The sequence below is a fragment of the Priestia sp. 40 genome (assembly GCF_049368575.1).
Lineage (GTDB): Bacteria > Bacillota > Bacilli > Bacillales > Bacillaceae_H > Priestia > Priestia zanthoxyli.
On sequence record NZ_JBMPZA010000005.1, the window covers coordinates 1,323,463 to 1,438,805 of the forward strand.

111 protein-coding genes, 1 tRNA gene, 1 pseudogene, 1 riboswitch and 5 other annotated features (2 of these 119 only partly in view) are annotated in these 115,343 nt (G+C 38.7%); of the genes and pseudogenes, 9 read left to right on the plus strand and 104 right to left on the minus strand.

Annotated features, from left to right (window positions below):
• The 16 genes and pseudogenes from ACO1DI_RS07965 to ACO1DI_RS08040 all read right to left on the minus strand — a co-directional run.
• On the minus strand, nucleotides 1-660 hold the 5' portion of the coding sequence (locus ACO1DI_RS07965) for a M50 family metallopeptidase (RefSeq protein ID WP_014458119.1). The gene continues 207 nt to the left of window position 1, outside the view; the window shows 660 of its 867 coding nt (coding positions 1-660); it begins with the start codon at nucleotides 658-660; its stop codon lies beyond the left edge, outside the window.
• Complete coding sequence (locus tag ACO1DI_RS07970) at nucleotides 653-1,435, minus strand: M23 family metallopeptidase (protein ID WP_014458118.1); 783 nt, start codon at nucleotides 1,433-1,435, stop codon at nucleotides 653-655. Before ACO1DI_RS07970 ends, ACO1DI_RS07965 begins: the two co-directional genes overlap by 8 nt.
• A gap of 120 nt (nucleotides 1,436-1,555) precedes the next feature.
• On the minus strand, nucleotides 1,556-2,356 hold the full coding sequence (gene minD, locus ACO1DI_RS07975; RefSeq protein ID WP_013059341.1) for a septum site-determining protein MinD: 801 nt from the start codon (nucleotides 2,354-2,356) through the stop codon (nucleotides 1,556-1,558).
• Between the two features lie 2 nt (nucleotides 2,357-2,358).
• Nucleotides 2,359-3,042, minus strand: a complete 684-nt coding sequence (gene minC / locus ACO1DI_RS07980; RefSeq protein WP_013059342.1) for a septum site-determining protein MinC — start codon at nucleotides 3,040-3,042, stop codon at nucleotides 2,359-2,361.
• 116 nt (nucleotides 3,043-3,158) lie between these two features.
• Nucleotides 3,159-3,677, minus strand: a complete 519-nt coding sequence (gene mreD / locus ACO1DI_RS07985; protein WP_014458115.1) for a rod shape-determining protein MreD — start codon at nucleotides 3,675-3,677, stop codon at nucleotides 3,159-3,161.
• Entirely contained in the window at nucleotides 3,677-4,558 is an 882-nt protein-coding gene (gene mreC / locus ACO1DI_RS07990; protein ID WP_013059344.1) for a rod shape-determining protein MreC, read from the minus strand. The genes mreD and mreC overlap by 1 nt, the downstream gene beginning before the upstream one ends.
• 19 nt (nucleotides 4,559-4,577) lie before the next feature.
• Entirely contained in the window at nucleotides 4,578-5,603 is a 1,026-nt protein-coding gene (locus ACO1DI_RS07995) for a rod shape-determining protein (RefSeq protein ID WP_013059345.1), read from the minus strand.
• 229 nt (nucleotides 5,604-5,832) lie between these two features.
• Nucleotides 5,833-6,519 carry a RadC family protein gene (gene radC, locus ACO1DI_RS08000; protein ID WP_013059346.1) on the minus strand — a complete coding sequence of 229 codons (687 nt, stop codon included), beginning with the start codon at nucleotides 6,517-6,519 and terminating at the stop codon, nucleotides 5,833-5,835.
• Nucleotides 6,520-6,534: 15 nt separating this feature from the next.
• The gene (locus tag ACO1DI_RS08005) at nucleotides 6,535-7,104 is read right to left on the minus strand and encodes a Maf family protein (RefSeq protein WP_115654957.1); all 570 of its coding nucleotides are present in this window, start codon (nucleotides 7,102-7,104) and stop codon (nucleotides 6,535-6,537) included.
• A gap of 111 nt (nucleotides 7,105-7,215) precedes the next feature.
• Nucleotides 7,216-8,298, minus strand: a complete 1,083-nt coding sequence (locus tag ACO1DI_RS08010) for an SPOR domain-containing protein (RefSeq protein WP_226554875.1) — start codon at nucleotides 8,296-8,298, stop codon at nucleotides 7,216-7,218.
• Nucleotides 8,299-8,415: 117 nt separating this feature from the next.
• Nucleotides 8,416-8,895, minus strand: coding sequence for a prepilin peptidase (locus tag ACO1DI_RS08015; protein WP_423145249.1), 480 nt, complete (start codon nucleotides 8,893-8,895; stop codon nucleotides 8,416-8,418).
• 60 nt (nucleotides 8,896-8,955) lie between these two features.
• Nucleotides 8,956-9,171 (minus strand): annotated as a pseudogene (locus ACO1DI_RS08020) (prepilin peptidase); the annotation flags it as partial.
• Nucleotides 9,168-9,362 (minus strand): hypothetical protein, encoded by a 195-nt coding sequence (locus ACO1DI_RS08025; RefSeq protein ID WP_014458112.1) that lies wholly within the window; start codon nucleotides 9,360-9,362, stop codon nucleotides 9,168-9,170. The pseudogene ACO1DI_RS08020 and the gene ACO1DI_RS08025, both read right to left, overlap by 4 nt.
• A 185-nt stretch (nucleotides 9,363-9,547) precedes the next feature.
• Complete coding sequence (locus ACO1DI_RS08030; RefSeq protein ID WP_013059351.1) at nucleotides 9,548-10,105, minus strand: DUF420 domain-containing protein; 558 nt, start codon at nucleotides 10,103-10,105, stop codon at nucleotides 9,548-9,550.
• Nucleotides 10,106-10,261: 156 nt separating this feature from the next.
• Entirely contained in the window at nucleotides 10,262-11,560 is a 1,299-nt protein-coding gene (locus tag ACO1DI_RS08035; RefSeq protein ID WP_221779417.1) for a bifunctional folylpolyglutamate synthase/dihydrofolate synthase, read from the minus strand.
• Between the two features lie 95 nt (nucleotides 11,561-11,655).
• On the minus strand, nucleotides 11,656-14,298 hold the full coding sequence (locus ACO1DI_RS08040; protein WP_013059353.1) for a valine--tRNA ligase: 2,643 nt from the start codon (nucleotides 14,296-14,298) through the stop codon (nucleotides 11,656-11,658).
• Nucleotides 14,299-14,380: 82 nt separating this feature from the next.
• Nucleotides 14,381-14,625: a binding site (T-box leader), on the minus strand.
• Between the two features lie 230 nt (nucleotides 14,626-14,855).
• On the opposite strand from ACO1DI_RS08040, the gene ACO1DI_RS08045 reads away from it, so the two are divergent.
• Nucleotides 14,856-15,053, plus strand: coding sequence for a hypothetical protein (locus tag ACO1DI_RS08045; protein ID WP_013059354.1), 198 nt, complete (start codon nucleotides 14,856-14,858; stop codon nucleotides 15,051-15,053).
• 11 nt (nucleotides 15,054-15,064) lie between these two features.
• Here ACO1DI_RS08045 and ysxE read toward each other — a convergent pair whose 3' ends face one another.
• The 8 genes from ysxE to hemA all read right to left on the minus strand — a co-directional run bounded on the left by ysxE (nucleotide 15,065) and on the right by hemA (nucleotide 23,699).
• The gene (gene ysxE, locus ACO1DI_RS08050) at nucleotides 15,065-16,114 is read right to left on the minus strand and encodes a spore coat protein YsxE (RefSeq protein ID WP_013085128.1); all 1,050 of its coding nucleotides are present in this window, start codon (nucleotides 16,112-16,114) and stop codon (nucleotides 15,065-15,067) included.
• Nucleotides 16,115-16,191: 77 nt separating this feature from the next.
• On the minus strand, nucleotides 16,192-17,340 hold the full coding sequence (gene spoVID, locus ACO1DI_RS08055; RefSeq protein WP_042991865.1) for a stage VI sporulation protein D: 1,149 nt from the start codon (nucleotides 17,338-17,340) through the stop codon (nucleotides 16,192-16,194).
• A gap of 147 nt (nucleotides 17,341-17,487) precedes the next feature.
• Nucleotides 17,488-18,777, minus strand: coding sequence for a glutamate-1-semialdehyde 2,1-aminomutase (gene hemL / locus ACO1DI_RS08060; RefSeq protein WP_013059357.1), 1,290 nt, complete (start codon nucleotides 18,775-18,777; stop codon nucleotides 17,488-17,490).
• Nucleotides 18,778-18,793: 16 nt separating this feature from the next.
• Entirely contained in the window at nucleotides 18,794-19,774 is a 981-nt protein-coding gene (gene hemB, locus ACO1DI_RS08065; RefSeq protein WP_014458109.1) for a porphobilinogen synthase, read from the minus strand.
• Between the two features lie 17 nt (nucleotides 19,775-19,791).
• A complete protein-coding gene (locus ACO1DI_RS08070) occupies nucleotides 19,792-20,565 on the minus strand; it encodes a uroporphyrinogen-III synthase (protein WP_014458108.1) in 774 nt (257 codons plus the stop codon).
• A complete protein-coding gene (gene hemC, locus ACO1DI_RS08075; protein ID WP_226701637.1) occupies nucleotides 20,565-21,497 on the minus strand; it encodes a hydroxymethylbilane synthase in 933 nt (310 codons plus the stop codon). The genes ACO1DI_RS08070 and hemC overlap by 1 nt, the downstream gene beginning before the upstream one ends.
• A 13-nt stretch (nucleotides 21,498-21,510) precedes the next feature.
• On the minus strand, nucleotides 21,511-22,344 hold the full coding sequence (locus ACO1DI_RS08080) for a cytochrome C assembly family protein (protein ID WP_013059361.1): 834 nt from the start codon (nucleotides 22,342-22,344) through the stop codon (nucleotides 21,511-21,513).
• A gap of 14 nt (nucleotides 22,345-22,358) precedes the next feature.
• Nucleotides 22,359-23,699: a glutamyl-tRNA reductase gene (hemA, locus tag ACO1DI_RS08085; protein WP_014458106.1), complete on the minus strand. Its 1,341-nt coding sequence runs from the start codon at nucleotides 23,697-23,699 to the stop codon at nucleotides 22,359-22,361.
• Between the two features lie 329 nt (nucleotides 23,700-24,028).
• On the opposite strand from hemA, the gene ACO1DI_RS08090 reads away from it, so the two are divergent.
• Complete coding sequence (locus ACO1DI_RS08090) at nucleotides 24,029-24,514, plus strand: LiaF transmembrane domain-containing protein (protein WP_013059363.1); 486 nt, start codon at nucleotides 24,029-24,031, stop codon at nucleotides 24,512-24,514.
• A gap of 92 nt (nucleotides 24,515-24,606) precedes the next feature.
• On the opposite strand, the gene yihA is transcribed toward ACO1DI_RS08090, so the two are convergent.
• The 24 genes from yihA to ACO1DI_RS08210 form a co-directional block, all read right to left on the minus strand.
• Nucleotides 24,607-25,194 carry a ribosome biogenesis GTP-binding protein YihA/YsxC gene (yihA, locus tag ACO1DI_RS08095; protein WP_013059364.1) on the minus strand — a complete coding sequence of 196 codons (588 nt, stop codon included), beginning with the start codon at nucleotides 25,192-25,194 and terminating at the stop codon, nucleotides 24,607-24,609.
• The gene (gene lon, locus ACO1DI_RS08100; RefSeq protein WP_014458105.1) at nucleotides 25,191-27,515 is read right to left on the minus strand and encodes an endopeptidase La; all 2,325 of its coding nucleotides are present in this window, start codon (nucleotides 27,513-27,515) and stop codon (nucleotides 25,191-25,193) included. Before lon ends, yihA begins: the two co-directional genes overlap by 4 nt.
• Nucleotides 27,516-27,775: 260 nt before the next feature.
• Nucleotides 27,776-29,443: an ATP-dependent protease LonB gene (lonB, locus tag ACO1DI_RS08105; RefSeq protein ID WP_014458104.1), complete on the minus strand. Its 1,668-nt coding sequence runs from the start codon at nucleotides 29,441-29,443 to the stop codon at nucleotides 27,776-27,778.
• A gap of 152 nt (nucleotides 29,444-29,595) precedes the next feature.
• Complete coding sequence (gene clpX, locus ACO1DI_RS08110; protein ID WP_013059367.1) at nucleotides 29,596-30,861, minus strand: ATP-dependent protease ATP-binding subunit ClpX; 1,266 nt, start codon at nucleotides 30,859-30,861, stop codon at nucleotides 29,596-29,598.
• Nucleotides 30,862-31,245: 384 nt separating this feature from the next.
• Nucleotides 31,246-32,532 carry a trigger factor gene (gene tig / locus ACO1DI_RS08115; RefSeq protein ID WP_016765666.1) on the minus strand — a complete coding sequence of 429 codons (1,287 nt, stop codon included), beginning with the start codon at nucleotides 32,530-32,532 and terminating at the stop codon, nucleotides 31,246-31,248.
• A 221-nt stretch (nucleotides 32,533-32,753) separates the two neighbouring features.
• Nucleotides 32,754-33,755, minus strand: a complete 1,002-nt coding sequence (locus ACO1DI_RS08120) for a tetratricopeptide repeat protein (RefSeq protein WP_014458102.1) — start codon at nucleotides 33,753-33,755, stop codon at nucleotides 32,754-32,756.
• Nucleotides 33,756-33,856: 101 nt separating this feature from the next.
• Nucleotides 33,857-34,447, minus strand: coding sequence for a 3-isopropylmalate dehydratase small subunit (leuD, locus tag ACO1DI_RS08125; RefSeq protein WP_014458101.1), 591 nt, complete (start codon nucleotides 34,445-34,447; stop codon nucleotides 33,857-33,859).
• A 14-nt stretch (nucleotides 34,448-34,461) separates the two neighbouring features.
• Nucleotides 34,462-35,877, minus strand: coding sequence for a 3-isopropylmalate dehydratase large subunit (gene leuC, locus ACO1DI_RS08130; protein WP_014458100.1), 1,416 nt, complete (start codon nucleotides 35,875-35,877; stop codon nucleotides 34,462-34,464).
• Nucleotides 35,878-35,935: 58 nt separating this feature from the next.
• The gene (gene leuB, locus ACO1DI_RS08135; RefSeq protein ID WP_014458099.1) at nucleotides 35,936-37,045 is read right to left on the minus strand and encodes a 3-isopropylmalate dehydrogenase; all 1,110 of its coding nucleotides are present in this window, start codon (nucleotides 37,043-37,045) and stop codon (nucleotides 35,936-35,938) included.
• Nucleotides 37,046-37,064: 19 nt separating this feature from the next.
• Nucleotides 37,065-38,600 (minus strand): 2-isopropylmalate synthase, encoded by a 1,536-nt coding sequence (locus ACO1DI_RS08140; RefSeq protein ID WP_014458098.1) that lies wholly within the window; start codon nucleotides 38,598-38,600, stop codon nucleotides 37,065-37,067.
• Nucleotides 38,587-39,612, minus strand: a complete 1,026-nt coding sequence (gene ilvC / locus ACO1DI_RS08145; RefSeq protein ID WP_013085141.1) for a ketol-acid reductoisomerase — start codon at nucleotides 39,610-39,612, stop codon at nucleotides 38,587-38,589. The genes ACO1DI_RS08140 and ilvC overlap by 14 nt, the downstream gene beginning before the upstream one ends.
• A gap of 64 nt (nucleotides 39,613-39,676) precedes the next feature.
• Complete coding sequence (gene ilvN / locus ACO1DI_RS08150; RefSeq protein WP_013059375.1) at nucleotides 39,677-40,189, minus strand: acetolactate synthase small subunit; 513 nt, start codon at nucleotides 40,187-40,189, stop codon at nucleotides 39,677-39,679.
• Nucleotides 40,186-41,913 (minus strand): acetolactate synthase large subunit, encoded by a 1,728-nt coding sequence (gene ilvB, locus ACO1DI_RS08155; RefSeq protein WP_153254654.1) that lies wholly within the window; start codon nucleotides 41,911-41,913, stop codon nucleotides 40,186-40,188. Before ilvB ends, ilvN begins: the two co-directional genes overlap by 4 nt.
• A gap of 68 nt (nucleotides 41,914-41,981) precedes the next feature.
• Nucleotides 41,982-42,235: a binding site (T-box leader), on the minus strand.
• Between the two features lie 324 nt (nucleotides 42,236-42,559).
• A tRNA-Arg gene (locus ACO1DI_RS08160) sits at nucleotides 42,560-42,633 on the minus strand.
• Between the two features lie 125 nt (nucleotides 42,634-42,758).
• Complete coding sequence (locus ACO1DI_RS08165; RefSeq protein ID WP_014458096.1) at nucleotides 42,759-43,271, minus strand: metallophosphoesterase; 513 nt, start codon at nucleotides 43,269-43,271, stop codon at nucleotides 42,759-42,761.
• Between the two features lie 15 nt (nucleotides 43,272-43,286).
• Nucleotides 43,287-43,880: an XTP/dITP diphosphatase gene (locus ACO1DI_RS08170; protein WP_328233928.1), complete on the minus strand. Its 594-nt coding sequence runs from the start codon at nucleotides 43,878-43,880 to the stop codon at nucleotides 43,287-43,289.
• A 9-nt stretch (nucleotides 43,881-43,889) separates the two neighbouring features.
• Nucleotides 43,890-44,636 (minus strand): ribonuclease PH, encoded by a 747-nt coding sequence (gene rph / locus ACO1DI_RS08175; protein ID WP_014458094.1) that lies wholly within the window; start codon nucleotides 44,634-44,636, stop codon nucleotides 43,890-43,892.
• A gap of 134 nt (nucleotides 44,637-44,770) precedes the next feature.
• Complete coding sequence (locus ACO1DI_RS08180; RefSeq protein ID WP_014458093.1) at nucleotides 44,771-45,856, minus strand: GerMN domain-containing protein; 1,086 nt, start codon at nucleotides 45,854-45,856, stop codon at nucleotides 44,771-44,773.
• A 113-nt stretch (nucleotides 45,857-45,969) separates the two neighbouring features.
• Nucleotides 45,970-46,764: a glutamate racemase gene (gene racE, locus ACO1DI_RS08185; RefSeq protein ID WP_042991862.1), complete on the minus strand. Its 795-nt coding sequence runs from the start codon at nucleotides 46,762-46,764 to the stop codon at nucleotides 45,970-45,972.
• 10 nt (nucleotides 46,765-46,774) lie between these two features.
• Entirely contained in the window at nucleotides 46,775-47,218 is a 444-nt protein-coding gene (locus ACO1DI_RS08190; protein ID WP_014458091.1) for a MarR family winged helix-turn-helix transcriptional regulator, read from the minus strand.
• 210 nt (nucleotides 47,219-47,428) lie between these two features.
• Nucleotides 47,429-48,043 carry a PH domain-containing protein gene (locus tag ACO1DI_RS08195; protein WP_014458090.1) on the minus strand — a complete coding sequence of 205 codons (615 nt, stop codon included), beginning with the start codon at nucleotides 48,041-48,043 and terminating at the stop codon, nucleotides 47,429-47,431.
• Between the two features lie 112 nt (nucleotides 48,044-48,155).
• The gene (locus ACO1DI_RS08200; RefSeq protein ID WP_014458089.1) at nucleotides 48,156-49,154 is read right to left on the minus strand and encodes an inorganic phosphate transporter; all 999 of its coding nucleotides are present in this window, start codon (nucleotides 49,152-49,154) and stop codon (nucleotides 48,156-48,158) included.
• Nucleotides 49,155-49,169: 15 nt separating this feature from the next.
• Nucleotides 49,170-49,802 carry a DUF47 domain-containing protein gene (locus tag ACO1DI_RS08205; protein WP_223260325.1) on the minus strand — a complete coding sequence of 211 codons (633 nt, stop codon included), beginning with the start codon at nucleotides 49,800-49,802 and terminating at the stop codon, nucleotides 49,170-49,172.
• A 442-nt stretch (nucleotides 49,803-50,244) separates the two neighbouring features.
• A complete protein-coding gene (locus ACO1DI_RS08210) occupies nucleotides 50,245-52,263 on the minus strand; it encodes a penicillin-binding transpeptidase domain-containing protein (protein ID WP_014458087.1) in 2,019 nt (672 codons plus the stop codon).
• A 240-nt stretch (nucleotides 52,264-52,503) separates the two neighbouring features.
• Between ACO1DI_RS08210 and ACO1DI_RS08215 the strand changes: the two genes are divergently transcribed.
• Nucleotides 52,504-52,710: a hypothetical protein gene (locus tag ACO1DI_RS08215; protein WP_013059387.1), complete on the plus strand. Its 207-nt coding sequence runs from the start codon at nucleotides 52,504-52,506 to the stop codon at nucleotides 52,708-52,710.
• 66 nt (nucleotides 52,711-52,776) lie between these two features.
• Here the strand turns inward: ACO1DI_RS08215 and ssuD are convergent, their stop codons facing one another.
• The 13 genes from ssuD to ACO1DI_RS08280 all read right to left on the minus strand — a co-directional run bounded on the left by ssuD (nucleotide 52,777) and on the right by ACO1DI_RS08280 (nucleotide 63,843).
• The gene (ssuD, locus tag ACO1DI_RS08220; RefSeq protein WP_115654968.1) at nucleotides 52,777-53,901 is read right to left on the minus strand and encodes an FMNH2-dependent alkanesulfonate monooxygenase; all 1,125 of its coding nucleotides are present in this window, start codon (nucleotides 53,899-53,901) and stop codon (nucleotides 52,777-52,779) included.
• On the minus strand, nucleotides 53,898-54,452 hold the full coding sequence (gene ssuE / locus ACO1DI_RS08225) for an NADPH-dependent FMN reductase (protein ID WP_115654969.1): 555 nt from the start codon (nucleotides 54,450-54,452) through the stop codon (nucleotides 53,898-53,900). Before ssuE ends, ssuD begins: the two co-directional genes overlap by 4 nt.
• Nucleotides 54,453-54,521: 69 nt before the next feature.
• On the minus strand, nucleotides 54,522-55,376 hold the full coding sequence (locus ACO1DI_RS08230) for an ABC transporter permease (RefSeq protein ID WP_014458084.1): 855 nt from the start codon (nucleotides 55,374-55,376) through the stop codon (nucleotides 54,522-54,524).
• A gap of 10 nt (nucleotides 55,377-55,386) precedes the next feature.
• Nucleotides 55,387-56,373: an aliphatic sulfonate ABC transporter substrate-binding protein gene (locus tag ACO1DI_RS08235; protein WP_423145197.1), complete on the minus strand. Its 987-nt coding sequence runs from the start codon at nucleotides 56,371-56,373 to the stop codon at nucleotides 55,387-55,389.
• Nucleotides 56,374-56,406: 33 nt separating this feature from the next.
• On the minus strand, nucleotides 56,407-57,201 hold the full coding sequence (locus ACO1DI_RS08240) for an ABC transporter ATP-binding protein (RefSeq protein ID WP_014458082.1): 795 nt from the start codon (nucleotides 57,199-57,201) through the stop codon (nucleotides 56,407-56,409).
• 133 nt (nucleotides 57,202-57,334) lie between these two features.
• On the minus strand, nucleotides 57,335-58,549 hold the full coding sequence (locus ACO1DI_RS08245; protein WP_014458081.1) for a cation:proton antiporter: 1,215 nt from the start codon (nucleotides 58,547-58,549) through the stop codon (nucleotides 57,335-57,337).
• Nucleotides 58,550-59,050 carry a cation:proton antiporter regulatory subunit gene (locus ACO1DI_RS08250; RefSeq protein ID WP_013085158.1) on the minus strand — a complete coding sequence of 167 codons (501 nt, stop codon included), beginning with the start codon at nucleotides 59,048-59,050 and terminating at the stop codon, nucleotides 58,550-58,552.
• A 147-nt stretch (nucleotides 59,051-59,197) separates the two neighbouring features.
• Nucleotides 59,198-59,524, minus strand: a complete 327-nt coding sequence (locus ACO1DI_RS08255) for a hypothetical protein (protein ID WP_014458080.1) — start codon at nucleotides 59,522-59,524, stop codon at nucleotides 59,198-59,200.
• 204 nt (nucleotides 59,525-59,728) lie between these two features.
• Nucleotides 59,729-59,953 carry a spore germination transcription factor GerE gene (gene gerE / locus ACO1DI_RS08260; RefSeq protein ID WP_013059396.1) on the minus strand — a complete coding sequence of 75 codons (225 nt, stop codon included), beginning with the start codon at nucleotides 59,951-59,953 and terminating at the stop codon, nucleotides 59,729-59,731.
• A 174-nt stretch (nucleotides 59,954-60,127) separates the two neighbouring features.
• Nucleotides 60,128-60,577: an acyl-CoA thioesterase gene (locus tag ACO1DI_RS08265; RefSeq protein WP_014458078.1), complete on the minus strand. Its 450-nt coding sequence runs from the start codon at nucleotides 60,575-60,577 to the stop codon at nucleotides 60,128-60,130.
• Between the two features lie 63 nt (nucleotides 60,578-60,640).
• Entirely contained in the window at nucleotides 60,641-61,414 is a 774-nt protein-coding gene (gene sdhB, locus ACO1DI_RS08270) for a succinate dehydrogenase iron-sulfur subunit (protein WP_013059398.1), read from the minus strand.
• Nucleotides 61,415-61,417: 3 nt separating this feature from the next.
• Nucleotides 61,418-63,205: a succinate dehydrogenase flavoprotein subunit gene (sdhA, locus tag ACO1DI_RS08275; RefSeq protein ID WP_013059399.1), complete on the minus strand. Its 1,788-nt coding sequence runs from the start codon at nucleotides 63,203-63,205 to the stop codon at nucleotides 61,418-61,420.
• Nucleotides 63,206-63,234: 29 nt separating this feature from the next.
• Nucleotides 63,235-63,843, minus strand: coding sequence for a succinate dehydrogenase cytochrome b558 subunit (locus ACO1DI_RS08280; protein ID WP_013059400.1), 609 nt, complete (start codon nucleotides 63,841-63,843; stop codon nucleotides 63,235-63,237).
• 489 nt (nucleotides 63,844-64,332) lie between these two features.
• On the opposite strand from ACO1DI_RS08280, the gene ACO1DI_RS08285 reads away from it, so the two are divergent.
• On the plus strand, nucleotides 64,333-64,860 hold the full coding sequence (locus ACO1DI_RS08285) for a YslB family protein (RefSeq protein WP_014458077.1): 528 nt from the start codon (nucleotides 64,333-64,335) through the stop codon (nucleotides 64,858-64,860).
• 51 nt (nucleotides 64,861-64,911) lie between these two features.
• Here the strand turns inward: ACO1DI_RS08285 and ACO1DI_RS08290 are convergent, their stop codons facing one another.
• The 8 genes from ACO1DI_RS08290 to ACO1DI_RS08325 all read right to left on the minus strand — a co-directional run bounded on the left by ACO1DI_RS08290 (nucleotide 64,912) and on the right by ACO1DI_RS08325 (nucleotide 74,198).
• Nucleotides 64,912-66,144 carry an aspartate kinase gene (locus ACO1DI_RS08290; protein ID WP_182420481.1) on the minus strand — a complete coding sequence of 411 codons (1,233 nt, stop codon included), beginning with the start codon at nucleotides 66,142-66,144 and terminating at the stop codon, nucleotides 64,912-64,914.
• A gap of 141 nt (nucleotides 66,145-66,285) precedes the next feature.
• Nucleotides 66,286-66,463, minus strand: a riboswitch (Lysine riboswitch).
• 65 nt (nucleotides 66,464-66,528) lie between these two features.
• Nucleotides 66,529-68,295 carry an excinuclease ABC subunit UvrC gene (gene uvrC / locus ACO1DI_RS08295; protein ID WP_374733690.1) on the minus strand — a complete coding sequence of 589 codons (1,767 nt, stop codon included), beginning with the start codon at nucleotides 68,293-68,295 and terminating at the stop codon, nucleotides 66,529-66,531.
• A 224-nt stretch (nucleotides 68,296-68,519) separates the two neighbouring features.
• On the minus strand, nucleotides 68,520-68,834 hold the full coding sequence (gene trxA, locus ACO1DI_RS08300; RefSeq protein ID WP_013059404.1) for a thioredoxin: 315 nt from the start codon (nucleotides 68,832-68,834) through the stop codon (nucleotides 68,520-68,522).
• A 316-nt stretch (nucleotides 68,835-69,150) separates the two neighbouring features.
• Nucleotides 69,151-70,131, minus strand: coding sequence for an electron transfer flavoprotein subunit alpha/FixB family protein (locus ACO1DI_RS08305; protein WP_014458074.1), 981 nt, complete (start codon nucleotides 70,129-70,131; stop codon nucleotides 69,151-69,153).
• Nucleotides 70,132-70,164: 33 nt separating this feature from the next.
• Nucleotides 70,165-70,938 carry an electron transfer flavoprotein subunit beta/FixA family protein gene (locus ACO1DI_RS08310; protein ID WP_014458073.1) on the minus strand — a complete coding sequence of 258 codons (774 nt, stop codon included), beginning with the start codon at nucleotides 70,936-70,938 and terminating at the stop codon, nucleotides 70,165-70,167.
• An 18-nt stretch (nucleotides 70,939-70,956) separates the two neighbouring features.
• Nucleotides 70,957-71,730, minus strand: coding sequence for an enoyl-CoA hydratase (locus ACO1DI_RS08315; RefSeq protein ID WP_014458072.1), 774 nt, complete (start codon nucleotides 71,728-71,730; stop codon nucleotides 70,957-70,959).
• A 79-nt stretch (nucleotides 71,731-71,809) separates the two neighbouring features.
• On the minus strand, nucleotides 71,810-72,394 hold the full coding sequence (locus ACO1DI_RS08320) for a TetR/AcrR family transcriptional regulator (RefSeq protein ID WP_013059408.1): 585 nt from the start codon (nucleotides 72,392-72,394) through the stop codon (nucleotides 71,810-71,812).
• A gap of 112 nt (nucleotides 72,395-72,506) precedes the next feature.
• Nucleotides 72,507-74,198 (minus strand): AMP-binding protein, encoded by a 1,692-nt coding sequence (locus ACO1DI_RS08325; RefSeq protein WP_014458071.1) that lies wholly within the window; start codon nucleotides 74,196-74,198, stop codon nucleotides 72,507-72,509.
• Nucleotides 74,199-74,416: 218 nt separating this feature from the next.
• Between ACO1DI_RS08325 and ACO1DI_RS08330 the strand changes: the two genes are divergently transcribed.
• Nucleotides 74,417-75,523, plus strand: coding sequence for a 5-methyltetrahydropteroyltriglutamate--homocysteine S-methyltransferase (locus tag ACO1DI_RS08330; protein WP_014458070.1), 1,107 nt, complete (start codon nucleotides 74,417-74,419; stop codon nucleotides 75,521-75,523).
• A gap of 151 nt (nucleotides 75,524-75,674) precedes the next feature.
• Here ACO1DI_RS08330 and ACO1DI_RS08335 read toward each other — a convergent pair whose 3' ends face one another.
• The 5 genes from ACO1DI_RS08335 to zapA form a co-directional block, all read right to left on the minus strand.
• Entirely contained in the window at nucleotides 75,675-76,082 is a 408-nt protein-coding gene (locus tag ACO1DI_RS08335) for a DUF350 domain-containing protein (RefSeq protein ID WP_013059411.1), read from the minus strand.
• Between the two features lie 181 nt (nucleotides 76,083-76,263).
• A complete protein-coding gene (locus tag ACO1DI_RS08340; RefSeq protein ID WP_042991860.1) occupies nucleotides 76,264-78,627 on the minus strand; it encodes an endonuclease MutS2 in 2,364 nt (787 codons plus the stop codon).
• A gap of 19 nt (nucleotides 78,628-78,646) precedes the next feature.
• Nucleotides 78,647-80,359 carry a DNA polymerase/3'-5' exonuclease PolX gene (gene polX, locus ACO1DI_RS08345; protein WP_115654975.1) on the minus strand — a complete coding sequence of 571 codons (1,713 nt, stop codon included), beginning with the start codon at nucleotides 80,357-80,359 and terminating at the stop codon, nucleotides 78,647-78,649.
• A 198-nt stretch (nucleotides 80,360-80,557) separates the two neighbouring features.
• Nucleotides 80,558-81,103 (minus strand): CvpA family protein, encoded by a 546-nt coding sequence (locus ACO1DI_RS08350; protein WP_013059414.1) that lies wholly within the window; start codon nucleotides 81,101-81,103, stop codon nucleotides 80,558-80,560.
• A gap of 8 nt (nucleotides 81,104-81,111) precedes the next feature.
• Nucleotides 81,112-81,372 (minus strand): cell division protein ZapA, encoded by a 261-nt coding sequence (zapA, locus tag ACO1DI_RS08355; protein WP_013059415.1) that lies wholly within the window; start codon nucleotides 81,370-81,372, stop codon nucleotides 81,112-81,114.
• Nucleotides 81,373-81,515: 143 nt separating this feature from the next.
• Between zapA and rnhC the strand changes: the two genes are divergently transcribed.
• Nucleotides 81,516-82,430 carry a ribonuclease HIII gene (gene rnhC / locus ACO1DI_RS08360; RefSeq protein ID WP_014458066.1) on the plus strand — a complete coding sequence of 305 codons (915 nt, stop codon included), beginning with the start codon at nucleotides 81,516-81,518 and terminating at the stop codon, nucleotides 82,428-82,430.
• Nucleotides 82,431-82,463: 33 nt separating this feature from the next.
• Here rnhC and pheT read toward each other — a convergent pair whose 3' ends face one another.
• The 3 genes from pheT to ACO1DI_RS08375 all read right to left on the minus strand — a co-directional run bounded on the left by pheT (nucleotide 82,464) and on the right by ACO1DI_RS08375 (nucleotide 87,029).
• Nucleotides 82,464-84,878 (minus strand): phenylalanine--tRNA ligase subunit beta, encoded by a 2,415-nt coding sequence (gene pheT, locus ACO1DI_RS08365; RefSeq protein ID WP_208732853.1) that lies wholly within the window; start codon nucleotides 84,876-84,878, stop codon nucleotides 82,464-82,466.
• Between the two features lie 13 nt (nucleotides 84,879-84,891).
• Complete coding sequence (gene pheS / locus ACO1DI_RS08370; protein WP_014458064.1) at nucleotides 84,892-85,926, minus strand: phenylalanine--tRNA ligase subunit alpha; 1,035 nt, start codon at nucleotides 85,924-85,926, stop codon at nucleotides 84,892-84,894.
• 54 nt (nucleotides 85,927-85,980) lie between these two features.
• Nucleotides 85,981-86,216 (minus strand) — a binding site (T-box leader).
• A 48-nt stretch (nucleotides 86,217-86,264) separates the two neighbouring features.
• Nucleotides 86,265-87,029 (minus strand): TrmH family RNA methyltransferase, encoded by a 765-nt coding sequence (locus ACO1DI_RS08375; RefSeq protein ID WP_014458063.1) that lies wholly within the window; start codon nucleotides 87,027-87,029, stop codon nucleotides 86,265-86,267.
• A gap of 140 nt (nucleotides 87,030-87,169) precedes the next feature.
• Here ACO1DI_RS08375 and sspI point away from each other — a divergent pair, with 140 nt between their 5' ends.
• The gene (gene sspI / locus ACO1DI_RS08380; protein WP_013059420.1) at nucleotides 87,170-87,376 is read left to right on the plus strand and encodes a small acid-soluble spore protein SspI; all 207 of its coding nucleotides are present in this window, start codon (nucleotides 87,170-87,172) and stop codon (nucleotides 87,374-87,376) included.
• 56 nt (nucleotides 87,377-87,432) lie between these two features.
• On the opposite strand, the gene ACO1DI_RS08385 is transcribed toward sspI, so the two are convergent.
• Together ACO1DI_RS08385 and ACO1DI_RS08390 are read right to left on the minus strand one after the other, a co-directional pair.
• On the minus strand, nucleotides 87,433-88,518 hold the full coding sequence (locus tag ACO1DI_RS08385) for a M42 family metallopeptidase (protein WP_014458061.1): 1,086 nt from the start codon (nucleotides 88,516-88,518) through the stop codon (nucleotides 87,433-87,435).
• 77 nt (nucleotides 88,519-88,595) lie between these two features.
• A complete protein-coding gene (locus ACO1DI_RS08390; RefSeq protein WP_042991858.1) occupies nucleotides 88,596-89,084 on the minus strand; it encodes a dUTP diphosphatase in 489 nt (162 codons plus the stop codon).
• Nucleotides 89,085-89,216: 132 nt separating this feature from the next.
• Here ACO1DI_RS08390 and ACO1DI_RS08395 point away from each other — a divergent pair, with 132 nt between their 5' ends.
• Nucleotides 89,217-89,594 (plus strand): hypothetical protein, encoded by a 378-nt coding sequence (locus ACO1DI_RS08395; protein WP_014458059.1) that lies wholly within the window; start codon nucleotides 89,217-89,219, stop codon nucleotides 89,592-89,594.
• 18 nt (nucleotides 89,595-89,612) lie between these two features.
• Here ACO1DI_RS08395 and ACO1DI_RS08400 read toward each other — a convergent pair whose 3' ends face one another.
• The 23 genes from ACO1DI_RS08400 to ACO1DI_RS08510 form a co-directional block, all read right to left on the minus strand.
• Complete coding sequence (locus ACO1DI_RS08400) at nucleotides 89,613-89,873, minus strand: DUF1294 domain-containing protein (protein WP_014458058.1); 261 nt, start codon at nucleotides 89,871-89,873, stop codon at nucleotides 89,613-89,615.
• Between the two features lie 61 nt (nucleotides 89,874-89,934).
• Nucleotides 89,935-90,294: a 50S ribosomal protein L20 gene (gene rplT / locus ACO1DI_RS08405; protein WP_013059425.1), complete on the minus strand. Its 360-nt coding sequence runs from the start codon at nucleotides 90,292-90,294 to the stop codon at nucleotides 89,935-89,937.
• Nucleotides 90,295-90,333: 39 nt separating this feature from the next.
• Nucleotides 90,334-90,534, minus strand: coding sequence for a 50S ribosomal protein L35 (rpmI, locus tag ACO1DI_RS08410; RefSeq protein ID WP_013059426.1), 201 nt, complete (start codon nucleotides 90,532-90,534; stop codon nucleotides 90,334-90,336).
• Between the two features lie 21 nt (nucleotides 90,535-90,555).
• Entirely contained in the window at nucleotides 90,556-91,059 is a 504-nt protein-coding gene (gene infC, locus ACO1DI_RS08415) for a translation initiation factor IF-3 (protein ID WP_013059427.1), read from the minus strand.
• A 69-nt stretch (nucleotides 91,060-91,128) separates the two neighbouring features.
• Nucleotides 91,129-91,251 (minus strand) — a sequence feature (ribosomal protein L20 leader region).
• Nucleotides 91,252-91,422: 171 nt separating this feature from the next.
• On the minus strand, nucleotides 91,423-93,381 hold the full coding sequence (gene thrS / locus ACO1DI_RS08420) for a threonine--tRNA ligase (protein ID WP_153253804.1): 1,959 nt from the start codon (nucleotides 93,379-93,381) through the stop codon (nucleotides 91,423-91,425).
• Nucleotides 93,382-93,424: 43 nt separating this feature from the next.
• Nucleotides 93,425-93,673, minus strand: a binding site (T-box leader).
• 60 nt (nucleotides 93,674-93,733) lie between these two features.
• Nucleotides 93,734-94,594 (minus strand): sporulation protein YtxC, encoded by an 861-nt coding sequence (ytxC, locus tag ACO1DI_RS08425; protein WP_014458056.1) that lies wholly within the window; start codon nucleotides 94,592-94,594, stop codon nucleotides 93,734-93,736.
• Between the two features lie 96 nt (nucleotides 94,595-94,690).
• Complete coding sequence (dnaI, locus tag ACO1DI_RS08430) at nucleotides 94,691-95,623, minus strand: primosomal protein DnaI (protein WP_014458055.1); 933 nt, start codon at nucleotides 95,621-95,623, stop codon at nucleotides 94,691-94,693.
• A gap of 32 nt (nucleotides 95,624-95,655) precedes the next feature.
• Nucleotides 95,656-97,083 carry a replication initiation and membrane attachment family protein gene (locus ACO1DI_RS08435; protein ID WP_014458054.1) on the minus strand — a complete coding sequence of 476 codons (1,428 nt, stop codon included), beginning with the start codon at nucleotides 97,081-97,083 and terminating at the stop codon, nucleotides 95,656-95,658.
• 72 nt (nucleotides 97,084-97,155) lie between these two features.
• Entirely contained in the window at nucleotides 97,156-97,617 is a 462-nt protein-coding gene (nrdR, locus tag ACO1DI_RS08440; protein ID WP_013059432.1) for a transcriptional regulator NrdR, read from the minus strand.
• Nucleotides 97,618-97,860: 243 nt separating this feature from the next.
• Nucleotides 97,861-98,247: a hypothetical protein gene (locus tag ACO1DI_RS08445; RefSeq protein WP_014458053.1), complete on the minus strand. Its 387-nt coding sequence runs from the start codon at nucleotides 98,245-98,247 to the stop codon at nucleotides 97,861-97,863.
• Between the two features lie 93 nt (nucleotides 98,248-98,340).
• Nucleotides 98,341-98,721, minus strand: coding sequence for an adenosylmethionine decarboxylase (gene speD / locus ACO1DI_RS08450; RefSeq protein WP_013059434.1), 381 nt, complete (start codon nucleotides 98,719-98,721; stop codon nucleotides 98,341-98,343).
• 421 nt (nucleotides 98,722-99,142) lie between these two features.
• The gene (locus ACO1DI_RS08455) at nucleotides 99,143-100,174 is read right to left on the minus strand and encodes a glyceraldehyde-3-phosphate dehydrogenase (protein ID WP_014458052.1); all 1,032 of its coding nucleotides are present in this window, start codon (nucleotides 100,172-100,174) and stop codon (nucleotides 99,143-99,145) included.
• 275 nt (nucleotides 100,175-100,449) lie between these two features.
• Nucleotides 100,450-101,046, minus strand: a complete 597-nt coding sequence (gene coaE / locus ACO1DI_RS08460; protein ID WP_014458051.1) for a dephospho-CoA kinase — start codon at nucleotides 101,044-101,046, stop codon at nucleotides 100,450-100,452.
• Between the two features lie 23 nt (nucleotides 101,047-101,069).
• The gene (ytaF, locus tag ACO1DI_RS08465; RefSeq protein ID WP_014458050.1) at nucleotides 101,070-101,699 is read right to left on the minus strand and encodes a sporulation membrane protein YtaF; all 630 of its coding nucleotides are present in this window, start codon (nucleotides 101,697-101,699) and stop codon (nucleotides 101,070-101,072) included.
• A gap of 60 nt (nucleotides 101,700-101,759) precedes the next feature.
• Nucleotides 101,760-102,593, minus strand: a complete 834-nt coding sequence (gene mutM, locus ACO1DI_RS08470) for a DNA-formamidopyrimidine glycosylase (RefSeq protein ID WP_013059438.1) — start codon at nucleotides 102,591-102,593, stop codon at nucleotides 101,760-101,762.
• A gap of 21 nt (nucleotides 102,594-102,614) precedes the next feature.
• The gene (polA, locus tag ACO1DI_RS08475) at nucleotides 102,615-105,242 is read right to left on the minus strand and encodes a DNA polymerase I (protein WP_014458048.1); all 2,628 of its coding nucleotides are present in this window, start codon (nucleotides 105,240-105,242) and stop codon (nucleotides 102,615-102,617) included.
• A gap of 328 nt (nucleotides 105,243-105,570) precedes the next feature.
• Nucleotides 105,571-107,343, minus strand: coding sequence for a two-component system histidine kinase PnpS (gene pnpS, locus ACO1DI_RS08480; RefSeq protein WP_014458047.1), 1,773 nt, complete (start codon nucleotides 107,341-107,343; stop codon nucleotides 105,571-105,573).
• Nucleotides 107,336-108,052: a response regulator transcription factor gene (locus ACO1DI_RS08485; RefSeq protein WP_013085192.1), complete on the minus strand. Its 717-nt coding sequence runs from the start codon at nucleotides 108,050-108,052 to the stop codon at nucleotides 107,336-107,338. The genes pnpS and ACO1DI_RS08485 overlap by 8 nt, the downstream gene beginning before the upstream one ends.
• Before the next feature lie 178 nt (nucleotides 108,053-108,230).
• The gene (locus ACO1DI_RS08490; RefSeq protein ID WP_042992413.1) at nucleotides 108,231-108,707 is read right to left on the minus strand and encodes a MaoC family dehydratase; all 477 of its coding nucleotides are present in this window, start codon (nucleotides 108,705-108,707) and stop codon (nucleotides 108,231-108,233) included.
• Nucleotides 108,708-108,844: 137 nt separating this feature from the next.
• The gene (gene mdh, locus ACO1DI_RS08495; protein ID WP_013085194.1) at nucleotides 108,845-109,783 is read right to left on the minus strand and encodes a malate dehydrogenase; all 939 of its coding nucleotides are present in this window, start codon (nucleotides 109,781-109,783) and stop codon (nucleotides 108,845-108,847) included.
• 28 nt (nucleotides 109,784-109,811) lie between these two features.
• Entirely contained in the window at nucleotides 109,812-111,104 is a 1,293-nt protein-coding gene (gene icd, locus ACO1DI_RS08500; RefSeq protein ID WP_255255780.1) for an NADP-dependent isocitrate dehydrogenase, read from the minus strand.
• A gap of 75 nt (nucleotides 111,105-111,179) precedes the next feature.
• Nucleotides 111,180-112,298, minus strand: a complete 1,119-nt coding sequence (citZ, locus tag ACO1DI_RS08505) for a citrate synthase (RefSeq protein ID WP_014458044.1) — start codon at nucleotides 112,296-112,298, stop codon at nucleotides 111,180-111,182.
• A gap of 360 nt (nucleotides 112,299-112,658) precedes the next feature.
• Nucleotides 112,659-113,120 carry a DUF441 domain-containing protein gene (locus tag ACO1DI_RS08510; RefSeq protein ID WP_013059446.1) on the minus strand — a complete coding sequence of 154 codons (462 nt, stop codon included), beginning with the start codon at nucleotides 113,118-113,120 and terminating at the stop codon, nucleotides 112,659-112,661.
• Nucleotides 113,121-113,233: 113 nt separating this feature from the next.
• Between ACO1DI_RS08510 and ytvI the strand changes: the two genes are divergently transcribed.
• On the plus strand, nucleotides 113,234-114,343 hold the full coding sequence (ytvI, locus tag ACO1DI_RS08515; RefSeq protein WP_042991856.1) for a sporulation integral membrane protein YtvI: 1,110 nt from the start codon (nucleotides 113,234-113,236) through the stop codon (nucleotides 114,341-114,343).
• 39 nt (nucleotides 114,344-114,382) lie between these two features.
• On the opposite strand, the gene ACO1DI_RS08520 is transcribed toward ytvI, so the two are convergent.
• Together ACO1DI_RS08520 and pyk are read right to left on the minus strand one after the other, a co-directional pair.
• Nucleotides 114,383-114,778, minus strand: a complete 396-nt coding sequence (locus ACO1DI_RS08520; protein WP_280560412.1) for an FxsA family protein — start codon at nucleotides 114,776-114,778, stop codon at nucleotides 114,383-114,385.
• Between the two features lie 76 nt (nucleotides 114,779-114,854).
• A protein-coding gene (gene pyk / locus ACO1DI_RS08525) for a pyruvate kinase (RefSeq protein WP_014458040.1) crosses the window boundary here: on the minus strand, nucleotides 114,855-115,343 show its final stretch. Its footprint extends 1,272 nt past the window's final position; 489 of the gene's 1,761 nt are visible here — the last part of the coding sequence; its start codon lies off the right edge, out of view; the stop codon is at nucleotides 114,855-114,857.

The window sequence follows — 115,343 nt, forward strand, 5'->3', positions numbered from 1 at the left end:
TGGATGCTCTTTGCCATGATATCTCTCCAACAAAAAGCGCATGTAGACAAATTGCCTGCTCTTCCATTCCAAATATCCGGATATAATTAAAAATGAAATAATAATCCATAAGTGCAGCTGAAAAGGATGCATAATGACGGCGTAGATAATACCGATAGCTAAAAAAAACGTTGATAACCGGAGCGCAAGCTTATGCGCTTCTAAAAATGGTAAAGACCGACTGCACATTAAAAAAAGCAGCTTCCCTCCGTCCAATGGCCAAATCGGCAAAAGGTTAAACAGTAAAATCACCGTGCATTGAAACATAAATTGCTCATACGTTTCCAAAGACAACACATTTATTTTCATTAATAAGAAAGCAGCTCCAAACATCCAGAGATGCTGAAGAGGTCCACTTATTGTCACAATAAACTCTTCTCGAAATGGACGATTACCATGTTCATCTACTTCTGCTACTCCTCCAAAAGGTAAGAGCATAATTCTGCGAATCCGCCAAGAAAAACACTGAGCCGCTACGGCGTGGCCCAGTTCATGAATAATTACAATAATAAATAACAAAAAAAGCTGCTTTACCGTAGCCGTTAAGATACCAATTACGAAAATCCCCCAAAACAATGGATGAATGTGAATTTTCATCAATAACGAAAAAGCACTATTCAAATTGAATCACCTGACTAGGATCCACAAACTTATCACCTTTTTTAATAGCAAAATAGAATGTTCCAGCATCGCCTTTTTTACTGTTTTCCACAATTCCTACTTCTTTGCCTTTATTCACAAAATCATACATACTAACATTGATTTTTTTGAGCTGTCCATACCAAGTTTCGGTTCCATCAGCATGTTGAATAATAACGGTATTCCCAGTATCATCACGTTTTCCTACATACCTTACAATACCTTCACTCATTGCTTCTACAACAGAATCCACTCCTGTTTGAACCGTCACGCCTTGCTTACTTTGAGCAAATGTTTCCGTTACTTTCCCTGAAGCCGGAGTAGCGTATTCTCCGCTTACACTTTGCTCCGTTTTGCTAGACTCTTTATTCGGCAGTAGCGTTAATGGCTTCCCAAACTTATCTTCATACCAGGAAGAAACAGCTGCAAACTGAAATTCTTTATCCATTGTTTGTTGAACCACCACTCTGGCCTGTTTGAAAGTAGGAGAAGCGTTCTTGAACATAATTCCTACAATTAGTACTAAACAGGCTGAAGCTAAAATTTTAAATAAAAAGCGTTCTTTTCGAAATAACGGGTGATATTCCTTTGCTGATGGTGTGTATTCAACCGTAGAATAATCCATGGATCCATATTTTTCTTCTTCACTCATTAAGGACGTATGAAGAGGTTCTTGAGGAAGACGCTTCGTTGTATTTAATTGTTTTCGCTTACGCTCAGCAATTCGTTTACGGATTTCATCAGCACGTCGATTCATGATTCATCATTCTCCTTGTTCTTATCGTATAATCAACTATATGACTTGTCCGTGGAGCTTATGACAGCTTGACTCTACAAAATCACACAAATAAAAAAAGCTTCCTCTATCGGAAGCTTTTTAAGAACGAACACCAAAGAATCGTTTAATACGTGCAAACATTCCCTTATCTTCTTCATCTAACGATTGAAGAGGAACCGTTTCACCTAGAATACGTCTTGCAATATTACGATATGCAATTGATGCTTTGCTTGATGGATCCATGACAATTGGTTCACCGTTGTTAGAAGCACGAATAACATTTTCATCGTCAGCAACGATTCCAATTAAATCAACAGCCAGAAGCTGAGAAATTTCTTCCACGTCCAGCATGTCTCCATTTTTCATCATATGACTACGGATTCGGTTAATAACTAGTTTTGGAGATTCGATATCCTCTTGCTCCAATAATCCAATAATACGGTCAGCATCACGAACAGCTGAAACTTCCGGTGTTGTCACAACGAGTGCCTTATCAGCGCCAGCTACGGCATTCTTATAGCCTTGTTCAATACCAGCTGGGCAATCAATAACCACATAGTCATAGTCTTGCTTTAACTGAAGAACTAACTCTCGCATTTGTTCTGGTTGAACAGCTGTTTTGTCACTCGTTTGAGCAGCAGGAAGTAAGTACAAACATTCAAAACGCTTGTCCTTAATCAAGGCTTTTTGCGGTTGGCATCGACCTTCTACCACGTCTACAAGATCATAAATAATACGATTTTCAAGCCCCATTACAACATCCAAGTTGCGTAAGCCGATATCAGTGTCTACTAGACACACGCGCTTTCCAGCTAATGCTAGAGCAGTACCTAAATTGGCTGATGTCGTTGTTTTTCCAACTCCACCTTTACCAGACGTAACAACAATAGCCTCTCCCACTGTCAAATTCTCCTTTCTACCCTGGTCAAATTCGGTCTTAGATGCGGTAAAGTTTGCACGCGATCTATCACCATTTGATCATTATCATCTAAGTATGCACATTCCATTATATTCTCTTCCTTCTCACTGCGCTCTTCTTCTGATCGGGTAATGATATCAGCAATGCGCAGCTGTGAAGGTTTCATTAACGATGCAGCAATAACGGCGTTTTTATTGCCGCGATATCCTGCATGAGCAATCCCTTTTAAAGCACCTAATACAAATAAATTTCCTCCAGCTACAACGGTTCCTCCGGGATTTACGTCTCCGACTAGAAGCAAATCGCCTTCTACATGGAGAACCTGTCCTGAACGAACTACCTTTGTAACAGATACTAATTCGCTTTCTTCTCTTACTCGGACTGCATCTTGCTTTAAAATAACGTTACTATCAATTTGTTTAACTACTAAATACTGATTTTCTTCTATGAGCGCCTTCAATTCGGTTTCCTGCTCTGTAGTTAAATAACGATTTCCGATTTTGACATACACTGTGACGATCTGATCGGCATCGCCATGCTTATTTGTCAAAAGCTTCGTCTTAAGTTCCGTCAAAAGCTCTGCAAATGAACATGTATCATTGAGATGCAACGTTAATCCATCTTTTGTTCCTTTAATTGTCACATTTTGTTGCTTTTGTTTATTCAAGACGCTCACCTCAACGAATATATAATTTCGACAGAGACTTACTCAATTCCTTTTTTTCGTTTCTTCAATCAGCATTTTTATCGCATCATGAACGAGAAGCGTAATATATTTTCGGATCAGCGTTCATCGATAAATTTAGCGAAATATTGAAAACATCTTTGAAGCGGAAATGCAAAAATGAGTGCAAATATGGCATTTAAAATGATGGTTGCGTAAAATCGCTCTTGCAAGAAGCGACCAATGGTCATATCGGATATATTAATAATGCTATTAATTCCATATACATAAAACTCAATAATGGCTACAGCTAATAGCGACATGCAGATTACGATAAGCGTATTTTGCTGAAAAATCTTCATTAGTTTTGATACGATATAACATACGGCCGGCAATCCAAGCGCGTATACTCCTAAGACATCCGTAAAGGCAATATCGTACATGAATCCAAGGATTACCCCATATAGCATCGCTTGCTTTGGGTGATAATACACTGCCATAAAAGCCAGTACCACTACAACAAAGTGAGGCGATAGAATCCAGTCTCGCCATGGTGATGCCATGGCGACAAAATTAACAAAGATACTTTCAAACATAAAAACGACAAGCACGAGAATAGGAAGGACAAACCGCTTCATCAGTTAGCCTCCTCCGCCCCTAAATCGTCTTCAGCAGCGGGCGCACTTCTTTTAGCTACAACTACGTTATCTAAGTCATACAAGTCAGCAGCAGGTTTGATATAAGCTTTTTTCGTTAATCCATATTCATCAGGCTCAATTTTTGTGATAACGCCAATTGGAAGATTGCTAGGGAAAATGCCGTCTTCTTGTCCTAGACCGGACGTTACTACTTTTTGCTTTTCTTTAATATCAGCATCAAAAGGAATACGACGCATAACAAGCGCCTGTTCTTTATCGTCATAGCCTTCAATTAAACCAAACACTTCTTTTTTAGCCTGAATTTTAGCAGATACACGGTTTGTACGATCTGATGAACTAATTAACTGCACAGTAGATGTGAACTTAGATGCATGCTTCACTTTACCAATCAGCCCTTCAGGAGTCATAACAGCCATATTTTCCTGCACATTATGAACCGTCCCTTTATCAATGGCAATTACCTCATGCCAACGGTCTGGATTACGAGCAATAACTGTTGCTTCGATTGGGTTGTATTGACTTAAATCCGTTTTTTTGTCGAGCTGTGCTCTTAATTTTTTATTTTCTTGCTGCAAAGCGTTGGCTTTCGTTTCTAATTGCATGCGTTCGTCTAAACGGGCTTTTAATACCTCGTTTTCTTCGTATGTACGCTTTAAGTCACCTACATTCTGAAAGAAACCCGCTACAAATTGTGCGGGTTCATTAAAGGTAGCCTGAACAAGACCAACCGTATCTTTGACAAACTGTTCAGGCCACGTTACATTTTTACGACCATTTAACGAAAAACCAATCAATGCCACTAATACAATAATACTGACCAATAAAATAACTAAACGTTTATTTAAGAAAAATTGTGGCACGATCTACACCTCTTAATATTTAGCGATATGAATCGCTTGTACGATTTTTAAATAAATCAATGTGTTCTAACGCTTTACCAGTTCCAATTGCAACACAGTCAAGCGGATCTTCTGCGATGACAACCGGCATATTTGTTTCTTCACTAATAACTTTATCTAAATTACGTAGCAATGCGCCACCGCCTGTTAATACAATACCGCGATCCATAATATCTGCCGCAAGTTCAGGTGGTGTTTTTTCTAATGTACTTTTTACTGAATCGACAATAGAAGCCACTGTATCTTTTAGCGCTTCTGCAATTTCTTCTGCTGAAATTTCGATTGTTTTCGGTAGACCTGTTAGTAAGTCACGTCCGCGAATTTCCATGTTTTCAATACCTTCTGGAATTCCGGCAGAACCGACTTCTACTTTTAATGCTTCTGACGTACGCTCACCGATCATTAAATTGTAATTCTTGCGAATATATTGAATAATCGCTTCATCCATCTCGTCACCAGCGATACGGATTGACTGACATGTTACGATTCCCCCTAAAGAAATAATCGCAACTTCTGTTGTTCCTCCGCCAATATCTACTACCATGCTTCCCGTTGGCTCCCAAACCGGTAGATTGGCGCCGATTGCTGCAGCAAACGGTTCTTCAATTGTATACGCATCACGCGCGCCAGCCTGACGAGTCGCATCAATAACGGCACGTTTCTCAACAGCTGTAATGCCAGAAGGTACACAAACCATTACATACGGCTTACCGGCAAACAAACTTTTTGTTTTTTGAGCTTGATTGATGTAATATTTCATCATCGTCGCAGTTGTTTCGTAATCTGCAATAACTCCATCTTTCATTGGACGAAGGGCTACTACGTTCCCAGGTGTACGACCAATCATATTTTTTGCATCGTTACCTACCGCAACGATTTGTTTTGTATCAGTTTGCAAAGCCACAACAGACGGCTCACGCACAACAATTCCTTTTCCTTTTACATAAACGAGCGTATTTGCAGTACCCAAATCTATTCCAAGGTCTCTAGTACCGATTCCAAACATGTGTCTCTTCCTTTCTCTTACCAAAATGCAAAGGTAAAAATTCCATAATTCAATTTCTTCATTTCATAAGTAACATTTTTTATTTTCTATACTTTTTTCATAGATGTCAACGCCAAATATTGTATGATAAAAAGTCATACTTTGTCTATTAATAACGAATGATTGTAAAGAACTTGTCATTTAAAATCATGACTACTATTATAACCCAAGGATTTTAAAAAGCATAGCCTTACATGTATCCTTTTTCTTTTAAACTAATATATTTTCGATCTCCGATAATTAAATGATCTAACAATTCAATTCCTATGATAAATCCGCACTCTTTTAAGCGCTTCGTTACCTCTATATCTTCTCTGCTGGGAGTAGGGTCGCCGGAGGGATGATTATGAATACAAATAAGGGATGCAGCTGAACGACGAAAGGCTTCTTTAAATACTTCTCTTGGATGGACAATAGATGAATTGAGGCTTCCGATAAAAATGGTTTGCTTGTGGAGAACTTGATTTTTCGTGTTGAGGTATAAACAGACGAAATGCTCTTGAGACAGCACGCGCATTTCTTCCATCACATAATTAGCTCCGTCTTCAGGGCCATGAATGGTATATCGCTGACTAGATTTCCGCTGTACAATCCTCTTACCTATTTCAATAGCCGCTATAATTTGAATTGCTTTTGCAGGTCCGATACCTTTAATATTCATCATTTCATCAAGCGATGCATGCTGCAAAAGTTGAAGACCTTCAAAATGCGTTAATATGCGATTGGACAGCTGAAGAACAGATTCATCTTTGGTTCCAGTGCGCAGCAAAATAGCAATAAGCTCGTGGTTAGAAAGACTAGAAGCACCCATTGACACAAGGCGCTCTCGAGGTCTTTCATCTTGAGGGAAATCTTTAATTAACAATGATTGATCCAATTTCGTCACTCCTTTTTAGTAGACGAAACCGTATTGTTTTAGCTCACGTATTGTTCGGGAGAGCGGCAAGCCCACCACGGAGAAATAGTCTCCTTCAATTTTTTTAACTAGCGCAGCACCGAGACCTTGGATTCCATAAGAACCCGCTTTATCCATAGGCTCTCCTGACTCTACGTACTGTACGATTTCATCTTGTTCAATCGGCCAAAACTCTACATCTGTTTGTTCATAAAACGTATGAACTTTTGAATTTGATACGAACGCTACTCCAGTTAATACCTGATGTTTTTGACCTGACAGCATCGTAAGTGTTTCAATCGCTTCTTGTTTCGTTTTTGGCTTTCCTAAAATGCGATTGCCATAGACGACAACTGTATCGGCACCTAGGACCATATCCTCTTTATGATGCGAAGCGACGTCCACTGCTTTTTGCCTAGCTAAATCCATTACTACCTCGGACGGAGTGTATGATGGATTGACGATCTCTTCGATTGTACTAACGTGAACGGTAAAGGGAATGTGAAGCTGCTGAAGTAATTCTTTTCGACGAGGAGAGCCTGAGGCTAAAATTAATGTTTGTTTCATACATCTCACCTTTGCATTTTGATTTAAAAAAAGAAGGACACACCGCTATTTTAGCAATTTCATCTCTAAATGACAATAAACAAGTGAGGCAGCATTACACTACCTCACTTGTTAAGACGTTACAAGGCTTTCATACTGCTGAAGAGCTTTTAACACGTATCGCTGAGCAAGCCAAGCATCTTTACTGCTTTTATTGTCTTCATATGAAGAAAGAGAAGCAGCAGCTTTTTGAAGGGTGCTCACCATAGTTTTAATGTTTTCATTTGACGCTTCTTTCTGAACTTTTGTCAGCTCTTTTTTCAGAGATTTGATATCGGCTACCCGCTCTCCTTCAATCGCTTTAACAGATTGATCTAAAAGATTAGCCATAAACGGCTGTGCTGTTGTTATAACCGTTTGATCTTTTTTCCCTAATTCGCTAGTGGGCTTAATTTCATAAGACTTTACATATACATCTTTACCTTGTTGTTTATACGTTTTACTAAGTGCTTTCGCTTTTTCTTCTCCAGTGGCAGCACCAACGACAAGAGAATAGGTTTTAGGTGAAAAGATCTCGCCTGCCTCGTTCTCTTCTTTCCATTTATCCATTGCTTTGTTCGCAGCAGTTTTTGATGAAAAAGCACCTGCTTGTACAATGTAAAAGGAAAAAGGTTCTAAAGTAGAAGCAGCAGCTGACGTCCCTTTTGATTCCTGTTCGCTTTTCTTTTCAGCTTTACCAACACTTTCAGTGGTAGACGCTGTTTGAGCAGCTTTTTCTTCTTTCGTTTGCTCACTTGTTTGTGCTTTGCTCACAGGCTGTTCGCTTCCTGTCATCATTTTCACACCAACCATACCGATGCCGCTGCCTATTCCGACTGCTAGCAGTACAATCACAGCTGTGCGTTTGATCACACCGCCGTTTACGGTTTTAATCGAAACATTTTTAGGATGTAATCGTGGCTTTTTCTTTTTTTCATTTCTTACATCTTCAATAAACACCACTTTATTTTCTTCCACATGAGAATCTTTGGATGACGGTTCCGGAAGAACCCACGTAAATTCGTCTTTTTCTGGCGCTTGTTCTTCCTTCTCATCCTTAGATTGACCATTGATTTTAATTGAAATTTTTCGTTCCTGCTTGTCCACTGCCCCACCGCCTTTAGTTAACGTAGTCTTAGTACCGGTTGCAAGCTGAGGTAAACCGACATAAAACATACACTTTTTTCCATGCTATCATAGAAGAAAAAAAAATAACAAGACATTTGTCGTCTTGTTACAAAAGGTTTTCGCTATTTAGTTACAGAAATTTCAAATTTGTCGAAGACTTGAAGGTCAATAAAAATAGTTGCTAACATACCAATCTATCAATTCGTTTCCATGAAAATAAGCAGCGATTGTCCCTATAAAAATAAAAGGAACGAAAGGAATTGGTACACCTACCTTTGCCTTTTTCATTAATAACGCTCCTATACTAACGGTTCCGCCTATTAATATAGCTAAAAAAAGCGATAGCAAAACAAGCTTTACTCCAAGCACAATACCAATCAAACCATACAATTTAATATCTCCTTCTCCAAGGCCTCCTCCGCTGAGAAATGCGATTAGAAAGAGGAGAAAAAATGCGATTCCTCCTCCCATTAAGGAATCACTCCACGAAGTTAATGGAATGAAAAGACGCTCAAGAAGAAAGATAGGCAAAAAGAAAAGCAGCACCTTATTTGGGACAATCATATAGGCTATATCTGAGACAACTATAATTGTTAAAAAAGAAACAAAGGTTAATATGACAATCAGTTCTAACGTCGTATTCAATCTAAAAACAGCATATACAAATAAACTTCCTGTCGAAAATTCTATGAATGGGTAGATGAAGGAGATTTTTTTGCGACACATACTACATTTTCCTGCATTTTTGATGTAGGAGACTATGGGAATTAATTGTTGTGGAGAAAGAACGTATAAACAGTGTGGACAATGAGATCTTGGAGATAAAATAGATTTTTTCTGAGGGATTCTAAGGCCTGCTACGTTATAAAATGAACCTAACGTGATACCTGAAACAAATGCATAGAGATAAATTAAACTCATACTATTTCTTCCATATCAGGCGTCTTGTTTACTAATTGTAGATGTTCTTTTGAGTGAAGGAATGTATCTTTTTCCTTTAAATAGTTGCCAATAAACGGAATGAGAAAAGCTGCTAGAAGACCTATTATGATAACCAGTATGATCACGTTCATTAGAGAAATTCCTTTATTCCTCGTTGACAGTTTATTCATTTCAATATCTCTCCTTTATTGATTAGTATCAAACAGCTCCTTTATTAATAAACTGAATCATAATACCCATAAAAGTCATATTTTGTATGCCTCCTTCCTTAAAACATCCTTTTTATAGGTAATAAGGATTATACCATTAAAAAACAAAAACAGCATAAAAAAACGTCTGCAAAAGCAGACGTCTTTTAATAGTAAGGAGCCATAAATAAGTAGACAATTACACCTGTAAGGCTTACATAAAGCCAGATTGGCATTGTCCATCGCACAATTTTTTTATGTTTTTCAACTTGCATTGTCCAGCCCCACACAAGTGCAAACAGTGCCAGCGGAACAATAATCGCTGCTAGGAAACTGTGTGTGATCAAAATGAAGAAGTAAATGGGACGAACGATTCCTTCTCCACCGAACGTAGCTGTTTCTGTGGAAATGTAGTGGAACGTTAAATATGAAACTAAAAAGAGCAGTGTGGAAGTGAATGCTGCTAAAATAAAACCTTTATGAGCATTGATATTTTTCCTAAAAATTGAAATCAACGCTGCAACTAAAAAAATAAATGTAAAACTATTCAAAATAGCATTTAACCGTGGAAAGATAGTCAAATCAAAACTTACTTTTCCTTGATAGCCAATATTCGAAAAGAATAGCAGTAAAATAATAACATTCGCTATCACTGAAAAGGTAAGAATAATACCGGTAAAGTTTTTATTGCTTTTCGGTACAATTTTTTCATTATTCTTACTCATGTTAACAATCTCCTTATTTAGTGATGTACATGTTTATTATATATCACTTACCTAGGGGGCGAAAGTGACAATACTTTGAACTTAGTGCTTCCTTATTATCCGTATCCCTTCCTTACATTATGTTAAAAGCAGCAAGATTTCACTTGCTGCTTCTGCTCATTTGAGAAGAAAAGCCCTTACTTCTGATATAAAATACAGAGACCCTGTAATCACGACCATGTCTTGTTCACCTGTCGCCTTTTCCTTTACGTAAGCAATTGCTTTTTTCCACTCCTCGTCCATATGCTTATTATGATGAGTACTCATCTCATAAAGCTCTTGAGCCGGACGAGCACGAGGAAAGTCAAACGACGTAAATGTAATACTTGCAGCGATTGTTTCAAGTTCTTGGACCATTCGATCTGCGCTTTTATCATTTAAACAGCTGAAAACTAAATGAATGTTTCGATCTTCATAATGAAGGCGTAAAGTAGATAACAAGCTATCAATGCCTTCTGCATTATGAGCGCCATCAATAATCGTTAAAGGATGCTCATTTACTATCTCAAAGCGGCCATTCCACTTTGTATGCTGAATTCCTTTTATCATTTGCTCATTGGAGATAGAAAGCTTTTTCTTTTCTTTTAAATAACAAACGGCCATCACAGCCAAAGCTGCATTTTTAACTTGATGATAGCCAAGCATATTTAATTGCAAGTGTTCAAATGTACCATACGGCGTTTTTAACGTAAAGCCTTCTCCATTTGCTAAGGGCTCATAGTTTTCAATTTTAAATTCTTTTCCTAACACAAATAACGAAGCCTGCTTCGAATTTGCCTCTTCTGTAATGACGTCAAGCGCCTTTACTTGCTCTGCACCAGTAATAATAGGAACTTCTTTTTTAATAATCCCCGCTTTTTCTGCTGCAATTTCTTCTACCGTATCACCTAGTATCGCCATGTGATCAAATCCAATGTTTGTAACAATACTCACCATAGGATTCACAACGTTTGTTGAATCATATCGTCCCCCAAGACCTGTTTCAAACACAACATAGTCAACTGAATCATGATAGCCGAAATAAAGAAAAGCCATGATTGTAATCACTTCAAATTCCGTTGCTGACCCTAAATCCGTATGTTCTAGTCGCTCCACTACAGGCTTTACTTCCTGAACAAGAGCGGTCATTGCTTCATTTGAAATAGGCTGTCCATTCACACTGATCCGCTCATTAAATGTTTCGATATAAGGAGAAGTAAACGTTCCAACTTTATACCCCGCTTCTTCTAACATGTTTCGTAAATAAGAAACGGTAGAACCTTTACCATTCGTCCCAGCAACATGAATAGCATTTATATTTTGCTGCGGAAAATCAAGCTGCTCTAGCATCCATTCCATTCGTTCTAATCCCGGCTTGATTCCAAATCGAAGTCTGTTATGAATCCAATCAAGCGCTTCTTCATATGTCGTTATCATCTTTTATTCACCTTTCTTTTCCATCGCTATTATTATGTAAAGAAAAAGCGTCGCTATACAAGCCACGCTTTTCTGTTCATTCATTAACCCATTGATTATCCGCGTAATTCAGCAATACGAGACTGAACAGCTTCACGTTTTTCAACATAATCCTGCTCTTTTGCACGCTCTTCTTCTACTACTTTAGCAGGCGCTTTTGCAATAAAGCCTTGGTTGTTTAATTTCTTTTGTACACGTTCTACTTCTTTGTTTAACTTGTCGTATTCTTTTTCTAAACGCGCGATTTCTTCTTCGATATTAATTAAACCTTCAAGAGGTAAAATTAATTCTGCACCTGTTACCACAGCAGTCATCGCTTTTTCATCTAATGAAACATCCGTTGAAATCACAAGCTCACTTGGATTACAGAAACGTTCTACATACGCACGGTTCTTTTCAAGCTGGCTTTGAATATTTTCATCTTTAGCTTTGATAAATAATTTTACTTGTTTGCTCATCGGCGTGTTCACTTCAGCACGAATGTTACGAACAGCGCGGATAATATCTACAAGTAAACGCATATCGTTAGCAGCTTCTTTATCAGAAAGCTCAGGGCGTACTTCCGGCCATTTAGCTACTGTAATCGATTCGCCTTCATGCGGCAAGCTTTGCCAAATTTCTTCGGTAATAAACGGCATGAATGGATGTAAAAGTCGCATTGTATTATCAAGTACATAAGCTAAAATGGAGCGAGTTGTCTTTTTAGCTGCTTCATCTTCTCCGTAAAGAGGAAGTTTAGCCATTTCAATATACCAATCGCAGAAATCATCCCAAATAAAGTTATAAAGAATGCGTCCAACTTCACCGAATTCATATTTGTCAGCTAATTTTGTCACATGCTCAATCGTCTCATTTAGGCGCGTTAAGATCCATTTATCAGCAACAGATTTTTCACCTGATAAATCAAGTTCTTCAAATGTGATGCCGTCCATGTTCATTAATGCAAAACGAGAAGCATTCCAAATTTTATTTGCAAAGTTCCACGTCGCTTCGACTTTTTCAAAGCTGAAGCGTAAATCTTGTCCTGGTGAGCTTCCTGTAGATAAGAAGTAGCGAAGAGAATCCGCACCGTATTTCTCGATTACTTCCATTGGATCTACACCGTTACCAAGTGATTTACTCATTTTACGACCTTCAGCATCTCGTACAAGACCGTGAATGAGTACATCATCAAACGGACGTTTACCCGTAAATTCAAGACCTTGGAAAATCATACGAGATACCCAGAAGAAAATAATATCGTAGCCTGTTACAAGCACGTTTGTTGGGTAGTAGCGTTTGAAATCAGCTGCATCCACATCGGGCCAGCCCATTGTTGAGAATGGCCATAGCGCTGAACTGAACCATGTGTCTAATACATCTGAATCTTGTTCCCAGTTTTCGATATCTGCTGGAGCCTCATGATCTACGTATACTTCTCCAGTTTCTTTATGGTACCAAGCTGGAATGCGGTGCCCCCACCAAAGCTGACGCGAAATACACCAGTCGCGAATATTTTCCATCCAGTGTAAATATGTTTTTTCAAAACGATCAGGCACAAAGTTTACTTTTTCTTCTTGTTTTTGAAGATCTACTGCTTTATCTGCTAACGGCTGCATTTTTACAAACCACTGAGTTGATAAATAAGGTTCAACAACGGCACCGCTTCGTTCACTGTGACCTACTGAATGCATATGGTCTTCAATGTTGAACAATACGCCGTCTTCTTGAAGGTCTTTAACAATTTGCTTACGACAAGCAAAACGATCCATTCCTTCATATTTACCTGCTTTGTCATTCATCGTACCGTCTTGATTCATCACTAAAATACGCTCTAAATTATGACGGTTTCCAATTTCAAAATCGTTCGGGTCATGAGCAGGCGTAATTTTTACCGCACCAGAACCGAATTCCATATCTACATAATCATCACCTACGATTGGAATTTCACGACCTACAATCGGAAGGACAACCTTTTTGCCGATTAAGTGCTTATAGCGATCATCTTCAGGGTGAACAGCTACAGCCGTATCTCCTAGCATTGTTTCAGGACGAGTTGTTGCGATTTCAATATGTCCAGAACCATCTGCCAACGGATAGCGCATATGATAAAACGCACCTTGTACATCTTTGTAAATAACCTCGATGTCTGAAAGAGCTGTTTTTGTAGCTGGATCCCAGTTAATAATATATTCTCCGCGATAGATTAACCCTTTTTTGTAAAGCGTTACGAATACTTCACGCACTGCTTTAGAAAGACCTTCATCAAGCGTGAAGCGCTCCCGTGAATAGTCCAAGCCAAGTCCTAGCTTCGACCACTGCTGGCGAATAAAGCTTGCATATTCTTCTTTCCATTTCCACGTTTCAGCTACAAAGTTTTCGCGGCCTAGATCGTAGCGGCTTTTCCCTTCGCTGCGAAGCTTTTCTTCTACTTTTGCCTGCGTTGCAATTCCCGCATGGTCCATACCAGGAAGCCATAGAACATCATAGCCTTGCATGCGCTTCATACGCGTTAAAATATCTTGTAACGTTGTATCCCAAGCGTGGCCTAAATGCAGCTTGCCCGTTACGTTTGGGGGTGGAATTACAATTGTGTATGGCTCTTTTTCAGGGTCATTTGTTGCTTCAAAAAACTTCCCGTCTAACCAATACTGATAACGATTTTCTTCAACGGCTTTTGGATCATACTTCGTTGGAAGAGTCACTTCTTTTTCAGACATAATGTATACCTCCATAATATAAAGTTTCAGTCTTTAGAAACTGTGTAAAGCTTTTATAAACATAAAAAAACTCCTTTCCTAATAAAAGGACGAAAGGAGTTGATTTCGCGGTACCACCTTTTTTTATAGACGTATCCCGTTTGATAAGCCTATACACTTCATTTCATAACGGTTGATTAACCGGCTTTTTCTACTGAGCTATGCAGCTGTTCAAAAAAGCTACTCATAGGCGACCTTCCGAGTGCACATTCTTAAGAAATCTCACAGCAGCTGATTTCTCTCTCTGAAAGACGAACATCCCGTACTCTTCCTATTCACTGTATTTATGTATGAATTTCTCTTAATTATACTATATGAAAAAATGTTGAATCGTCAATAATCTTCTCCACTTTTTTACGATTATATTCATAATTTTTTTGTTCTGCTCTTTATTTTTTCATTCACTCGCTAATTTTGGAAATAAAATGAAGAGTCCGCTCAAAAAAATGGCACCATTTCTTTCTTTTTTCATATACTGACTTTAACCTGGGCACGTGGATTGAAAGGGGCATGTACAAATGAAGAAACGAATAAATGTAAATTCGTATCAGCTGCAGCGATGGCTCAAAACAGCAGGAGCGGCTTGTGGACAGTTTATTGTTCCTTTAACAATTTTTCAAGGTATACGTACACTATTTTTCCCTACAACCTTTGATGTACTGTTGTTGGCACTACTTGCCATACTAGCGGTTGCTTTATATTCGGACTGGATTTAAAAACCCAAGCGCTATTCGTTCGCTTGGGCTTGTGCAGCTGCTTCCGCTGCCATTTTTTTTTGCTGATCTACTTCAAATATTTTAATATTGAGCTGTTCAATGTTTTTTGTTAGCCAGTATGCTCGAATAAATGACTGCATATGTTCAAGCTCCGTTTTACTTTCTTTATGCTGCCTATATTGAACGATACACTGATACAAGGGTTCTGGAAACGCTAAATAACTGTGCAAAAGCAGTCTTTCCTCTTCTCTGAGAGCAAAATGTTTTTCATACGTACTAAACCACTCATAGCTGTCATAGGTCGTTACTGGGTACGTGCGAAGAGTACGGAAATAAAATGAGACCAAATCATAAATCGGTGAAGCATCTTTTGCATGTTCAAAATTAATAAAAAAACCATTTCCCCGTTCGTCATAGATAAAATGTTTAGCCGATAGCTTTCCATGAGACGTAACCAGCCGGATCTTTTCCTTTTCTTCCATTTCATCGTTCCACTGATCGAGCTTTCCAAAACCAAACTCAAGCGCTCTTGTCATTTCATAATAAAATGTACAGTAATGCAATTCAAACGGGGACATATACACTTTCTTCTCGCATTCTACTACATACTGCTTCAGCTCTTCCTGACGTTTTTCCCACGTTTCTTTCATCGATGTATAATGATTTTCTATATCTTCTTTTTTCACTTCTACTTCCTGCGCCGAAGCGCCGTGAAGCTTAGCAAGCTCTTGAAATAATTTATGATATCGAATATCACGCTCTTCGGTTGGATTATTTGGGAGCCACGGCATTAAGTAATACGAGCCGCTTTCATCTGAAACAATAGGCTGAGAACGCTTCGTTTGATAAATAGGGACAAAGCCCATCCACCCTTTTTGATACACGTTCTGCAGCTTTTGAATGAAGTTCTGATTTCGCTCTTGATGATTCGCCATTTCTTTAAGCGCAAATACGCCAGTTTTTGTATAGACTTTTTTTACTTTTCCGTAGTCTTCGATAAAGTCAACATCTAAGTCATATTCTTTTAACAATACTTTGTAGTCTGCTACTGTCCGCTGCATCTATATTCTCCTTCCTCGTAAAAAATAAAGAAAACAGTTAAGACATTATATGCGTCAAAACTGTTTTCTTTCCGACTTTAACGAACGGGAATATTTAAGATGCTTCCTTCCTCCAGCTCATATTCATCTCCTAAATTATTCACTCGTAAAATGTTTTGTACATTCGTATTATAGCGGTTTGCTATCGTATCAAGCGAATCTCCGTCTTGAACAATACAGAGCTTCCACGTTGAAAAAGCTTCTTCTTCCCGCGAAAAGAGCTTTGTTAAATAAAGGGCGTTTTCATTTCGGCCGCTTTCATTTTCTTCTTTCCGAAATTCAACAATAATCTTTTCCTCTTCTTGCTCAGCTTCTTCCTGCTCAGTCTCTTGCTGAACGTCAGCATACGTATTCAATTCACTAGCTTGCGATTCTTCGAAGCTTTCGTGCTCTTGACGAAGCTGAAAGAGCTCAATCACATTGTCTTCTCTTTCTTCCTCGATTTGCGCCTCTTTTTTCACTTCGACTTCAAATGGTTCATATGCTTCCTCTTCATATTCCACGACCGGCTCAGCACGAGATTCTTTTTTGAATACAGATGAAAAATAACTAGGAGGCTCTTCTGAATGATCTTCTTCAATAGCCTCTGCCTCTAAAAGTGCGGGAGCTTCACGATAGCTTACGTCAAACTCTTGCTCCTCTTGTTCCTCTTCTTCTTGAGCAAAGTTTTCAGTATATACCTCTTCAGCATCGTCCACTTCTTCATAGGAGACGATGTGCTGTTCTTCCGCAAACTCTTCCTCTTCTTCTCGTTCTTCATGCTGTTCCCCGTACAATCCTGTGATGGACAAGTCAGCCATTAGCTGCAGCTGATTTGTGCCTGGTAATTCATAATCAAATAAATCAATAGATACATATACATCTTCAATACTTTGAATACGATTTTTAGGAATGGTAATATCAACAGGAAATTGATGTGATAATTCAGCCGTTCCGTCTTCACGGACAGAGATAGATTGCACTTGATTCTCATTTGTATATTCGCGTAACGAGTGCTCTCCCTCGTACGTTTCGTATTCACCTGTTAATTGTAATGCTCCTCGAATAGACACATATTGGTCATATTCTTGAATAGATACTTGAGGCTCTAAGGAGATAGACAAAAGTTGTGAGACTTCCTGTCCTTTTTGAAACCATACTGATTCTTCTACGGAAAAACGCAGACATGATAAATTATCCTGCGACAAATTGTTCTCCCCCTTCCAACACCCGCCAGGTAATAGCGCGGTCATTAAAGATGTATGAACAAATAAATTAAAATATGTCTTGAAAACTAAAAAAGCTTACGGAATCCTCCGTAAGCTTTGATATAAAAACCAATCTCATTTAGCTGTTTATCCACGTAACTTCGAAAAAGCTTTTTCAGCTGCTGCAATTGTATGTTCAATGTCTGCATCTGTATGAGAAGTTGATAGAAACATTCCTTCGAATTGAGAAGGAGGTAAAAACACGCCTTCATTAGCCATTTCACGATAGTAAGCTGCAAAATAATCTAAATTCGATGTTTTCGCTGTTTCGTAATTTATTACCTGTTCGTTGGTAAAGAAGAAACCGATCATTGAACCAGCTCGGTTTACCGTAAACGGCACATCATATTTTTCAGCTGCTGCCATCAATCCTTCTTCTAATCGATCTGCTTTACGAATGAACTCATCGTAGGATTGAGGTGTCAGCTGCGTTAACGTCTCGTATCCAGCTGTCATCGCAAGCGGATTACCTGATAATGTACCTGCTTGATAAATCGGGCCGCTTGGTGCAACTCGCTCCATAATTTCAGCTTTACCACCGTAAGCACCTACTGGTAAACCACCACCGATTACTTTTCCTAAGCAAGTTAAGTCAGGCGTAATGTTATAGTAGCCCTGTGCACAGTTGTACGCTACGCGGAACCCTGTCATTACTTCATCAAAAATGAGCAGTGACCCATATTCTGATGTGATATCACGAAGCCCTTGTAAGAAACCTGGCTGAGGTGGTACCACACCCATATTTCCTGCTACCGGTTCAACGATTACTCCGGCAATGTCATCTCCGAATTCTTTAAAAGCATATTGTACGCTTTCTAAATCATTGTACGGCACTGTAATCGTATTTTTAGCGATTCCTTCAGGCACTCCCGGGCTATCTGGTAGGCCTAACGTTGCAACGCCTGAGCCAGCTTTAATGAGAAGAGAGTCACCGTGTCCATGGTAACAACCTTCAAATTTTAAAATTTTGTTACGACCCGTATAGCCACGTGCTAAACGCAGTGCGCTCATCGTTGCTTCCGTACCTGAACTCACCATACGGACGATTTCGATTGAAGGAACGCGCTCAATCACAACCTTAGCAAGCTCATTTTCAATTAATGTTGGTGCACCAAAGCTTGTACCAGATTCCGTTACTTTCTTTACTGCTTCAACTACTTGATCGTTGGAATGTCCGTGAATTAAAGGTCCCCATGATAAGACGTAGTCAATATATTTGTTGCCGTCAATATCGTAAATCGTAGCGCCTTTTCCTCGTTCCATAAAAATAGGATCCATATCTACTGATTTAAATGCACGAACAGGACTGTTTACTCCACCCGGCATTAATTGCTGCGCTTCTAAAAAAGCTGCTTTTGACTTTTCATAACTTCTCATGTATAAGCCTCCTTAATTACTTGTCAGATAACCAGCGTGCTGCGTCTTTAGCATGATACGTTACAATTAAATCCGCTCCTGCACGCTTCATGCTAATTAATTTTTCAAGAACAATCTCTTTTTCATTTACCCAGCCGTTTTGAGCTGCCGCTTTAATCATTGAATATTCACCGCTCACATTATAAGCCACTACCGGTAAATTAAACGTATTTTTCACATCGCGCATAATGTCTAAATAAGATAGAGCTGGTTTTACAATTAAGAAATCTGCTCCTTCTTCGACATCAGATTCCGCTTCTCGAAGTGCTTCTAAGCGATTGGCTGGGTCCATTTGATATGTTTTACGGTCTCCAAATTGAGGAGAAGAATGCGCTGCATCGCGGAATGGTCCGTAAAAAGCAGATGCATATTTAACAGCATAAGACATCACAGGCACATCTTCAAATCCAGCTTCATCTAGACCATGGCGAATAGCTGCCACGAAACCGTCCATCATGTTTGAAGGCGCAATAATATCCGCTCCTGCTTTAGCTTGACTAACTGCTGTACGCGCTAATAAGTCAAGGCTAGGATCGTTTAAGATTTTTCCGTCTTCAATTACACCACAGTGGCCATGATCTGTGTATTGACACAAGCATGTATCTGCGATAACAACAAAGTCTGGAAAATTTTCTTTAATTTGACGAATACCTTTTTGGACAATTCCGTGGTCATGGTATGCCTGTGAGCCGACCGCATCTTTTTCAGCTGGAACACCAAATACCATAGCTGACTTGATTCCTAAATCGACTAACTCTTGGATTTCATCATTCAAGTAGTCTAAAGAAATTTGATCCACACCTGGCATTGATTTTACAGCATTTCTTTTTTGTTCACCTTCTACAATAAAAATAGGATATATAAAGTCTTCAGGATGTAAATGTGTTTCACGTACAAGTGCACGCATATTTACAGAATTACGAAGACGACGATGACGTGTAAATTGTAAATCTTTCATGTTAAAATCCTCCTTTATTATTCAAAACAACTAACCAACATATCTATCATACCATTTATTGTGTATGTGTTAGGAACAAGATGCTTAATTCCATATTCGTTCGCTGTCTGACTCGTAATAGGACCGATGCAAACAACTTTGGTTCTATTTATAAGCTCAAGCCAATTCGGAATATCTTTAACTGACTCGACAAAAAATCTCACTGTAGAAGAACTTGTAAAAGTAATGGCATCAATTCCTGTTTCTAAATGTTGCTTAACCAAGCCTTCAGAGTCTTGATTTCGAATGGTCTGATATACAACTAAATCCGTTACCTCACACTCTTTTAACCCATCTTTTAAAACAGAGCGGGCTAATTGTCCTCGTACAAGGAGAACTCGCTCGTGATGTGACACATTTGCTTTTAACGACTCAAGAAGTGATTCTGCAACGTATTCTTTTGGAACAAGCTGTACGTTAACATCGTGTTTTTCTAGCAATTTTGCGGTTTTTTCTCCAACCGCAGCCACTTTTAATCTTTTTAAAGCACTCCAGCTGATATTTAACTCTTTTAGCCATTCAAAGAAAAAAGAAATGCCGTTTTGACTTGTAAAAACAATCCAATCAAAACCGTCAATCGACAGCAGGACATTTTCCACTTCTTTTTCATTGTTAGAACGTGCGAACGTGAGGACTGGTAAGCTTAAAGGTATGCCTCCAAGCTTTTTAATCTGTGCTGCAAATGAATGAGCCTGCTTCGCTTCTCTTGTAATCAAAACTTTTTTCAAAAAAAGAGGAGCCTCATGACTCATTATTTGTCCAGCTCCTCTTTTACACGATCAATTAAAAGCTTAGCTCCTTGAGATGTTAAGCGCTCAGCAGCTTCTGAACCGATAGCAACGGGGTCTTTTCCCGTAATGTGCTCTTTGTAAATCGTTTTGCCATCAGGAGACGCGACTAGCGACGTTAGCTCAATGTTTCCGCCGTCCAATATACGACCATAACCCGCAATCGGCACTTGGCATCCGCCTTCCATCTCTTTTAAAAATACGCGTTCAGCTCTAACAGCACGAGCCGTTTCATCATGATTTAGAGTTTGAAGAAGCGATAATAATTCATGGTCATTTTCTCGGCATTCGATAGCTAAAGCTCCTTGTCCTACGGCGGGAATGCTTATTTCCGGCTCTAGGTACTGAGTGACCGTATCTTTCGACCAGCCCATACGAGATAACCCTGCAGCAGCCAAGATAATCGCATCGTAATCCTCATTTTTTAATTTCTCTAGGCGTGTGTCGATATTTCCTCGAATCCATTTAATTTCGATATCTGAACGCATAGATAGAAGCTGTGCCCCTCGACGCAAGCTGCTTGTCCCAATCACAGCACCGCTTGGTAGCTCCTCAAATCGCTCACCATTTTTTGAGATAAGCGCATCACGATGATCTTCTCGTAAAGGAATACATCCAATCGTTAATCCTTCTGGCAAAACAGCCGGCATATCTTTCATACTATGAACGGCCATATCAATTTCTTTATCTAACATGGCTTGTTCAATTTCTTTTACAAAAAGACCTTTACCGCCTACTTTGGACAGCGTTACATTTAAAATTTGATCCCCTTTTGTCACCATTTCTTTAATTTCAAATTCAAAAGGAAGACCTTGTTTTTTTAACTGTTCAATGACCCACTTGGTCTGTGTTAACGCAAGTTTGCTTCGACGAGAGCCGACAATAATTTTTCGCATGTTGTCCTCCTAATTACGAACCCCAAAAGTGAAAATTCGATAAACTGCCAAATAAAAAGAAATTAATAAGTAAGACTAAGAACAATCCAATATTCCACATCGCGATTGCCTTTCCTTGAATACCTCTACGCAGTCTAGCATACAAGTAAGCGCTGTATGCAACAAACATTAAAAATGAACCTAACACTTTTGTATCGTACCAATGAAAATCTACGTATTTAATATAAGCCCATATGATTCCTAAGATTAACGAAAGCAATAACAGCGGTACACCAATTAAAATCAATACATAGGACATGTAATCTAGCTTTGTTAAATCTTCAATTCTTAGCAAGCGCTTGCCCCATTTCTTCTTTTTCAATAAATTATACTGAACAAGATACAGAGCGGAAAAAACAAAAGAGACTGAAAAAGCGCCGTAAGATAAAATAGCCATGGTAATATGGATGATTAATAATTCTGACACAAGGCGCTCCGACTGGACAGCAGTGTATGTTTCAAGTGGAGCAAACGTATGAATAGCCATAATTAAGAAACCAATCACATTTGTAAAAAACACCATAAAATCAACGCGGAACAGGCGATTAATCACAAGTGAAAGAGTAATTAACACCCACGCGTAAAAATACAGCCCTTCAGAAACGGTAAGAATAGGAAACCTTCCCGTCTCAAACATTCTTAAAATTAAAAAGGCTGTTTGCAAAACCCACACAATAGAAAGTAACCAGAAGGCTATCGAGTTTGCCTTCCGGTTATTTTGTACAAAATCAATAAAATATAATAAAACGCTCACCGCGTATAAAATCACAATCAATTCATAGATTCTGGTTAATTCCATATCAACCATTATTCAATCCTCACTTAAGACTGATAAGCTACTGAATGAGACGTAATCGATGGATGAAGCTGCTCTTCTTTTTCTTTTTGTAAAGCAACTTCCTGTTCAATATTAAAAATCTTCATGAACAGCTCTAAAGACTCTTCAGCATGTTTCTCTCCAGCCAATTCTTTCGCGTGTAAAATTGGATCGCGAAGAAGTTGATTAATTATACTCTTTGTATGTTTATTTAAAACTTTGCGCTCACGATCAGATAAATCTGGGAGCTTACGATCAATGCTTTTCATCGTTTCAGCTTGAATCGTAAGTGCTTTTTGACGAAGTGCAGAAATAACAGGCACAACGCCTAACGTACCAAGCCATGACTTGAAAGCAACAATTTCAGCTTCAAGCATAATTTCAATTTCATCCGCAGCTTTTTGACGCTCTTGCAAGTTGGATTCTACAATCCCGTTCAAATCGTCGATATCGTATAAAAAGACCGTTTCTAGCTCATCTAGTGCTGGATCTAAGTCACGCGGAACGGCGATGTCTACCATAAACAATGGGCGACCTTTACGCGTACGCTCGGCTTCACTCATCATTTGTTTCGTTACTACATAGTCATTAGCTCCTGTTGAACTAATTAAGATATCTGCTTCGCTTAAAGCCTGTTGAAGATCAGCAAATGGTTTGGCTTCTCCAGAAAAACGATTTGCTAGCTCTTGTGCCTTTTCAAATGTTCGATTCACTACCGTTACTTTTTTAGCTCCGCTGCCATATAAATTCTGTACGGCAAGCTGACCCATTTTCCCTGCACCAAGAATCAACACATGTTTGGATGATAAGTCTCCAAAAATCTTTTTAGCAAGCTCTACGGCTGCATAGCTGACAGAAACTGCATTCGCACCAATTTCTGTTTCATGATGTGCTTTTTTGGCTAATGTCACCGCTTGTTTAAACAGCTGATTAAAAACCGTTCCAATTGTTTCTTCTTCTTGAGCAAGCAAAAAGCTTGAACGCACTTGTCCAAGAATTTGTGTTTCACCAATCACCATTGAATCTAATCCACATGCTACTCGGTATAAATGTTCGATGGCTCCATCATTTTCATAGATGGTTAAATAAGGCGAAAACTCTTCTTTATCTATTCCGAACCATTCAGCTAAAAATGCTTTTACATAATAACGGCCCGTGTGTAATTGATCAACAACAGCATAAATTTCCGTACGATTGCATGTTGAAACAATGATGTTTTCCAAAATACTTTTTTGGCCGCTTAACGTTTTCATGGCAGATGCTAGTTCTTGCTCATTAAAACTAAGCTTTTCTCTTATTTCAACAGGGGCTGTTCGAAAGTTTAAGCCGACTGCTATAATATGCATTTGTACATACCCCCTATAATTGAAATGTGCTTATTTATCCGAATTTGACGGGCAGTAACCCCTAAATTTCCAAAGAGCTACAGTGAGATAACTGCCCGTAAAATCCGGCGTTCTTCATTCTACTATTCGTAAAAAACGGCGGGCATTACACAGATGTAAGCTTCGCCTTATCTCTAACTATTATAACATGTTCTATAAGTCATTCGAAAAAAAAATGTGAACAGTCTTTGAAAACATGTGTTAAGATATTAACTGTTATTCCGTAATAAATTGTATCAAAAAAGCAGCGTTTTATCACGTTTTCTGTTTTGAAACACCTGGAGGTTACTATGAAAAAGCAATCAATGTTTTTTGGTGTCTTACTAGTTGGATTTGGAATCTTTTTCTTACTGAATGAACTACATATGAGCATTGCAGCAAAGGTATACACGTGGCCTGTACTGTTAATTTTAATAGGAGCAGCCCTGTTAACTGAGTCTGCTTTATCTCAAGATCATTCAAACTTGCTTGCAAGCTACATATTAATCACTTTAGGTATTCATTTCTATGTAAGTGAACAAATTCCCTTTTGGCCTACGAATATTAGCATGGTCGTTTTTATGGTGGCCATTAGCTTTTTACTCAGTGCTAGAAAAGCCAAATCAGGCTTTTTCCAAGGCGGCACCCTTTTAATTATTGCCATTTTAATGATGTTTTCAGACCGTCTTAAACTATTTTTGCCAAAAGTTGAAGACGGCGTAAATTATTTAACTACCTTCTGGCCTATTTTATTGTTACTAGTTGGGCTATATTTATTATTTTTCAAACGAAAGTAATCTATGTAAACAAGTTAAAAAAATGGAACGTTTGACTCACTTCCTGTTAGAGTGATGATAAACGTTCCATTTTTTAACTTCTATTCCTTTGTTTAGTGAGTCATGCGATACTGCAAAGATTTCCACGCCTTATCTTTTCCTTCACCTGTTTCAGATGAGAAATGAATTAATTCATCATTTGGATCTAAATCTAGCGTTTCTCTCACTACTTTTAAGTGCTTTTGCCATTTTCCTTTAGGAATTTTATCAGCTTTCGTCGCGATAACCATAACGGGAAGGTCATGGTGCTTCAAAAACTCATACATCATAACGTCATCCTTTGAAGGGGCATGGCGTAGATCAACAATCATTAACACAGCTTTAAGCTGCTCGCGATTTGTTAAATACGTTTCAATCATTTTCCCCCATGCTTCACGCTCTTTTTTAGACACTTTTGCAAATCCGTAGCCAGGTACGTCTACAAAGTGAAGGATTTCATTAATTAAAAAGAAGTTAAGTGTTTGAGTTTTTCCAGGCTTAGACGACGTACGCGCTAAGCTTTTGCGATTGAGCATCTTATTAATAAAAGATGATTTTCCTACATTTGAACGGCCTGCTAACGCAAATTCTGGCAGGTTTTCTTTAGGATATTGTTCAGGGCGTACGGCACTGATGACAATATCGGCTTGAGTTACTTTCATTTTACCTCTCCTACTAGCGCATGTTCCAATACTTGGTCCACATGTGACACAAGAACGATGTCTAATTCCTCTTGTACACTGTCAGGGATATCTTCAATATCACGTTCATTATCATGAGGGATTAATATTTTAGTTAATCCGGCACGATGTGCACTAAGTGACTTTTCTTTTAATCCACCGATTGGTAATACGCGACCTCTTAGTGTAATTTCTCCTGTCATTCCTACTTCTCTACGCACTGGTTTACCCGTTAGTGCTGATACTAGAGCAGTGGCAATGGTAATTCCTGCAGAAGGTCCATCCTTTGGTACAGCTCCTTCTGGAACATGGATATGAATATCATGTTTTTCATAAAACTTTTCATCAATTCCTAGTTTCTCTGCATTTGAACGCACGTAGCTAAATGCTGCCTGAGCTGATTCTTTCATCACGTCTCCAAGCTTTCCAGTTAGCACTAGTCTTCCTTTACCAGGGGACAAGCTTACTTCAATGGCTAGCGTGTCTCCTCCTACAGTTGTGTAAGCAAGACCTGTAGCAACGCCGACTTGATCTTCCGTCTCAGCCTGTCCGTAACGGAACCTAGGCTTACCAAGGAATTCTTCAAGCGTTTTGGCCGTCACCACCACGCGCTTTTTCTCGCCAGAGACTACGATACGAGCTGCTTTTCGGCAAATTGAAGCAATTTCGCGTTCAAGGTTACGAACACCAGCTTCTCTCGTATATAAACGGATGATTGCTGTTAACGCGTCATCACGAATCTGTAAATTGCCCTTTTGCAATCCGTGATTTTCTAGCTGGCGCAGCAATAGGTGACGCTTCGCGATTTCAAGCTTTTCCAGCTCCGTGTAACCAGCAATTTGAATAATTTCCATTCGATCGCGCAGCGGCCCTGGAATCGTAGCTAAGTTATTAGCTGTAGCCACGAACATCACTTTTGATAAATCATACGTTTCTTCTATATAGTGATCGCTGAAATTATGATTTTGTTCAGGATCCAATACTTCTAACAAAGCAGAAGACGGGTCTCCTCGGAAATCATTTGACATTTTATCGATTTCATCAAGCAGAAATACCGGATTAATCGTTCCTGCTTTTTTCATTCCTTGAATAATGCGTCCAGGCATAGCTCCCACGTACGTGCGACGATGACCGCGGATTTCCGACTCATCTCTCACGCCGCCTAGAGATACTCGTACAAAATGACGATCTAGAGACGTAGCAATTGAACGGGCTAGGGATGTTTTCCCTACGCCAGGAGGTCCTGCTAAACATAAAATAGGACCTTTAAGAGATTTTGTCAACTGCTGCACAGCTAGATATTCTAATACGCGTTCCTTCACTTTTTCAAGGCCATAGTGCTCATCGTTCAGCACTTGTTCAGCATTATGAATATTGAGCGTATCTTCCGTTTCATTTGTCCAAGGTAGCGCAATCAACCACTCGATATAATTTCGAATGACTGAGCTTTCAGCGGAGGTAGCAGGAATTTTTTCATAGCGATCCAATTCTTTAAACGCCACTTGTTTGACATGGTCCGTCATCCCACTTGCTTCAATTTTTTCGCGAAGTGTTGCTACTTCTCCTGTCTTTCCTTCTTTGTCTCCAAGCTCTTTTTGAATCGCCTTCATTTGCTCACGAAGATAATACTCTTTCTGAGTGCGTTCCATTGATTTCTTTACACGCTGTCCAATTTTTTTCTCCAGCTGCAAAACTTCTTGCTCGTCTTGAATATGAGAAATGATCGTATTTAATCTTTCTTTCACATCAGTTGTTTCTAAAATTTCTTGTTTAAGCTGAATTTTTATTGGTAAATGAGAGGCTACAATATCTGCTAATCTTCCTGGTTCTTCAATGTCACTTACGGTTGAAAGAGTTTCAACGGACACCTTTTTGGAAAGTTTTATGTATTGTTCGAAATAGTCTAAAAGCGTGCGCATCAGCGCTTTATCTTCTACATCAACCTGATGTTCTTCGTTTTGCTTTTCCACGTGTACAACAAAATATTCTTCGCTGTCTTCAAATTCTGTAACGGTTACGCGATTTAGTCCTTCTACTAAGACGCGCATCGTTCCATTCGGCAGCTTTAGCATTTGTTTAATTTTTGCTAACGTACCGGTTCTATATAAATCCTCTTTTGTTGGTTCATCGATACCCATATCTTTTTGTGATACTAAACAAACTAAGTGATCATCCATCATTGCTTTTTCTAATGCTTGCACAGATTTATCTCGCCCAACATCTAAATGAAGCACCATTGTCGGATAGACGATCAAACCTCGTAAAGGCAATAGCGGCATTGTCAATTTTTCTTTTTCTGCCATGCAATGAACACCTCCAATGCTCGTCAATTAAAGTATGTAAAGTGTGAATTCTTTTAACAATTTTATCTCATTTGTATACACATTGTCTAACAATAGTAATTACTAATTGTATCATGAGAAAGAATTAAAAGGCAAAATATATCTTTTTAAGCTCTTTTCATAAAAAAACGCCTTTTTCGTTGGCTGTGTATAAAGGTTTTATACGCGAAAAAGGCGATGAATATTCATCTGACCATTAATTTTTAATTATCATGATAGAATTAGCTAGATTCTCTATTTGAAATAGCTGGATCTACCGACAAATGTGCAACATGCTCATGTACAGACAATAGTGCTTGTTCAAACACTTCTGTTAAATGATGGACAGGAATAATATCGATACCTTTTACCTTTTCTACCATTGCATTCATATTTTCTTTTGGCACAATCACCGTCTGAACGCCTGCTTGTTTTGCTGCCTTGATTTTTGGAATTACACCGCCAATTGGCTTTACGTTGCCGTGCAGACCAATTTCTCCTGTCATTGCTACCGTATGTTTAATTGGCACTTCATAAATCGCTGAGTAGATCCCTGTTGCCATAGCAATACCAGCAGAAGGCCCATCAATTGGCACTCCCCCCGGAAAGTTCACATGAATATCATACTCATCGGCTGGAACATCCATCGAGCGAAGAACAGTTATGACATTTTCAATTGAGCTTTTAGCCATACTTTTACGGCGAATAGACTTCCCTTGAGTCCCTATACTTTCCTCTTCAACGATACCCGTAATAATAATGTTCCCTTTCTCTTTTGCAGGAATCGCTTTGACTTCAATCTCTAAAAGTGCTCCAGAGTTGGGCCCGTACACCGCTAACCCATTAATAAGTCCAACTTTTTCCTCATCTGCAATTTTCGGATCGTGTCTTGGAGATAGTTGACTAGAATGAACAATCCATTCAATATCTTCATTTTTAATGTCCGTTCGTTCCTCTGATATCGCTAATCCAGCCGCAATTTGCATCATATTAACCGTTTCACGTCCATTGCGTGCATATGTAGAAAACAGAGATAAACCTTCTTCTGATATATCCATTCTTACTTTATTTGCTGCTTTTTTTGCAACTGTAATAATTTCGTCGCGATCAAGCTCACGGAAAAATACCTCTACGCATCTGGAACGAATGGCAGGTGGAATTTCATTAGGCGTTCTAGTCGTCGCACCAATCAAACGAAAGTCTGCTGGCAAACCATTTTGAAAAATATCGTGAATGTGTGTCGGGATTTGTGTGTTTTCTTCACTGTAATAAGCGCTTTCCATAAACACTTTTCGATCTTCTAGAACCTTTAACAGCTTATTCATCTGAATAGGATGGAGCTCTCCAATTTCATCAATAAATAAAATTCCCCCGTGTGCATCTGTAACCGCTCCTTGTTTTGGCTGCGGAATTCCAGCTTGGCCCATGGCACCCGCTCCTTGGTAAATGGGATCATGAACAGACCCAATTAAAGGATCAGCAATGCCTCGCTCATCAAAACGCGCCGTAGTTGCATCTAACTCTACAAATACTGCTGCTTGTTTAAAAGGTGATTTTTTATTTTTTTTTGCTTCTTCTAACACTAAACGTGCTGCTGCTGTTTTTCCTACTCCAGGCGGCCCGTATACAATCACGTGCTGTGGATTAGGGCCGCAAAGGGCAGCCTTTAGTGACCGAATTCCATCTTCTTGGCCGACAATATCGGAGAAGCTAGACGGCCTCACACGTTCGGCAAGCGGCTCAGTTAAAGAGATGGCTCTCATTTTCTGCAATTGCTCCATTTCTTTCTTTGAATCCCGGTCAATTGAGACTTTTTGCGTACGCTGATTGCGTAATAAATTCCAAAAATATAAGCCAATGATGATACCAAAAAAAAGTTGGACCATTAAGGCAATATTCGTCCAGTTCATAGATAAACCTCCTGCGCAGTTTAGTAAGATAATTATCAGTTATTATCTCCTTGCAGCAGTAGGAATAAACAAGATTCTAGTAAAAAGTAAAATTTAGTTGTCCTTTATCAACAGAAAAAAGCCAGGTACTCAATTTGAGTACCTGGCTTTTTTTATGCTGATGTTTTGCTGCCTTCTTGAATAGTAGATCCGTCTTCTAATACGAACTTAGGAGCCGCTTGATCACGAACAGTTTCACCTGTGATAATACATTTTGTAATATCATCACGTGAAGGAAGATCAAACATTACATCTAACATAATACCTTCAATGATTGAACGTAGACCACGAGCACCTGTTTTACGCTCGATTGCTTTTTTAGAAATTTCTACTAAAGCCTCGTCTTCGAACTCAAGTTCAACGTCATCAAGTTCAAGCATTTTCTGATATTGTTTCACTAGTGCATTTTTAGGTTTTGTTAAAATCTCAACTAGCGCTTCTTCATCAAGAGGTACTAAGCTAGCAGTAACCGGTAAACGACCAATAAACTCTGGAATCAAACCAAATTTTAATAAATCTTCCGGTAATACTTTTGCTAGTAACTCTTTTTCTGTAAAGTCTTGTTGTTTTGTTTCTGAACCGAAACCAATTACTTTTTTACCTAGACGGCGCTTAATAATAGGTTCGATTCCGTCAAATGCACCACCGCAAATAAATAAGATATTTGTTGTATCAATTTGAATAAATTCTTGATGAGGGTGTTTGCGTCCACCTTGAGGAGGAACACTTGCTACAGTACCTTCTAAGATTTTAAGAAGAGCCTGCTGCACACCTTCACCTGATACATCACGTGTAATAGATGGGTTTTCAGACTTACGCGCTACTTTATCAATTTCATCGATGTAGATGATACCTTTTTCAGCTTTCTCCACATCGTAATCAGCTGATTGAATTAATTTTAATAAGATGTTTTCAACATCTTCTCCTACATAACCCGCTTCTGTTAGAGATGTTGCATCTGCAATCGCAAACGGTACGTTTAAAATACGAGCCAATGTTTGAGCTAGTAAAGTTTTACCGCTTCCTGTAGGTCCAATTAATGCAATATTACTTTTTGATAACTCAACGTCATCAATTTTACTGTTTGAATTGATTCGTTTGTAATGGTTGTATACCGCAACGGATAACGATTTTTTCGCATCCTCTTGGCCAATTACATACTCATCTAAAATGTCACGAATTTCTTTTGGTTTTGGTACATCTTTAAATTCTACTTCTTCTTCTGTACCTAACTCTTCTTCTACGATTTCCGTGCAAAGTTCAATACATTCATCGCATATGTAAACACCTGGACCCGCAACTAACTTGCGTACTTGTTCTTGTGTTTTACCACAAAATGAGCATTTTAACTGCCCTTTTTCATCGTTAAATTTAAACATAATTTTCACCCCTTGTAGTATTTACTAAAGTGCTCGAAGCTGATTTCTATCCGCGCTATAGCCCAACAACATGAACAACTCATCTATTTGTAGGTAAATGCCCCTCTTTATCACATAGTAAAAGCGCTATGAAAAGATTTGTATTGCATTTTACCATACATTTTCTTGAATAGATACTAAAACGTTTTATGTATATGTTGTTGATGAGCATAACAGAATGGAGATCTGCTATTATATAGTGTCCTCTTATTGGGCCTATTTCATAACCACGGATTTCAAACAATGGGTTAAAGCTGCTTCTACGGTGTTGGTTATGATATAAAAAAACTATTGAAGTTTATAAAACAAGGCACGATCAAGTCGCGCCTTGTTTCTTACTTACTATTATGCAACAGCTTTGCTGTTTTCTACAAGAAATTCAACTGCTTTACGTACTTTCATGTCTTCTTTAATGCTATCAAGACTGCCAAGCACTTTCTTAATTTCTTCGACAGGCATGTTGTACATTCCTGCCATGTTTTCTAATTCTTTTTCTACTTCTTCTTCGCTTACTTCAAGATTTTCAGCTTTTGAAATAGCTTCTAGCGTTAAGTTGATTTTCACACGCTTTTCAGCATCCGGACGCATTTGGTCGCGAAGAGCTTTTTCATCTTGACCTGAGAATTGGAAATAAAGTTCAAGGTTAAGACCTTGCATTTGTAAACGTTGTTCAAACTCTTGCATCATACGATCCATTTCAGTGTTGAACATTGCTTCTGGAATTTCTACTTCAGCATTTTCAGCAGCTTTTTCTACTAAAGTGTCGCGAAGAGCTGATTCCGCTTGATTCTCTTTATCGCTTTGTAATTTTTCTTTTGTTTTTGCTTTTAACGCTTCTAAAGTTTCTACTTCTTCATCTACGTCTTTTGCAAACTCATCGTCTAAAGCTGGAAGCTCTTTAGATTTGATTTCGTGTAATTTCACTTTGAATTTAGCAGCTTTACCAGCTAGCTCTTCAGCGTGATACTCTTCAGGAAATGTTACTTCCACTTCTTTTTCAGCGCCTACTTCAAGACCAACTAGTTGCTCTTCAAAGCCAGGGATGAATGTGTTAGAACCGATTTCTAAAGAATAGTTTTCGCCTTTTCCGCCTTCGAATGCTTCGCCATCAACAAAACCTTCAAAGTCGATTACAGCTGTATCACCTTCAGCTACAGTTCCTTCTTCTTTAACAACTAGTTCAGCGTGACGCTCTTGAAGTGTTTTTAATTCAGCTTCAACGTCTTCATCTGTTACAGTTGTATCTACTTTTTCTACTTCTAAGTTTTTGTATTCGCCTAATTTAACTTCAGGCTTAACAGTTACTTTAGCAGTGAAAACTAAAGGTTGTCCTTTTTCGATTGTTTCAACATCGATTTCTGGACGATCAACCGGCTCGATACCAGCTTCAACAATTGCATTGCTGTAAGCTTCAGGTAATAAGATGTCTAGTGCATCTTGGTATAAAGACTCTACGCCAAAACGTTTTTCGAAAAGTGGACGAGGCATTTTACCTTTACGGAACCCTGGTACGTTTACTTGCTTTACAACTTTTGTGAATGCTTTATCTAAGGCTTTATCAAACTCAGCAGCTTCAACTTCTACTGTTAAAACGCCTTGATTTCCTTCTTGTTTTTCCCATTTTGCAGACATGAATGTTTCCCTCCAAAATCATTTTAAGTAGTGATTTCTAAATTAGATAATGCAGATAGCCTATCAGTTCAACCCTCAATCATTATCTATTTAACTCCCTATTACTTTAAAGTAAGTAGGAATGTAATGTAAAGATGAAATTCTACTATACGTATTTAAGTGCATTTTACAACCATTATATTATAACATACAACAATGACGTTTCAACTAAACACCACATTTTATATAAAAGAAATTTCTTCAATTTCTTTTAGCACTTTAATTGCCTTTCTTAATTCAGCTGCGGAGAAACTTCCGTCTTCCTCTGCTACAGCTGCATCTGACTCTTCTCCTTGCATCATCAGACTAACAGCATACACCGCTTCTGTCCAAAGTTTTACATTATCACCCGGTAAAAACGGAAATGTAATAAATAAATGACGCTGCCATATTTCAACGGCAACCTGCAGCAATGTAGGATTTTCATGCTCCAGCTTTTCCGTCAGCTGCGCTTCTACTTGCTCGGCAAACAAATACGGTGTTGTTCGTTGAAGCTGAAGCGCATTTACTTTTTTCGTCTCTCCAAACTTACTAATCATAAAATCAATGTCTACTTCTTCTTCCATGACTGTTTTTAAAGCGACTGTTTTTACGATAGGGTGAACAGCTTCAGATGAAAATAGCTGTTCCAGAAAGAAGCGCTGCTTTTCAATTCTCTTTGTTTTTAATGAATGAACCCATTCAAGCTGATCCTGAATATTGTCTAGAGCTGTGAATGATTTAAACTGCTCTAGCTGTTCTTCTTCTGTTTGTTCTTCTATGACTTGTTCTTGATTCATTCTATTTTTACAGAACTCCAATAGCTGATAAAGCTGTTCAGCATGTTCAGAAGGGAGTTTGTGTTCTTGAATAACTGCTTGTAGAGTGACATATCCTTCATGATAATGACCAAGCTGAATTAACACCATGAGGTACATTTGCAAATTATGATAATAATCGCCAATATCTTCTTTCAGCATTTGCTCACATAATTCCTTAGCTATGCCTGCATCACCGAGCTCGACGTGACAAATAACAAGGCCAAGCAAAATTTCATGATGCTTATTATCAAGTTCGTAGGCCTGCTCAAATAAAGGAAGTGCTTCTTGAAATTGCTTGTGCTGCATATGTTCTGTAGCTTTTTCAACCAACCGTTCTTTTAATAGAGGAAAAGCTACAATTTTGTTTTGTTGTTCATTCGACATGTTTTCTCCCCACTTCGCGGTCCATTTGCTTTACAGTTTAGCAATTGAATTAACGGAACGCAAAAAAATCGAGCAAAATCATAATTTTGCTCGATTTTTGGTTAATATCTTACCGTTTTTGCTTCATAAGCAGAAATGTCGTCTTCAAAAGAAAGCGTATAGCCAATTTCATCATATCCATTAACAAGCATATATTTCCAATGGCCATTGATATCAAACGTACGTTCAAAACCTGTTTCATCGGTAATTTTTTGCTGATGAAGATCGATTGTACAGGCGTAAGAAGCACTTTGAGACTCTTTCATTAAATAGGAAACATCTTCTTTTGGTAAAACAATAGGTAAAATACCATTTTTCAGACAGTTTTGTTTAAAAATATCCGCAAATGACGGTGCGATAATAGCACGGAACCCGTAGTCTAAAAGCGCCCATGGAGCGTGTTCACGTGACGAACCACACCCGAAGTTCTCGTCAGCTACAAGAATTGTTGCTCCTTGATTTTGAGGCTGATTTAGTTCAAACGTTTCATTTAACGTTTCATCTTCGTTATATCGCCAATCAAAAAATAGAAATTGTCCAAAGCCAGTACGCTCAATTCTTTTCAAAAATTGCTTTGGGATAATTTGATCAGTATCTACGTTTGCTCGGTCGAGACCTGCTACTTTCCCTGTATGGATTGTAAAAGCATTCATCTGTGTTCTCCTCCTTATCGCACCGCTTGTTCTTGTAGTTTGCGTACATCAACAAAATGTCCATATACCGCTGCCGCTGCTGCCATTACCGGGCTTACTAAATGCGTTCTGGCGCCTTTTCCTTGACGTCCTTCAAAATTCCGGTTAGAAGTGGACGCACAGTGTTCGCCTTGTGGAACTAAGTCAGAGTTCATGCCTAGACACATGCTGCAGCCTGAGTCTCTCCAATCAAAACCTGCTTCAATAAAAATAGCAGATAACCCTTCTTCTTCAGCCACTCGCTTTACTTTTTGAGAACCTGGTACAATGATTGCTCGCACATCTGGTGACACTTTCTTTCCTTTAATAAAGGCTGCCACGTCACGAAGATCAGACAAACGAGCATTTGTACATGAACCGATAAATACATGCTGAACTGGAATCTCTTCTATTGCCATGCCAGGCTGTAAGCCCATGTACTCAAGTGCTCGTGACAAAGACTTTTTCTCAGCTTCTGTTTTACACTCTTCTAATGTAGGAACCTGCTTGCTAACATAAGAACTCATCGCCGGGTTTGTTCCCCACGTTACAACAGGTTCAATTGTATCTGCATCAATTTCCAGCGTTTCATCGTACGTTGCACCTTCATCTGTTGCTAAAGCTGCCCAAGCTTCTACTGCTTTTTCAAACTGTTCTCCTTTAGGAGCATACTGACGTCCTTTAATATAAGAGAAAGTGACATCGTCTGGACTGATTAAACCAGCTTTTGCACCGGCTTCAATAGACATATTACAAATGGTCATGCGCTCTTCCATTGAAAGATCGCGAATACATTCGCCCGTAAATTCCACGATTGAACCCGTTCCAAAATTCACGCCGAACTTTTGAATAATCGCTAACACGATGTCCTTAGCATAAACACCAGGCTGCTTTTTGCCATTCACTTTTACTTGAAGCGTTTTTGGTTTTGCTTGCCATAGCGTTTGTGTTGCCAAAACATGCTCTACCTCACTAGTTCCTATCCCAAAAGCAAGCGCTCCAAACGCACCGTGAGTAGATGTATGGCTATCTCCGCACACAATGGTTTTTCCAGGCTGAGTTAATCCTAATTCCGGTCCAATGATATGCACAATTCCTTGCTCTTCACTTGTTAAATCTAAAAGCTTCACACCAAACTCATGACAGTTTTCGGATAGTTTGTCTACTTGTTTCTTTGCAATCGGATCTTTAATATTAAAACGGTCAACCGTTGGAATATTGTGATCCATTGTAGCAAACGTTAAGTCTGGACGCTTCACTTGGCGATTTGCCACGCGAAGACCTTCAAATGCTTGAGGGGACGTTACTTCATGAATAAGATGAAGATCGATATATAATAAGTCCGGCTTCCCCTCTTCTCGACGTACAACATGTTGTTCCCAAAGCTTATCAATAATTGTTTTTGGTTTCATACTGCTCCTCCTTTCTGATTATGAAAAACGTTTCTCACAAAACGTGAGAAACGCATGATTAACTGTAAGCTGTCATAATGCTTGAAATGGCAGAATCATTGGCAATTACCGCAGTTATCGCCTCCACCATTTTATCGGTACCTAAATAATGATTACCGTCTGCTAAGTCAGCTGTTCGATGACCTGCATGTAATACACTTTCAACCGCTTGTTCAATCACTGCTGCTTCTTTTTCTAACCCAAATGAATGTCTAAGCAACATTGCTGCAGATAAAATAGCAGCAATCGGATTAGCTTTGTTTTGACCAGCAATATCTGGTGCAGAACCGTGAACCGGTTCATATAAAGATGGACCATCAGCCGTTAAGCTCGCAGATGGCAACATTCCTAACGATCCTGTCAGCATAGAAGCCTCATCACTCAAAATATCACCAAACATATTTTCAGTTACCACTACATCAAAATATTTCGGATTACGAATTAACTGCATAGCGGCTGAATCTACAAGCATGTGCTCAAGCTCTACATCCGGGTAGTCTTTTGCTACTTCTTCAGCTACTTCACGCCACACTCTACTAGACTCAAGTACATTCGCTTTATCAACAGACGTTACTTTTTTACGTCGATTTACAGCCGTGTCAAATGCTTGGCGAATAATTCTTTCAATTTCTGTACGCTTATAAAATAATGTGTCAACAACTGTTTCTTCATTTCCTTCTGTTCGGCGCTCGCTAGGCTTACCAAAATATAAGCCTCCTGTTAGCTCGCGGACGATAATGAAGTCAACACCTTCAATGTATTCTTTTTTCAGAGGAGAGGCATCCGCTAAGCTATCATAAAACGTCACCGGACGAAGATTAGCATATAAATCCAGTTCTTTTCGGATAGCTAGCAAACCTTTTTCCGGTCGCAAATGCGAAGGGTTACGATCCCATTTTGGCCCTCCAACCGATCCAAGTAATACAGCATCCGCCTGCTTACAAGTCTCAATTGTACTTTCTGGAAGAGGTGTGCCCGCCTCATCAATTGCAGCTCCGCCAATTAGTCCATACGCAAACTCAAATTGATGATCAAAGCGCTCTCCAATTGCTTTTAAAACGGCAACAGCGCCTTTCGTTACTTCTGTTCCTACGCCGTCACCCGGTAATACAGCGACTTTTTTTGTCATGGTGGTCTCTCCCTTCAGTTCACATTACTTCTTGCTTTGTACGATGCTGCTGAATAGCGATTAAACGATTAATAGCGTTCAGATATGCTTTCGCTGACGATTCTAATACGTCAAATGCTACTCCGCGTCCGCTTGCTTCAGTTCCTTCGCTTTCAACCTTCACAAATACTTCAGCTAGTGCATCCGGCCCACCGTTAATAGACTGAATACGATAGTCTAATAGTTTTACATCTTGTTCAACACAGCGCTGCAGCGTATTATAGATAGCTTCCACGCTTCCAGATCCCGTAGCTGCTTCTTGAATCTCTTCGCCGTTTTCTTTGCGAAGCGTAATCGTAGCCGTAGGAATATTGTTCGTACCATACTGAACTTGCAGACTTTCAAGCTTATATTCACTGTCTTTGCTAACTTGCTTTTGAATGACTAATGCTAATAAATCATCATCGGTAATGTCTTTTTTCTTATCTGCTAAGTCTTTAAACTTCTCAAAAAGCACGTTTGCTTCTGTATCTTCCAATGTGAATCCAAGCTCTACTAAGCGTGTACGGAACGCATGACGGCCTGAGTGTTTACCAAGCACAATTGGATTTTGTTTAACACCCACAAGTTCTGGGGAAATAATCTCATATGTTAACGGATTTTTTAAGACGCCATCTTGGTGAATACCTGATTCATGAGCAAAAGCATTTTTTCCGACAATTGCTTTATTTGGTGCAATATTCATTCCGGTAAGCTTACTGATAATGTCACTCGTACGCTTGATTTCAGGCAAGATAAGACCTGTGCTCGCTTGATAGAAATCTTGACGGACATGAAGCGCAAGTGCTACTTCTTCAAGAGCTGCGTTACCCGCACGTTCTCCGATTCCGTTAATCGTTCCTTCAATTTGAGTAGCTCCTGCTTCAATAGCAGCCATTGAATTGGCCACAGCTAGCCCTAAGTCATCGTGACAGTGAGCTGACAAATCAACTTTATGAATATTTGACACATGTTCTTTTAAGTAATGAAATACTGATTGATAGTCACCAGGAGTGATAAATCCTACTGTATCTGGAATATTAACGACTTTTGCACCAGCATCAATAACTGCTTCTACAATTCTAGCTAAAAACGGTAAATCTGTTCGACATGCATCTTCAGCAGACCATTGAACAACCGGGAATTTTTTACTTGCGTACTTCACCATTTCCACTGCTGTTTCAAGTACTTCATCAGGTGTTTTTTTCAATTTATGCTGCATATGAATTTCGGAAGTAGCGATAAAGACATGCAGTCTTGGTTCTGCACTTTCTTTTAACGCTTCCCATGCAATGTCAATATCTTTTGTAACAGACCTTGCAAGGCCTGTTACAGAAGAATTTTTGACAATAGACGCAATTTCTTTTACGGATTGAAAATCACCTTTTGAAGAAGCGGGAAATCCAGCTTCAATGATGTCGATACCTAATCGCTCTAACTGCTTAGCAATTTCAAGCTTTTCTTGTAGGTTCAAATTGACTCCAGGTGACTGTTCACCATCGCGTAGCGTCGTGTCAAATAGTTTAATTTTTTGCACTAGCGATCACCGCTTCTTTCTTTTGTTTTTTAACAAATGGCATCATTTCACGTAATTGAGCGCCAACTTTTTCAATTAAATGTTCGTTTTCACGGTTATTGATAGCTGTAAATTCCGGACGATTTGCTTGGTTTTCTAGGATCCAGCCTTTTGCAAATTTACCTGTTTGGATATCTTCAAGAACTTTTTTCATTTGTTCTTTTGAACGCTCATCTACAACGCGTGGTCCTGAAACGAAGTCACCCCATTGAGCTGTATCAGAGATTGAATAACGCATGCCTTCCATTCCGCCTTCATACATAAGGTCAACAATTAATTTTAATTCGTGTAAACACTCAAAATATGCAACTTCCGGTTGGTAGCCAGCTTCTACAAGCGTTTCAAAACCAGCTTTAACTAATGAAGTTAAACCACCGCAAAGTACTGCTTGCTCACCGAAAAGATCTGTTTCTGTTTCTTCTTTAAATGTTGTTTCTAACACACCCGCACGAGCTGAACCGATTGCTTTAGCATAAGCTAACGCTACGTCTTTTGCTTCGCCAGTTACATCTTGGAATACTGCGAACAACGCCGGTACGCCAGCTCCTTCTTCATACGTTCTTCTTACAAGGTGACCAGGGCCTTTTGGAGCTACTAAGAATACGTCAACGAATTCAGGTGCTACGATTTGGTTAAAATGAATGTTGAAACCGTGAGCAAATACTAAAGATTTTCCTGGTTTTAGTCCTGGAAGAATTTCTTCGTTATAAACTTTTGGCTGATACTCATCTGGAAGTAATACCATTACTACTTCCGCTTGTTGAACTGCATCTTTTACAGATAATACAGTGAAACCGTCTTGCTCTGCTTGATCCCATGATTTACCTTTACGTAATCCTACTACCACGTTTACTCCGCTGTCGCGTAAGTTTTGTGCATGAGCGTGACCTTGTGAACCATAACCTACGATTGCTACTGTTTTACCTTGTAATAATTGATCCTTTGCATCTCCGTTATAATATACCTTTGTCATAATAAATCTCTCCTCTTAGTTTATATAGTTTTATATAGTTTACTTGGTTAGTAACTAGCTAGAATTAAATGATTGATGAAAGTTTGGCTGCTGCTTTTTGCGTACCGCGCGGAACAGCTACTGTTCCCGTGCGCGTTACTTCTTTTAATCCATAAGGCTGAAGTAGATCAATCATCGCTTCAATCTTGCTGGATTCACCTGTTACTTGAATAATTAAGCTGTCGCGGCTTACATCAATGATGGTTGCACGGAAAGGTTCAATTACTGCATAAAGTTCGTTACGGCTCGCTGGCGTAGAGGCTACTTTCATTAAAGCAAGCTCTCTTGATACCACCGCTTGATCTGTAATATCTTGAACCTTCAACACGTCAATCTGCTTATTTAACTGCTTAATCACTTGTTCAGCAGCGTTATCATGCTCTACGTTCACAACAAACGTCATGCGTGATACATCTTCAGATTCAGTGTGACCTACCGAAATACTCTCAATATTGAAATTTCTTTTTGTAAATAACCCCGTCACGCGATTTAATACGCCCGCACGGTTTAATACAGTTGCTGTAATAATTCGCTTCATGGTTTCACCCCTACCATTTCATGTAATCCTTTTCCAGGTGCAACCATTGGATATACGTTTTCTTTAGGTGCGACAAAGAAGTTTAGTAAAACAGGTCCATCTGTTTCCATTGCTTCTTTTAAAGCCGCGTGCGCTTCTTCTTCAGTAGAAGCTTGTAAACCTTTGATATCATAAGCTTCTGCAAGCTTCATTAAATTAGGCTGATTCGGAATTAAAGAGTGTGAGTAGCGTTCTTCATAGAAGATTTCCTGCCACTGACGAACCATACCAAGCGACTGATTGTTAAGCACAACCACTTTTACAGGTAAATTTAATTCTCTAATAACTCCTAATTCTTGAAGCGTCATTTGAAATCCACCGTCACCAACGACTGCTACAACTGTTTTATCTTTGTTTGCCAGCTGAGCGCCGATTGCAGAAGGTAATCCAAAGCCCATAGTGCCGAGACCACCTGAAGTTACCCATCGATCTGGATTGTTAAATGTGTAGTATTGAGCTACCCACATTTGATGTTGCCCAACGTCCGTTGTAACAACGGCATCTCCATTTGTATACTTGTGAAGCAACTCAACTACTTTTTGTGGTTTTAACACGTCCCCTGAGTTCTGATACCATAATGGATATTCTTGCTTCCACGCCGCTAATTTCTCATGCCATTTCGTATAATCTCCAACTTCTCCTTCTTGCAGAAGCAATTGCTTCAATACTTCTTTTGCATCTCCAACAATTGGAATCTTGGTTGGAACATTCTTTCCAATTTCCGCTGGGTCGATGTCAATGTGAGCAATTTTTGCATTTGGTGCAAAATGCTTCAAGTTACCTGTTACTCGGTCATCAAAGCGTGCACCGATACTAATGAGAAGATCACTCTCATAAATTGCCATGTTTGCTGTGTAGGTTCCGTGCATACCAGCCATTCCTAAATGAAGCGGATGATCTGCAGGAAAACAGCCCAACCCTAAAAGCGTATTAATAACCGGAATATTTTGACGTTCAGCATAATTTTTTAATTCTTCTGAACCTTTACTCAATAACACTCCCGCACCTGCTAGAATAACAGGTTGTTTTGCAGCTGCTACTGCGTCTGTTAATTTTTTTACCTGCAGCTGATTTGGAAAATAAGTTGGCTGATAGCCAGGTAAATCAATTTCTCCTTCGTAATTAAATGTTCCATCACCCTGTGCCATATCTTTTGGAATGTCGATTAAGACTGGACCAGGTCTTCCTGTTGTCGCAATATGGAATGCCTCTTTGATGATTCTCGGCATATCGCTGATATTGCGTACTTGATAGCTATGTTTTGTAATTGGCATTGTGATCCCTAATACATCTGCTTCTTGGAACGCGTCAGAACCAATTACACTTGAAGCTACTTGACCAGTAAAAACAACTAAAGGAAGTGAGTCAATCATCGCATCTGCCAAACCTGTTACGATATTTGTTGCACCAGGACCACTTGTTGCGATAACTACACCGGGTTTGCCTGAAATTCTTGCGTACCCTTCTGCTGCGTGAATTCCACCTTGTTCGTGACGAGCAAGTACGTGAAACATTCCTGAACCGTATAGCTTATCGTAAATCGGTAAAACGGCTCCCCCTGGGTAACCGAAGATGACGTCAACATTTTCTCTTCTTAGAGATTCAATCAACATGTCAGCTCCATTCATTTGTGCCCCAGTGCTTACAGGTTCTTTCGTTTGCATATTGGCTCCCACTTTTCTCATCCTTTCGTTTTCTAGATAAAAGAAAAAAGACTTCTCACCCCTAAATAGACCCTATCAAATGATATAGGTCAAGGGGCGAAAAGTCTTTTGTACTTTACGCGGTACCACCCTCGTTTGTAATCGTAATGATTACCTTATGAATGTATAATGTACATTCTTTTTGATAACGAGTGCTTTGGAAGTACACTCGGTCGCCCTTACTGAATTTCAGGGTAACACTCTGAGGTGAGTTCATTTTGAGTTGGTAACGTCGGCTTCCAGCAACCCGACTCTCTGTTGATACCTAAACATCAAAACTACTTATCCTCTTCAACGTTTTAAAACGCTATATGCTTTTTGAACAATGCTTTACACATCATATTTTAAATTAATTACAATTAATTAAAATTTTTAGAAAACTTATATTTGAGGACTATCTTACGCCCATTTCTATGCATAGTCAACCACTTTTCGAGATTTTTTTAGATAATTTAGACTAAACAGAATATTTGAATGCGTTTTCATTATTGATGTAATAAGGGTTTATAGCAGTTCAAAAAGTTTTTCTGAAACGTTCATTTGTACACACTGAATGAACAAACATTCACTTTTAAGATAAATAAAAAAAACCGGTTTTTACTTAAAAGTAAAAACCGGTTTTTTTGGACGTCCCAGGAGAGATTCGAACTCCCGACCGACGGCTTAGAAGGCCGTTGCTCTATCCTGCTGAGCTACTGGGACATAATGTTAAAGTGTATCAAAGACAATACTTATTATATTCAAATATAATTTAAAAGTCAACGTTTTTTTGAAATTTTATGAGAAGAGAGGTAAAAAACCTTCTCTTCTCCCTATATTTGGCTATATTATGCTGAAAGTGTACAGGTTAACTGCATGCTAGGAATATGTTTACCGCTTATATCGTAAAACTGCACGGTAGCTTCTGTACCATCCACTACTAGTATAGCATACGTACGTTCTTTTCTCATACGAGGAAGTAACATACTTCCTGGATTGATAAATAAAACTCCGTCCATGAGCTCAGCTCCCGCTATGTGAGAATGCCCAAAACAAACAACGTTTGCCCCGACTTCTCTCGCTTTGTAATGCAGATTCATCATAGACATTTTAACATTATATAAGTGACCGTGTGTAACCAGACACGTAGCTTCTCCAAGCGACTCTACTCGATCATTAACGTAAGATGCATCGTAGTCACAATTTCCTCGAACGCCTAAAAACGCAGACATTTCTTTGCTGTCTTGCGGCAACTCAGAATCCCCACAATGGATCATCTTATCTACATCAGCATGTCTCTCTCTGATAGTGAGCAGTTCTTCTTGTAACCCGTGGCTATCGCTTACAATTAATAGTTTCACACGTCATCACTCCTTCTAAAATTGCGCATCAATTAGCGGTGCTAGTTTTTGTAACGCATTTGCTCGGTGACTAATCTGATTTTTTTGCTCTTTGGTCAATTCTGCCATGGAGCAGTTCCATTTTTCTACAAAGAAAATAGGATCGTACCCAAAGCCGTTTTCGCCTCTTTTTTCTTCCAAGATGCGCCCTTCACACGTGCCCTCTACAATCTCTGTTCTCTTTCCGGGCACTGCAATAGCAAGGGCACAATGAAAGCGTGCCGTGCGCTTTTCAAACGGCACGTCATTTAATTTTTGAAGTACCTTCTCTATATTAGCATTATCATCTTTATTTTCACCAGCATAACGCGCGGAATAAACGCCCGGCTCCCCGTTTAAGGCATCAATAGCAAGCCCAGAATCATCGGCAATAACCGGCTTATTTAATGCTGATGAAATGGTCTCGGCCTTTAGCTTGGCGTTCTCCGCAAATGTAACGCCCGTTTCTTCCACGTCTTCAATCTCAGGAAAATCAAGAAGCGATTTTACTTTAAATCCCTTTGGTGAGAAAAGTGTTTCAAAATCTTTTACTTTGCCTGCATTTTTAGTTGCAATAATGATTTCACGCACGTTAATCCCTTACCTTTCTTTAACCGGAATGTAAGCAGCCAGGTGATCAAGAACTTCCTTTTGCTGTTCAATCAATTGATAAACACCCTGTTCCCCTAAATCTAGAAGATGGTTTAACTGTTCTCTCGAAAACGTCGATTCCTCTCCCGTTCCCTGTAATTCTACAAACTGTCCGCTTCCTGTCATCACAATATTCATGTCAACTTCCGCTGTCGAATCTTCTTCATAATTTAAATCTAAAATTGAATTTTCACCATGGATACCTACTGAAGTCGCAGCTAAGTAATCACGAATAGGAATTTCTGTTAGCTTATTCTCTTCAACCAGCTTTCCAAATGCTAAAACCATAGCCACAAAAGCACCTGTAATCGATGCTGTTCTTGTTCCGCCATCTGCTTGAATAACATCACAATCAATCCAAATTGTCTTTTCTCCGACCTTTTCCAGATCGACTACAGAACGAAGAGCTCGTCCGATTAGACGCTGAATTTCCATTGTTCGTCCTGTGACTTTACCTTTTGATGATTCACGTATATTTCTTTGTGCCGTAGCTCGAGGCAGCATAGAATATTCAGCTGTAATCCATCCTTTTCCTTGTCCACGCATAAAAGGAGGCACTCTGTCGTCTATGCTTGCTGTACAAATAACCTTTGTGTCTCCCACCGAGATTAATACAGATCCTTCTGGATGCTTTAAGTATGAAGTATGAAGAGATACAGGTCTCAATTCATTAAATTCCCTACCGTCCAAACGCATTAAGCATGTCCTCCTATTAATTCATTTATATGTAATAGTCTCTTCCATTTTAACTATAAAACAGCGGAAAGAGGTCGCTATTTCAGCAGACCTCTTTCTACTTAGTCCTTTACTAGTATAACAAAAATTTGTTTTTAAAAACTACCTGTGTTCACATTTTTAGGTCTTGAAACTGGTTCCGTTAATTTTTTCCCTTTTTCATCTTTTAGCGTTTTTTTGCCATTCACCTTAATGGCAACGCTGTCTACGGCTTTTTGTTCCGTCAGCGATAACACCAAGGAGTCGAGAACATGCTGAGAAATTTCCGTTCCTTTTAAATTCCCAAAGATGTTTTTATTAAAGTTCAGCGTTAACTCACCATCCGCATACTTTGGAGCTGCTACGAGCTTTGCATCAGGATTAAAATCTGTCACTAAACCTGATGCAGGCGCAGGTCCTTCTACAAGTTCGTTCACAATTGCAGTGTACATATCTTTGTCATCAGAAGCAATTCGTTTTGTGACAGGAACATAGTAAGTTTGTTTGCCCTCTTGAGCTAAGTAGTAAATTGTAACTGGCTTCGTTTGAGTTACGTCAACTACTCCAGTATTATCAAAGTTAATGCCGTCTGCTCTGCTTAACCCTTTACTGATTGGCGTATGATTTACAGGCATCTCATCTTTATCATAGCCGTTAATGCGAATTTTAACTTTATTTACGCCTTCAAACTGCGTCAGCGTCCAAGTGACGGCCTGCAGGATACGGAGTTCATCTTCTTTTTTATACTCAGCAAATTCAGGTGAAAAATCTGCTACCATCGTGCCGTCACTTTCCAGCTTTGTCCCTAAAACTCTTGTATCAGCAGGAAGAACCGCTCGGAAATTATTTGGCAATAAGTTTGTGACTGGTCCACCCTCTACTAAATATTCAAGAGACTGTTTAGCGACACCTTTTGATTTAGGAATTTCAAGCGTCTGGGGAACAACGTACCCGTTTTTATCAATTAAGTAGAGTTCTCTTTTTGTAGGAGCAGATGTTTCTGCCGCTTTACTTTGTTTTTTATTAGCTTCCGTTACTTTCGCTTCAGTCGCTAATGATTTTTCGTCTTTCACATAGGTGACATCCTTTGGCGGATCAATTTCCTTTGCTGCGTTATCCCCTCCGAAAAGTCCACAGCCGGATAACAACACAGATGTGGTCACCACGGCGGATATGAGAACAAATTTGGTCTTTTTGGACATTCCTTTCCCTCCTCAGACTGTTTGTACTACTATGTATACGAGCTTATTTGCATTTTAGACCAGCTCAAAAAAGTTTTTGACTACAAAAAAACCGAGCGTGATATGCTCGGTTTTTAAAGCTTGATATGTTCAACATTATATACAGGGTGCTCAAACCATTTAGATGCAATGGATTGAAACAGTTCTGTTGATCCTGTTGTATAGAAGTAGTGTTCGGGTTCCATGTTTCTAGGAGCTAGTAAATTGCTATAAGAAAGAATGGCACTTACCTCTATTGCCGTTTCTTCACCAGAACTGATTAGCTGAACTCGAGGCCCAATTGCTTCTTGAATAACTGGCTTTAATAACGGATAATGCGTACACCCTAAAATAAGGGTATCCATATCTGTATGATAAAAAGGTTTTAATGTTTCTTTTACAATTCGCTGCGCTTCCGGTCCTTCATAATTACCGCTCTCTACAAGAGGTACAAACAAAGGGCATGCTAAATTTTCCACTTCCACTCTCGTATGAAGAGCGCGGAGTGCATGTGTATAGGCTTGACTTTTCACGGTTCCGTTTGTGCCGATTACGCCTATTTTATGATTTTTAGTGACTTTAAGCGCAGCGCGTGATCCTGGTTCAATGACGCCTATAACCGGAATGTTGAGCTGTTCTTGAATTTCATCCAGTACAACTGCTGTAGCCGTATTGCACGCAATAACAAGCATTTTAATATCTTTAGCTATTAAATAATTAGTCATCTCCCATGTGAAAGCTCGTACTTCTTCACTAGGACGAGGACCGTATGGGCAGCGGGCTGTATCTCCAATATACATAATTTGTTCTTTCGGAAGCTGTCTCATAATTTCCTTTGCTACCGTTAATCCGCCCACCCCTGAATCTATAACACCAATTGGTCTACTCAAAACAATCGCCTCATTTTTCTTTCATTTCATCATGTAATTTTCGTAACGTTACTCGTAAAACTTCCGTTTCACTAGGAGAGAAGTTTGACAGTACGCCGTTTAAATATGTTTGTCTCTTTTCAATTACTTCTTCGATAACGCGCGCTCCTTCAGGAAGCAAATGGATACGTACTACGCGGCGGTCCTTGGGGTCTTTCACTCGAACTACCAGCTTATTCTTTTCCATACGATCTACTAAATCTGTCGTTGTGCTACAAGCGAGAAAAATACGATTTGATAAATCACCAATTGTCATATCTCCACGTTCAAACAGCCACTGCAAAGCAATAAACTGAGGTGGCGTAATCGTATAGTCTTCTAAAATTTCTCTTCCTTTTTGTTTCACAATCGCCGCAATATGTCGAAGTGACTTTTCTAATTCTGCCACTGTATCCTCATTATTTTTTACTGTCATACCATAATCCTTTCCACCTATAAGTCTTATTTTCTATCATTTTTATTAGTTAAGTCCGCCTCTGCTGTTTCTCTTTTCTATTTTATATTGTGCTCTTTTTTCAGTGATTTTTCAAGGTTAACATGAGGATTATCTAACGTTCATTATAAGTCTACACAATCTTATCCAACGCAAAAAACAGCTGTTCCATAAAAGGAACAGCTGTTTCTATTAATTATTGATATACAGCTCGAAAACTGAACTGAAATCTTTTGTTGTGTAAGCTGTTTTTTTATCTAATAACCAAGAAAACGTGGCTTCGTTAATTTCTTTAAATTCATCAGCGACACTTCCGCTTGTACTTCTTGTGCTGCTTAGCGTAGAAGAAGCTAGCTGAATGCTTTGTTTAGCAAAATCGAGCGCAATTTCATTTTCACGCGTTATTTCAGACATTTTAAACAGCGCTTTATATAAATCTTTTACCTCTTCTATGTGCTTTTTATGTACATCGATAGAAAAAGTCTCCCCGCCAATTTTAAATTTAATTTCTACATCTAAATCGACAGTTCCAGCCGTTTCTAGCATCACGTTTGAAATATGATGTGTGCTGTAGTTATAGCGGCGAAGCATTCGCTTTTTACTTGTAGCACTCGTTCCATCAAGGTGAATGAGCGCTTTATTGGTAAAGCAGTATTCATCTGACTTTGATTTGATTAGAAAATAAATCTTTTCTTGCTCTTCATGCATCACGTAATCATCTGCATCTACCTTGTCATAATCAACGGGCTTAATAACAGAACCAATATCACTTAGCCCCAACACATCAGCAGCTACTTTTCCAAACATTCTCCCATCTCCCTTTTAAAAATGATTGTGTTATTTTTATGTTTTAAGTGTACTGTGCAAATGATGGGATGTAAACAAAAAAGGAGCTTCTTTAAAAGAAGCTCCCCATTTATTAAAAGAACAAATTTAAAATCATATAGATAAGTGCAGCTAATGAAGCTGAAATTGGCAATGTGATAACCCATGTAATTACCATGCGCTGTGCAGTTCCCCATTTTACACCTTTCACTCGGTGAGCAGAACCTACACCTAAAATAGAAGATGAAATAACATGAGTAGTACTAACAGGTAAATGAATAAACGTTGCTCCAAAGATAATTGCAGCACCCGTTAAGTCTGCAGCTACACCATTAACAGGACGAATTTTCATAATTTTACCACCAACGGTTTTAATGATTTTCCATCCACCAATTGACGTTCCAAGCCCCATTGCAACCGCACAAGCCAGCTGTACCCACCACTGAATCTCAGTACCACTTTGCATATTGTTCGCAATAAGCGCTAGCGTAATGATACCCATTGCTTTTTGCGCATCATTGGTACCGTGTGTGTACGATTGTAGAGCTGCAGTTAAGATTTGAACGCGGCGAAAACGCTTATTCGTTTTCGTTAAGTTATGGTTTTTAAACGTTAGTTTGATAATCGTATAGACAATATAACCTACTACAAAAGCTAACACCGGTGAAATTAGAAGTGCTTCAATGATTTTAATGAAGCCTTTGTAATTTAAAGCACCAAATCCAGCTGCTGCAATAGCTGCTCCTGCAATCGATCCAATAATTGCATGAGAAGAACTACTCGGAATACCGAAATACCACGTGATTAGGTTCCACGCAATAGCAGAAATTAACGCAGCTAAAATAACGACAGAACCATTTTGAAGCGTATAAGGGTCAACGATATCCTTCGTAATCGTTTTGGCTACGCCCGTAAAGGTCATAGCACCAACAAAGTTCATAGTTGCGGCTAAAAGAATTGCATGTCGCGGTTTTAAAGCTTTGGTTGAAACAGAAGTTGCAATAGCATTAGCTGTATCGTGAAATCCGTTGATAAAGTCAAATGCAAGTGCACCAACTACGATTAGAATGGTTAATATTAGCATTGAATCCATTATAATGTAGCCCCGTTACGCATTCTTCATAATAACTGATTCTAAGTTGTTCGCAACCGTTTGACAATAGTCCGCAATTTCTTCTAGCGTTTCATAAATTTCTTTATATTGAATAACTTTAATTGGATCTTTACATGTTGCAAATAATTGTTTTAATGCACGACGATATAATGTATCACAATGTGACTCATACTCTTTAATTTTAATTGCATGCTCACTAATTTGAAGAAGCTTTTTCTCAGACAACAAATTAATCGTAATTAAAATCTCTTCAGCACAGCCTTGAATATTTTTAACAAATTCAGCTACATATTCATCAAATTTTGTAATTGAATGAATTTCCATTAAAGCAGCAAAGCTGTCGATGCCATCAAGTACATCATCCATGCTCATCGCTAGCTGTAAAATATCTTCACGCTCAATTGGAGTAATAAATGCTTTATTTAACTCAGTAATCACTGTATGCACGTATTTATCACCTTTTGATTCATAGGCTTTTAAAACGTTGGCAAATTCTTTTAGGTCAGATACATTTTGAAGTTCAAAGCTGCCTAAAAACTCCGCTGAGTCCTTAATATTTTGGGCAATGTCCATTAACATTTCAGAAAACTTGTCTTTTTTTCTTTTGATCACGTTGCAATCCTCCATCCAATTTATCGAAACTTTACCACTCGTTTTTTCTCTCTGTCTTTTTATATGTGTTCTAGTTTCTTTTTTCATTTAAAGTAATGGATAAAACATAGCTGTTCATTACTATAACGAGAGAAACCACCTCTCTTGTGTATCAAAAAATTCTAAAAAAACAAACGTGTACCAGAGCAAAAGTCCCAAAAAGTGGTTCTTTTCCTTGTAGGTTATGCGATTCATTTTTTTACGCCAAGTCAAAAATTACTCCTATTATTGTTAATTGTCAATAACTTTTCAAACACATTTTTTTAAGCCTCTTTACAATACTTTAACAATAATACGTTGATTCCTTTTAAAATAAGGGTTTTCAGAGTTTGTATAAAACTGGGATTTACAAAAACTTAACATTACTCCTCTTGTGTAAATAATAAAAGCCAGCTCTTTTAGAGCTGGCTTTTATTATTTACTTATTGTATTGCTGAAATACATTTTTTACTTTCGGCACCACGTAATGACTTCCACCTTTATCTTCTACTCCTTCAACCATCATTGAAACGAGTAAGTTTTTCTGTTTGGTGTCCACAGCTACAAACCAGCCGTTTTCCTGACCTTTTTCACCTTGAGCTTTCTTTAATTCTGCCGTTCCAGTTTTCCCAGCTAAGGTTAGCCCATCTACCTTTGCAGCATGACCCGTACCGTTTTTATCTTCAATGACACCCACTAAATCATTTTGAATTAATTGCGCCGTTTCTTTAGATATCACTTGTTTTTTCCATATTCCACTCTTATCACCGTTCATAAGAATAGGCTTTACTATGTTTCCATCGTTTACAATTGATGTATACATCAATGCCAAGTGGAGAGGATTCACTTGCAGTTTCCCCTGGCCATACCCAGAGTTTGCTAATACTCCCTCATCTTTAATATCTTGATCACCTGCAATTTTAGACGTTTCAAAAGGATAATTAACAGGCAATTTTTGATTAAATCCAAATTGTTTTAACCCACTGTTAAATTTGTCTAAACCTAGCTTCAAAGCAGTCTGCGCAAAATAAATATTATCAGATGTAACATAAGCATCACGTAAATTAACATTCGGTTTGCTTCCCACTCGTGTTACGTAGAAATTTCCCCAGCTTTTATCTTTTTGCCATTTCTTCCCGCTGATTGATATACTTTCGTTTGGATTTAGCACGCCTTCATCAACTGCTAAAGCTCCCGTGACTAACTTAAATGTAGATCCCGGAGAATACGTTTTGGTAAAGCGATTCATTAACGGCTTATCGGGATTCGTTGAAAGGGATTGATACGTATTAGCATCGATTCCAAAAGAAAAAGAATTCGGATCAAAAGCTGGCGTGCTTACAAGACCTAATATTTCTCCCGTTTTAGGTTGAAGAGCAGTAGCTACTCCTTTTTCATCTTTTAACTGTTCATAAAGGGATTTTTGAACATTCGTGTCTACCGTAACTTGAATGCTTTCCCCGTCTTTTGGATTCACTTTTGCAATTTCATTCTTTTTATTACCATCTTTATCTACAGTATAAATTGTGACGCCGTCTCGAGCACGAAGCTTATCTTCATATAAAGACTCTAAGCCAATCATTCCAGCTTTAGACTGAGCATTATAGCCTTCATCTTTATGCTCTTTTAAATATTCCGCTGTGACAGGCGCAACGTATCCAACTAAATGGGCACACGCTTCTTCACAAGGATATACGCGCGCATTTACCTTCTTTTGTTGAATGCCTTCTACTTTTTTCAAAGAGTTCTCTAAATTAGAGGCATCTTTTTGACTAACTGTTTTAATAGGAACAAATTGATTCTCTTTCACCCAAGAAGCGTTCAGTGCTTGATTAATACTTTTTTCTGAAAGAGCAAGAGTCTTGCTTAATTGTTGTATAGCTTGCTCGCCGCCTTTAGAAAACTGCTGGGGAACAACTCCAACTTGAATCGCTTCTCCGTTTTGAGCTAAATATTTCCCTGAACGATCCATAATTTCTCCACGCACAGCTGACTGAGTAGCTACTCTTACTTGCTCTCCTTGCTTAAGTCCTTTAAAAATCATATTAGGCTTCCAATTAATATACCAATTCTCTGCATCCCCTTGTTTTTCTTGAACTACAGCAGCATTTTCTTTAAATGAGATTTCACCGGCTACAGAGTTCATGTTTACTTCAAAAGGTAAAACAGCTTTATGGTCTTTTATTTCTAAGTCTTCTATTTTACTTGCCTTCACTTTAAGCTTGTCCGCTTCAATTGCATCATAGATATTTTTATATCGATTTACAAATTCTTTTTCTGAAATCGTCTTTTTAGCATCTTTAGACAAGTATCCATACATGCCTTTAAAATCTTCTTTATTCCACATGGCTACATATTTATCAAATCGATCCTGTGCTTTCTGTTGATCATTTGAGCAACCGGCAGTTATTAATAAGAGAATTGCCATAGTAAAAAATAGCCACCCAATTCGTCTCATGATGATTGTCCCCCTTTTTTCAATACCATTTCTCTATCATATAAAATTTTACATAAACTTTCCATTGGAAAGTTACAACTAGGAATTAATTGGTATTACAACCCATTTAATTTACATATCGACAAAAAAATCAATAGGTAAATAAGAAAAAAATTGAACATTTTGTGAATATTTTGTGTCTTTTTTGGAAAGTATTTGATATAATAATTGTAAGAAGAAAAAGAATAGGAGGCGACTAAAATGAGAAGATTCTTACAGTTTTACTTTATGTTTAGTTCTCTGTTCTGTTTTGGAAGCGTTTTCGTCCTACTTATGTCTCAAGAATATTATTTTGCACCGTTATTCCTCACACTGGGCTGTTTAAATATTTTTCTCTTTAAAGTATATATTCAAGAAAGTCGAAAAGATAAACAAGCTGCACCTGAAAAACCAAAACCAACAATTTAACGGACTCGTCTCTCGGCTGAGATGAATGTAAAAGAAGAACCGGTGAAAAATTCACCGGTTCTTCTTTTATGACGTTGAAGCTTTTGGAAACCTATCGTTTGCAATAATCTCACCGATGCTTTCACTCTTTCCTTCACCGTCATCAATATTTAAAAGCGGGAACAATAACTCTCCTACGTGATAAGCTTCTTCTAAATGCGGATAGCCTGATAAAATAAAAGATTCAATTCCTAAAGCTTCATATTCTTTTATTCGTTTCGCTATATTTTCAGCACTTCCTACTAGTGCAGTTCCTGCCCCTCCTCGCACGAGCCCTACACCTGCCCATAAGTTAGGGCTAATCGTAAGTTCCTCTCTGGTTCCTCTATGAAGGCTCGCCATTCGCTGCTGCCCGACTGAGTCATACCTAGCGAAAGTACGCTGTGCTGCTTGAATCGTGTCGTCGTCCAAATGCTGAATTAATCGATCGGCTGCTTGCCAAGCCTCTTCTTCTGTTTCCCGTACAATAATATGCAAACGAATCCCAAACTTAACGGTTCTGCCTTCTGCTTCTGCTTGCTTTCTCACAGCCGTTATTTTTTCTCTTACTTGTTCAGGAGGCTCGCCCCACGTTAAATACACGTCAGAATGTTTTGCTGCAACTTTTTGTCCTGCGGGTGAAGATCCGCCAAAATAAATAGGTGGAGAAGGTTTTTGAACAGGTGGATACAACAGCTCACTGTTCTCTACATGAATATGTTTTCCTTCATAATTAACTGTATCCCCAGCCAATAACCCTTTCCACACATCTAAAAATTCATCCGCAGCTTCATAACGTTCGTCATGTGATAAGAAAAGGCCATCTCCAGCTAATTCTGCTGGATCTCCTCCTGCCACTACATTAACTAGTAAACGACCGTTTGAAATTCGATCAAGAGTCGAGGTCATGCGCGCTGCCACGGAAGGCGCCATAATGCCGGGACGTACAGCTACTAAAAATTTCAAACGCTCTGTTTCAGGTATAAGTGAAGCAGCCAATAGCCACGGGTCTTCGCATGATTTCCCCGTTGGAATCAGAACTCCTTCAAACCCTAACCGGTCAGCTGCTTGAGCAACTTGCCGAAAATATGAATAGTCTGCTGAACGACCTCCTCGATTTGTTCCTAAATATCTTCCATCTCCATGGGAAGGAATAAACCATAACATTTTCATGATTCAACACTCCTTTTCGTTTGTTCTAGATGATACCCCAGCTCTTTTAATGAACGTTTAATTCTCGCTTCTGCTTCTTCCGCAATAAATTCAATTTCATTTTCTTTCGTATAGGCCACCTCAGAATCAACAATATAAACTCCATGAATAAGAGCAGTAGCTCCTAAAACGGATAAAGTCGGCTTAAATACGTAATCAAGAGCCAATAGGTGTGCAATGGTTCCCCCTGTAGCTATCGGCAGCACGGTTTTATTGTGCAAACCTTTTTCAGGTATTAAATCTAAAAATGTTTTTAAAATTCCTGTGTAGCTAGCTTTATAGATCGGGCTGACAATAATAACGCCATCAGCATCTGCTACTTTCTTTTGAGCTTCTTGAATCGCAGGGCTAGAAAAGTTAGCATATACTAAGTCTTCAGCGGGCAAGTCACGGACATGCACGGTTTTTACTTCATATTTTTCATCTTGTAGATATGCTGCAATATACTCGCTTAAAGCAGCTGACCTTGATTGCTTTGAAGGGCTTCCTGTAATAATTGTAACCTGGCTCATTATCATCTCTCCTTTTAACTTATAAAACTGATAGATTTACAAGGATTAATATCTATATAAATCCTTATTTTATTTTTCACCTGCGTAGCTGTCTCTCCATTTAAGAAGACGCTTTTCTAATACTCGGACAAATGAATCGGTTAATTTGCCTACAACAGCAAAAATGATAATTCCCACAAAAACTACGTCCGTTTGAGAAAACTGTCTAGCATCCATAATCATGTATCCTACACCTTCACTTGCTCCCATTAATTCAGCGACTACCAGTCCGAGCCATGCAATACCTAAAGACAATCGGACACCCAGTAAAATATTAGGAAGAGCGGCTGGTAAAATGAGTTTTGTGATTTGTTTCCATTTACTAAATTGAAGAACACGCGCAACATCAAATAGTTTCGAATCAACGCCGCGAATGCCTAGATACGTATTAACATAGATTGGGAAAAATGCACCGTTTGCAATTAGCAATATCTTTGAAATTTCACCAAAGCCAAACCATAAGATAAATAAAGGCGCCAATGCAAGGTGAGGAACGGTTCTAAGCATTTGAATAGATGGATCCATATAGTGCTCCGTTTTCTTTGAGAAACCGACAATTACACCAAATAGTAACCCTAGTCCGGCTCCAACGGCAAAACCTATGACAGCACGCAAAATACTGATTTGAAGATTAGCTCCGAGTTCCCCAGATACGATGAGCTGTTTAAAAGAAAGTACAATATCAACAGGTGTAGGAAGAACAGTTTTTGATACATATCCCGCAGAACCAATGATTTGCCACACCACGATAAGCAGAAGTGGCACGACAAGAGAACGAAGGAAAATTCCCTGCTTATTTTTCGCTTCTTCCTTTCTTTTTTTCACTTTTTGCAAGTGAGCTGCTGAAGACTGGACATGTCCTGAAACCACAGATGTTTTACTCATTTTCATCACCTCATTTTTCTTTTAATGCTTTTTCAATAAATGAATTATCAACGACATCTCCAGTATCAATTTTCTTTTTAATAACGCCTAAAGATTGTTGAAAATCAGCTGTTCGCTGTTGTTCTGCAATAATTTCTTTAGAGGTTGGGCGATTATAGGCAGGATTATTTTTTAACACTTGTCTTACTGCGTCTTTATCTAGATTTTTTTGCTTTGCTAAAATATCCACAGATTCTTCGAAGTGTTCGTTTTGCCATTCAAGCGCTTTTTGATAAACTTGTAAAAACTTAACGACTAACTCTGGATGATCTTTTGCAAAGCCTTCTCTTACAATAGTAAAACCTGGTGAAGCAACCTTTAACGAATCACCGTCTGCTAAAATACGAGCTTCATTTTTTAAGTTTTGCAGTGAGATAAACGGTTCCCAAATTGACCATGCATCCACTGACCCATTTTCAAACGCGGGCTGAGCTTCGTCTGGCTGAAGCTGAATAATCTTTACATCACTTGGCTTCAAACCATTTTGGTCAAGAGCTCTGTACAATAAATTAAAACCGCTGCTTCCTTTCGCAACCGCGATCTTTTTACCTTTTAAATCTTTTACGCTTTTAATCTTGCTGTTTTTACCTACTAAAATGGCATTTCCTTTCAATCCGTCGCTGGAATTAGCAATTTCTAAAAACGGAATGTCTGCGCCTTGACCAGAAATAACCGGCGAATTTCCAACTTGGCCGAAATCCAAATGTCCAGATGCTAAACCTTCAAATTGCGGAGGTCCACTTTGAAACTCTGTCCATTTAACATTTACACCTATTTTTTTAAATTCTTTTTCAAACCATTTTTGGTTTTGTGCCAGCATTAAAGGACCTAAGCTTTGTTGGATACCAATATTGACTGTAACGTCTTTTGAATCTTCTCCGCTTGCTTTTTCTTTCGTCCCGCACCCAGCCAATGCGAGCACAAGTACAATAGCTGCAGTTAAAAATAGCTTTTTCATCTGTTCTGTCTCCTTCTCTGTCTTATTGAATCTTTAATGTTCTCCTGCTTCTTCAAATTCTTTCAGCACTTGCTGCCTTAGCTGCTGAAAAGGTGGTTCTGTCTTTTTTCGCGGATGACTAATTTCTACTGGAACAACCCGGCTAATTTCTCCTGGTCTGGCACTCATAATCACAATTTTAGTACCCAAGTAAATGGATTCGTCTAAATCATGGGTAACAAAAATCATGGTTGTTTTTTCTTTTTTCCATATGTCTAGCAGCACATCTTGCAAATGAGTGCGAGTGAAAGCATCTAACGCACCGAACGGTTCATCTAACAATAAAACTTCTGGATTTCTTAAAAGAGCACGCGCAATCGCGACTCGTTGAGACATCCCTCCAGATAGTTCTCGAGGATAAGCTTTTTCAAATCCTTTCAGCCTGACAATATCAATTAACTCATCAACCCGGCGCCGAACGTTCGAATCTTTCAGCGATAAGTCAGCCGCTATATTTTGCTCCACATTAAGCCAAGGGAACAAGCGGTGTTCTTGAAAAATCATCCCTTGTTTAATGCTAGGGCCGGCTATATGCTTCCCATTGATTTCAATGCGCCCTTCATAGTCCATATCAAGTCCTGCAACCATTTTAAGCAGCGTACTTTTTCCGCATCCGCTCGGACCAATAACGGTAATAAATTCACCTTTATTAATCGTAAGATTTACATTTCGCAATGCTTGAGTTACCTGTTCTCCTTTTTGAAATGAGCGGTTAACAGATTGAATGACAACACTCACAGCAATTCCTCCTTGAATTTTTAAATCAAAAGCTATTTTACCTAAAAACATAAAAGCTCCTACCTAAAAAAGGTAGGAGCTTTCGGTTGACCGATCAGCCCGTTGCTATATTTAACTGATTTGTTATTGGATTATTTTGAATTTTATCATATTAATCCGATTTGTCAACTGTGTTTTATATATTTTATCCATTGGATTCTTGAGGATTTGGTTTTTTCCATTTAAATACTCGGTTTAAAAATCCGTATATATGCTTAGACTCCTTCGTTAACAAAGGACCAATAATAGCTAAAATCAATACATAAAGCGCAGCGAATGGCTGAAGGATAGCCGATAATCCTCCTTCAATTCCGATGTTAGCCATAATGATTGAAAACTCGCCTCGTGACATGATTGTTAATCCAATGTTGGTAGAAGCCTTGTGTGACAGCCCGCTTTTTCTTCCTGAGATCATACCGGCTGTAAAGTTACCAATAATCGTAAGCCCAACTGCTCCAAGTGCAAGCCAGCCTGCATCCCATAGCGTAAGAGGATCAATACTTAATCCAAAGCTGAAGAAAAAGATGGCCCCAAAGAAATCACGAAACGGTACGACAAGATGTTCAATCCGATCGCGATGTTCTGTTTCAGAAAATACAAGTCCAAGCAATAATGCGCCAATTGCTTCTGCCACGTGAATTGTTTCTGAGAAGCCTGCCACAAAAAACAATACCGCAAAAACCACGATTATAAAGATTTCATTTGATGAAATATTTAAAAGTTTATTTAGTAGGGGCGTGGCTTTTCGAGCAATGATAAAGAACAGCATCATATAGCCAAACGCAATTAAAATAGATGTTAAAGATCCAGCAAGCGATCCGTGGTCTCCAAGCACCAACCCTGAAACGACAGAAAGATAAACCGCTAAGAAAATATCTTCAAACATAATGATCCCTAATATCAATTCCGTTTCTGGATTCGCCGTTCGTTTTAAATCAACCAATACTTTTGCGACAATTGCGCTGGACGAAATCGTAATAATTCCAGCGATAATCAGCACTTCAAGAAGAGGGTTTCCTGTCAGGTATCCATACAATAATCCTAAAGTGAAGTTAATTAAAATATAAATAGATCCTCCCACCGCGATGGATCTACCTGATTTAATTAACTTTCCAACTGAAAATTCTAACCCTAAATAAAAGAGTAAAAAGAGAACTCCAATTCTCCCCATAAATTCAATAATCTCTTGGCTTTCAATAAACTTTAAACTGAATGAGCCAAACTCAGGAGCATGGGGACCAACCGCCATGCCCAGCAGAATGAGGAATGGAATAATTGTAAATTTAAATTTATGTGCTAGTATAGCCGCTAAAGCGACTAGTAACAAAGCTGTCCCAACTTCAAATACTAAATGATCCAATTATGAACTACCTCCTTGTGAAAGCAATTCTTTAATGAGCGTTTTTAAATTTCCTCTTTCACCAGAGATGACAAGCGTATCTCCTTCTTCAATTAACGTATCTGGTCCTGGGGTGGATAATTTTTTTTGCGTATTTTTAATGACGGCAATGATAGTAACATCATAGTTGCTGCGAACGTCAATTTCCCCAATTGTTTTGCTATGCGCTTTCGCTTGTTTTTCAACTTTGTACCATTCAATCACTAAGTCATTGAATGCCACTTCAATGGTTTCCATTGCTTTTGGCTTGTAAATCATGCCGCCTAAAATTGCAGCTAGCTGTCTTGATTCCGTATCTGTTAACGTAATGTCAAAAATGCTTTCTTCTAAATCTTTTTGATCGAAGTGGTAGATTTCACGTCGTCCATCATCATGAATAATAACGACCACGCGGTTTCCTCCGCTTGTCTCAATTTCAAATTTACGGCCGATTCCTGGCAATTCCGTTTCTTTAATCATCATTGAATGATCACTCCTATAAAGTTTTTAAGAAGAATTTTTTAATTTTGTGGCGTTATTTGCATAGAAAATCCGCATAGCAAATAAGCCTAAGAATAGTTGGTAATTTTAGGTTTGAAGAAAAGGCTTTGAAAATTTCAACCTTTTTATTTAATTGAGGTAACTTGATTGAAAGATTTTTGGATAAAAAAGTGTTTTCTTGAGGATAAAATACGCAATTTGATGCGTTGGAATGATGAGTTTGGCACTCACCCATACTAAAGCAAAAGTTACTATCACGCTTTGTATGAGAGATCCTATTTGTTTAACGCTGTGCTTAGCTCCTGGAGACATGTGCACAATATCCGTATAATGCTGAACCGAACTTTTTGTGACCTTCACTTTTTCAAAGTCGTTATCAATAAATTTATCTGGCAAACTCGCAAAAGGCAAACAGAATATCATGCATAACAATAAGCTCATCCATACATTTTTCATCATCTCACCTCTCTTTCTTCTGAACTAGTATCTCCTTACTTAAAAGTATACGTACTCTGAAATTCAATTTCAAGCAATAAGTTTTTTTTATAAAGATTTACCTTTTTTATAATATTTTCTTAACGTTATTCTTATTAGATATGTATGCGACACTAAAAAAATATATACAAAAAGCTGGCTTTCTAAGAAGAAAGCCAGCTCATGTTATAGTTCAAGTTCTCCCATTCGAAGGAGTTCTACGACTGCTTGAGAACGCCCCTTGACTCCAAGCTTTTGCATCGCATTAGAAATATGATTTCGAACTGTTTTTTCGCTAATGAATAGTTCACTCGCGATTTCTTTTGTTGTTTTGTCCTGTACTAAAAGCTCGAATACTTCTCGTTCACGCTTTGTAAGTAGCGGTTTAGGTTGAAACTCTTTTTCTTTCAATGTAACCCTCCTTGCCTGATCCTGAGTTGAACTATCGGATGGGTGTAAATTTAGTCAACATATCTTATGTGCGGTATGCCTACGCGGTTACTAGTTTTAGAAAAAATATGCAAAAAACTCTTTTTTACCTTTAAAAAAGAAAAAAAGCCTGAAGAAAGAGCCTTCAAGCCATTTTCATATATTTGATAAACACCTTTTCATCTCTTCATTCCAAGGCACGCTTTTTCCTGTTTCTTTAGAAATTTGCACCATTGTTCCTCTCCCGGTGAGGACAACCTCTCTTTGCTCATTTTGAATCATATAGTGTAAATCAACCGACGAACGTCCAATTCTATGAGCTTTTACAAAAACGGATAGCACGTTGCCAAAATACACTTGTTTGACATAATCGCACTGCAAATCAGCCACCACCGGTATCGTTCCCTCATGCTCACTCGTCCACTTTTGCATAAAGCCAATATGGTGAAAGAATTCCGTACGTATTTGTTCAAAATAAACAAAAGGAACCGTATTATTTAAATGTCCAAACATATCTGTTTCCGAAAATCTTACCTTGATCTCCTGCTTAAATAAAAATGAATCTTTCCATTGATCCATGTCTTCAATATACGAAATATTATTCATCTGTATTTCCTCCGTTCGTCATAGACAAAATAAAACCTCTCCGCGTGGAGAGGTTTTGAGTGATTATACTTGATCGCTACCAAAGAAACTTCTGAATGCTTGAATTGTTGTATCACGGTTCAAAGCTGCGATTGAAGTAGTCAATGGAATTCCTTTTGGACATGATTGAACGCAGTTTTGAGAGTTCCCGCAGTTCGCTAGTCCTCCATCACCCATAATCGTCTCTAAACGTTCTCCTTTATTTAACGCACCGGTTGGATGGGCATTAAACAAGCGAACTTGAGAAAGCGGTGCTGGACCGATGAAGTTTGACTTGTCGTTTACGTTTGGACAAGCTTCTAAGCAAACGCCGCATGTCATACATTTGGATAACTCATACGCCCACTGACGTTTCTTTTCAGGCATACGCGGTCCTGGACCTAAATCGTATGTGCCATCGATTGGAACCCAGGCTTTTACTTTTTTTAGTGAATCAAACATACGGCTGCGGTCTACTTGCAAGTCACGAACCACAGGGAATGTTTTCATTGGCTGCAAGCGAATTGGCTGTTCTAGTTTATCAACAAGAGCTGTACATGACTGACGAGGTTTACCGTTGATGACCATTGAACAGGCTCCACATACTTCCTCTAAACAGTTCATTTCCCAGTTTATCGGAGCAACCTCTTTACCTGAAGCATCAACAGGGTTACGTCTGATTTCCATCAGTGCTGAAATAACGTTCATATTCGGACGATACGGAATTTCAAACTCCTGATTGTAAGGAGCAGATTCAGCTGAATCTTGACGTGTAATAATGAAGCGCACTGTCTTTTGGACTGTTTGTTGTTCACTCATTGATTAACGAACCCCCTCTTGTTGTTTTTTTGGTTTTTCGTCTTTTTTCTTTGTGTAGTCGCGCTTACGCGGTTTGATTAACGATACGTCAACCTCTTCATAATGGAAAGAAGGAGCCGTTTTCTTATCCACAAAAGATGCCATTGTTGTTTTTAAGAATTCTTCATCGTTACGATCTGGGAAATCCGGCTTATAATGAGCACCGCGACTTTCGTTACGGTTGTAAGCTCCTAGCGTTACAACACGTGAAAGCTGAAGCATGTTTTGAAGCTGACGAGTAAATGTTGCCGCTTGATTACTCCATTTTGCTGTGTCGTTAATGTTAATACGATCATAGCGTTCAATTAATTCTTGAATCTTTTCATCTGTTTTTAACAGTTTGTCATTGTATCGTACGACTGTCACGTTGTCAGTCATCCATTCCCCTAGCTCTTTATGAAGAACGTATGCATTTTCTGTACCTTGAAGATTCATGATATTGTTCCATTTCTCTTCTTCTTCTTTCACATGACGATCATATACGCTTGAAGAAATAGCATCTGCGCTCTTTTCTAAACCATTGATGTATTCAACGGCTTTAGGACCGGCAACCATACCACCATAAATAGCTGATAATAATGAGTTTGCTCCTAAACGGTTCGCTCCGTGCTGTGAATAATCACACTCACCAGCTGCGAATAAGCCAGGAATATTTGTCATTTGATCGTAATCCACCCATAAACCGCCCATTGAATAGTGTACGGCTGGGAAAATTTTCATTGGTACCTTGCGCGGATCATCGCCCATGAATTTTTCATAGATTTCGATGATACCTCCAAGCTTAATGTCTAGCTCTTTTGGATCTTTATGTGAAAGGTCCAGATAAACCATGTTTTCTCCGTTAATTCCTAACTTCTGCGCTACGCAGACGTCAAAAATTTCACGAGTTGCAATATCACGAGGTACTAAGTTACCGTATGCAGGATATTTTTCCTCTAAGAAATACCAAGGTTTACCGTCTTTATATGTCCAAACGCGTCCGCCTTCTCCACGAGCAGATTCACTCATAAGACGAAGCTTATCATCTCCTGGGATAGCAGTTGGATGAATTTGAATAAACTCTCCGTTTGAATAGTATGCACCTTGCTGATATACGATAGATGCCGCTGAACCTGTATTAATAACTGAGTTCGTCGATTTTCCAAAAACAATTCCAGGTCCGCCTGTAGCCATAATAACCGCGTCAGCTGGGAACGTTTTAATTTCCATTGATTTTAAATTCTGTGCAGAAATTCCGCGACAGCTGCGCTCATCGTCAAGAACAGCACCTAAGAATTCCCATCCTTCGTACTTTGTCACAAGTCCGGCAACTTCATAGCGACGAACCTGCTCATCTAATGCGTACAATAATTGTTGACCAGTTGTTGCTCCGGCAAAAGCCGTACGGTGATGCTGCGTTCCGCCAAATCGTCTGAAGTCTAACAAACCCTCAGGAGTACGGTTAAACATAACACCCATGCGGTCAAGTAAGTGAATAATACCAGGAGCTGCTTCACACATTGCTTTTACAGGTGGCTGGTTGGCTAAAAAGTCTCCGCCGTACACTGTGTCATCAAAGTGTTCCCATGGTGAATCCCCTTCACCTTTCGTATTTACGGCTCCGTTGATTCCACCTTGCGCGCAAACTGAGTGAGATCTTTTTACCGGAACTAGTGAAAATAAATCTACTTGCTTGCCAGACTCAGCAATTTTTATTGTTGCCATCAAGCCAGCTAAACCGCCACCGACTACGATGATTTTTCCGTTACTCATCGGAACCCCACTCCTTCAAAACCTTAATTTTATGCAAATGCGAATAATGTACGAACACCTACAAATGTAAGTGCTAAGAAGATTGCTAATGTCACATAAGTTGAAATTCTTTGAGAACGTGGTGTTACAGTTAACCCCCAGCTAACTCCAAATGACCATAGACCGTTTGCAAAGTGGAAGATCGTAGATACAACACCAACTATGTAGAATGCAAGCATTGCCGGGTTGCTTAAAATTCGTTCCATCATTTGAAAATCTACTTCTTTTCCAAGCGCAGCTTGTATTCTGGTTTCCCATACGTGCCATGTGATGAAGATAAGTGTGATTACACCTGAAACACGCTGAAGGATAAACATCCAGTTACGGAAAAATCCATAGTTGTTAACGTTTGTTTTAGCAGTGAATGCGATGTAAAGACCGTATATTGCGTGAAAAACGATTGGTAAGAAAATAATGAAAATTTCTAGAGCATAGCGGAAAGGTAAGCTCTCCATGAAGTGAGCTGCTTGATTAAATGATTCTTCTCCCTTTGTCGCGAAATGATTCACAACTAAATGCTGTGTTAAGAAAATCCCGATTGGTATTACCCCAAGTAGTGAATGGATTCTCCGATATTGAAACTCTCTGTTTGCCGCCATCTGCGTAGACCCCCCTTAGTTAAATGAACATAGTTTGTGAAGAACTTTCTTACTCCCACTAGACAAATAGATTAATCGTGAATACAGGAAATGAAAACCTTTGCATTTCCTAATAAAGTATGTGACAGGTTAATTTTACTCCCATCGATTAAGAGCGTCAAGGCAAGATGTTTAAATCTTCTATAAAATATAAATTTATAAAATTTTATATTTGTTAACGCTTACTGCATTGATGTTAAAGATTTTTTCTTTCTATTATAATATCGCTTGCTACAATTAAGTAAGCGTTTACTTTACACTTTTATTGTAAACAAGTTCACAAAACATTTACACAGGTAAAAGTACCCTTTTAAAAGGTATATTATGGATTTTTCATCTTTACATCTAACTCTTTTTACCATAATAAAGATCCTCTTACATTTTATTTAAAAAATGCGTGAGAGGTTTTTTATATTTGTATATAATAGTAGTAAAGAAAGAGGGGAAAGCATGAGCAATTTACAAACAGAATCACAGCAAGAACTTGAAGAGACGATGGAAACATCAGAACCTAATGTCACAGCTGAAACAGAGAGAGCTCTTGATCACGTTTCATATTTCGGATACAGCCTTTTGCGTGACGTGTTAATTCCAGAGCTTCTTGGAGACGAAACGAATACCATTTCATACTGGGCAGGAAAACACCTTGCACGGAAATACCCATTAAATACAATGGATGAAATCGTTGCTTTTTTTAAAGCAGCTTCCTGGGGAACACTGACGCTTGCAAAAAAAGATAAATATTCACTAGAGCTTGAGTTATCAGGTGATGTGGTCAGCAAAAGATTTCAGCAGGAAACTTGTTCGTTTCATCTTGAGTCAGGATTTGTGGCTGAACAGATTCAGCGTCAAAACAACTGCCTAACAGAAGCCTACTTAACACCTAAAGAAAAGAACGGAAAAGTACTGATTTCCGTGCAGTGGGACCGAAAAGATATCTTACCTACCGAAACACGTGCGGAGCGTTATAAAAAGTAGGAAATACGTATATATAAAAGACGTGGAGATACCACGTCTTTTTTCTCTTCTTTATACTTGCACTGCCTGCTGCTCTTCTAATTCAAATGCTACGTGAAGCGTCTCAACAGCTTTTACCATATCAGCATGCGGTACAACTGTAGATACTTTAATTTCAGACGTGCTGACCATCTTCACTTCAATTTTCTCTCCTGCCAGCACTTCAAACATTTCCGCTGCAACGCCTGGATTAGAGATCATGCCAGAGCCGACAATCGATACTTTAGCCAGACCGCTTTCATGTTCAATACGCGTATACCCCAAAGTAGATTTATACTCTTTTAAGACGGCAAGAGCGGCGTCTACGTCTACAGTTTTAATAGAAAATGAGATAGATAAACGATTATTAGCCGTTACGTTTTGAATAATAATATCCACATTTAACTGTTCTTTTGCTAATGCTGTAAAAATAGTAGAAAGAGTTTGTAACTCGTTGTTTAACCCTTCAATTGTCACCCGTGAAATATTGTCTTCAAACGCAATTCCTCTTACGACTAAGTTTTGTTCCATTGAAACTTCCTCCTCAACAATCGTTCCATTCTCGTTTTCTAAGCTTGAACGCACTTCTAGCGGTACCTGATAATTTTTTGCAAACTCAACAGCGCGCGGATGCAGCACCCCTGCTCCCAAATTAGCTAATTCTAACATTTCGTCATATGAAATAGCGTGAAGCTTACGAGCATCTTCTACATAACGCGGATCTGTCGTAAACACTCCTGTTACGTCTGTATAAATATCACATTTTGCAGCTTTTAGTGCCGCGGCAAGAGCTACTGCTGTCGTGTCAGAGCCGCCTCGACCTAATGTGGTAATGCTTCCATCTTCTGAACAGCCTTGGAATCCAGCTACTACTACGATTCGACCTCTATCTAATTGACTTTGAAGGCGAGTCGTGTCAATGTGCTGGATTCGTGCATTGCTGTGAACTGCTTCTGTCTGGATACCAGCTTGCCAACCTGTTAGCGAAGTTGCTTCATATCCTTTGCATTGAAGAGCCATTGTTAGCAGTGAAATCGTCACTTGTTCTCCAGTTGTAAGAAGCATATCCATTTCGCGTTTGCTTGGACTGTCCGTAATATCACTTGCTAATTTCACCAGCGCATCTGTTGTTTTGCCCATTGCCGATACAACAACAACTACTTGGTTACCGCGCTCTGCTTCTTGAATAACACGATTTGCTACATGTTGAATACGTTCAACAGAACCAACAGATGTTCCACCAAATTTTTGAACGATTAATGCCATAATTTTGTTCATTCCTTTTCAATAAATTTGCATATGCAGGATGATGAGAAGCTAAATTTTTTTACTCAGACAATAAAAAAAGCAATGAGATGAGCTCTCATTGCTTAACGAACGAAAATTATAAAACATAACCGTCCACTGCCGTGAGATAGCTCTCCAAGAATCTACATCTTGACAATCCTACGTTTATTCAACGCAGAACCAGCAATCATTACTATGAGGTAATGTTCACTTCGGCAAATTTCCCTTTCCGCATCATTCATAAGGGCTCATACCCTTCCTGATACGTACTGATTAAATTTGCACCTCTATCTTCACTTCATTTGATGAAGTGTCGTATGAAATTAGTTAATAGCTTATCAAATATTTTCTATTATTTCAAGACTATTTTTGCAATGTTTCATAAATTTTTTCAGCAATGTTTTGAGGAACACCTGAATTTCGAATATCTTCAACCGTTGCTTCTTTCAATTTTTTCACCGAACCAAAATGCTTTAACAAAGCTTTTTTACGCTTTTCTCCCACTCCCGGAATGTCGTCCAGAACTGACTGAAAAGCGGACTTAGAGCGCACTTGACGGTGGAAGGTAATCGCAAAGCGGTGAACTTCATCTTGAATTCGCTGAAGCAAATAAAATTCTTGACTATTGCGTTCAAGCGGTATGATTTGAGGAGGCTCACCAATCATCAGATTCGAAGTTCTGTGCTTATCATCTTTGACAAGACCTGCTGTAGGCACTAAAAGTCCCAATTCATTTTCGAGAACATCCTGTACCGCAGCTAAATGCCCTTTGCCTCCATCTACAACAATTAAATCCGGGAGCGGAAGACCTTCTTTTAACGCTCTGGAATACCGTCTGCGAACGACTTCTCTCATGGAACTGTAATCATCTGGTCCCTTTACGGTCTTAATTTTATATTTGCGATATTCTTTCTTTTCTGGTTTCCCATCAACAAAAACAATCATCGCAGAAACTGGGTCTGTTCCTTGAATATTTGAGTTATCAAATGCTTCAATCCGATAAGGAGCGGCAATTCCAAGCTCTTCTCCTAACCGTTCAACTGCGCCAACCGTGCGCTCTTCATCTCGTTCAATTAAATAGAATTTTTCACAGAGCGCAATTTTTGCATTTTTACACGCAAGTTCTACTAATTCTTTCTTTTTGCCTCGTTTTGGATGCTGAACCTCTACTTCTACTAATTTCTCAGCTAACTCTGCATCAATCGTTGCTGGAACCATCACTTCTTTTGGCTTAATATTTTTGGCATAAAACTGACCGATAAAAGTTAAGAAATCTTCTTCTGGCTCTTTATAAAAAGGAAACATAGAAACTTCTCGCTCAATTAATTTCCCTTGGCGAATAAAGAAAACTTGAACACACATCCAGCCTTTATCATAAGAATAGCCAAACACATCTCGATTAACAAAATCATTAAACGTTACTTTTTGCTTTTCCATTGTCGCTTCGATATGAGCAATTTGATCTCGATATTCTTTAGCCCGTTCAAAGTCAAGTTCTTCTGAAGCTTTTAACATTTTTTCAGTTAACTCTGTTTTGACATGCTCATATCCACCATTTAAAAACCGCGTGATATTTTCAATAATTTGTTTGTTTTGCTCTTCTTTTACTTCTTTTACGCAAGGAGCTAGACATTGCCCGATATGGTAATACAAGCAAGGTCTGTCTGGCATGGTAGAGCACTTTCTTAATGGATAAATGCGATCAAGAAGCCGCTTTGTTTCATTTGCAGCTTGAACGTTAGGATAAGGACCGAAGTATTTTCCTTTATCTTTTTTTATTTTTCTTGTAATAACAAGCCGGGGCTGTTTTTCAGCTGTAATCTTAATAAAGGGATAGCCCTTATCATCTTTAAGCATGATGTTATATTTTGGATCATGCTTTTTAATTAAATTCATTTCTAAAATAAGCGCTTCTAAATTAGAAGATGTGACGATATATTCAAAATCGACAATGTCGTTTACAAGTCGAAGGGTCTTTCCATCATGAGATCCGGTAAAGTAGGAGCGTACTCGATTTTTTAATACTTTTGCTTTTCCTACGTAAATGACCGTTCCATATTTATCTTTCATCAAGTAACAGCCGGGCTGATCAGGTAAAATAGCCAGCTTTTCTTTTAAATAATCATTCATACTTTTCTCCTTCCTCTTCTCTTACTCTGTCCATCTATACATTCGCTTATGAAGCGTAACCTACATTCTTTCCTGCTTTACAATAAATGCACATAAGCCGGATTTATGACGGTGTTCCTTACATCTAGTATAAAACAAACGAACGCATATTCGCTAAATAAAAGTATTCCCAAAAGAGAAAAAGTGGAGAAAAAGAAAAAACCTAGCCTGAGCTAGGTTTTGACTTACGCGTGTTTATTAATTAATTCTGTTAATGCTTCTTTTGGTTGGAAACCAACTACTTGGTCAACTTTCTCTCCATCTTTAAATAATACTAAAGTTGGGATACTCATAACACCAAATTTTCCAGCTGTTTCTTGGTTTTCATCAACGTCTACTTTCACGATTTTAACTTTATCGTTAAGTTCGCCATCAATTTCCTCAAGAACTGGAGCAATCATTTTACAAGGTCCGCACCATGGTGCCCAAAAGTCAACAAGCACTAGGCCTGATTTAATTTCATCTGTAAAGTTTTTATCTGTAGCATGTGCAATAGCCATTTTAATTCCTCCTAAATATATGCAATATCCAAATTCTACTCACAGTATATCACCTTCAAATAAGGTTTGCTAACTTTTTGCTTACATTTATACTGTTTATTCTCCGCTCTAGTTTGTACAATTTGCCTAAAAATATGTGTAGAAAATTGCGTTTTCCATGAGGTTGAGGCATAACGAAATGAATGCAATCAACTGCTAGAAAGACCTACACACATGAAACCTACATTTACCCTAACAAAAAAAACGAACCACTAATCAAACATCTTGATCAATGGTTCGTTCTTCATTTCGTCTAAAATACGTTTGTCCCAGCCTCTTACGCAGACTGTACCTTCAGCTTTTTAAATTCTTCTGTTAGAAGGGGAACTACTTCAAATAAATCACCAACGATTCCGTAATCGGCGACTTTAAAAATGTTCGCTTCAGGATCTTTATTAATGGCAACAATAATTTTTGAATTTGACATGCCGGCCAAATGCTGAATAGCACCTGAAATTCCGCAGGCAATGTATAAATCTGGTGTGACTACTTTGCCCGTCTGACCGATTTGAAGAGAATAGTCGCAGTAATCTGCATCGCACGCTCCGCGAGACGCTCCAACAGCTCCATTTAACACGTCCGCTAGTTCTTGGAGAGGTCCAAAACCTTCCGTGCTTTTTACACCTCGACCACCTGCAATCACAACTTTTGCTTCGGATAAATCAACCCCTTGTGTTGCTTTACGTACAACTTCTTTTACAACGGTACGCAAGTTTTTGATTTCAACATTTAAATCCTCTACATCGCCTGTACGTCCCTCATCTTTTGCGAGCGGTGAAATGTTATTTGGACGAATCGTGACAAACGTAAAAGCATCGGTCATAATTTTCTTTTCAAATGCTTTACCAGAATAAATTGGGCGAGTGAAGACTACTTGATCCCCTCCAACTTCTACATCCGTCACATCGGAGATAAGTCCTTTGTCTAATCGAGCTGCCAGCTTTGGCGCTAAGTCTTTGCCAAGAGCCGTATGTCCAAATACGATAGCTTCAGGCTGTTCACTTTCAATGATGGCTAATAACGCCTGAGCGTAACCATCTGATGTGTAAGCAGCTAAATCTTCATGCTCCGTCACAACAACTTTATTCGCTCCGTACGCAATAAGTTCTTCACTTAAAACTTTTACGTCCTTTCCTACTAACGCTGCAACAATTTCTCCCCCGTCAGCTACAGTAGACGCTGCGGAAATCGCCTCAAACGATACGTTTCGTAATCCCCCATCACGTGCTTCTCCAAGAACTAACACTTTGCGTCCCATTACAATACCCCCATTGTTTTGACTTTTGACTTATTAAATGACTTTTGCTTCCTTATGCAGTAAATTGACCAGTTCTGTTACTTGATCTTTTATATCTCCTTGTAATACGCGCCCTGCATCTTTTTTCGGTGGTAAATAAATTTCAATTGTCTTTGTTTTTGCTTCTACATCATCTTCATCTAAATCTAAATCGTCTAATTCCACTTCAACCAACGGTTTCTTCTTCGCTTTCATAATCCCTGGAAGAGATGGATAGCGAGGTTCGTTAAGTCCCTGCTGAGCTGTTACTAAAATAGGAAGCGACGTTTCAATAACCTCGGAATCACCTTCCACATCTCGTACAACAGTCACTTTTTCGCCTTCGATATCCAATTTTGTAATGGTCGTAATATAAGGGATTTCTAACTGTTCTGCTACGCGCGGTCCCACCTGGCCCGAACCTCCGTCAATCGCTACGTTTCCTGCCAAGATTAGATCAGGAGATTGTTCTTTTAAGTACTGTGCCAGCAGCCTAGAAGTCGTGTACTGATCGCCATTTTCTATGTCATCTTCCGTATTGATTAAAACCGCTTTATCTGCTCCCATAGCCAAAGCTGTTCGGAGTTCTTTTTCTGATTCTTCCCCTCCTACACTCACGACCGTAATCTCCCCGCCATGCTTTTCCTTTAGCTGAATAGCTTCTTCAACTGCATACTCATCGTAAGGATTAATAATAAATTCAGCTCCATCTTCAACAATTTGACCATTTTTTAATGAAAGTTTCTCCTCTGTATCGAATGTTCTTTTTACTAACACATAAATATTCATTCAATTCCCCTCCTAAGCTTATTTTCCTAAAAATTTAGGCTGGCGCTTTTCAATAAAAGCGGCTACGCCTTCTTGAGCATCTCGGCTTTTGAATACGCTTCCAAAAAGATGCGCTTCTTTTTTAATGCCGCTGTAATAAGCATCTGTTTTTACATGCTGAAGCAGCTGCAAGGTAGCTTTAACAGAGATTGGACTTTTTTTGGCAATTTTTCTAGCAAGTAAAAATGTTTCATTGATAAGCTGACTTTCTTCAAAAGCTGCATTTGCCAATCCTAATTCCACTGCCTCGCTTCCGGAGATTGGATCACTTGTCAGCATCATCTCACAAGCCTTATGAACTCCTACATAACGAGGCAATCGCTGAGTTCCTCCAAACCCTGGTATAATTCCTAACTGAAGCTCTGGCAAGCCCAGCTTAGCATTCTCCGTTACCAAACGGATATGACAGCTCATAGCAAGCTCCAATCCTCCGCCTAAAGCAGCTCCATGAATAGCTGCAATCACTGGTTTTGGGTAATTTTCAATATACTCAAAGAGCTCTTGACCCTTAACAGCAAGCTTCTCATATTCTTTTTCCTGCTGAAGTGATGTGAATTCTTTTATATCAGCTCCGGCACAAAAGAATTTCCCTTCACCTTTAATAACGATAACCCTTGTCTCTTTACTATCTTCTAAATGTTTTAAAACACTTGAAAGATCTTTTAATAAATCTTGAGACAAAGCGTTAGCAGGTTGTCTATTCAACGTAATGAAGCTTATTGCATCAACAGTTTCAACCTGGATAATCTCCATTTGTTTACGCCACCCTTTCTTTCTATTTTCATTACCTTATTCTTTTCCCCTTGTAAGGGAGCAGCAGGCTCACTTACGATTATGAGCCGCTGCAGCCGTTTAACAGCAGGGAATGGACTTTATCTACCGATTCTATTAGACCGTATCGATGATCGTTCATTACCCATGTTGTGACAGTTTCATCAATCGTTCCAAAAATCATCTGTCGCGCAAGACGAATATCTATATTTTCAGAAAACTCACCCGTTTCGATTCCTGTCTGCAAAATAGAATCAATGAGAGTCAGATAATCTTTTAATACATCGTTAATTTTCAATCTTAAATCTTTGTTCGACTGACGCAGTTCGAGCTGTGTCACTGTAGCTAAATGATGATCCTCCGCTAGAAACGAAAAATGTTTGTCAATTAACACATGAAGTTTTTCTGCCGCGGTTTCAATTCCCGCCAGCTCTTCATAAATTTTTTCTACAAATTGTCCCATCTTCTCTTGAAACAAGGAAATCAAGACATCTTCTTTGTTTTTAAAATATAAATATATCGTACCGTCTGCAACTCCAGCTTGCTTAGCAATTTTAGAAACCTGAGCATTGTGGTATCCGTTTTCTGCTATTACTACTACAGCTGCATCGATAATCTGCTTATACTTTGGCTTATTTCTTCTCAATCTTATACGCTCCTTTAAAATATGAATGATTATTCATTCATATCTTTATAATAAAGAAACCGCAAGTATCTGTCAATTATGTTTCAGCAAAAAAATCAAAGGCGACGATCGACTACGTCGCCTTTTTATGCTTTTCATTTTCTTCTTCAATCAGCGCTCGTCGCAGAATCTTACCGACCGCTGTTTTTGGAAGCTCATTTCGAAATTCATAAAGGCGCGGAACTTTATAAGCAGCTAAATACTTTCTAGAAAACTCATTTAACTCTTCTTCAGTACATCTTACACCATTTTTTAATACAATGTAAGCCTTCACCGTTTCTCCTCTATACGGGTCAGGAACACCTACCACTACAGCTTCTTGAATTTTTTCATGCTCATATAATACTTCTTCAACTTCTCGAGGATAGATATTATACCCCCCGGCAATAATAATATCTTTCTTTCGATCTACTACATAAAAATAACCTTTATCATCCATATAGCCAACATCGCCTGTTAACAACCATCCGTCTCGCATAACAGCCTCCGTTTCTTCAGGCTGCTTCCAATATCCTTTCATGACCTGAGGACCTTTAACCGCAATTTCTCCTACTTCGCTTACAGCAGCCTCTTTACCTGTTTCAAACGAAAGAATTTTGGCATCTGTGTCTGGCCAAGGTACTCCAATGCTTCCTGGTATTCTCTCTTCCCAAAGAAAATTAGCATGAGTAACAGGAGAGGTTTCCGTTAAACCGTATCCTTCCACTAGTTTACCTCCAGTGAGCTTTTCAAACTGCTCCTGCACTTCCACAGGAAGTGGAGCCGAACCGCTCATACATGAATCAATGGAAGATAGGTTGTATTTTGCTAAATCAGGATGGTTTAATAATGCGATGTAAATTGTTGGAGCACCTGGAAATAAAGTAGGCTGCTGCTTATGAATGGTTTTGAGCGTCGTTTTTGCATCAAATTTAGGCAGAAGCACCATCTCGTAGTTTTGCAAAACAGATAGAACGAGAACTGTTGTTAAACCATACACGTGAAAAAACGGGATAATTCCAAGCACTTTTTCTTCTCCATGCCTGCAGCGGTACAACCAATGTGAACACATCGTTGCATTGGCTACCAAGTTTTTATGAGTAAGCATGACTCCTTTTGGAAAACCTGTTGTTCCCCCGGTGTATTGTAAAATCGCGATATCTTCGTCTGAAATTCCCTCAGCGTTACATACTGCTGGAGAGGATTCATTTATAATACGTTTAAATAAATGAGTAGTCTCCGTATGACTCACATTCACGCTTATCTTCTGCTGCTTGCGCTGAATAAATGGATACATTATGTTTTTGGGAAATGGGAGATAATCTTGAATAGAGGTGATGACTACGTGCTTTATCTTTGTTAACGCTTTCATTTTTACTACACGCGGATATAGCAAATCGAGTGCAATAATCATGGTTGCTTCTGAATCATTAAGCTGATACTCTAACTCTCTTTCCGTATACAAAGGGTTTGTTTGAACGACCACTCCTCCGGCAAGAAGAACAGCATAAAAGGAAATGACTGCTTGAGGACAATTTGGAAGCATAATGGCTACTCTATCCCCTCTTTTTAATCCCAGTTCAATAAGGTAAGATGAAAGTTTCAAAGAATCTTGATGCAGCTGGGAAAACGTCATTTTTTTCCCTAGAAAATAGATTGCGCTTTTTTTAGGATCCTTTTGAACTGCTTCTTCAAAAAGCTGTGCTAAATTTTTTTGTTCATAATGAAGCGTAGCAGGTATTTCATCCGGATATTGAGAAAGCCATATCTTTTCGGTGGATTCCACACGTATCCTCTCCCTCAAAAAAATAAAAAATTAGAATTTTCTAATTAAAATTATAGTTCATTCTTTTTTTAGATGCAATCGTTATTGAATGTTCTCTTTCCTGCCTAATCACTCTTTCATCCTGCAGCGTAATAAATAAAAATTGGATTTACCCCTGTACATTATCCGAATTTTTTGTATATAATAAAAATTAGATTTTTTTTAAGGAGCTGTATGAATTGATAACAACATTGACTAAAGGACCGTTCAAAGCAGATCACGTTGGAAGCTTTTTGCGTCCCGAGCGTATCAAGCAAGCACGATTACAAGTGGAAAACGGGGAAATGACAAAGAAACAGCTTCGAGCAATTGAAGATGAAGAAATTCGTAATCTCGTAGAAAAGCAAAAACAAATTGGATTAAAAGCAGTCACAGACGGTGAGTTTCGCCGTGCGTGGTGGCACTTTGATTTTCTGTCAGAACTTGTTGGCGTAGAACTTTACGAAGCAGAGTCGGGCATTCAGTTTCACGGGGTCCAAACAAAAGCTCACGGTATAAAAGTGACTGGAAAACTAGATTTTAATCACCACCCTATGATTGAAGATTATAAATTTCTTCATCAAGCTGCTGGAAAAGAACACGTAGCTAAGTTCACCATTCCAAGTCCTAATATGCTGTTTTTCAGAGGTCATATTGAAGAGTCTGCTTACTCGGATACGGATGTATTTTTTGCTGATTTAGTTAAAACATATCAAAAAGCCATTCAAGCATTTTATGATGCTGGATGCCGCTATTTACAGTTAGATGATACTGCGTGGGCAGTCTTTTTCTCAGAAAAAGGACAAGAACAAATCGCTTCAAAAGGTTTTACGCCCCAAGAATTACTGAAACGTTTTACGGATGCGATCAATGAATCCATTGCGCATAAGCCAGATGATATGGTCATTACAATGCATATTTGCAGAGGGAATTTCCAGTCTACTTATACAGCAAGCGGCGGATATGAAAATGCGTCAAAAGCTATTTTCAGTCAGTTAAACGTAGATGGACTATTTTTAGAATTTGATGATGAACGCTCAGGAGGATTCGAACCTCTTCGACATGTAAAGCGAGATGATCTTCAGATTGTCCTCGGCCTTATCACATCAAAATTTGGAGATTTAGAAGATCCTGAAGCAGTAAAAAAACGAATTGCTGAAGCGGCAGAATTTGTTTCTCTTGATCAAATTTGTTTGAGTCCCCAGTGCGGATTTGCTTCTACAGAAGAAGGGAATTTACTTACTGAAGAGCAGCAGTGGGATAAAGTAAAGCACGTGATTTCAATTGCTGAAGACGTATGGAAGTAATCATTAAAAAAGCTGACCTGCTTTAAGGTCAGCTTTTTTGCTGTCATCACAATGTTAGGAAAAGCTATATAGATAAATAGATAAGACCAATAAGCATAAACACTCCGCACAAAACGAGTAGAATTTTCGCTAACTTCTCCATCACTCTCTCCTATCCTATCCCTGCTCCTATTACATAGGACATACCGATTGAAATAACAAGTGAAATAAACCCAACGGCTCTGTTATCTTGTTCAATTTCATCATCGATTCGAAATTTCGGCGTCAAGAATTCGAAAATAAAATAGCTGACTAGTAAAAGAACGAACCCATATATTCCCCATCCAAGCATTCTTAACAAATTGTCGTTATGCTCAATCGAATAGCGAAAAATATTAGCTAATCCAAATATTTTCCCACCTGTTGCCATCGCAACAGCCATATTTCCTTTTTGAATCTCTTCCCAATTCTTATACTTAGTAACGAGCTCAAACACAACAAGAAAGACGACAATGCTCAAAACAACCACGCTGTAATAAGCGGCGGATTCAATATATGGGTCTTTCCAAAAATCCCTCATTTTTGCATCACTCCTAATTTATATTACACTTCACGTAATGAACTGACAGGTCTCTTTCCTTTACTTGTATCGTTCTTAAAAGAGATAGAAAACCCAGCATAGTCCATGAGCCATGTCGGATTTTCTATCTTCATATATGCTTGTTCAGCGCATCAACTGACACCTTTATGTCAGTATTCTTTTATTTAAATTCCACAACCGTAACGCCAGAACCTCCTTCAGAAGCTTCTCCGAAACGAATATTTTTAACAGAACGATGATTTTTCAAATATTCCTGGACACCTTTACGAAGAGCTCCAGTTCCTTTACCGTGGATAATCGAAACGCGTGGATAGTTGGCTAACAAAGCATCATCAATATATTTTTCAACTCGAATCAGCGCATTTTCATAGCGCTCTCCTCTTAAATCCAGTTCTAGATTTACATGATAATCTTTTCCTTTTACCGTAGCAAGCGGCTTCGTTTCTACAGGTTTTGGGGAACTGATATATTCGAGATCTTTTTCTTTCACCTTCATTTTCATGATTCCCATTTGTACTTGCCATTCATTATTGCTTACTCGTTCCACAAGCGTTCCTTTTTGTCCCCAGCTTAAGACTTTCACTTCATCTCCAGCTTGAAGAGTGCGCTCTTGTTTTTTCGGCACAGCCGGTTTCTTTTTACTTTTTTCAAGAGTTGGAACTGCATCTTCTAGACGCTTACGCGCTTCAATCAATTCATGCTCTTTCACAAGCGCATGATTTTTTTGACTCATTTTACGCAAATCGCTAATGATTTTTTCTGCTTCTTCAGATGCTGCTTTAACTGTGGCTTGAGCTTTTTCTTCGGCTTTTTCGTACAGCTTATCTCGTTTTTCATTAAACTCAATAATCTGACTCTGTAATTCTTTATGAAGCTTCTGAGCCTCTTTTCTTAGCTCTTCAGCTTCTTCTAGCTCGTGTTCAGATTGACGGCGGCTATCTTCAAGAGAGGCAATCATATTTTCTACTTTATTTGTTTCTGAGCCAATATAGCCTTTGGCACGTTCAATTACTTCAGCACTTAAACCTAAACGTTTTGAAATCTCAAAAGCATTGCTTCGGCCCGGTACACCAATCAGCAGCTTGTAAGTAGGGCTCAATGTTTCAATATCGAACTCTACGCTAGCATTGACCACTCCTTCACGGTTATAGCCGTACGCCTTTAATTCAGGATAGTGAGTAGTCGCAACTACGCGAGCTCCTCTTTCATATACTTGATCTAAAATCGAAATCGCAAGCGCTGCACCTTCTTGAGGATCAGTTCCTGCTCCCAATTCATCGAACAAGACCAGACTTTCGTGATCTACTTTTTGTAAAATATCTACAATGTTGACCATATGAGATGAAAAGGTACTCAAACTTTGTTCAATCGACTGCTCATCTCCAATATCAGCAAATACGTGTTTAAACACAGCCATTTCCGATCCATCCAGCGCAGGAATCTGCAAACCTGCTTGAGCCATTAACGTAAATAATCCAAGTGTTTTTAACGTTACGGTTTTCCCGCCGGTATTTGGTCCTGTAATAACGATAGACGTATATTGATCACCTAGCTCAATATCATTCGCAACGACGTCTTCCTGTGCAATAAGAGGATGTTTTGCCTTCACTAACTTAATATAGCCTCGGTCGTTCATTTTAGGTTTTGAAGCTTTTAGCTCATGGCTATAGCGCCCTTTAGCAAACATGAAGTCCAGCTCACCTAACAGATACACGTTTTGACGGAGTTCATTTGCCACTTCCGCCACCTGAACGGTTAAAGCAATAAGAATACGCTCAATTTCTTGTTTTTCTTTTACTTTTGCTTCTTGAAGCTCATTGTTTAACGTCACAATCGCCTGAGGCTCAATAAATAAAGTTGCTCCGGATGAAGACTGATCGTGCACAATGCCTCCATACGCACTGCGATATTCTTGCTTAACAGGAATAACAAAACGTTCGTTTCGAATGGTAACAATCGCATCTGACAACATTTTTTGAGCAGACGAGGAGCGAATAAGACTTTCTAGCTTTTCGCGAATACGAGACTCAGTTGAGCGAAGTTTTTGACGAATGCCTCTTAGCTGGTCGCTTGCACCGTCTAGCACTGTACCATTCTCATCAATGCTCATTTTAATTGTTTGTTCTACCTCAGGAAGAGGCATTAGTTTTTCGATATGTTCAGTTATAATTGGAAGCTGTAAATCTTCGTCGTCCACTACTTGCTCAATAAATTGCTTGATTTGTCTTGCAGCATAAATCGTGCTTGCTACATCAAGAAGTTCATTAGAGCTTAGCGTTCCCCCAATTTCAGCGCGCTTTACGCTAGGTCGAACGTCAAAAATGCCCCCTAGCGGTACGTTGCCACGCAATCGCAGTACGGTTGTAGCTTCATCTGTTGCTTCCTGCCATTTGACTACTTCTTCATACTGAGTTGAGGGAATCAAATTCGCTACTTTTTCTCGGCCTAAAGAAGAAGCTACTTTTTTCTGAAGCTGTTCCTTAACTTTATTAAACTCTAGTACATGAAAAATACGTGATTGCAAAACTGATTCCTCCTGTTGCTTATTTATGTCGATTTAAAAAGGCGGTTAATTCTTTGAGACTATACGTATTTAATACCGTTTCTGGTTTAAGCCAGCCTTTAATTCCCGTAGATATTCCAATTTCCATATGCTCTAGCATGTCTAAATTGTGAGCATCTGTATTAATAGCAATTTTCACTCCTGCTTCTTGTGCTTTTTTTATATGCTCAGCGGCTAAATCTAAACGGTTTGGATTCGCGTTTAGTTCCAGAGCCGTTTGTGTTTCTTTAGCTAATTCAATTAGCATATCAATATCTACATCATATCCGTTGCGGCGGCCAATCAAACGACCCGTGGGATGAGCGATTAAATCTACATGAACATTATTTAACGCTTGCTTTAAACGATTCATAATTTCTTCGCGGGATTGCGAAAAACTAGAGTGAATGGACGCAATAACAAAATCTAGCTCAGCTAGCATTTCATCATCATAATCAAGTGTTGCATCGGGCAAAATATCCATTTCAATTCCAGCTAGTATTGTAAAATCATCGAACTGTGCGTTTAAACGATTAATTTCTTCACGCTGTTTGCGAATGCGCTCAGGCGTTAGACCGTTCGCTACTTTTAAATACTGAGAATGGTCTGTAATCGCCATGTACTCATAGCCTCGCGCGCGACATGCTTCCGCCATTTCTTCAATCGAATACGCCCCGTCGCTCCACGTGGAGTGCATATGCAAATCACCTTTTACGGCACCGTAAGTCACAAGCGTTTGAGGTTTGATAAATGCATCTACCTCCGTTCCATCTTCACGAAGTTCCGGCGGAATAAAAGACAGCCCAAAATGTTCATAGAATGCTTGTTCAGACTCAAAGGTCATGACTTCGCCTGTCTCCGCATTTTCAACGCCATACTCGCTAATTTTCTCACCGCGTTCTTTTGCTAATTGACGCATGCGCACATTATGATCTTTTGATCCTGTAAAATGATGAAGCGTTGTGGCAAACGCTTTATCTTCTACAAGACGAAAATCCACGGACACATCGTACTCATAGGCTAACGTTACCGAGACTTTTGTATCTCCATTTGCAATGATATCCTTCACTTTTGGCAGCGATACTAGCTGTTCGCGAACAGCATGAGGTTCAGCTGTTGAAATAATAAAATCAAGATCTTTTACTGTTTCCCTCATGCGGCGAATACTCCCTGCTTGAGAAAAACGCTCAATGCTATGCATGTGTTTAAGGGCTTCTAAAATTTCGTCCGCTATTGGAAGCATAAAAGCAAGAGGCAAACGATCAGGACGCTTTCCAAATTCTTCGATAGCAGCGATGATTTTCTCTTCTGTCTTTTTAGCAAAACCGCTTAGTTCCTGCACTCGATTTTCCATACAAGCCTGATGCAGTGATTCCATGTCTTTAATATCTAGCTCTTTATATAATTTAGCTATTTTTTTACCTCCAAGCCCCGGCAGCTTAAGCAGAGGGATAAGCCCTTCAGGAACTTCTCGCTTTAGTTCTTCTAATACGCTCGACTCATTTGTTTCCATATACTCTGTAATGACTGCAGCTGTTCCTTTTCCAATCCCTTGGAGCTTTGTAAAATCCTCAATCTCTGTCAGCGTTCTCTCGTCAGTTTCTAACGCTGCAGCTGCTTTTCGAAAAGCAGAAATTTTAAAAGGGTTATCTCCTTTTAATTCCATATATGTAGCAATTGTTTCTAACAATTTAATAATATCCTTTTTATTCATCTCTTTTCACCAGCCTATTATCATAATAACGAAACTTTTGAAAACATGATAAGTTACATATGTACTCTTTCACATTTCCATCTAGACATACCTTTGTCCTCTTGAAAACCGCAGAACAGACTGCGATAAAAAAAGAGGGTATCTCAAAAGTATTATGACACTTTCGACACACCCTCTCAACAAGCTATTGTAATTTCATTACATTACGCCATACTGGGTCCACAAATCTTGAATGGCAGACGATAAATATGGAGTATTTTGTACGATATTGATTGCAATTGAAGACTGTTGAATTGGCGTTTGAATTTCACTTACAGGAATCACGGCTCCAATGTATAACAAAATAAAAACGATGATATACACTTCAACGAATCCAAGTGCACCTCCGCCCCATTTATTTAACTGGCGCAGAATTGGCAGTTCGGTTAAAGCCGTTAAAACAGAGCCTGCAAGGCGAAGTACAATGTGAGTAGCAAAAAATAAAATCGCAAATGCAATCATTCGATAAAAAGCGTCTTCTATCGTTCCAGAATCAAATACAAACGATGCGACACTTTGCTGCTGAATATTGTCCGGAAACGGAATCAACAAGCGAAGTCGGCTTGCCAAGTCTCCACTAAACATATAAGCGACGATAAACGAAACCGCAAAACTGACAATATGAATGAGCTGCAAAATAAATCCTCTTTTAAGACCTGTCACAAAGCCTAAAAGAAGCAATATAATTAAAATGATATTAAGCATTGACTCAGTCATTCCTCTTTTCCATAAAGTTTTTGTTCAAGTCTCTCATAGTCTTCTTTCAGTTTTATATATTCGTGTACAGCATTCACAGCTGTTAATACTGCTAATTTATTGATATCTAAAGAAGGGTTTTTAGTACTGATTTCACGCATTTTTTCATCCACTATAGAGGCGACAAGTCGAATATGGCTTGTACTTTCGCTACCGACGATGCTGTACTGCTGACCAAAGATGTCAACTGTCGCACGTGTTTTATCTTGTCTTGACACGAGAAAATCCTCCGTTCCACGAAAAATCCTAATCCCTATCATACCACGAAGAAGACTTCAATGGAAACATATCTATATTTAAGCTATCATAAGGGATAGTGCTTATAAAGTAAACTAAAATACCCCGAAAGGAGTGAAGCATTATGTCACATGCTGTTATTAAGGTATCAGCTGATCAAATAGCTAAAATGAAGCTTCATTACACATCCTATCTACAGCCCAAACTTCCACAGGGAAGTATTTTTGCAGCTAAAACCCCCGGCTGTTCTATCACTGCGTACCGCTCTGGAAAAGTACTTTTTCAAGGAAAAGAAGCTGAAACAGAAGCGGCTAAGTGGGGAGGCCCTTTAGATGCTGCGAAAAAGGCTCCTGCCTCACACCTCCCATCAAACTTCAGCTCACTATCGGTCATCGGTTCTGACGAGGTAGGGACGGGAGATTATTTTGGTCCTATGACCGTAGTTGCTGCCTATGTTCAAAAAGAGCAGCTTCCTTTGTTAAAAGAGTTAGGAGTACGAGATTCAAAAGAGTTAACGGATGCTAAAATCATTGAAATTGCCAAGCAGCTTGTTTCGTTTATTCCCTATAGTTTGCTTGTTTTACATAACGAAAAGTATAATGCATTTCAAGAAAAAGGCATGTCGCAAGGTAAAATGAAAGCTCTGCTGCACAATAAAGCTTTATCGAACGTGTTAAAAAAATTGGATCCTGAAAAACCTGATGCCATTTTAATTGACCAGTTTGTCGAAAAGAACACCTATTATAAACACGTAGTAAAGGAAAAAGAGATTATCAAAGAAAATGTCTTTTTCAGCACAAAAGGAGAAAGCGTTCATTTATCTGTAGCTGCTGCTTCCATTATTGCCAGATATGCATTTTTAAAACAAATGGATTTGCTGACGGAAAAGACCGGGATGGTTATTCCTCGCGGAGCTGGAGCACAAGTTGATATCGCCGCTGCTAAAATTATTAAAAAACATGGCGTGAATGCGCTGAACTCCTTAGCTAAAATTCATTTTGCTAATACAGAAAAAGCTTTAAAATTAGCTAAAAAATAAGAGATGTGGGAATCCACATCTCTTTTCTTATTCTTATGAACGAAGCGTTGCACCAAATTCTTTTTCTACAGCCTCTAACACTGCACCATGTGCTTTTGCTACTTCTTCATCAGTTAATGTACGTTCAGGATCTAAGTAACGTAAAGAGAAAGCTACAGATTTCTTGCCTTCTTCCATACGCTCTCCTTCATATAGATCAAATACCGTCACGTCTTTTAAAAGTTCTCCGCCCGCTGCATAGATGACGCGCTGAACTTCTCCTGCAAGAACGTTTTTATCTACAACAAGTGCAATATCACGTGTAATAGATGGGAATCTTGGAATAGCTGAATAACGAACTTCTTCAACATCTGCAGCTAATAGCTCTTGAAGGTGTAATTCAAATACGTATGTTTCACGAAGACCATACTGTTTCTGAGCAACAGGATGAACTTGACCTACGTATCCAATTTCTTTTTCATCTAACCATACAGCCGCTGTACGTCCAGGGTGCATACCGTCTTTTTTAACAGGAGCATATGAGATTCGTTTCTCTAAACCAAGCTGTGCAAATAATCCTTCTAGTACACCTTTAATTACATAGAAATCAACGACTTTCTTTTCACCTTGCCAGCCGTGAGCATGCCATAGACCCGTGATTGCCCCAGCTACGCGCTCCTGCTCATCCGGTAATTCTCCTTCACCTTTAGATAAGAACACTGAGCCTGTTTCGTATAGTGCAATAGAATCCGATTGGCGAGCATTATTATGCTTCACTGCTTCAAGCAAATGAGGCACTAAGCTTTGACGAAGGATACTGCGATCTTCACTCATCGGCATTGCTAAACCAATCGTAGTTGTTGCATTTAGTGCAAACTGAGTAGCTTTTTCAGCGCTCGTTAACGAATAGGTTGTTGTTTGCGCTAGCCCCGCTCCCTCTAAGAAACGGCGAACCTTACGGCGTCCAAGCTGATACTCTGTTAATTTTCCTGGAGTTGCCACTGTTACAGGAAGCGTTGTAGGAAGGTTGTCATAGCCATACATGCGCGCTACTTCCTCGACGATATCTTCTTCAATTGTAATATCGCCTCGACGAGTCGGTACTGTTACAACGATTGTTTCATCTTCGACTTTGCTTTCAAATTGAAGACGGTTCATAATATCTTGTACTTCTTCCATTGATAGTTCTGTACCAAGCACGTTGTTAATACGTCCTAGTGACACAGCTACAACAGCAGGTTCCACAGCTAGTGTATCTACTTCTACAGTACCGCTTACCACTTCACCTGAAGCGTATTCAGCCATTAATTCTGCTGCGCGGTCAGCAGCTACACGCGTACGGTTAGGATCAATTCCTTTTTCAAAACGAGCGCTTGCTTCACTGCGAAGACCGTGGTCTTTTGAAGCTTGGCGAACCGTTAAACCTTTGAAGTAAGCTGATTCAATAAGAACATTTACCGTATCGTCTTTTACTTCAGAGTTTGCTCCGCCCATTACACCTGCAAGAGCTACTGGTTCACTGCCGTTTGTAATAACAAGCTGATTACCTTTTAATACGCGCTCTTGATCATCAAGCGTTACAAACTTCTCGCCTTCTGAGGCGTGACGTACAACAATTTCTTTTGAAGCAAGACGATCATAGTCAAAAGCATGCAGCGGCTGACCGTATTCAAGCAAAATATAGTTAGTGATATCAACTACGTTGTTATGAGGTCGAATACCAGCTGCCATTAAACGCGTTTGCATCCATAGGGGTGACGGAGCAATTTTTACGTTTTTCACAACGCGCGCTACGTAAAGCGGATTGTCTTCTTTTGCCTCTACTTTAACGGAGATATAATCAGACGCTTGCTCATCAGACGTTTGCACGTTCACTGACGGATACTTCACTTCGCGACGTAAAATAGCCGCTACTTCATGCGCTACGCCTAACATACTTAAGCAGTCTGAACGATTTGGTGTTAGCCCTAGTTCTAATACTTCATCGTTTAAGTTTAATGCATCTAGTGCATCCGCTCCTACTTCAGCATCACTTGGGAAGACAAAGATCCCTTCTTGATAATCTTTTGCTACAAGCTTGCTTTCAATGCCAAGCTCTTGAAGAGAACAAATCATACCGTTCGATTCTTCACCGCGAAGCTTAGCGCGCTTAATTTTAAAGTTACCTGGAAGTACAGCTCCCACTTTTGCAACCGCTACTTTTTGGCCTTGTGCCACGTTCGGTGCTCCGCACACGATTTGAACGATTTCTCCTCCGCCAAGATCTACTTGACAGCGGCTTAATTTATCCGCATTTGGATGCTGTTCACGTTCTACAACATGACCAATTACCACTCCGCTGATGCCTTTATTTAAGTTTTCTACACCTTCAACTTCAATTCCACTTTTTGTGATTTTATCAGCTAACTCTTCTGCCGTTACGCCTGATAAGTCAACATACTCTTGTAACCAACGATAAGATACAAACATCGTAGTCCCTCCTTTATACTTGTTTAAATTGATCTAAGAAACGAACGTCATTTGTATAGAAATGACGAATATCATCCACGCCGTGTTTTAACATAGCAATACGCTCTACACCGATTCCAAAAGCAAAACCACGATATTTAGTTGAATCGTATCCAGCCATCTCAAGAACATTTGGATGAACCATGCCAGCTCCTAAAATTTCAATCCAGCCTGTTTGTTTACATACATTACAGCCTTTACCTCCACATTTTGCACACGATACGTCTACTTCTACAGACGGCTCAGTGAATGGGAAGAAACTTGGACGAAGACGAATTTCACGGTCTGCACCGAACATCTTTTTCACAAATACTTCAAGCGTGCCTTTTAAATCGCTCATACGAATGTTTTCGTCTACTACAAGACCTTCAATTTGCATGAATTGATGAGAATGCGTAGCATCATCGTCATCGCGGCGGTACACTTTTCCTGGGCAAATAATTTTAACAGGTCCTTTGCCTTCATTTTTGTTCATAACACGAGCTTGAACAGTTGATGTATGCGTACGAAGAAGCGTTTCTTCCGTAATATAGAACGTATCTTGCATATCACGTGCTGGGTGACCTTTTGGCAAGTTCAGCGCTTCGAAATTATAATAGTCCTGCTCTACTTCCGGTCCTTCTGCTACTTCATAGCCCATTCCTAAGAATAAATCTTCCACTTCTTCAACCACGCTTGTTAGCGGGTGATGCGTACCTGCTTTAACAGGGCGTCCTGGCAGCGTTACGTCGATTGTTTCTGAAGCAAGTTTACGCTCTACCTCGGCTGCTTCTAACGCCGTTTGTTTTTCTTCAATTTTAGATGCAATCGCTTCACGTACTTCATTTGCAAGTGCTCCCATTACAGGACGCTCTTCAGCTGAAAGTTTTCCCATACCGCGAAGTACTTCTGTGATAGGGCCTTTCTTTCCTAAATAAGCTACGCGTACGTCGTTTAATTCTTTTAAAGCACTTGCTGCTTCGACTTTTGCAATTGCTTCTTGTTGAAGTTCTTGTAAACGTTCTTTCATCACTTATTCCTCCTTTTAACGTAAAAAATGACAAATAAAAAAACCTCCTCCCAAAAAAGGGACGAGGATTAGTCGCGTTACCACCCTTGTTAACTATATACACAGACGTATACAGTTCACTTCATTCAAGTTAACGGAATCTCCGGAACACCTTTACATCTATGTAAGATGGTCTAAGTGTCAACTCAAGAGGTGAATTCACTTATTACATTTATAAAAATGCTTTCAGTCACGGCATTTTCTCCCTGCATAAACGGACATAAGCTACTGCTCTCTTTCATCGTTTTTTACATATGTAACTATTGTATTATTATAGTGAAAACACGTTCTCGATGCAACTACATTCCGCGTAAATAATAAAGTAAGATTCCAGAAGCGATGGCAACATTTAGCGACTCGCTCTTTCCATAGATGGGAATGTACAGATTCTGATCCGTTTGTTCCAACACTTTCTCGCTTACGCCGTTTCCTTCATTTCCCACAATCAGCGCAAATTCGTTTGAAGGTTTTACGTGTGTGTAGACTTTTCCATTTTGTAACGACGTGCCGTAAACTGCTATTCCTCTTTCTTTTAACAGTGAAATCATTTCGAGTAAATCGCCTTTTACAATTGGAAGGTGAAAAATAGCTCCTTGCGTTGAACGAACGACTTTTGGGTTGTACACATCCACGCTGCCCTCTCCAACGATAATAGCGTCCACTCCGGCAGCATCAGCTGTTCGAATAATGGTGCCGAGGTTACCTGGATCTTGCACCGCATCTAAAAGCAATACTTTCTGTGCTGTATGAATGATTTCCGCATGCTTTGTTTGAAAACACACGGCAATAATTCCTTGAGGTGTTTCTGTGTCAGATAATAACTTAATAATTGCCTCGTTTACAACCGTTATTTCGATACCGTCTATATCCCACTGTGCCGGCACTTCGATCGATTCGCGAATAATTAATTCCTTTACGCAATCCTTATTTTTGATAGCCTCTTCGACTAAATGAAAGCCTTCTACCATAAAAAGCCCCTGCTTGTCACGGTCTTTTTTATTATGCAGCTTTTTCCACGCTTTTACCTGCGGATTTTTAACTGAATCAATTTGTTTCACAAACATAACTCCTTTATCTATAAAAAAATAAATAGTTCAATTAGGTTTTTCTCAATAATCATTAGATAAGTTTCACTTTATTGTACATAGAAATCGCAAAGAAAACAAAAACTATTGGTAACTTTACGATAGCTGAGGTGAAAATGATGGATCTTAATTTACGAAATGCTGTTATTGCAAACGTTTCAGGAAACTCAAAAGAAGAGCTTGAGGCTACAATTTCTGACGCCATTCAAAGCGGTGAAGAAAAAATGCTCCCTGGACTTGGTGTTTTATTTGAGGTGCTTTGGGAAAAGTCTCCAGAATCAGAAAAAGAAGAAATTCTGACAACGCTTGAAAACGGTTTAAAATAAATAACTTTTTCCTATGTACAACAAAAAGCTCATTCTCCTAGGAGAATGAGCTTTTTTTAATTATACGTAATTGCGTTAACCGTATCACGGTCTAAGCGTTTAATAACTTCCGCAATTAATTTAACTGCATTTTCATAATCATCACGATGAAGCATCGCTGCATGAGAGTGGATATAACGAGTTGCAATTGTAATCGAAAGTGCTGGCACCCCGTTAGCTGAAATATGGATAGAACCTGAGTCCGTACCGCCTCCAGCGATTGCATCAAATTGATACGGAATATTTAATTCATCTGCCACATCTACCACTGTATCTCGAAGTCCTTTATGAGAAACCATGGAAGCATCATATAAAATGATTTGCGGACCCTGCCCCATTTTAGAAGATGCTTCTTTATCAGAAACGCCAGGTGTATCTCCAGCGATGCCGACATCAACAGCAAATGCAATATCCGGTTCAATAAAGTTAGCAGATGTTTTTGCACCTCGAAGTCCAACTTCTTCTTGCACCGTTCCTACACCATACACAACATTTTCATGTGCTTCATTTTTTAAAGCTTTTAAGACATCGATAGCGATTGCACAGCCTATACGGTTATCCCAGGCTTTCGCTAGCAGCATCTTTTCGTTGTTCATAACCGTAAATTCAAAATAAGGCACAACCTGATCACCAGGTTTTACTCCCCACTCCGCTACTTCTTCCCTGCTAGAAGCACCAATATCGATGAACATATCTTTAATGTCAACTGGCTTTTTGCGAGCTTCTGGAGGCAGGATATGAGGAGGCTTTGAGCCAATAATCCCTGTTACCTCTCCTTTAGATGTAACGATGGTTACGCGTTGAGCAAGCATAACTTGAGACCACCATCCGCCTACCGTTTGAAAACGAATAAAGCCGCGTTCATCAATTTGAGTCACCATAAAACCGACTTCATCCAAATGACCGGCTACCATAATTTTAGGCCCTTGTTCATTGCCCACCTTTTTCGCAATCAAACTGCCTAGACCATCTGTCGTTACTTCATCTGCATAAGGTGAAATATATTTCTTCATAACCTCACGCGGCTCACGTTCATTTCCAGGAATTCCTTTTGCATCTGTTAGTGCTTTAAGCATCATTAATGTTTCATCTAACTTTGTCATATGGATTACCCCTTTCATATGTATACCTCTATTATAGCTAAAAAGAGGTTGAAGTAAAATTTCCCATCCCTTTATTTCTAGTATCCTTGTTCTTGACGTTTAAAATTCACTTCATTTTTTGAGATGTACGCCTCTTCAATATGTTCAGCGGAAAAACCAAACATATCGCCAAGCGTCATGTAAGATACAAACATGTTCACATAGTTTTCTTTCGACAGATCCTGCTCGAAAGAAGCAACTTGTGCAAACACCTGTAAAAATTGTGCTGTTTTCGAATCACCTGCTTTTCCATTTGGTAACTCAGTTAAATCATCGTATCCTTTTTCAATCCCTAAAGACAGAATAAAATGTACGCCATCCACAAATTCTTCTAAAATAACAGCGTCTTCAGCCGGGGGTTTAACGCTCCAAAATTTGAAACAGCGCGTTTCGTTTGCCAGCTCTCCCATTTCAACAAGCAGAGCTAAAAGTTTTCTTGGAACCAAGTCTTCCTTATGAAGCTGATGCTTGTCCTCTATATGTTGATCTAGCTGGCGCTGCATGGTAAATAGCTGTTGTAAATTCAATGTAATCACTCCTGTAATTATGTATATCTTCTTCTTTTTAAACCAATAAAGAAATTATATCAAAAATCATGAAACTTTTTAGAGACTGAAACGTAAAGTAAGAAAACTGTGCCTTGTAAAGGAGGGAGCGTTATGTTTGTTATTGTTATCGTTCGCGTGTTCATTTTCGCGCTTGTTGCTTACACACTATTAAAGCTGGTTCAGCATTTTCGCAGTCCAAAGCGGAAGCTTGTAGCAGCTCAGGAACATCAGCAATTTTTTGTTGTTGACGAAAAAACGAATATCCGCAAAAATTTTCTATTAACGTATAAAGGTATTTTATTTGAAGGAGAAAAATACAGCAATCCCAATGAACCAGAATCTTTGTCAATTACAATGGTGTTAACAGATCCATCTCGATTGCATGAACTGCAAAAACAAGATTTCAAGCTGATCGAAAGCCACGTACACGACATGTATCCAAATGCTCCTATTCGCTGGAAAAGCCCCGTTCGAGAATTTTTACACTGAGCACAAAATCATTTGTGCTCAGCTGATAACAAAAAAGAAAAGTAAGTCAAGAGCAGCAAGAATAGGAAAACCTACTTTAAACGATGTGTGCTTCGTTTTATGACGATAGCAATACATGCCGATCAGTCCTCCAAGAGCTCCTCCGATAGCCGCTACCGTCCACAGTGTGCTTTCGGCAATTCTCCACTCATGTCTTTTCGCTTTTTGTTTGTCTCTATACATCATTCCTACCCCTACTATATTAATAACAATAAAATAGGTAAGCAGCAGTTCATTCATGATATGTCCTCCAATAGCAAAAAAGCCTCATCATCTAAAGATGACGAGACTTTATAATCAATTACTTATCTAAGCCTTTTTTAGCAGCAGTTGCTAATTCAGCAAATGCTTTTTCATCAGCTACAGCTAAGTCAGCAAGCATTTTGCGGTTAACTTCAATACCTGCTAATTTTAAACCGTGCATTAAACGGCTATAAGAAAGACCGTTCATACGAGCAGCTGCATTGATACGTGTGATCCATAATTTACGGAAGTCACGTTTTTTCTGACGACGGTCACGATAAGCATACATGTGAGATTTCATAACTTGCTGATTAGCAACTTTATATAATCTATGCTTCGAACCGAAGAAACCTTTAGCTAATTTTAAAACTTTTTTACGACGTTTGCGTGTTACTGTACCGCCTTTTACGCGTGGCATAATTGTTTACCTCCTGTATTGTTTCTATCTCAACCCAAATTACTTAATGTTATCTAATAAGTGACGGATACGTTTGAAGTCACCTTTGCTTACTAAAGAACCTTTACGTAATTTACGCTTTTGTTTTGTAGATTTGTTAGCGAATAAATGGCTTGTGTAAGCACGAGCACGTTTTAATTTACCGCTTCCAGTCTTTTTGAAACGCTTTGCAGCGCCACGATGTGTTTTCATTTTTGGCATGGGGTGTTCCTCCTCGTTCTATTACTTTTCGTTTTTAGGTGCCAAGACTAAGAACATGCTGCGGCCTTCCATTTTAGGAGCCGATTCAACTGAACTTACATCTTCGCAAGCTTGTGAAAAACGTTCAAGTACTTTTTGGCCAATCCCTTTATGAGTAATGGCACGACCTTTAAAGCGAATAGACGCTTTCACTTTGTCACCTTTTTCAAGGAACTTGCGTGCGTTACGAAGTTTAGTGTTAAAATCATGTTCATCAATTGTTGGACTTAAACGAACTTCTTTTAAGTTTACAACTTTTTGGTTTTTACGAGCTTCTCTTTCTTTACGTTGTTGCTCATAGCGGAATTTACCGTAGTCCATAATACGACATACCGGCGGTTTCGCATTTGCAGCAACCATTACTAAGTCAAGATTTACTCGTGAAGCAATTTCTAATGCTTCATTTTTTGATTTAATTCCTAATTGTTCACCGTTTTGATCAATTAGACGAACTTCGCGAGCTCGAATGCCCTCGTTTACCATCATGTCCTTGCTAATAAGTAGCCACCTCCAAGGTTTAATGAGCGAATACGCTTGCTTAGACCAATTATTAACTCACACAAAAAAGTGTGAGTACATACTGCACCCACACTTCTATCGTTTTAATTAAGATACGATGTACCTGCTAACTGCTCTATGCGTCACTCAGGTGAGAAGCGGGTGCTTCTTCTTCTGTATAAACAAGTATTCAATTACTTAAGCTATTATAGTATCAACAAAGACAAAAGTCAATGATTTCGTTCTTTTTTCACAACAAAAGTTATTGTATCAAAGGAAAAACATTTATGCAACAGTTTTTTATAAATGTTGCATAAAAAAGCAGAGAATTTTAATTCTCTGCTTTTTTCATTAACGAGATGCTTCTGCTTTTACATTTTGTAAAAAGGCTTGGAAATCCACTGTTTCTGAATTCTGCTCACCATATTTACGTACGTTTACTGCTTTATCCTCTACTTCTTTATCCCCTACAACAAGCATATAAGGAATTTTTTGCATTTGAGCCTCACGGATTTTATAGCCAATTTTCTCATCGCGAGAATCAAGTTCCACACGAATACCCGCAAGCTGAAGCTGTTCTTGCACTTCTTTTGCATACTCAAGGTGAACCGTCGGTGATACCGGAATCACTTGAACTTGTACAGGTGCTAACCACGTTGGGAAAGCTCCTTTATATTCTTCGATTAAGAAAGCTACAAAACGTTCCATTGTTGACACCACGCCGCGATGAATAACAACCGGTCGATGCTGCTTTCCGTCTTCCCCTACATACGTTAAATCAAATCGTTCAGGAAGTAAGAAATCCAATTGAACCGTAGATAGCGTTTCTTCTTTACCAAGAGCCGTTTTAACTTGAACGTCTAGTTTTGGGCCGTAGAATGCCGCTTCGCCTTCAGCTTCATAATAATCAAGATCAAGCTCATCCATTGCGTCTTTTAACATACTTTGTGCTTTTTCCCACATTGCATCATCATCAAAGTATTTTTCTGTATCTTCAGGGTCACGGTAAGATAGACGGAATGAATAATTTTCAAATCCAAAATCTTTGTAAACCGCTTCAACTAAGCGAACCACACGAATAAATTCTTCTTTGATTTGATCCGGACGTACAAAGATATGCGCATCATTTAACGTCATGCCTCGAACGCGCTGAAGTCCTGATAATGCTCCTGACATTTCATAGCGGTGCATAGTTCCAAGCTCAGCAATACGAATTGGAAGCTCACGATAGCTGTGAATACCTTGTTTGTACACCATCATGTGATGAGGACAGTTCATTGGACGAAGAACAAGGTCTTCGTTATCCATTTCCATTGCAGGGAACATGTCATCTTGGTAGTGCTCCCAGTGACCAGACGTTTTGTAAAGTTCTACACTTCCAAGCACTGGAGTATAAACATGCTGATAACCAAGGCTCACTTCTTTATCTACAATATAACGCTCGATAATACGGCGGATTGTCGCACCTTTTGGAAGCCATAAAGGCAGACCTTGTCCTACTTTTTGAGAGTTCGTAAATAAGTTTAGCTCTTTACCAAGTTTACGGTGGTCACGTTCTTTTGCTTCTTCAAGAAGACGAAGATGCTCGTCTAAATCTGCTTTTGTAAAGAATGCTGTACCGTAAATACGCTGCAGCATTTGATTATCGCTGTCTCCGCGCCAATAAGCACCCGCCACGCTTAATAGTTTAAATTCTTTAATTTTGCCTGTTGACGGCACGTGCACGCCTCGGCAAAGGTCAAAGAATTCGCCTTGTTGATAAATCGTAACCTTTTCACCTGCTGGAATCGCATCGATCAATTCAAGCTTTAGCTCATCGCCAACTTCTTTAAAAAGTTGAATGGCTTCTTCACGAGAAACTTCTTTTCGTTCAATTTCAATGTTTGAATTAACGATTTTTTTCATTTCTTTTTCAATTTTACCTAAATCTTCAGGAGTAATTGATTCTTCCATATCAATGTCATAATAAAAACCGTTTTCGATAACCGGCCCTACACCCAGCTGTACTTTTGTATCTTTGTATAAACGTTTGATTGCTTGAGCCATTAAATGCGCTGTACTATGACGCATAATTTCAAGCGCTTCAGGAGCATCTTGCGTAATGATTTCAAGACTACCATCTTGTTCGATTGGCGTACGTAAATCCAGCAGCTCGCCGTTTACTTTGCCTGCTAATGCTTTTTTCTTTAATCCCGGGCTAATAGAAGCCGCAATATCTTCTGTTGATGATCCTTTTGGATACTCTTTAACAGCTCCATCAGGAAATGTCATTTTGATTACTTCTGACACAACTTTCCACTCCTTTAACATAACTAATAAACTTTTTGTAAAAACAAAAAACCCGTCCCTTATAAAAAGGGACGAGTTGTGTATACACGCGGTACCACCCTTGTTTCCTCTTCGTATCTTGGATAACCCAAAGAACCCGAAGCGGCTCGAGGTTTTATAACGGAAATTCCGTCAGTAATTACTAGAGGCTCTGCTCGTTTACTACTGAAGTTTAGAGGTGGTAAGGATATATTCCGTGTTAGGAGATTTTCAGCCTGGATCTCCCTCTCTACAAACCGTAAATATACACTCATGTCCTCATCATAACTTGTAACATATAGCTGTTTTTCAATATGCATTTATTATATTCATTTTCAAAATAGAAATCAACCTTTCACGTTATATTTTGCTTTTGATCAAACGGAAATTCATTTTTTTCGTATAACATCACTTTTTCTTGAAAGATATTTTGAATGGTGTAAACAAAATCATGGTCATGCTCGTCGCTATACAGATGAATACCAGCTGGAGATAAACTTAGCAAAGGCGCGATAATAGTCGAGTCTATGTATAATGATTCTTGTTTAGATAAAAAGGCCTCTGCTAGAGCTGCACATTCACGTTCAGGAACATATCTACGGTTGTGGTCGTACAATACAAACTTGTTTTTATTCAAGTGCATCACGTACACATCACCGGTAGATGACTGTCTTTCGTTAGCCGCTTGACGCAGCTGATGAATAAGAATTTGATAGTCTTGTTCAAGCTTATATTCATCAATCGCCAGCTCAGCATAATAGCGCAGCCGATCTTGATATTCTTTTAAACGGAATTGGAGAAAAGACTCAAAGGTGAATGTTACATTATGAATGAAGAAGTCTTGAAGCGCCTGGCGGATAAGCAATTCTCTTGGAAGAGAAAATATTTTTTGCGGAATTTCGTCTCTCTCTCCTTCCATAATCCCCCCCATAATTTGAAGCAGCAAATCTTGCTCTTCCTCTTCCGAATAAAAAAATTGTTCTTTTAATATGTTTACCATCATCTTTTTTTCTTTCTTTTTTAAAATCACGTGCGTTAATACAGGTATCACCATGTCTTGTAAAATGGCCTCTCGATTGTATGTCTCATCAATAACTAAAAGCTGATTATTCACCAGCTTCAAGCACTGTGAACCATATGATAAAGCGCTTTGCTTCGCGCATAAAGACTCATATACAACGACTGCGTCTTCTACATATTTAAAGAATATTTTCATTCCTCATAGCCCCCCTTTGGACACGCTTTATTAATGTATATGGGGCAACATGCAAAAAAATGAGCAAGTCGTTACAAGAAATGTAAAACGACCTGCTCATCTATTTCGTTTATTCTCTCCATTCATTTCAACAGGAATGGCTAGAGACTTAATTCGTTCCATGACACGAGCGGCTTTGAGCTCTTCCTGCTCGCCTCTTTGGGTATAAGTCAAATGATGTTGAAGCTCTTTAAAATTTAAATTCGAGCTGAAAAATGTGGGCAAATTTTCGAGCATGCGGAATTGTAAAATGGTTCCGAGCACATCGTCTCGCATCCAGCTCGTTACGGATTCTGCTCCGAGATCATCAAGCATAAGAACCGGTACTTTTTTGACATACTCTATTTTCTCATTAAAGCTTTGATCTTGAAACGAACCTTTTAACTCACGCAAAAACTCCGGAACATACAGAATGGTAGATTTCACTTTCTTTTCGGCTAACGCATTGGCAATTGCTCCAAGAAAATACGTTTTTCCCACACCAAACGAACCGTGTAAATATAAAGCTTTCATTTTCTTGTTTGGCTCATATTCTCGCACAAAATCTCTTACTAGTTTAATCGCTTCAAATCTTCCCTGCTCAATTTCAATATCAGACATTGTTGCCTGTAAAATTTCTTTCGGCACGTACATACACTGAATAAAAGATTCTTGTTCTTTTCGCTCATCTTCTTGTACTTTTCTAGGACAGCGTTCATATTGCAAATCAATATTACGGCCTTTTACAACCAGCTGAGGGTGGTATCCTTTCACCATGTTGACACAGCTTTGCAGAGAAGGACACTTGTCACAGCATTTGCTTTGGTCGATAAATTCATGCATCTTCATCAGGCCTCGGTCAACCATTTGCTCATCTAACTCACGGCGATGCTCTTGCAAAAATGTTTTAACTTCAGGATTAGACAGGATACTGTTTCTTAATGCTTCTAAGCGTGCTTTAAAATCTTTTTTGTTCACTAACTGATTTAGTGAATCATTGATAGGCTTCATCTTTTTCACCTCATCTCTATCATACCTGCTTTTTATTCTTTATGCTTTTGTTTTAGCTCTTGATCTAACTGCTTGAGCTCTTCTTGTAGCTTTCGTTTTTCTTCTTCAAATCCGTCCACTTCTTTTGAAGGCTGCTTTTTCTCTTCTTTTTCTTCATCGCTCAGCCACTCTGGCACCATTTCTTTACGCACAATTTTTCGTCCGGTCGTTTTTTTATTTTGCTTTGCTTCGGTCCAGTTTTGATATTCTTTCTGTTCATTTTTAGCTAAATTCATGGCATCTTGAACAGTTTGTACCTTTTTGCGCGCCCAGTGTCCAGCAATTTTCTCTACATAGCTCTTAGATAATTTCATATCGGATCTTAGCATAACATAGTAAATTAGAACATTTACTACCCCTGGTGAAAGCTTTTGATTAAACATCACTTCTTCAATCATTTGCAAATCTGCTTTTGAAGGCTCTGCTCCCCCGGAAAACTCAATCAAAAGCTGTCGAGGAGAAGTCACTTCAAGCTGTTGAATGAGCTGCTCTTCTTTCGTCTGCGGCTGCTTTTCCTGCATAGTGCGAAGCATAGGCGGCTGAATTTGTTCGCTTAGATTTGGAAGTGCTTCTCCATTTTCAAATTGGTAAAAGGACTGTGCTGCTTTTCTAAGCAATTCAATATCAACTTGATCGTTCTCATTTAGCGAATCGAGCACCACATTTTTCATTTGAAGAGGATCGATACCATATAAAAAAGCTAGCTTTTCAATTGCTTGTTTTACTTTAGATGTAATGGACCTTTTCGAAATCATTGAATCTGTTAGGCCTGCTAAAAATAAATCAAAATCAAAGGAATCCGGGCTCATCTCAATAGAAGCACGGTTTGAAGAATCCATAAAGTCCGTTTGAGCATCAGGAGAAAATACATCCTTGCTTTCAGACTGAAAACTTGGAGCCAGCTCCGTTGCTTTAACTGATTTAAATACATCGTTAAATGAATGCGTCACATCTTTGAACGATTGGTCATCCACGAGTGAATCCGAAAAATAATTTTTTACTTTTTGAAAGATGGATTTTCCTAGTCGGTTATATAAATATACATTTAACACACCATCGTTAAAGAACTGATGGGGCGTAAGAGGAGGAATGAGCTCATAAATGAACACACGAACATCATCTTCTTCCTTAATATATGTTTTTAACAAACCAATGCCTTCTAATTTTAACCGCTCATGGTAAATAGCTTTCAAATTAATTTGCATCATCGACATTAGATGATGATGTGTAGACTCTTTTCCCCATAAACGATCTTGTTCCAGCTCGCTCCATAGCGTCATATACAAACCAAAACACGTCGTGCCCACCAGCGGCTGATAGAGCATGGTTAAAATCCTTCGGTCGTATTCCTGCAGTATGCCGTTCGAACGAACAACATAACGATCGACCGGTATCATTTCTTTCCAATGTTGTTCTTTCATGTCGTTCCCTACCTACTTTTAAAGTAATAGAAATGACAAAAAAAGAGCCTAAAGAATACTTCAATAGCTCTTTTACAGTCGTTCCTTCTTAATTAAATCTTTTAATTCATCAATAAATACATTGATGTCTTTAAATTGTCGGTATACAGAAGCAAATCGAACATAAGAGACTTCATCGATAGCAGCTAATCGCTCCATCACCATTTCTCCTACCACATCTGACTGCACCTCTGATGTACCCTGACTGCGCAGTTCTGTTTCAATATCGTGCACGGTATCTTCTAATTGTTTTAAGCTTACTTGGCGTTTTTCACACGCCTTAATTAACCCTCGAAGGATTTTGTCTTTGCTGAACTCTTCTCTCGCTCCATCTTTTTTTACAACAATTAACGGAAGTTCTTCTACTTTCTCAAAAGTTGTAAAACGATAGTGACACTCTTCGCATTCACGTCTTCTACGAATAGAGCGGCCTTCTTCTACAGGGCGCGAGTCCAGCACTCTCGTTCCATTGTAATGACAGGATGGGCACTTCATATTCTCAGCTCCAATAATAAACCTTGTTTTTCTTTTTATTTTCTCTTATACAAGTTAATTTCCATCTATGTTAGGCGGCTATTCGCCATTTATTATGATTTTTATCATCATTTCCTTTAACAAACACGCTGCTGTATTAAAGGATTTGCTTTATTCCATCTTATAGAAAACAAGGCTTGAATACAAGTAAAGGAAAAGGAATTTCCCCATTTTATTTCCTGAAATTCAAAAATGATAAGGAACTTACGAAGAAAGAGGAATAAGTTTTTGATCAAAGCTCTTATAAAGCGTACGTACAAGTTCTTTGCTAAAACCAAAATCAACCGGCATCACTTTTGATTCTGTTGTAGCAGAAAAATCGATAGCGGTTTCAAGAGGACGTACGTTAATAATGGTAATCACAACAAAAGCTTTTCTTCCTTTTACAACGTTTAAGCTAATTTCTCCTCGTTCTTCATACGCAGCAAGTATCTCTATCCCTTGCATGTGCTTCAACATTTCATGCACTTGCTTAAATGCATTTCCAGCCGTTGTTTTGTAATAATGCGTTTTTAGAGTCGGATCTGAATGGTGATCGCTTGTTTCTACATGATTAGAAAATAAAGATTTAACTGCTTGTACTACCCCCATGTTGTTATCCCCTTTGTTTTTGCTTATTAAAAATTTATATACTAAAAAGAGGTGTGTAATACACCTCTTAACTTACGTAATCAATCGACACTATTAAAGTGCATTCGCTTTAGTTTGTTTTACCTGAACAGGACCCATTCCACGTGGTAATTCAATTGTTTCACGTGTCTGTGCACTTAGAGCATCTGCAATATAATCTGCTGCGATTGTAGGATCTAAATGACCACAAGTATAAACATCGATACTTGCATAACCATGCTCTGGGAAGCTGTGAATCGTTAAATGTGATTCTGAAATAATAACAACGCCACTTACACCTTGAGGTGCAAATTTATGGAACGCTACTTCGCGAACTTCCGCACCAGATTTTAAAGCTGCATCAACAAACGTTTTTTCAATATAATCAATATCATTTAACTTATCGAAATCGCATCCCCATAATTCTGAGATGACATGACGACCCATTGTTTCCATAATGATATTTCCCCCTTTAACAATTTTTAATCGTTAAACATGAAGTTCTTTCGCCATATAGCATGTTAACTACCACGGGGGAAAGTTAGTCCAAAGAGGTCCTAACCCTTTAAGTAGCCACATCACCGAAAGGTACACAAGAAGTTCACGAAACATAGTATACTTTGTTTACATTTATTTTGCAATACGTGTTTTGATTTTATTAAAGATTGTTCTTGCAGATAGACCTATACAAATTACCCCTGTATTCTCGTGAGACAGTGTGTAAAAGCTGCTAAACGACTATTAATTTTTATTAAAATTGAGGAAAATAAACACCCCTTTGCATACTTATCTTATTGCTTTTCCCTATTCTTTTGAATAAAAACAAAAAAAACAGGGCGATAGCTCCCTGTTTTTTTAAAAGCAATCAATAGCTTTCTTAGCTTACTCTTATTTTTGATCCATTACGCATTTCTGCAGCAATATATCTTACCAAATCGACTACGCGCTGAGAGTAGCCCCACTCGTTATCGTACCAAGCTAACACTTTAATTTTATGATCTTCCATTACGATCGTGGATAGTCCATCTACAATAGCTGAATGAGGATTTGTATTAAAGTCAATTGATACGAGTGGTTCCATTGTTAAATTTAAAATATTCTTTAACGGTCCTTCAGCAGCTTTAATAAACGCTAAATTAACATCTTCCATCGTCACAGGTTTCCTTACATCCACAACTAAATCGACAAGCGATACGTTCGGCGTTGGCACACGCAGCGCCATCCCGTGAAGCTTTCCTTTTAAATGAGGAAGAACTAATGAAAGTGCTTTGGCTGCTCCAGTTGTTGTAGGAATAATTGATTGAGCACACGCACGGGCTCTCCGCAAATCTTTATGCGGATTATCGATATTTTTTTGATCATTTGTATATGCGTGAACGGTCGTCATTAAACCGTTTTCAATTGTGAACGCTTCGTCTAACACCTTGACAACTGGAGCTAGACAATTTGTCGTACAAGAAGCATTAGAAATAATGTTATGCTGGTTCACATCAAACTCTCGTTCGTTTACGCCCATCACAATAGTAATATCTTCTTGTTTACCCGGTGCTGTTAATACAACTTTTTTCGCACCTGCTTCAATATGTAACTGCGCTTTTTCTCTTGAATTAAATTTCCCCGTTGCTTCAACAACTAAATCAATCCCAAGCTCTTTCCAAGGCAAATTCAGCGGATCACGTGAATTTAATAGCTGAATTCTTTTACCATTAACAATTAGCGCATCATCATCACATTTTACATCTCCATTAAACGGTCCGTGTATAGAGTCATATTTGATTAAATGTGCTAACGTTTCTGCTGGATAAGATGCATTTATTGCAATAATATCTAAATTTTCCTCTGTGATCGCTGTGCGAAACACCATTCTTCCTATTCTCCCAAAACCATTAATGGCAATACGTGCTTTCATGGCTATACCCCTCTCTATATGTGTTATACTATTTAACTTTTTATATTGAATAGTATAACATAAATATTTAAAAAGTGAATAATATTAATTTTTTTTAATAAATTATTTTAATTAAGTTTTACTATATGTATATAGCGAGAACAGATATTTAACACATTCTTTTTTAGAAGCCCTTAAATATTCACAATAAAAAAATCCGAACGAGCTTAATTCTCCCTCAAGAATCAAGCTCGTTCGGATTTTCCTTCAGCTAACATACTTTTGTCCCAGCCTCTTTAATCTAGCCATAGGGCTAATATACTTAAAAGCTGTTGTTTTGTTTCCTCTACAGGTCCGTTGTTATTGATCACCGCATCGGCTAAGGCTACTTTTTGAATCAAAGGCAGCTGTGCGTGGATACGTGCATAGGCATCCTCCGTCGAGAGATCATTACGAGATTTTAACCTTTCTAGCTGCACAGGTTCATCGACATATACAACCACTACTTTATCGACTAAATGTGTCAAATCACTTTCAAACAGCAGCGGAATATCTAATACCACAGCATCGTATCCTTCCTCGATATACCTTTCCTTTTGAGAAAGCATTTCTTTTCTTACCGCAGGGTGTACAATTGCATTCAACTTTTTACGTTGTTCCTCTTGAGAAAACACAATTTCCCCTAAAGCCGCTCGATTGATCTCCGCATTTTCGTGAAGAACGGCACGGCCGAACGTCTCTACAATTTGGTTGTATGCTTCTTTTCCTGGTTCGACGACTTCTTTTGCAATGTGGTCAGCATCGATTACTGGAATATTAATATCTCTCAGCATTCCGGTTACCGTACTTTTTCCACTAGCAATTCCGCCCGTTAATCCAATTACAATTGACATTGGCCTCTCCTTTATCGCTTTATTTAAAATCTAAAAATACCTAAAATAATAAGCAGAACTCCCGGTAAAAAGGAAAACATTTTCATCCATGATAAACGTGAAAAAACTTTGCCAAACTGTATGCCCGCACTTAAAAAAAGTGAACTCATAAGAGCTACAGCAATTGCTAAAGCATACGGCGAATAACCTAATAAAGCTGCTCCAAACCCTGCTCCAAATGCATCAAGAGATAATGCAATTCCAAGTATAAATGCTTCAATTCCATTGATGGAACCTGAATTATCTAAATCTGCTGCAATTGGTTTTTTCAATACGTTAATGACTAAGCCAATTGACTTAATTTCAATTTTCACTAATGTTTTTTCTTCTTTCACTCGAGATGAATCTGCCGGACAAAAAAACTGGTATAAAATCCACATTCCAAGTAGAACAAGAATACCTCCGCCTACTTTATTTAGTACATCCACTGAAAATAGATGCGTAAGTACCTTTCCTAAAAACATAGAAAACATTAAAGAAAATGCTGAACAACATGAAATAATAAAAATGGATTTCAGCGGGATTTTCACCTTTCGAAGTCCGTATGTCAGGCCAACGCTAAAGCTGTCAAGACTTACGGCAAAAGCAAGAATAAGTAAAGAAAATGTTATCATGATGAGAGGACTCCTTTCCTTTCTGTCTATACGTAGTATATGAAAGGAGCCCATCCATTGTTATTTTTTAGCCGGCTGACAATTTGGGCAGATATGTGTTCCTCTACCGCCTACAACAAATTTTTCAATTGGGGTACCGCACATTTTACAGGATTCGCCTTTTCTTCCGTACACGTAAAGCTGCTGCTGAAACATGCCTATTTGCCCCTGTGTGTTTACATACGTGCGAATTGTGCTGCCCCCTTGTTTCACCGCTTCTTGAAGAGTCGCTACAATTTCTTCGTACAATTTTTCATACTCTTCGTCTGTTAATTGGCTGGCCACTCGTTCAGGGTGAATCCCTGCGCGAAATAGTGCTTCGTCTACATAAATATTCCCTAGCCCAACCACGACATTTTGATCGAGTAAAACCGGCTTGATTTTTCGAGAGGTTTTGCCGATTCGCATTTTTAACTGACTTGGATTAAATGTTTCGTCAAACGGTTCAGGTCCAAGGCCAATAAGAGGAGGAAACAGATCTTCCTCACCCTTTTTAAATAAGTGCATGGTACCAAATTTCCTTACATCCCGGTATCGTAATTCTGTTCCGTCGGTGAAGTGAAAAAAGACGTGTACATGTTTATCTGGTTCTTCTGCATTTTCATGGAGAGCATATTTTCCTTCCATACGCAGATGAGAAACCATCGTATAATCATCGAGTACAATTTTCAAAAACTTACCTCTGCGTTCAACATCTCGAATGGTTTGTCCAACAAGCGCGTCACAAAACTGCTCAACTTGCTCAGGACGTTTGATAATATTAGGCCATTTAACGGTTACACGCTCAATGGTCTTACCACTGGCTAATTCAATCAACGTACGTCTGACGGTTTCAACTTCTGGTAATTCTGGCACGTTTGTCACATCCTTTTTCCACTACTTTGCTTCGTACCAAGTCTTTCCGTAAGAATAATCTACTTTCAACGGAACTTCTAGCTCTAAAGCATGCTCCATTACTTCTGGTACGATTTTCTCTAAAATTTTAATTTCTTCTTCTGGGGCTTCAAAAATCAGCTCATCGTGTACTTGAAGCAGCAGCTTAGCCTGAAGATTTTCATCTTTTAAGCGCTTATCCATTTCAATCATTGCTTTTTTAATAATGTCAGCTGCTGTCCCTTGGATAGGCGTATTCATAGCCGTACGCTCAGCGAAGCTGCGGAGGTTAAAGTTTCGGCTCGTGATTTCAGGCAAGTAACGTCGGCGGTGCAAGAGCGTTGTTACATATCCCTTTTCTTTTGCATCGCGCACAATCGTATCCATATACTCCTGCACACCCGGGAAGCTTTTTAAATAGCGTTCAATAAAAGTAGCCGCTGCTTTTCTTGTAATCCCTAAACTTTGCGATAAACCGTAATCACTGATGCCATAGACGATTCCAAAATTAACTGCTTTAGCCTGACGGCGCATATTCGACGTTACTTCTTCTCTTTCGACGTGGAACACATCCATCGCTGTTTTCGTATGAATATCTAAGTCATGCTTAAACGCGTCAATTAACTTCTCATCATCTGCAATATGAGCCAGTACGCGCAGCTCAATTTGTGAATAATCCGCCGCAAATATTAACCAATCAGGCTGTGAAGGCACGAATGCACCTCTTATTTTTTTACCTTCTTCAAGACGAATCGGGATGTTTTGCAAGTTAGGATCTACTGAGCTTAACCTTCCCGTTTGAGTTAACGTTTGATTAAAGCGGGTATGAACTTTTCCATCGCTTTCATGAATAACTTTTTTTAAACCTTCAATATACGTAGACTGTAATTTTCCTAGCTGACGGTATTGTAAAATCTCTGGGATAATATCATGGGCGCTAGCTAATTGCTCTAATACATCGGCTGATGTGGAGTAGCCTGTTTTTGTTTTCTTTATGACTGGAAGCTGCATTTTTTCAAAAAGAACAACTCCTAGCTGCTTTGGTGAATTAATATTGAATTCTTGTCCAGCGTATTCGTAGATTTTCGCTTCAATTTTTTCAAGCTTTTCTCGGAGATCTTCCCCCATTTCATCCAAATGTGCACGATCAATTTTCACCCCTTGATATTCCATATCAGCAAGGACAATGGCAAGAGGCATTTCAAGCTTTTCAAACAGCTCAAACTGTTCATTTTCAACTAATTCTTTTTCTAACAATTCTTTTAAATAAGCTACGGCGGCTGCTTTTCTTGTAACATGCTCAGCTAGCTGATCAGCTTCCGCAATGCTTCGCTTAGCTCCTTTTCCATACACAGCTTCATCTGATTGCACTTGATGGTATCCTTTTAATTTTGCAATTGTCGCTAGATCATCATTTGATTCAGCGGGATTCAAGATGTAAGAAGCAATCATTACATCATGTTCAATTCCTTTAATTTCATGCCCCGCCCATTTTAACGATACAATCGTACGTTTCCCATTAAACACCGTCTTTTTTACACGCTCATCTTCTAACCATGCTTTAAATTTAGAAGATGAAAGAGCTGTATCTTTATCGATAAAATAGTGGCCATTTTTGTTGCTGATTCCAAAACCGAGCAGCTGATTGTGATGGTAGTTTTCTTCATACCCTTCTACGATCAGAGCTGCTTCGCTTGTTAACATATCATCATGAACTTCCTGCGCTATTTCAAACGCCAGGTCTTCAAAATCTGCTTCCTCTTCTGCTGATTCACCAAATTTAGCAAGCAGAGAATTAAACCCAAGCTCTTTAAATAATGAGATGACCTTTGAAGATTCAAACCCGTCATATTTTGCATCTTCTACAGATACTTCAAGAGGCGCTTCGCAATAAATAGTTGCAAGCTTTTTACTCATGATAGCTGATTCACGATTATCTTCTAGCTTTTCTTTTAATTTTTTACCGCTGACTTGATCGATAGATTCCAATACATTTTCAACCGTTTCGAACTCTTTTAATAGCTTTAAGGCTGTTTTTTCGCCGACTCCGGGCACGCCTGGAATATTATCCGAGCTGTCCCCCATAAGGCCTTTCATATCAATAATTTGTGCAGCCGTAATACCATACTTTTCATCAATGGCTGCAGGCGTATATGAATCGACATCTGTAATCCCTTTTCTCGTAATATCTACAGTTACATGTTCTGACACAAGCTGAAGTAAATCTTTATCCCCGGAAATGACTTTTACGGCCATTCCTTTTTGTTCAGCTTGTTTTGAAAGTGTACCGATAATATCATCTGCTTCATAATCAGGCAGTTCATAGCGCTTAATTCCATACGCATCTAATAACTCACGAATAAAGGGAAACTGCTCTGAAAGTTCAGGAGGCGTCTTCTGTCTGCCTCCTTTGTATTCTGTAAATGTTTTGTGGCGAAACGTTGTTTTCCCTGCATCAAAAGCCACCAGTAAATGCGTTGGCTTCTCTTCCTCTAAAATACGTGTCAGCATTGTAGTAAAGCCGTATATGGCATTTGTATGTATTCCTTTATCATTGTTTAAAAGCGGCAAAGCAAAAAATGCACGGTAGGCAATACTATTCCCGTCAATTAATACTAGTTTTTGTGTCATTCATGTTCCTCCATTTCGCTCTCTTCTTATCTTACCTTTATTTTAGCAAACAATAAGCTTTAAGGACAAAAAGTACTCTTGAATTCAACGTTTTATTTTCATGTGGTGATAAGATCTGCACGTCATAAAATAAAAACACCGCCTAGTTATTTTAGGCGGTGTAGCATGTGAATGGATAGAAATCGTCAAAAAGAATCGGCGAAAATAGCACGGTTAAAGCTATTTTCGCCTTACACATTGGCTCCTTGGATGAAGGGGTTTCCATGAAAAATTGTATCAATTAATTATTAAGCTACATTAAATAAATTGTAAAAGGAACGTAAACATTTTACATCTGCGGCAAATACTTGTGCAGCTTCACCGAAAAAGTTGTCCCTTTATTGACTTCACTTTTCACTTCAATTTCCCCTTTATGAGCTTCAACGAGATGTTTAACAATTGCTAATCCAAGACCTGTTCCTCCAGAATTACGGCTTCTTGCTTTGTCTACTCTGTAAAAGCGCTCAAAAATACGTGAAATTTCATCAGAATCAATACCGATACCTGTATCTTGAACATGAACCGTAATCGTTTCTTCTTCCTCTTCAAGCGAAACGTGAACAGTTCCTCCAGGCATTGTATACATGAGCGCATTGCCGATTAAGTTAACAAACACTTGCATAAGGCGCTGACTGTCACCATCAATCCACGCTTCTTCAGGAAGCGTATCTAACGTTAGCGTGATTTCTTTTTCAGTCGCTCGGTTTGATAGCACTGTCGTCACTTCGTAAAGAAGCGTATTCAGATCTACTGAATGAATGCTTAGTTTAAACCCTTGCTGTTCAACTTTAGACAAATCTAAAAGATCTTGAATCAAGCTCTCCATGCGCTGACTTTCCGTTAAAATGATAGATAGAAACTGCTGACGCAGCTGTGGATCTTCCATAGCACCGTCTAACAATGTCTCACTAAACCCTTTTATAGACGTAATAGGAGTTTTTAGTTCATGAGACACATTCGCTACAAAGTCACGGCGAACTTGTTCTAGTTTTTTCAGCTCGGTAATATCATGGAAAACAAGCACAATGCCTTTCCATTCATCGTTTAAGCCAATAATCGGCGCTCCGTAAACATCAAAATATCTTCGTTCAATATTTAAAGGCAGAACCACTTGTTTTCGAACCTTTACTTCCGTCATAAATATTTTTTCCACAAGCTTAATGATTTCTTTATGCTCAAATACCTCGTAATACAAATGATAAAGGAAGTCATCCGGATGTATATGAAACTGCTCTTTATAAGCTCGATTCACTAAATTTATATAGCCTCTACTATCGATAAGAAGCATGCCGCTTCCCATATTTTCAATTAGCGTGCGCAGCCTGTCCTGCTGCATTTCTTGATTAGTGATAGACTCTTGCAGATTACGAGCAAGTGCGTTAATAGACTGACTCAGCATCCCTGTTTCATCTACATAATCTTCATATGTACGAGCTTTATAATTCCCTTTTGCAAGTTCCATAGCCACCTTGGTTGCCGATTCAATAGGACGGGTATAGCGTCCCATAATCTTTACACCTAAGAGTAAAATCACAATCAAAGCTAGACCTAAGCTTCCAATAAGAAGGCCCCAAATTTGCTGATTTACTTGTTTTAATGAATCAAACGATGTACTCAGCACAACAAATCCCTCTTGCTTACCTTCTATAATAAGCGGGATACCATAGTAATATAAGTCGTAATCTTCTTTAATTTGATCAAAGCTTTTTTTACTGTTTAACTGCTTTTTTAATACTTGTTGGATTACGATACTTTTTTCGATTCTTTGCTGCTTGCTACCTGGATTTGAGTCAACTAATATTTTTCCGTCTTTTTGAACGATAGTCGTTCGTACACTTAGCGAATGGCTGATTTGATCAACTTTAGATTTTAAAGCAGGACTTGTGATACCTTCTTCGCTAATGTACATTTCTACAAGCTTTGCCTCTTTTTCCATTCGCTCTTGAAACGTCTGAAAATAAAAGTTTTTAAACAACTGTCCCAGCAGCAGGCCAAGACCTACTAATACAATAATAATAAGTACTAATAGAGCCAAAAGTAGCCTTGAACGAAATTTATTCATCTACCTTTGGTTCCTCCAGCTTATATCCTAATCCTCTAATCGTTTTTATATAAACAGGTTTTCGCGTGTTATGTTCAATTTTCTCACGCAAATGGCTGATGTGCACATCTACAATTCGCGTATCTCCGGCAAAATCATAATTCCACACTGCACTTAGCAACTGATCACGAGTTAATACCCGTCCTTTGTATTTTGCCAAATATAATAATAACTCGAATTCTTTCGGAGTAAGCTCAAGCTGCTCTTGATTAAAGTAGGCCTCATAATGATCTGGAAGAATTTTTAAATCACCAATCATGATGCGTTCGCCATCTTCCTCTTGTTCATTTTCCTGAGCAATAATTTGTGTTCTGCGTAAAATGGCTTTTACACGCGCTACTACTTCTCGAGGGCTAAATGGTTTCGTCATGTAATCATCTGCCCCAAGCTCTAGCCCTAATACTTTGTCGAACTCATCGTCTTTTGCAGTTAACATTAAAATAGGCGTCATCACTTTTTGCTGACGAAGCTTTTTACAAACTTCAATTCCATCCATCTTAGGAAGCATCAAGTCTAACACAATTAAATCCGGTTTTCCTTCTAGTGCCTTGTTGTATCCTTCTTCCCCGTCTTCAGCTGTTTCTACTGTAAAGCCAGCTTGTTGTAAATTATATTGTAATAATGTTGAAATTGATTGTTCATCATCTACGACTAATAATTTCTTACTCATATTAACGATATAAGCCTCCATCTAGTTAAATTAAACCGCAGCTTCATCCAAATGATATTATTTTCTATTTATCTTCTCTTATCATACAATGTTTTAGCCTCGTTCTCCAATATATTTCAACATTTTCAGAAAATATGGTCAAAGAGTTTCTTCTATATTTATAAATATTTAAGGCGTTTTAAAAATTTTCAAAGTCGTGTGTCTCTACTGATGGAAGTCTAAACGGCGGATACACAAGAAACCTTGCCGTTACTACTTTCTCTTTTTGCTCATTGACCGCTTCCACCTCAATCCTAACAGTTTTAGAAGAAACATCTACCTCTGTGACTTCAAACAAAAATTCAATCGTACTATAATGATGAATTTTTTTGGGGAAGGCAACCGTATGTTCTGCAACATGGCTTCCAGGTCCGGGCAAGTACTTTGAAATGGCTGCTGTCATAATACCGGTAATCATAATACTTGGCACAATAGGTTTCTTAAAAGGTGTCTGAGATGCGTAATCATGCTGAATGTATAAAGGGTTAGAATCATTTGTCAGCCCTAAGTACAATAAGATATCCTTATCTTCAATTCGTTCAGTTAGCGTTAATTTTTCTCCAACTTTGATATCTTCAATACTTCGGCCTATTTTTTGTTTTTTACCTAATACCATCATCATTCCACCTTTTGTATAAAGTAATAGCTTTTCTTTCTCCATATACAAGAAAAATTCGAGGTTTCCCCCGAATTTTCCTTGTGACTATTGTTTGAATATTGATAAAAACCTATACTCAAACCTATTTTATTGTATTAAGCTAATACACCCATGACAGTTTTAACTGATTTTGCTGATTGATCTAAAGAAGCTTTTTCAGAATCAGTCAGTTCTAATTCAATTACTTGCTCAATTCCTGCAGCTCCTAATACGGTCGGAACACCTAAGTAGATGCCGTTATAACCATACTCACCCTCTAGGTAAGCAATCGCTGGTAAAATGCGACGCTGATCTTTTAAGATCGCTTCTGTCATTTCAACTAAAGAAGCAGCAGGCGCGTAGTATGCACTTCCGTTACCTAATAAGTTAACGATCTCGCCGCCGCCTTTGCGTGTTCGTTCAACAATTGCTTCAAGGCGCGCTTTTGGAATAAGCGTTTCAAGAGGAATACCGCCAGCATATGAGTAGCGTACAAGAGGTACCATATCATCGCCATGTCCACCAAGTACAAAACCTGTGATATCTTTTACTGAAATGTTTAACTCCTGCGCTACGAACGTACGGAAACGTGCAGAATCTAATACGCCTGATTGACCGATTACGCGGTTTTTAGGAAAGCCAGATTCTTTAAATACTGTGTACGTCATAGCATCTACCGGGTTTGTTAACACGATAATATGACAGTTTGGTGAGTATTTAACAACTTCTTGAGTAACAGACTTCATGATCTTTTGGTTCGTTGTTACTAAATCATCGCGACTCATACCTGGCTTGCGCGCGATACCAGCTGTAATAATGACAATGTCAGAATCAGCTGTGTCTTCGTAGTTGGCTGTTCCTGTAATGTTAGCGTCAAAGCCTTGTACAGGACTTGCTTCTAACATATCCAGCGCTTTGCCTTTAGCTGGATTTTCTAATTGCGGAATATCAACTAATACAACATCAGCTAATTCTTTTTGACCAATTAAAAAAGCAGTTGTAGCTCCTGTAAAGCCCGCTCCGATAACAGATACTTTTTTACGCATATTTGCCATTATAATTCCTCCCCTAAATGAATAGCTATTAAACTGTTACTTGTTTTCCTAGATTGCTAATTAATTCATCAGCGAACTCTGAACACTTCACTTCTGTTGCACCATCCATTAAACGTGCGAAATCATATGTTACTACTTTTGAAGCAATTGTTTTTTCCATTGATTTCATGATTAAATCCGCTGCTTCGTTCCAGCCAAGGTGTTCAAGCATTAACACACCTGATAGTAATACAGAAGATGGGTTTACTTTATCTAAACCAGCATATTTAGGTGCTGTACCGTGAGTTGCTTCAAAGATAGCATGTCCAGTTTCATAGTTGATGTTTGCTCCTGGAGCAATTCCGATACCACCAACTTGCGCCGCTAACGCATCTGAAATGTAATCTCCATTTAAATTCATTGTTGCTACTACATCGAATTCACGTGGACGAGTTAAAATTTGTTGTAAGAAGATATCTGCAATTGAATCTTTTACAATAATTTTTCCTGCTGCTTCCGCTTCTGCTTGAGCTTTGTTTGCAGCCTGCGCACCTTCTTTTTCAACGATGCGGTCATATTGTGCCCAAGTAAATACTTTATCACCGAATTCTTTTTCAGCTAGCTCATAACCCCAGTTTTTAAATGCGCCTTCTGTATATTTCATAATGTTTCCTTTGTGTACAAGCGTCACAGACTTGCGGCCTTGTTCAATTGCATAGTTGATTGCTGCACGCACAAGACGCTCTGTTCCTTCAGAAGAAATAGGCTTAATACCTAACCCAGAAGTTTCAGGGAAACGGATTTTATTTACGCCTAATTCCGTTTGTAGGAACGAAACAAGCTTTTGTACTTCTTCAGAACCCTTCGCATATTCAATACCAGCATAAATATCTTCAGTATTTTCACGGAAGATAACCATATCTGTATCTTCAGGGCGCTTAATTGGAGAAGGTACGCCGTCAAAGTAGCGAACAGGACGTAAGCATGTGAATAAGTCTAATTCTTGACGCAATGCCACGTTTAGAGAACGAATGCCACCGCCTACTGGTGTTGTTAATGGTCCTTTGATTGCAATTATGTATTCGCGAATTGCATCTAACGTTTCTTCCGGTAACCATTCGCCAGTTTGATTAAATGCTTTTTCACCTGCTAATACTTCTTTCCAAACGATTTCTTTTTCACCATTGTATGCTTTTGCAACCGCTGCTTCTAATACGCGAGAAGCTGCTGCCCAGATATCCGGACCAATTCCGTCACCTTCGATAAATGGAATAATTGGGTTATTTGGTACGTTTAACACGCCGTTTGCTACAGAAATTTGTTCACCTTTTGTCATGAGAATGACCTCCTTAAAAAATTTGTCTACTTTCACTTATGGAAAAGTGCTCAACGAACGTGAGCACCTTCGTCACATTGTTTAGCTGCGCTCTTCAAGCGGAATGTACGTTTGTTTTCCAGGACCGATATAATCAGCTCTTGGACGAATCAAACGATTGTTTGAATACTGCTCTAAAATGTGAGCAATCCATCCTGATACGCGGCTCACGGCAAAGATCGGAGTAAATAGATCGTGATCAATGCCTAAGCTGTGGTATACAGAAGCTGAATAGAAATCAACGTTTGGCGGAAGCTTTTTCTCGCCTGTTACGATCTCTTCAATTTTCACTGACATATCGTATAGCGTTGTATCTCCTGCTTGTTTGGTAAGTTTTTCAGACATTTCTTTCAAGTGCTTGGCACGAGGATCACCCTGCTGATACACACGATGTCCAAATCCCATAATCTTTTCTTTTTTCGCGAGCTTTTCGCGAATGTAAGGTTCTGCGTTTTCAACTGTTTGAATGTCAGACAACATTTTCATAACAGCTTCATTCGCTCCCCCGTGAAGAGGACCCTTTAACGCTCCAATAGCGGCTGTAATTCCTGAATAAATATCAGATAATGTTGCCACACAGACACGAGCTGTAAAAGTTGAAGCATTTAGCTCATGGTCAGCGTGTAAGACAAGTGCCTTATCAAATGCCTCTACTTGGATATCAGTTGGCTCTTCGCCGGTTAACATATATAAAAAGTTAGCGGCAATGCTATAGTTTTCGTTTGGCTCAATTGGCTCTAATCCGTTACGGACTCTTGAAAAAGCCGTTACCACCGTTGGTAATTGTGCTTGCAAACGAACAGCTTTGCGATAATTTGCTTCTTCATCCATTAAATCAGCTTCAGGATCGTACAACCCCAATAGTGATACGACTGTTCTTAAAGCTGCCATTGGATGAACATCTTGAATTGGATAAGTTTTGAAATGATCTAAGACTTCTTGGGGTAATTTAGCGTTTTCTGCTAGTAATCTAGAAAACACAGATAATTCTTCTTTGTTAGGTAATTTTCCGTGCCATAGTAAATACACCACTTCTTCAAATGTTGCATAATTCGCTAAATCATCAATATTGTAGCCTTGATATGTTAAAGTGTCATCAATAATTGAACTTACTGCTGACGTTGTAGCGACTACCCCTTCTAGACCTCGAGTTGCTGTCATAAATCTCCACTCCTTTACAGAAAAAATTCCCCATACCTTTCTGTGTAAAACGTGAAAAACAAAATTGAGCCTCTGCTCAACTAGACATTAAATGATATACGAAGCGCCTCTTTTGAATATATATCTTGGAAGAACATTCCTTCACCCCACGTAAAGAAAATGCTTACATTTCCATTTGTTTCAATAACACACAAAATCAAAACATCTGCATGTGTCATTGCTTTGTTACAGCCCTATAGGTAAAACATACAATTGTATGTAAAAAGATGCGGCCTCAAAATATATTATAAACAATTATCTGACTTTTGTGAATCAAAAGAGAGAAGAAATTTTAAAAAAATTATTATTATACAAAAATTTCTACGAAAAAAGTTCAGTTAATTTCATAAATAAATAAGCGATTCCAGCACCGATTAACGGACCTACTGCTACCCCTTGAAACAGCGCCACAGCAAGAATTGTGCCAAAAACTAAAGCGGTCGTAATATGCGGATCATCTTCCAAGAGTGTAAGTCCATATTTAGCAATAATTGCTACAGCAATTCCTGCTCCTAGAGCAATCCAAGCATAAGAAGATTTCACAGCTTCTCCTAATTGTTTGAACCCTATGTCTCCTGTTGCAATTGGCACAAGAACGGCAATTGTAATAACCGTTACTCCAATATTAATTCCTTTTGATTGTAGAAACGGAAAAACCTTACCGTCTAACCCGATTAATTTTAAAATAAGTAAAAATGCAACTGCAATGATTAATGATTGATTTTTAGCCACTAATCCAATTACGAGTAAAACAGCTAAAAAAAGCATGGGTTGTGAGAACATTTTATTCATCCTTTCTTTTTTTATTGTGATAAATCTAAAGCGTATTACGTAAATATTTTATGAGTAGCTTTTTCTTTTGTTGACTATCGTTTACAAGGAGGCCTCTATTTATTGTGTACAAGCTTCATTTACATCGACTATTTCGCTTAGCTTGTGTGTTGGTAATTATTGCAGCATCTATATTTCTTAGTTATTATGTCTCTTCTCTCATATATCCATTTATTATCGCTTGCTGCATCGCTTTTTTCATAAATCCTATGGTTAATCTATTTGAATTGAAGCTGCGTTTACCCCGCTACTTAGCTGTTTTACTATCAATGGTTCTTATCTTCTCTCTTTTGGCCGGACTTATTACGTTACTTATCACAGAAATCATTGCAGGAAGTACGTATTTAGCGAAAGTTGTTCCCACAAATTTCAAAGAAGTGGTCATATTTATTGAAAATATTGCTACAGAACAAATACTTCCGTTTTATGAACGCATTACTTCTATGTTTAATAACTTAAATACCGGTCAGCAAGCAACTATTTTATCGAACATTAAAGGCGTAGGCAACCATATCGCTCAAACGGTGGGTGATTTTTTGCAAAATGTATTGCAAAGCATCCCAGTACTTTTATCCGTATTGCCTAATGCAGCTACTGTGATTATTTTTTCATTACTGGCTACTTTTTTTATTAGTAAAGATTGGTACAAGCTGATGACTAAAAGCAGCGTGTTTATTCCTAAAAAAGTAAGGGAAAATGGACAGACAGTTGTTGTGGAGCTTAAAAATGCACTGTTTGGTTTTATTAAAGCTCAGCTTACGCTTATTTCGATTACCACAATCATTGTTCTTTTTGGTTTACTTGTTCTTAGGGTTGATTATGCTATTACAGTCGCTTTATTGATTGGCTTGGTAGATATTCTTCCTTACCTCGGAACAGGACTGGTTTTTGTTCCTTGGATGATTTATGCCTTTGCAACAGATAACGTGTCATTTGCTGTAGGGCTTTCGGTCTTATATGCTGTAGTACTTGTGCAGCGACAAATTATGGAACCAAAAATTTTGTCATCAAGCATTGGTCTTGATCCTCTCGCTACATTAATTGCTTTATTTGTAGGATATCAACTGATTGGATTTTTCGGATTAATAGTTGGCCCTGTTATTCTTGTTATTCTAAAAACACTTCATACAACGGGGGTTTTTAAAGAAACGTGGCAATTTATTATAGGAAAATGAAAAAGCGTGTGAAAGAAGCTTCTTTCACACACTTTCTAGTTAACGAATAATCGTCATTCGATTACGTCCTTGAAAAAATCTTCTTAGCCACGTTAAAAGAAAAGGCTTAACGATTCTGCGTGTAAACGGCAGCAAAAAGATAAAGCCTACAACATCTGTCAAGAAGCCTGGAAACAGCAGAAACAGTCCGCCAAATAGTACACACATACCATCAAGGATTTCACCGCTTGGAACATGTCCCTGGCTCATCTGGCGCTGTGCTTTTTGAAAAAGAGATGTTCCTTGTTTTTTCGCTAGAAACGCACCAATAAAACTGGTAGCAATAATCAGTAAAAATGTTGACATTACACCAATGAGATGACTTGAATAAATCAAAATCATTACCTCAACAGCAGGTACAATAAGAAGGAGCGGAAGGAGCTTCCTCACCATCATCACCTCTTCGCTTATTGAATTGCCTAAACAAAAAGAGAAGGATTCCCCTTCTCTTTTTTCTATCATCTACGTGTTCTTACAGTACGCTTGCGTGTCCGTTGTATACAACACCACGTGAAGCATCAACTGTAATATCTTGATCTTCTGAGAATACGCTTGTTGCGTTTTCTACGCCTACAATGACAGGAATGCTTAAGTTTAACCCTACTACAGCTGCATGGCTTGTTAGACCGCCTTCTTCTGTAATAAGAGCCCCTGCTTTTTCGATTGCACTGATCATATCGCGATCTGTGCTGTTTGTAACAAGGATAGCACCTTCAGTCATTTTTGCATTTGCTTCTTCAGCAGTTTTAGCAATAACTACTTTACCAACTGCTGCTTTACGACCAATTCCTTGTCCTTTAGCAAGAACGTCACCTACAACTTGAACTTTCATTAAGTTCGTTGCACCTGATTCTCCAACTGGAACACCAGCTGTAATAACCACTAAGTCGCCGTGTGCTACAACGCCTGTTTTTACTGCATCATTTACAGCGTGATCTAACATATCGTCAATTGTGTTTAC

Bases quoted from the DNA above. Each gene is read 5' to 3' on its own strand.
- ACO1DI_RS07970 (WP_014458118.1), bottom strand. From the start codon at position 1,435: ATGAATCGACGTGCTGATGAAATCCGTAAACGAATTGCTGAGCGTAAG.
- mreD (WP_014458115.1), bottom strand. From the start codon at position 3,677: ATGAAGCGGTTTGTCCTTCCTATTCTCGTGCTTGTCGTTTTTATGTTT.
- ACO1DI_RS07995 (WP_013059345.1), bottom strand. From the start codon at position 5,603: ATGTTTGGAATCGGTACTAGAGACCTTGGAATAGATTTGGGTACTGCA.
- ACO1DI_RS08005 (WP_115654957.1), bottom strand. From the start codon at position 7,104: ATGAAACAAACATTAATTTTAGCCTCAGGCTCTCCTCGTCGAAAAGAA.
- ACO1DI_RS08010 (WP_226554875.1), bottom strand. From the start codon at position 8,298: ATGTTTTATGTCGGTTTACCTCAGCTTGCAACCGGTACTAAGACTACG.
- ACO1DI_RS08025 (WP_014458112.1), bottom strand. From the start codon at position 9,362: ATGAATAAACTGTCAACGAGGAATAAAGGAATTTCTCTAATGAACGTG.
- ACO1DI_RS08030 (WP_013059351.1), bottom strand. From the start codon at position 10,105: ATGAGTAAGAATAATGAAAAAATTGTACCGAAAAGCAATAAAAACTTT.
- ACO1DI_RS08035 (WP_221779417.1), bottom strand. From the start codon at position 11,560: ATGATAACGACATATGAAGAAGCGCTTGATTGGATTCATAACAGACTT.
- ACO1DI_RS08040 (WP_013059353.1), bottom strand. From the start codon at position 14,298: ATGTCTGAAAAAGAAGTGACTCTTCCAACGAAGTATGATCCAAAAGCC.
- ACO1DI_RS08045 (WP_013059354.1), top strand. From the start codon at position 14,856: ATGAAGAAACGAATAAATGTAAATTCGTATCAGCTGCAGCGATGGCTC.
- ysxE (WP_013085128.1), bottom strand. From the start codon at position 16,114: ATGCAGCGGACAGTAGCAGACTACAAAGTATTGTTAAAAGAATATGAC.
- hemL (WP_013059357.1), bottom strand. From the start codon at position 18,777: ATGAGAAGTTATGAAAAGTCAAAAGCAGCTTTTTTAGAAGCGCAGCAA.
- hemB (WP_014458109.1), bottom strand. From the start codon at position 19,774: ATGAAAGATTTACAATTTACACGTCATCGTCGTCTTCGTAATTCTGTA.
- ACO1DI_RS08070 (WP_014458108.1), bottom strand. From the start codon at position 20,565: ATGAGTCATGAGGCTCCTCTTTTTTTGAAAAAAGTTTTGATTACAAGA.
- hemC (WP_226701637.1), bottom strand. From the start codon at position 21,497: ATGCGAAAAATTATTGTCGGCTCTCGTCGAAGCAAACTTGCGTTAACA.
- ACO1DI_RS08080 (WP_013059361.1), bottom strand. From the start codon at position 22,344: ATGGTTGATATGGAATTAACCAGAATCTATGAATTGATTGTGATTTTA.
- hemA (WP_014458106.1), bottom strand. From the start codon at position 23,699: ATGCATATTATAGCAGTCGGCTTAAACTTTCGAACAGCCCCTGTTGAA.
- ACO1DI_RS08090 (WP_013059363.1), top strand. From the start codon at position 24,029: ATGAAAAAGCAATCAATGTTTTTTGGTGTCTTACTAGTTGGATTTGGA.
- yihA (WP_013059364.1), bottom strand. From the start codon at position 25,194: ATGAAAGTAACTCAAGCCGATATTGTCATCAGTGCCGTACGCCCTGAA.
- lon (WP_014458105.1), bottom strand. From the start codon at position 27,515: ATGGCAGAAAAAGAAAAATTGACAATGCCGCTATTGCCTTTACGAGGT.
- lonB (WP_014458104.1), bottom strand. From the start codon at position 29,443: ATGAACTGGACGAATATTGCCTTAATGGTCCAACTTTTTTTTGGTATC.
- clpX (WP_013059367.1), bottom strand. From the start codon at position 30,861: ATGTTTAAATTTAACGATGAAAAAGGGCAGTTAAAATGCTCATTTTGT.
- tig (WP_016765666.1), bottom strand. From the start codon at position 32,532: ATGTCTGCAAAATGGGAAAAACAAGAAGGAAATCAAGGCGTTTTAACA.
- ACO1DI_RS08120 (WP_014458102.1), bottom strand. From the start codon at position 33,755: ATGTCGAATGAACAACAAAACAAAATTGTAGCTTTTCCTCTATTAAAA.
- leuD (WP_014458101.1), bottom strand. From the start codon at position 34,447: ATGAATGCTTTTACAATCCATACAGGGAAAGTAGCAGGTCTCGACCGA.
- leuC (WP_014458100.1), bottom strand. From the start codon at position 35,877: ATGAAACCAAAAACAATTATTGATAAGCTTTGGGAACAACATGTTGTA.
- leuB (WP_014458099.1), bottom strand. From the start codon at position 37,045: ATGACAAAAAAAGTCGCTGTATTACCGGGTGACGGCGTAGGAACAGAA.
- ilvC (WP_013085141.1), bottom strand. From the start codon at position 39,612: ATGACAAAGGTATATTATAACGGAGATGCAAAGGATCAATTATTACAA.
- ilvN (WP_013059375.1), bottom strand. From the start codon at position 40,189: ATGAAGCGAATTATTACAGCAACTGTATTAAACCGTGCGGGCGTATTA.
- ilvB (WP_153254654.1), bottom strand. From the start codon at position 41,913: ATGAGAAAAGTGGGAGCCAATATGCAAACGAAAGAACCTGTAAGCACT.
- rph (WP_014458094.1), bottom strand. From the start codon at position 44,636: ATGCGTTTGGACGGTAGGGAATTTAATGAATTGAGACCTGTATCTCTT.
- ACO1DI_RS08180 (WP_014458093.1), bottom strand. From the start codon at position 45,856: ATGTCCAAAAAGACCAAATTTGTTCTCATATCCGCCGTGGTGACCACA.
- ACO1DI_RS08190 (WP_014458091.1), bottom strand. From the start codon at position 47,218: ATGACAGTAAAAAATAATGAGGATACAGTGGCAGAATTAGAAAAGTCA.
- ACO1DI_RS08195 (WP_014458090.1), bottom strand. From the start codon at position 48,043: ATGTTTGGAAAAGTAGCTGCTGATGTGTTGGGGCTAAGTGATATTGGT.
- ACO1DI_RS08200 (WP_014458089.1), bottom strand. From the start codon at position 49,154: ATGGATTCAATGCTAATATTAACCATTCTAATCGTAGTTGGTGCACTT.
- ACO1DI_RS08205 (WP_223260325.1), bottom strand. From the start codon at position 49,802: ATGGAGGATTGCAACGTGATCAAAAGAAAAAAAGACAAGTTTTCTGAA.
- ACO1DI_RS08210 (WP_014458087.1), bottom strand. From the start codon at position 52,263: ATGAGACGAATTGGGTGGCTATTTTTTACTATGGCAATTCTCTTATTA.
- ACO1DI_RS08215 (WP_013059387.1), top strand. From the start codon at position 52,504: ATGAGAAGATTCTTACAGTTTTACTTTATGTTTAGTTCTCTGTTCTGT.
- ssuD (WP_115654968.1), bottom strand. From the start codon at position 53,901: ATGAAAATGTTATGGTTTATTCCTTCCCATGGAGATGGAAGATATTTA.
- ssuE (WP_115654969.1), bottom strand. From the start codon at position 54,452: ATGAGCCAGGTTACAATTATTACAGGAAGCCCTTCAAAGCAATCAAGG.
- ACO1DI_RS08230 (WP_014458084.1), bottom strand. From the start codon at position 55,376: ATGAGTAAAACATCTGTGGTTTCAGGACATGTCCAGTCTTCAGCAGCT.
- ACO1DI_RS08235 (WP_423145197.1), bottom strand. From the start codon at position 56,373: ATGAAAAAGCTATTTTTAACTGCAGCTATTGTACTTGTGCTCGCATTG.
- ACO1DI_RS08240 (WP_014458082.1), bottom strand. From the start codon at position 57,201: ATGTTTTTAGGTAAAATAGCTTTTGATTTAAAAATTCAAGGAGGAATT.
- ACO1DI_RS08250 (WP_013085158.1), bottom strand. From the start codon at position 59,050: ATGATGATTAAAGAAACGGAATTGCCAGGAATCGGCCGTAAATTTGAA.
- ACO1DI_RS08255 (WP_014458080.1), bottom strand. From the start codon at position 59,524: ATGAAAAATGTATGGATGAGCTTATTGTTATGCATGATATTCTGTTTG.
- ACO1DI_RS08265 (WP_014458078.1), bottom strand. From the start codon at position 60,577: ATGAATAATATTTCGTATATTGAAGACATGGATCAATGGAAAGATTCA.
- sdhB (WP_013059398.1), bottom strand. From the start codon at position 61,414: ATGAGTGAACAACAAACAGTCCAAAAGACAGTGCGCTTCATTATTACA.
- sdhA (WP_013059399.1), bottom strand. From the start codon at position 63,205: ATGAGTAACGGAAAAATCATCGTAGTCGGTGGCGGTTTAGCTGGCTTG.
- ACO1DI_RS08280 (WP_013059400.1), bottom strand. From the start codon at position 63,843: ATGGCGGCAAACAGAGAGTTTCAATATCGGAGAATCCATTCACTACTT.
- ACO1DI_RS08285 (WP_014458077.1), top strand. From the start codon at position 64,333: ATGAGCAATTTACAAACAGAATCACAGCAAGAACTTGAAGAGACGATG.
- ACO1DI_RS08290 (WP_182420481.1), bottom strand. From the start codon at position 66,144: ATGGCATTAATCGTTCAAAAATTTGGTGGAACATCTGTTGGTTCTGTT.
- uvrC (WP_374733690.1), bottom strand. From the start codon at position 68,295: ATGAATGATTATTTAAAAGAAAAGCTGGCTATTTTACCTGATCAGCCC.
- trxA (WP_013059404.1), bottom strand. From the start codon at position 68,834: ATGGCTATTGCACATGCTACAGATAAAAACTTTACAGATGAAATTAAA.
- ACO1DI_RS08305 (WP_014458074.1), bottom strand. From the start codon at position 70,131: ATGGGACGCAAAGTGTTAGTTCTTGGAGAAGCACGTGATGGGGGATTA.
- ACO1DI_RS08310 (WP_014458073.1), bottom strand. From the start codon at position 70,938: ATGAATATTTATGTGTTAGTAAAAAGAACATTCGATACAGAGGAGAAA.
- ACO1DI_RS08315 (WP_014458072.1), bottom strand. From the start codon at position 71,730: ATGGAGATTATCCAGGTTGAAACTGTTGATGCAATAAGCTTCATTACG.
- ACO1DI_RS08335 (WP_013059411.1), bottom strand. From the start codon at position 76,082: ATGAGGGATTTTTGGAAAGACCCATATATTGAATCCGCCGCTTATTAC.
- polX (WP_115654975.1), bottom strand. From the start codon at position 80,359: ATGAATAAAAAGGATATTATTAAATTGTTAGAAACAATTGCTACATAT.
- ACO1DI_RS08350 (WP_013059414.1), bottom strand. From the start codon at position 81,103: ATGCTTAATATCATTTTAATTATATTGCTTCTTTTAGGCTTTGTGACA.
- rnhC (WP_014458066.1), top strand. From the start codon at position 81,516: ATGTCACATGCTGTTATTAAGGTATCAGCTGATCAAATAGCTAAAATG.
- pheT (WP_208732853.1), bottom strand. From the start codon at position 84,878: ATGTTTGTATCTTATCGTTGGTTACAAGAGTATGTTGACTTATCAGGC.
- pheS (WP_014458064.1), bottom strand. From the start codon at position 85,926: ATGAAAGAACGTTTACAAGAACTTCAACAAGAAGCAATTGCAAAAGTC.
- ACO1DI_RS08375 (WP_014458063.1), bottom strand. From the start codon at position 87,029: ATGTTTGTGAAACAAATTGATTCAGTTAAAAATCCGCAGGTAAAAGCG.
- sspI (WP_013059420.1), top strand. From the start codon at position 87,170: ATGGATCTTAATTTACGAAATGCTGTTATTGCAAACGTTTCAGGAAAC.
- ACO1DI_RS08385 (WP_014458061.1), bottom strand. From the start codon at position 88,518: ATGACAAAGTTAGATGAAACATTAATGATGCTTAAAGCACTAACAGAT.
- ACO1DI_RS08395 (WP_014458059.1), top strand. From the start codon at position 89,217: ATGTTTGTTATTGTTATCGTTCGCGTGTTCATTTTCGCGCTTGTTGCT.
- ACO1DI_RS08400 (WP_014458058.1), bottom strand. From the start codon at position 89,873: ATGAATGAACTGCTGCTTACCTATTTTATTGTTATTAATATAGTAGGG.
- rplT (WP_013059425.1), bottom strand. From the start codon at position 90,294: ATGCCACGCGTAAAAGGCGGTACAGTAACACGCAAACGTCGTAAAAAA.
- rpmI (WP_013059426.1), bottom strand. From the start codon at position 90,534: ATGCCAAAAATGAAAACACATCGTGGCGCTGCAAAGCGTTTCAAAAAG.
- infC (WP_013059427.1), bottom strand. From the start codon at position 91,059: ATGATGGTAAACGAGGGCATTCGAGCTCGCGAAGTTCGTCTAATTGAT.
- thrS (WP_153253804.1), bottom strand. From the start codon at position 93,381: ATGTTAAAGGAGTGGAAAGTTGTGTCAGAAGTAATCAAAATGACATTT.
- ytxC (WP_014458056.1), bottom strand. From the start codon at position 94,594: ATGAAAATATTCTTTAAATATGTAGAAGACGCAGTCGTTGTATATGAG.
- dnaI (WP_014458055.1), bottom strand. From the start codon at position 95,623: ATGAAGCCTATCAATGATTCACTAAATCAGTTAGTGAACAAAAAAGAT.
- ACO1DI_RS08435 (WP_014458054.1), bottom strand. From the start codon at position 97,083: ATGAAAGAACAACATTGGAAAGAAATGATACCGGTCGATCGTTATGTT.
- nrdR (WP_013059432.1), bottom strand. From the start codon at position 97,617: ATGAAGTGCCCATCCTGTCATTACAATGGAACGAGAGTGCTGGACTCG.
- ACO1DI_RS08445 (WP_014458053.1), bottom strand. From the start codon at position 98,247: ATGGGGGTAGTACAAGCAGTTAAATCTTTATTTTCTAATCATGTAGAA.
- speD (WP_013059434.1), bottom strand. From the start codon at position 98,721: ATGGAAACAATGGGTCGTCATGTCATCTCAGAATTATGGGGATGCGAT.
- ACO1DI_RS08455 (WP_014458052.1), bottom strand. From the start codon at position 100,174: ATGAAAGCACGTATTGCCATTAATGGTTTTGGGAGAATAGGAAGAATG.
- coaE (WP_014458051.1), bottom strand. From the start codon at position 101,046: ATGTCAATTGTAATTGGATTAACGGGCGGAATTGCTAGTGGAAAAAGT.
- ytaF (WP_014458050.1), bottom strand. From the start codon at position 101,699: ATGATAACATTTTCTTTACTTATTCTTGCTTTTGCCGTAAGTCTTGAC.
- polA (WP_014458048.1), bottom strand. From the start codon at position 105,242: ATGACACAAAAACTAGTATTAATTGACGGGAATAGTATTGCCTACCGT.
- pnpS (WP_014458047.1), bottom strand. From the start codon at position 107,343: ATGAATAAATTTCGTTCAAGGCTACTTTTGGCTCTATTAGTACTTATT.
- ACO1DI_RS08485 (WP_013085192.1), bottom strand. From the start codon at position 108,052: ATGAGTAAGAAATTATTAGTCGTAGATGATGAACAATCAATTTCAACA.
- ACO1DI_RS08490 (WP_042992413.1), bottom strand. From the start codon at position 108,707: ATGGTATTAGGTAAAAAACAAAAAATAGGCCGAAGTATTGAAGATATC.
- mdh (WP_013085194.1), bottom strand. From the start codon at position 109,783: ATGGCAAATATGCGTAAAAAAGTATCTGTTATCGGAGCGGGCTTTACA.
- citZ (WP_014458044.1), bottom strand. From the start codon at position 112,298: ATGACAGCAACTCGAGGTCTAGAAGGGGTAGTCGCTACAACGTCAGCA.
- ACO1DI_RS08510 (WP_013059446.1), bottom strand. From the start codon at position 113,120: ATGTTCTCACAACCCATGCTTTTTTTAGCTGTTTTACTCGTAATTGGA.
- ACO1DI_RS08520 (WP_280560412.1), bottom strand. From the start codon at position 114,778: ATGATGGTGAGGAAGCTCCTTCCGCTCCTTCTTATTGTACCTGCTGTT.